Origin of the sequence: Dyella caseinilytica, from assembly GCF_016865235.1 — a bacterium.
GTDB classification, from domain to species: domain Bacteria; phylum Pseudomonadota; class Gammaproteobacteria; order Xanthomonadales; family Rhodanobacteraceae; genus Dyella_B; species Dyella_B caseinilytica.
Genome location: NZ_CP064030.1, coordinates 3,434,976 through 3,550,318 on the forward strand (window position 1 = coordinate 3,434,976; position 115,343 = coordinate 3,550,318).

The window sequence follows — 115,343 nt, forward strand, 5'->3', positions numbered from 1 at the left end:
ACCCAGTGCACGGCGCACCCCGAGTTCGCCAGCGCGGCGCATGAACTTGGCCAGCATCAGACCCACGGTATTGATCAGGCATACCACCAGGAAGCCCAGTGCAAGCCATGCCTGCAGACGCGTATCGCTAGGCACCACCTGTTTGAAATCCAACCACTGCTGCACGTTGCGCAGGCGGATAACCGCCGGCCGCGCAAAGCGTCCGCTGGCGTGCTGATCTTCCGCGTAGTGCTGCAGAAAACTCTTGTAGGACGCTACAGCAGCGGGATTATCCAGCTGCACCCAGAACTGCAGCCAGACGCATGTGGACTGCTCTAGCTTGTCCCGATCGCCGCCGCCATCGCCCCAGCAGTCGAGTGATCCATCGTGCTGCATATGCAGGTCGCGCGAGGTCGACAGTGGCAGATAGACTTCTTCGTAACTGGCATAAGCACCCATGTACAGATCGTAGAAGTGCGGATCGGGGCGCCAATTGCCGAGCACGCCGATGATGCGGAAATCGGCTTCCTGCAGGCGTAGCGTCTTGCCCACGCTGTTCTGACCGCCGAACAGCTTGTTATTCAGCTCAGAGCTAATGACCACCACGCGCGCCCTGCTGTCGTCCTCGGCTGCGCCCCAGCCACTGCCGTATTGGAACGGCACACCAAACATCGGGAAGAAATCAGCGGTCGTGTAGCGCGCGTCGGCATGGAACGGGTCGATGTTCGTCTGCGCCGGCTGCAGCGGCACCATGCCGCCGGTCATCAGAGCTTGCAGCGTCCCACGTCTGGCGCGCAGCAGATTCATACCGTCGGTCCAGGACAGTTGATCCGCCGGCTCGACACCGGGCGCATAGCCTTCCATATCGCGCGGATCGAGTTGAGGGTAATACAGCGATCCGCTGCGTCCCGGCAACGGATCACCAGATAACACATGCAATACCGTCAACGTCGTCATGCACGCGCCGATACCCAGCGCGATCGCCAAGACCATCAACAGCGTAAGCATGCGACTTCGCTTGAGACTGCGGAACGCTAAGTCGAGGTAGTAGGTCAACATGACGACTCCTTGCGCTCAGTTTGACTGTGTCGCAACAACGGGAGGCACCGACGCGGCGCGCATGGCCGGCCCAATTACCGCAAGCTGGCCGATGACCCACAGCGCCAACGCTCCGCCTGGCAGGTAGTACCAGGGCATGCGATCCAGTTCGTAGTGCCTCATCAGATAGAGGTTGATGCCGAAAGCCAACAGCATGCCAAGCAGCACGCCTGCCGAACTGAGCAGAAAGTTTTCGGTGCGGAAATAGTTGAGAATGTCGCCACGTGTGGCACCAATCGCACGACGGATGCCTATCTGCCTACGGCGCTGCCCCACCCAGAAACTGGTCAGCCCGACGATGCCGAAAGCGGTCACCGCGAGCATCACCACGCAGACCAACACCAGGATCCACACCATGCTGCGCATGTTCGCAAAGTACTTCTCGCGCATGCTTGTGTAGGTCACCCCCTCGACGACGGCTTGCGGACTGAGTTGCTGCAACTTCGCTACAGCCTCTCGTATCACGCGATCGCGGTCCATCGGGGCGCTGCGCAAAATGTATGCGTGAAGCACCTCATCCGGAGACAGCGGGAGAAATACGTCGTCATACGATTTGTCTCGATTCGACGTGTACACATCCGGGCGCAACACGTCGGCCACCACCCCGACCACCGTGTAGTAATTCGGTTTGGAATAAAGCGTCTTGCCGAGCGCAGGTTGGTCTGGCCAAAGCTGCCGGGCCAACGTATCAGTAATCACCACAACATGCGTATGGGGCAACGCTCCGCCGCCAATAGTGCTGTCCGCATATTCGCTGCTGTTGAAATAACGCCCTTGCAGCAGGCGCGTCCCCAACACTTTTTCGAAATCCTGATTGACGAAATAAAGCGTGACATTGGTGTTGTGCTCGTCACTGAGCACCGAATCCATGCTTAACCCAAAACTCCAACCCCAGTTATGCTGGCTCAATGGCATCGTATGGACCACGCTTACCGCTTCCACTCCCCCGATGCCGCGCAAGGCAGCCAGATTGCGCGACGTTTCGCTGGCTGCTTGTAAAGGATCGGTACCCTGGATATCGACGACACTGATCTCCTGCTCGTCGATCGCATTCGGCAAGCGGATGTCGGACACCCTCTTGCTGATCATGAATACGGCGTTGCACAGCACGGCACAAGCCAACGCGATCTGCAACACAATCAGCAAGGTCGGTATGCGGTGCTTGCGCAGGCTGGCGAAAATCGGGCGAATTTCCATAATCACCTCAGGCAGCCTTGAGTTGAGGAGCAGGCGCTATCACGCACGCGCGCCACGCAGGCAACAGTCCAGCAATAAGACTGGCGACCAACGCCACCGCAAACGTCACGAGGAACATCTGCAGATCCAGACGCGCCAAGCTTGCGTATTCAGCGGGCTGATGGCGAACACCCATCAACCCCAGTTCCGCCAGCGCCAAGCCCAATACGCCGCCGGTGAGCCCCACGATCCCGGCTTCCACCATGAACTGCGTGAAGATTGCACCGCGCGTAGCGCCAAGCGCGCGGCGCACACCGATCTCCCTGCCGCGGCGCAAACACTTGGCTAACAGCAAAGCCACGGTGTTGACGATACAGATCAGCAGAAAGCCAAACGCCAAGTAGGTTTGCAGTTGTGCGTCGCTGGGAACGACTTCCTGATCGCTCAGCCATCCCATCAAATTCAACAGAGATGTCTCCGGACGATGAAAGCGCCCCAGCGAAATCTGTTCCTTGACGTAGCCGTCCAGGAAGGATTTGTAGCTGGTTACGGCCGCGCTGTCGTTCAATTCCACCCACACGCTCAGCCATTCGCACGGGGCTGTTTCCAGATGTATGAGGTCTGTCACGTCCTGGAAGCACTCGACGTCCCCCGGCCCCTTGTCGAGTGAGCGGGCGGTTTGCAGCGGCATGAATAGCGCTTCACCGTCGCCGTAATCATGCCCACGCAGAGCCACTGCGTAAAAACGCGGCTGGGGCGCCCAGTGCTTCAACACCCCAATGATCCGAAACTGGCGATCGTCAATATTGAGCATCTTGCCGACGCTATTGCTCCCGCCGAACAACTTGTCGTTGAGAAAATCGGAAATCACCACCACCGCGCTACGGCTGTCATCGTCATCGGCTGACCAACCGCTGCCGTACTGGAAAGGCGCATCGAACATGGCAAAGAAATCTGCCGTGGTCATCATCCCATCGGCGAAATAGGGATGCTCGTTCGGTTGGCTGGGGATGATCTTGGATTGAAGAACGGCCATGGCTGCTTGCCGCGTGGCGCGGCGAGCATGCAACAAGTACATCGCGTCCTGATAAGTCATCATCGGATCAGGCTTGGTCTGCCCGGCCATATAACCATCCAGCGGACGGGGATCGAGTTGCGGATAGAACAGCCTGCTGCTCTTCTGCGGCAACGGGTCACCCGACAGCAGCCTCAGCACTGCCAGCGTCGTGATCGAAGCGCCGATGCCGAGCGCCAGCGTCACGATCATCAACGCCGTCAGCATCTTGTTGCGTTTGAGGCTCCGCACCGCAAGATCAAGGTAGTAACCGAACATCGCCGTCCCCAGATGGTTATGTTTGTCGAGCTGGCGACTCAGGCGGCACGGGTCGCCACCACCGGCGGTACGTTGGACGCCCGCCGCGCTGGCACGAATACCGCCAACTGCCCCAGCACCATCACGATGGCCAATCCGGACAACACATAGATCACCGGCATACGATCCATCGCGAAGTTCTGCATCAGCACCCGGTTGAGTCCGATCGCCAGCACGATGCCGATCACCGCGCCGGTGCCGGCAATCATCAGGTTTTCAAGCTGGAAGTAATGCAGGATGTCGATCTTCCTTGCACCCAGTGCACGGCGCACACCAATCTGACGATGGCGCTGACCCACCCAGAAACTGGTCAAGCCGACGATACCGGCTGCCGTGACCGCCAGGAGGATCAGGCAGACCACGCCCATCAGCACCGCCATGCCGATGTCGGCACGGTATGCCTCTGCACGAATGTCCTTGAATGACTTGATGCTGTCGTCATCGAGCACGCGCATCGGATTGCTCGCGTAGAGCGCGGCCCGCACCGCAGTCATGGCGGCATCCAGCCTGCCAGGCTTGGCGCGAATGGCGTAGCGGGAGAAATTGCCGTTCAGGCGAATGGGCTCGATCGTCGAATTCCACACAAAAGTGCTGGCCCAGCTTCCCGTCGACGGCACCTGCATCCGTTCCACTTCACCAATGATCGTGGTCGGCATACTGCCGCCATCCAGGTAAATCACCTTGCCCAATGCGTCGCCTTGCGGGAACAACTTGTCGGCGAGTGCCTTGGTCACTATGACCAGATGCGGTTCGGATGGATCGCGCATGCCCTTGTTGACCACATCCGCCACCGTGAAATCACGCCCGGCGATCAAATGCAAGCCAAGTGTCTTCAGCAATGCCTCATCGCCAAAGTAATAGCTCGAGCGTGCATTTCCTGCACGCAACTCGGCACCCGGCTTGAGTGAAATCGCGCCATTCCAGCTCGAAGGAAACAGCGGTAGCGAATTGGTCGGCGATACGGACTCGACATCCGGCAACGAGCGCAGGGTATTGAGGTCTTCACGCTGCATGGCATCCAGTTTCTGGATGCTGGCCGGATCATCACCACTGGGTGCGCCCACCCATTGCTGGGTCACCAGGAAAAGATTGTCTTCGTCGAGGCCGGTCTGTCGACGCACATTATCGACACGCGCATAGATGATAAAGATGGCGTTACAGACAATCGCCAGCGTCAGCGCGATCTGCATGGCAATCAGCACTACACCGGCTTTGTGTTTGCGAAGCGCTGCGATCATAGGATGCAAGGTCATAATGCGCTCCTCAGTTGGTTTTCAGCTGCAACGCGGGTTGCACGCGTGAAGCACGGAAGGTGGGATAAAGTCCGGCGAGCATGGTGGCAATCACTGCCACCAGCAGCGTGATGGCTAGTAGGCTCAGGTCGATGTGGGCCAGCGAAGAAATTTCCTTGGGCAGCACCCAACTCACGCCCCACACGCCCACCCAGGTCAGCACAATGCCAAGCACACCGCCGGTCAGCCCGACGGTTCCAGCCTCGACCAGGAATTGCGTATAGATGGCCGCGCGAGGTGCTCCCAGTGCGCGTCGCACGCCAATTTCAGAGCTACGGCGCAGGAATTTCGCCAACAGCAGACCCGCCGTATTCACCAGGCAGACCACCAGCAAGCCCAGCGCCACGACCAGCGAGATCTTTGTATCGCTCGGCACGACATGCTCGGACTCCAGCCACGCCGGCAGATCGCGCAAGCGGTTGTTCAACGGCCAGCTGAAACGTCCCGCTGCCTTCTGGTCGCGGAAATAGCCGTCCAGGTAATCTTTGTAGGCTGCGGCGGCGGCCTTGTCGTCCAGCTCAGCCATATAGGCAATCCATACGCAAGACGACTGCTGCAAGCCGACAAAACCCGAACCCTTGGGAATTTCCGAACAATTGGTGTTGCCATCGTTCGGCATCCCCGCGCTGATAGCGCGCTGGAAAGGAACAAATACATCCTGCTGATCGGTGGTAAAACCACCGGTGTTCACCACGTCATAGAAGACCGGCTTGGGATTCCAGTTATCAAGCACACCCACGACGCGATAGTCCTTGCCATCGATATCGATGGTTTTGCCGACGCTGTTTGCGCCAGCGAACAGCTTCTGGTTGAGCTTGCTGCTGATGACTACCACAGCGGCGCGCTGCTCATCACTGTCTGTACCCCAGCCACTGCCATACTTGAACGGCACGTCGAGCATCGGGAAAAACTCGCTATAGACCGCATGGCCGCCGACATTGATCGGATGCATGCTCGGGTCAGCGGGCACGACAGACGGCGATATTTGATACATCGCTGACTGGAATTTTGCGCGGTGATCACGCATCAAAGCCACGGCATCGGTGTAATCCATCGCTTCCGGCGGATCACCCTTGTTCGTGTCATCGAGATGACCCTGTGGGCCCCAGATATCAATTTGCGGCACGAACAGGCGCGATGATTTCCACGGAATAGGATCACCCGATACCGCGCGAAACACCGAATAGCTGGTCATGGAAGCACCCACGCCGAAGCCAACGGCCAGAATCATCAGCAGCGTAAGGCCGGGACTTCTTTTTAGACTTCGTAACGCCAGATCAACGTAATAGCTCAACATGGAGCACCTCCACCCGTTTATTGACCATCCCCGCGAGGGGCTCCCACGTCATACCGACCTTGTCGCCTCCACCGGCGACACACGCGAAGCGCGTAACGCCGGTGCAAGCACCGCGGCTTGTCCCAGTAACAACAACGTCACCACACCGGCCAGCACGTAGCCCGGCGCCAATCGATCTATTTCGAATTGCTTCATCAGCCACAGATTCAGGCCGACAGCCAGCACACCGCCCATCACGACGCCGCATACTGCGATCAGCAGGTTTTCGGTCAGGAAGTAGCTGAGAATGTCGTGGCGTGTCGCGCCCAGCGCACGGCGCACACCAATCTGTTTGCGGCGCTGGCCCACCCAGAAGCTGGTCAGCCCGACGATGCCGGCGCCAGTGATCAACAACAGAATCACACTGATGCCACTCATCAGGATCGCCATGCCGCGGTCATCGCGATAGGCCTGTTCGCGCACCTGCGCAAACGTACGCATACCGTCCTTGGGGTTGATCACGCGCATGCGGTTGGCGGCGTACAACGCGGCGCGCACGTGATGCATGACCTCATCAAGCTGGCCAGGCTGCACGCGTACCACATATCGCGTAAACGGAATAAGCCAGCGATACGGCACCAGCGTGGAATTATCCGCCCACTTGGCCATACTGCTGTCCACAAAGGGCGTACGCAGGCGCTCAACGACACCAATGACGATGCTTGGCCTGGCGCTGATGTAAACAGGCTTGCCGAGCGCCGATTCATGCGGAAACATCAACCTGGCCAGTTCGCGCGTAATGATGACGACGGATGGCTGGATAGTGCCTTTTCCATCGACCTGTCCGATTTCGTCGGGGCGAAAATTACGCCCTTCCACCAGCTTCAGCCCCAGGGTGGGCAGGGTGTTCTCATCGGCGAAATAGTACGCAGAGTCGGCGACACGTTGAAACTTGTCCGGCGAATGCCCCATGCCCAGGACATTGCCACCGTTACCCAGCGGAACGGCATTGGTCGCATAGACATTTGCCACACCCGGCACCTTGCGCAAGGTGTCCAGATCCGCCGCGATCAGCGAAGCAATCTGATCCGTATCCGGCTTTCCCGCCCACTCATTGCCGATCACCAGCAGGCTGGGTTCATCGACGCCGCTGGGCTGGGATAACCGTGCAAGCCGCGCGTGGATGATGAACAAGGCATTGCAGACAATCGCCAACGTCAGCGCGATTTGCATGGCAATCAGCAAGGTGCCTGCCTTGTGATGGCGGAGTGCTGCGAGGACTGGTTTGATCTGCATCGTCATCGCCTCAGTTCGACTTCAGCTGCCACGCGGGCTGCACATGCGCCGCGCGCCAGGTCGGATAGAACGCGGTGGCCACCGTCGCCAGCACCGCACTCAGAAGGGTCAGGCCAATCAGGCTCATGCTCATATGCGCCAGACGGGCGATGTCCGGATCGAAGACCAACCCGATGCTCGACATGCCCACGCCGGTAAACAACAACCCTGCCACGCCACCAGCAACGCCCACCATCGCCGCCTCGGCAAGAAACTGCATCCATATCTCCCGGCGCGATGCCCCAAGCGCGCGACGCACGCCAATTTCGCCGGCGCGGCGCATGAATTTCGCCAGCAGCAGTCCCACCGTGTTCACCAGACATACCAGCAGGAAGCCCAGCGACAGCAACAAGGACATGCGCGTTTCAGGCGGCACCACTTTTTCGTGCTGCAGCCATTGGGTCAGATCGAACAACGCGACATCGGGCGGCCAGTGAAAGCGCCCCGCCCGATTCTGTTCGCCAGCGTAGCCCTCCAGATAGCTCCGATAGGCCTGCGCGGCGGCACTGTCCGGCAGTTCGACCCATAGCGATACCCATGCACAACCCGAACGCAGCCAACCATCCCAGCCGGGATCACGCCCTCTCGTGCCGCGGCAAAGGTCATTGCCATCGGTGTCGCTGTGTATATCCACGGCATGCGTGAACGGCAGGATGAAATCGGGCGGATCGCTGAAGCCATCGGAATTGTTGACGTCGTAATAACGGGGACGGGGGTTCCAGTCGGCCATCACTCCGACGATCTGGTAATCATGATCGTCCAGCCGCAGCGTGCGGCCTACGCTGTTGGCACCGCCAAAAAGTTGCTGATTCAGCTGATTGCTGATCACCACCACTGCAGCATGCGCATCATCCTGCCCGCGATCCCAGCCGCTTCCGTAAACGAAGGGCGCCTGAAACATGGGAAAGAAATCGGCGTAGGCAGCGTAACCATCCACATGAAACGGTTCGCGCGAAACATCCCCGGGTATGACCGTATAGCTCAGTGGGTAAATTGCCGTCTGCCGGACACCCTTGCGATCGTGCATCAATGCCATCGCGTCCGTGTAGGTGAGCGCATCGGGCATGTCGCCACCATCGATACGGCCTTGCGGTCCCCACGCGTCGATCGTGGGCACGAACAATTGCGATGACTTGCCTGGCAGAGGATTGGCCGATACCGCGCTAAACACCGCATACGTCGTCATCGACGCTGCAATGCCCACGCCGATGGCCAGCACCATCAGCGCGGTCAGGATGGGATTGCGCCGCAAGCTGCGCAAGCCAAGCCGTAGATAGTAGGCAAGCATCGGCCCTTTAGCTCCCTGTCCTTTGATGTGAATGCGTGCTCATGCCGGACGCGTCGCTTCGATGGGCGGCACACGCGATGCGCGCAACGCCGGTGCGAATACCGCACCCTGCCCCAGCAACAACAGGATGACGATGCCACCGAAGAGATACGTCATTGGTAGCAACTTCAATGCACTGAAGTGGGTGACCAGCCACAGGTTGAGTCCGACGGCCAGCAGCACGCCGACGGCCACGCCGCCGAGACTGATCAGCAGGTTCTCAGTCATGAAGTAATTCAGGATGTCGCGGCGCGTCGCACCCAGCGCGCGGCGCACGCCGATCTGCCGCCGCCGCTGCCCCACCCAGAAGCTGGTCAGGCCCACAATGCCAGCCGCCGTGATGGCCAGCAGCACGACGCAAATGATGCTCATCAGGACGGCCATGCCACGATCGCTCTCGAACGCGCGACGGCGAATCTCCGTGAAGCTGAGCAGGCCATCCTTGGGGTCGATCATGCGCATGCGGTTTTCCGCAAACAGGGCCTTCGGCGCTTCGCGCATCGCCGCATCGAGTTGCCCGGGCTTGGCGCGCACGAGGTAGTAAAGTCCATAAGGCACAGCAAGGCGAACCGGCACCACCATGGATTCGCCCGCGTATTTGATGCTCCACGTCGAGACATCGCCCCGATGCAGCACATCCACGATGCCAATCACGGTGATCGGCTTGCTGGTCATGGCATAGAAGGTGTTACCTAGCGCATTGCCGTTAGGAAACAGCTTGTCGGCCATCGCCTTGGTGATGATGGCGACGGGCGTCTCTACATTTTGCCGCAGCCCCATGTTTTGTACTTCTTCCGGCCGAAAATCGCGTCCCGCGATCAACTTGACACCGAGCGTGCGCAGAAAATCGGCGTCCCCGGTGTAATACGCAGCATCGCTCGTATGACCAATCTGGTCTGGCTTCATGGTGATCCAGTTGTCCCAGCTAACTCCTCTCATCGGATAGCTGTTGCTGGCGGAGACGTCCTGCACGCTCGGCAATTGCCGCAGCGCGACGATGTCTTGCTGGATATGTTCCACGGCCTGCTGGGTGGAATACTGCTCACCCCACTGGTTTCGAATCACGAATAGATCGGACTCGTCGACACCGCTGGATTCATTGAGGTGCGAAAGGCGCTGGTGAATGAGGAATAGCGCATTGCAAACAATCGCCAGCGTCAACGCAATCTGCAACGCGATCAGGACTGTACCTGCCTTATGGCGGCGTAAAGCGGCGAGAATAGGTTGAATATGCATGAGTGCTCCCTCTCGCCTTAGTTGGACTTCAACTGCCAGGCCGGCTGCACTTGCGCGGCACGCCAGGCGGGATAAAACGCGGCGGCCACGGTGGCGAAGATGGCCACTGCCAAGGTCAATCCGATCAGTGACAAATCCAGATGCGCGAGTTGCGCGATCTCGGGTGCGAATAGCAAGCCCACGCCAGACATGCCTGCTGCAGTAAGCAGCAGCCCCAGCAATCCTCCGGCCAGTCCGACTGCCCCAGCCTCGACCAGGTACTGAGCGTAGATCTCGTGCCGGGTTGCACCGAGCGCACGGCGTACGCCGATCTCGCCCGCTCGACGCATGAACTTCGCCAGCAGCAACCCAATCGTGTTGACCAGGCAGATGATAAAGAAGCTCAGCGCCACCACCAGAGAAATGCGGCTCTCGGGCGGCACGACTCCCTGCACATCAAGCCATTGCATGACATTAGGCAAGCGTACGTTCGGTGCCCAACCGAAACGTCCGGCATGTTGCTGATCGGCGGAATAGCTCTGAAGAAACTCGCGATAGTGATCGACATCTTCCGATGTATCCAATTCCACCCACGGCATCAGCCAGACGCAGTTGCTTTGCAGGTATTTGTCCCAGCCATCGTAGGTAATCGCACCGCGGCAACTGTTCCTACCGGTATTGTCCGTTTGCAAGTCGATCGCACGGTTGAAAAGAAGGTAGAAATCAGGCGGGTTGTCGAAACCCGTTTCTTCCCACACGTCATAAAAACGCGGCGATGGATCCCAATGCCTGGTAACACCAACGATGCGGTAGTCATGACCGGAAAGCGTCATTTTCTTTCCCACACTGTTGGCGCCGCCAAACATTCGCTGATTGAACTCCTGTGTCAGCACGACATCGGCGACGCGACCTTCATCATCGGATTTACTCCAGCCGCTGCCGTAGAGAAAAGGCACATCGAACATGGTGAAAAAATCCGCCGTGACGGCAAAGCCGTTGGTGGCCACCGGCACGCTGTCGGCATCCATGGGCAGCGTTGACAAACTGACCTGATAAATGAGTGTCATGCGCGAAGACTGATGCGCCTTCATCAAAGCCATCGCATCGATATAGTTCAACCCGCCAGGAGGATCGCCCTTGTCATCGGCGCCTTGCCCCGGCCCCCAACTGTCGATCTGCGGCATGAACAGCTTCGAGGACTTCTGCGGGATGGGATCACCGGATACCGCCCGAAACACCGAGTACGTGATCATCGATGCGGCGACGCCAAAGCCGATCGCCATCACCATCAACGCGGTGAGCATGGGGTTGCGCCTGAGGCTGCGCAGTCCGAGCTGGAAGTAGTAGGCGAACATGAAAGTCCTGGTGTTGTTGGCGTGTTTGCAGCAACAGAGGTCCGGTGGTTGACCCCGCCCAGCCCTCCCCTGCTTGCAGGGGAGGGCGTTGAAGCGATCAGCCGCGTATCTGGCCCGCAGCGGCGGTGTAAGCGGTGTGGAAGCGCGGATCTTCCGCAAGATCCACCACCTGACCGTCGATGATGTGCACGTTGCGCTGCGCGCGTGCGGCGAGTTCCGGATCGTGCGTCACCATCACGATGGTGGCGCCTTCGCGATGGATTTCTTCCAGCAGCTCCAGCACGCCGCGGGCCATCTGTGTATCCAGGTTGCCGGTCGGTTCGTCGGCGAGCAGCAGACGTGGGCTGCCGGCGAGTGCGCGGGCGATCGCGACGCGCTGTTGCTGACCGCCGGAAAGCTCGGCCGGGTAGTGCTTGGCGCGCGAGGCCAGGCCCACGCGTTCCAGCGCACCCATAATGCGTTCCTTGCGCTCGGCCGCCTTCATGCCGCGATAGCGCAGCGGCACTTCGACGTTGTCGAACACATTCAGATCCGGAATCAGGTTGAAGGCCTGGAAAATGAAGCCAATCTTTTCGTTGCGGATCTTCGAGCGCGCATTGTCGTCAAGGTGGCTGACTTCGATGTTGTCGAGGTGGTATTCGCCGCCGGTGAACGTTTCCAGCAGGCCGGCAATAGTGAGGAAGGTGGTCTTGCCCGAACCGGAAGGTCCGGTCACGGCAACGAATTCGCCTTCTTTCACATCGATGTTGAAATCGCGAAGCGCATAGGTTTCCACCACTTCGGTGCGATAGACCTTGGACAGATGCGTCATCTTCAGCATGGTTTTCATCCTTCGGTTGGTTGGTAGCCGTCAGCGGCTGATTACGACGCGCTGTGCGCCTTTGAAGTTATCGGTACCGGAGATCACGATGTTGTCGCCTTCCTTCAGGCCATCGAGGATCTCCACTTTGTCGATGCTGCTTTCGCCAGCACGGATCGGTGTCTTGGTGGCAATACCATCGCGCACGACATACGCATAGCTACCGCCGGATTCATCCACGAACGAACCGCGCTGCACGGTAAGCACGTTCTCGCGATGATCAAGCAGAATGCGGACGGACAGGCGCTGGTTCTGGCGCAGTTGCTTAGGCGTCTGGCCGTCGAAGCGCACGCGCGCTGCGACTTCGCCATTGACGACTTCAGGCGAGATCGCGCTGACGACGCCCTTCCAGGTGTTGTCGTTGCCACTGATTTCGCCGCCCATGCCAATCGCCAGGTCACGCGCGAAGCTCTCAGGTACTTTCACTTCCACTTCGAGCGCGGACAGGTCGATCACGCTGAGTAGCTGTGCATCCTTGGCGACGGTGGCGCGTTCGGCGATAAAGAGCTGGCCGACCTGACCATCCACCGGCGAGCGCACATTGAGGTTATCGACTTGGCGCTGCAGATCCTGCACCAGCAGTACTTGGCGATCGTGGGCGAGCTTCTTCGCCTTGATGGCAAATGTCGCACTGTCGTTATCCAGGCCGAGATCGTCTTTGGCGTGTTCCAACGTGACCTTGGCTTTGTCCAGCGTCGCCTCGGCACGGTCCACGTCCATCTTGTTCACGCCACCGCCTGCGTAGGCTGTCTTGTAGCGGTCGAAATCGCGGGCAGCGGTTTCGTCGTCAATCCTGGCGTTGTCGTACGCCTTCTGCATTTCCGACGCTTTTTTGCGCGCATCGATCTGCGCGCTCAGGTAATCGACTTCCATCGCGTCGGCGTTGGATTGCTCCTGCGCCAGCTTGTTGCGCAGCTCGGGGCTGTCGATCACCGCCAGGACCTGCCCTTTCTTCACCGTATCGCCCGCGTGCACCTGCAAGGTGACCGCGCCGCCATAGGTGGCATAGAGCGTGGGACTGACCGCGGCAACCACCTGCCCTTCGGCGGCGATATCGCGAATAAACGGTCCGCGCTGCACCGTCGCGAAGGCCAGGCGCGAGGCGCTCACCGAAGCATCCGCGGAAAACAGGCGAGTGATGCCCGGCATGACCATGGCCAGCACGATCACAGCAACGACGGCGCCGCCGATCCACAAGATTTTTTTCTTCGGGCTCGCTTTGACCTGGATCAGGCGGTCCTGAGCGGAAGTGTCTCGAATCATGGTGTGTTCCCTGGCCGCGGACAGTGCGGCCCCCACACCTGCTCAGCAATCCGCGTGCCAGCGCGCGGACGACAAAAAAATCCTTTTTATTCAGATGATTGCGACTTGTACATTTCGACTCATCGTTGTCCGCGGACAGTTCGCCGGACAGATGGACAGGCGTGTCCGGACAGCTTGGCTCAGGTCAGCAGGACCGCCGATTCGGCATGCGCAATGCGCGCCGCAATGCGCCCGCCCAGTGATGACAACGCCGAATTGCTTCGTTCGAGCAGTTGCAATCCCGCCAACTCACGGACTTTGAAGCTCACCACCTCGGCGCTATCCGGCCTCAACGGCGAAGTGTTCGACAAGGCGGCCGGGCCGTTGTGCAGATCACCTGCATTCATCAGCGCATCCCAGGCGAGGTAATCCGTGTCGGGCAGCAAATGCAGTCGCGCCCGTATCCGACCGGAGCTATCGACACACTCCAGCCATTCCCGCGGACCATCCTCGGTGACAGTACTGGTGGCCAACAGCCAGCGCGTGTCCAACAGCGGCGCCAGTGCATGTTCGTCCACCAGCAGACCGGGCGGCGAAGCATCGCCGGCGACATCAGTCGATGCCGCGTGCAGATAAAGCACGCAGCCGAGACCGGGCAGCCTGCTTATCAAAGATTGGGGAGATACCGCGCGGCAACGCTGCGCAACGATAGCCCGCGGCGCGTGGCAACAAAGCGAAGTGGAACGTGTGGCCGGCCAGCCAAACATGGCGATCTCCTTTCGGATAGGGCTGGCATGCGCCTTAGCGCGCTGGCGAGATGGTGATGAGGAAGTTTCTGCCGATGATCCCTCTGCGCAGGGCAGAGGGCAGGCTGCACTTACTTGGTGAGAATCAGCTTGCCATTGCGGGTCAGCCGCAGGTGATATTCGCTGCCCAGATGCTGGATGACCAACTCACGCTCGCCAGCCAAAAGCCGCTGACTGGAAATCCGGCGGATCGGCGTGGCCGGGGCGACATCCACGCTGGCCAGCAGCGGCACTTGCGAGGGGCGGGAGAGGGTTAGCGTACCGGTGGTGGACATGACTCGGCTCCGTCGTCGGGGGTGACGAGTCAAATGATAATAATTCTCATTTAATAGTCAAGCACCCTGAGGCAAGGCCCGGAATCGCACGGCCACTCCACCTCTTCCGCACCGCCAGCCAGCCGTTACACTGCCGCGCACCGCTCGACCCGCATGAAATCCAGGTCGCCCCATCAGGAATAGCCCATGTCATTACGACGTCTCGCTGCTGCCCTGCTTCTACTGCCATGTCCCCTGCTTGCCCAATCCACGCTTGATACGAAGCGCGTCGATCAGATCGTCACGGCAGCCATGACGGCCAAACACATTCCCGCCTTGCAGATCGCAATAACGGAAAATGGCCAGATCGTGTATTCCAAAGCGTTCGGAACGATCGATCTGGAAAACGACGTACCCGCCACACCGCAATCCCTGTTTCGTACCGGATCACTCGCCAAGCCCCTCACAGCCGTGGCGGCACTGTCACTCGCCGATGCCGGCAAACTCGACCTGGATGCGCCCATCCAGAAGTACTGCCCACGCTTTCCGCTAAAGCCATGGCCCGTCACGACCCGCGAATTGCTGAGCCATACCTCAGGAATCCGACACTACCGGGATGACGAAATCGATAGCACACAACACTACGCATCCATCACCGATGGATTTTCGATTTTTGCCAGTGATCCGCTGCTATTCAAACCGGGCACAAAGTACACCTATTCCACCTATGGCTACTCGGTTGCAGGCTGCGTTATCGAAGGTGCGGCGCGCACGAGCTATTTCAGCTATTTGCAGCAGCATGTGTTGCAGCCTGCTGGCATGAGCCACACGGCCATCGACAATACATTCGACATCGTGCCGCACCGCGCACACGGATACCAATACGTCGATGGACAAGTAAAAAATGCCGGACTCATGGACAGCAGCTACAAGATTCCCGGCGGCGGACTGGATACGACGGCGGAAGATCTGGCCCGGCTGACCTCCGCCTTGATGGATCACCGCATCCTGAAGCCGGACACGATCGCCAGCATGTGGACGCCGTTCAAACTTGCCTCCGGACAGGCGGCTGGCATCGGCGTCGAGCCTAACGCGGCCTACGGCCTCGGCTGGGAACTCACAGCATCGAATGGACACACCATCGCTTGGCACACGGGTAGCCAGCAAGGATGCAACGACGCGTTGGCGCTCCTTCCGGACAGACGCTTCGCCATCGCCGTGCTCACGAACATGGAGGACAGCCATCCCATCGGCATCGTCAATCAAGTACTGACGATGTTCTCAGGGCAGACAACAGCTGCCCCTGAACATCCGAACTGAGCCGAACCGTAGGCGTGGTTTACGCGAGCGTACGCTCGATCCGTTCCTTCAGGGCCAGATCGAACTTAGGCAGCAACGCCAGCGCGCCGAGGTTCTGTTCCAGTTGGTCTTTGCGACTGGCGCCCAGGATCACGGTCGAAACATGTGGATTGGCCAGACACCAGGCGATGGCCAGTTGCGCAGGCGTTGCACCCAGTTCTGCCGCAATGGCTGGCAAGTGTTTTACTTTTTCCACCCGATCCCCGCTCTCGCCCAGCACCATGTCGCGCAGCCATTCGTATCCCGGCTGAGTCAGGCGCGATCCCTGCGGTACGCCCTGGCTGTACTTGCCGCTCAACAAGCCCGACGCCAGCGGCGACCAGATCGTGGTACCCATGCCGTAACTGGCGTATAGCGGCGCGTATTCCTGCTCCACGCGTTCACGATGCAACAAGTTGTACTGCGGCTGCTCCACCACCGGCGCGTACATGTGCATGGCTTGTGCGACGCGATGCGCTTCATGAATCGCGGCGGCCGGCCACTCGCTGGTTCCCCAATACAGAATCTTGCCCTGGCGAACCAGCGTATCCATCGCCGCCACGGTTTCCTCGATGGGTGTTTCGGGATCGGGGCGATGGCAGAAGTAAAGATCCAGATGCCCCACGCGCAGACGTTCCAGCGCCTGATGGCAGGCTTCGATCACATGCTTGCGCGACAGACCGCGCTGCGTCGGACGCGGTTTTTCCGCCGCGCCAAAATACACTTTGCTCGATACGCAATAGCTATCACGCGAAAAACGCAGATCGGCCAGCACATCGCCCATCAAGCGCTCGGCCTCGCCGTGATTGTAGGTCTCGGCGTTGTCGAAGAAATTGATGCCGTTATCCCACGCCATCGCCATGAGATCACGCGCTTCCGAGCGCCCTACCTGGCGCCCGAATGTCACCCACGCGCCAAAGGACAGCGCGGACAACTGCAAGCCGGTGCGGCCAAGACGACGGTATTGCATGGGAATCTCCTGGTCTGTCACACCATCATCGCCGGCCGCAGCCGACGGCACCGCGAAGCGGTTGTTACTCCACCGTGAAATCGGTAACCGTGCTATCGAGCGAACTTTCCGGATTCTGCGTGTGCAGCACCAGCGCCACGCCGTACTTTTCAAGATAAGCCAACTTCATCTTGTCGGTGACGATACCGTTCGTATCCACCGTCTGACAGTTCAACTCGCGCGCCTGTCCCTGGATCGCCGCATTGAGTTCCGATGCACTGTAATCTTTGCCGACATTGCAGATCACCTGACCCGGATCGGCGAAAGTCGCCTGCCCGTTCGCTCCATATTGATAAGCAAAGACCAGGTGACCATCGGTGTTCGTATCAAAGCGCAAAACCTTGCGCGCTTCCACGATCGGCGGCAGCGCGTTTGCATTGGCAGGAATGGTCTGGGTCAGGAACGGAAAATAACCGCGATACGTGAGATCGAACCGGGTAACCAGGTTCGCATCCTGCGATTGCACCGCCTGCATCCGGCGGATCAGACCATGACCGGCATTTTCAAGCACCACGGTCACGGTATAAGTCGTTGGATTGGCTTGCCCGGTCTGGCCAGGCTGGCCGCCAGACGTCGTCACCTGATCACGCGTCTGTGCAACGATCTTGTTGAACGGCACCGGCGCGAGGTTCGCCTGAATGACAGTGTTCTTTACCTCGGCAGCAAGGGCATCTGTGCTGAAGTGCTTCGAGAAATAGCTCGAACCGTCGGCAGGCGCGCTACTGGGCGGCGGAACGGGAACAGGAGCGGAAGCAGGAGCGCCGTCCGGCGCTATCGCTTGCATACTGCTGGCGGCACCGGCGTATCCCGCGACGAGTACCGAAGCCAGTATCGATGCAAACAGCGATTTCTTCGTGGCAAAGCTCATGACTCGTCCTCATTCCGGCAAACGGCTTTCAGGTTTAAGTGCGCATGACCGCGCCGCCATCGCGTGAAGACCACGCGGCGCGATTCTGCTCATGCACATGTCAACTTACGATACTCGCAACACCAGCCACAATACGATCGCAGCAAAAATACCGGCGATGACGTCGTCGATCATCACGCCAAGCCCACCTTTGAGGTGACGATCCAGCCAACCGATCGGCCAAGGCTTCCACACATCGAATAGGCGAAAGAGCGCAAAGCCAAGGAAAACCGCCCACCATGGCGCGAGCAACGCCGGAAGCAAGGCGATCCATTGACCGATAAATTCGTCCCAGACCAGGCTGCGGTGATCATCCACGCCGAGAAGACGGCCGGAGATATCGCAAGCCCATACGCCAATCGCAAAGCCCACTGCGATAACCAGCAGATTGAGTGGCAATGATGCATGCCGCAGCAGCAGCCAGGGCAGAATCGCCGCCAGCGATCCGAATGTACCCTGCGCTATGGGCGCGAGACCGGAGCCAAAACCGCAGGCCAACCAGCCTGCTGGGCTGGACAGCAGTGCGCGCCGTTGTGCGTCAGAAAGTGTCTTGCGTTCATTCATGCGCCGAAATGATCCCAGCCGCGATGTTCGGGTTCCAGCCATTGTCCTGCTGCATCACGCACGCGCACGCGATCTCCTTCGACAATACGGCCGATTCGTGTGGCACCGCAGCCGAGTCGCGCAAGACTGGCTTGCACAGCCGCAACGTGTTGCGCAGAGACGGTGAAGCACAATTCGTAATCATCGCCACCGCTCAATGCAAAATCACGCGATGCCGCATCATCGAACAAGTCCAGCAGCGCGGAAGAACGCGGTAGCAAGGACGCATCGATCTCTGCCCCCACCTTGCTGGATGCGCAGATGTGTCCCAGATCGGCAAGCAAGCCATCGGAAATATCGATGCATGCATTCGCGTAACCACGCAGCGCGAGGCCGGCGGCAACACGCGGTGCCGGACGATTGAGGCGATCGATCAGATAGCCCGCTCGCGCATCCGTATCGTTGGCGTGCTGTTGAACCAGTTTCAAGCCGGCCGCTGCATCGCCCAGCGTACCCGTGACGAAAACGCTGTCGCCTACTTGCGCGGCTGAACGCAGCAACGCTTTGCCTGGTGGCACGAAGCCATGCACAACAACGCTCAAGGTCAATGCACCACGTGTGGTATCGCCGCCTACCAGCGCGAGGCGGTACGGTTGTGCAAGTTGTGCGAAGCCGGTGGCCAGTCCGTCGATAAATGACGGATCGGCATGCGGCAGGGTCAACGCCAGTAAGGCCCAGGCAGGCGTAGCGCCCATGGCCGCGAGATCGGAGAGATTGACGGCAAGCGCCTTCCAGCCGATATCGGCTGCCGATGTGCCTTGCGGAAAGTGCACGCCTTCGACCAGTGTGTCGATGGCAACGGCGAGTTCCTGACCTGCCGGTACGGCGAGCAATGCTGCATCGTCGCCGATGCCCAGACGCACGTCATCACGTCCTTGCGCGGTGCGTTCGCGGATGCGGTCGATGAGGGAAAATTCCATGGAATTCGCCGCTGCGCCTTCTGATTCTAAGGACGTTGAGTCTATGTACTCGGGGAGGCAGCGCCTAGCCTGACCGTTGTCCGGCGACTGACAGCGCTGCGAAGTCACTGGGCCCCGGCCTTCGCCGGGACGACGGTATATGGCTAGAGCAGACGGCCCGATCTTACTTCCGGTTATCCGTGCTTCTCCGCACCCCGTGCCTGCGCCGCCAACTTATCCAGCACACCATTCACATAGCTGTGCCCATGATCCGCGCCGAAGCGTTTGGTCACTTCGATCGCCTCGTTGATGATCACGCGATACGGCACATCCGGACGAAATTTCAGTTCGTAGCCTGCCAGTCGCAGCACCGCACGTTCGATCGGATCGATCTGTGCGACATCGCGATCGATATAAGGCTGCAGCGCCTCGTCGATCGCCTGGACGTTCCGCTCCACGCCGCGCAGCAGATCCTCGAAATACTCCAGGTCCGCCACTTCCATATCCTGCTCGTGACGGAACTGTTCGATGACCGAGTTCATCGAGCTGCCGCTCATCTGCCATGCGTACAGGGCCTGCAGCGCACGGCGGCGGGCGCGCGAACGCGCGGCAAGGTCGATGCCTTCGGGACGCGAATTCATTACAGCTTTCCGTACAAGTTGACCATCTCCAGCACAGCGATGGCCGCATCGGCGCCCTTGTTGCCGGCCTTGGTGCCGGAGCGCTCGATCGCCTGCTCGATGGTGTCAGTGGTGAGTACACCGAAAGCCACTGGCACGCCCGAACCGAGTGCGGCCTGGGTCAGCGCCTTGGCGCATTCGCCGGCGACGTAATCGAAGTGCGGCGTAGCGCCACGAATCACCGCGCCGAGCGCAATCACCGCTGCATATTTGCCGGAATGAGCCAGCTTGTGCGCGGCCAGGCCGATTTCCCAGGCGCCCGGCACACGGATCAGGTCAATCGCATCGTCGCTCACACCGTGGCGCACCAGCGCGTCGCGTGCGCCAGCCACCAGTGGTTCGACGACAAAGCCGTTGAAACGGCCGGCAACGATGGCAAAACGGCCTTTGGGCGTGGCGAAATCGCCTTCGATGGTCTTCATGCTGGGTGGATTCCTTGAGAACGGGTGGGCCCGTGCGAGCCCGCTATTTTACGGGTTTGAGCCAGGGGATGCTCGGATTCAGGATTCACCCCATGGGAGGTTCATGCGGCTGCCGCAGATGCGGGTAACCGTGAAAATTCAGGCTCGCCCGGCGGCCCACCACGCGTAACCGCGCTGGCACGCCGAACGGCAGGGTGAATTTGTCCGGATCGTGGCCGAACGGCATGCCGGACAGCACCGGTATACCGGCGATCCGCCGGATCTGGGCAAAGCCGTCGGCAAGGTCGTAACCGTTGTCGTAGGCCGCCGGCCGGCATTGGGTGAAATCAGCCAGAATCAGGGCGCGCTGCCGTCCCAGCACCCCGGACAAATGCAGCTGGTAAAGCAGCCGCTCGATCCGGAAGGGCGGCTCGCCCACATCCTCCACGAACAGGATGCCGCCCTCGATGCGGGGAAAGTACGGGGTCTGCAGCAGGCTGCATAGCATGGCAAGGTTGCCGCCCCACAGTGGCCCTTCTGCGCTGAATTCCTCTACTTCGCCGCAATCCCAGCTCGCGTTGCCCTGCGGCGCGCTGATGGTGCGCCAGAAATGGCGCCAGGTCAGCGGACTCAGTTCCACCGCACCAAAATCCGGCCCCAGCATTGGACCACCGAAACTGACCAGCCCTGCCCTGGCATACAGCGCCATTTGCAGCGCCGTGAAATCACTGTGGCCAACCATCACCATCGGCTGCCCGGTCAGGCGTTCGCGCAAGGCATCGTAGTGCAAGTGTTCCAGCAGACGCGTGGCGCCGTAACCGCCGCGAATCGACAGCGCGACATCCGGCAATGTCTCCAGCGTAGCCAGCGCATTGATATCCGCTACACGCTGCGCATCGCTGCCGGCATAACGCAATTCGGCGCGGCTAAGCACTTCTTCGCCATCAACCACGCAGCCCGCCTTGTGAAGGCGGGCCACGCCACGCGCCATGGCGTCGCGGTCATGCGGATAGCCGGAAGGCGCAACCAAACGTACGTGGCAGGAGGAATGAGCCTGCATCAAACGAAATTCTCCCGATCTCTGCAATGACGTTTATGGCGCGATGTTTGCGGCCGTCACGGTCACATTGCGATTCAATACGAAGTCGCGCGAGGAGTGCCCGACCTGTATCGGATAGCTGCCCGCAGCGACCTGCCATTGATGCGCCTGTGCATTGAACACAGCAAGCAAACGTGGATCGATGGTGAGGGTCATCGTGCGGCTCTGGCCCGGCTGTAACGACACCTTCTCGAAACCGGCAAGACGGCGCGGCGCTTCGCCGCTGTTGGCCGGCATGCCGACATACACCTGCGGCGTGTCCATGCCTGCACGATCACCCAGATTGGTGACCTTGAAGCTCACCGTGACGCGATCACCGTGACTGCTCACGTGCAAATCGCTGTAACCGAACTTGCTGTAGGAGAGACCGAAACCGAACGGGAACAGTGGCTCCAATTTCTTCTCGTCGAACCATTTGTAGCCGACTGCTGCGCCTTCGATGTCGTAGTTGACATCCTGCTCGTTAGTGATGACCGGGCGTGGCAGTTGCTGCTCGTCCTGCGGGAAGGTCACCGGCAAACGGCCCGAGGGATTGACCTTGCCCGTGAGCACATTGGCGATCGCCTCACCGCCGCGCGCGCCTGGATACCAGGCTTCCACCACGGCGCTGACTTTCGAGAGCCACGGCATCTTCACCGGACCGCCATTTTCGAGCACCACGACGCTATGCGGGTTGGCTGCTGTCACCGCGTCGATCAGGTCATCCTGCTTGTCGGGCAACGAAAGGTTGGGCATATCGACGCCTTCGCACGTCCACTGCGTGGCAAATACAAGCGCAACATCGGACGATTTAGCCAGCGCAGCAGCCCGCGCGGGATTGCTGCCATCGTCGTAAGTAATCTTTACGTTCGGCAGCAGCTTTTGCAGAGCTTTCATCGGCGAAGAAGGATCGTAGACTTTCCACTGCCAATCCGGCCCCTTTACTGCCGGAATGGCCGGACCGCCGATCGGCCACACTTGCGCCGAACCACCACCGGACAACACACCGATATCAGCATGGCCGCCGATGATCGCCACCGACTTGATGCCTCCCTCCAAGGGTAACTGCGATTGATCGTTCTTCAGCAGCACGATGCCCTGCTCCGCCGCATGCTGTGAAACCAGTGCGTCGGCGTCCGCATTCAATGGCTTGATCACCGGCGGATTGTCGAACAGTCCCACAGCAAACATGGAACGCAGGACGCGATGCACCATGTCCTGAAAGCGGCTGTGCGGAATGGTGCCCTGGGCAATGGCCTGCAGCAGCGGCTTGCCAAAACTGTTCTGGTTGGTGCCCAGGCTGTAGCCGGAGGAAAAGTCGACACCGGACACCTGATCGGTACCCGCCATCGCATCCATCACGCCGTGATCGGCACCCCAGTCGGTCATCACCCAGCCGGGATACTTCCAGTCACCTTTGAGGATGTCATTCAACAGATGATTGTTGGAGCAATCCCACACATGGTTGACCTTGTTGTAACCGCACATCACCGAACCGGGATGACCATCCTCGATCGCCATTTCAAAGGCGAGCAGATCCGACTCGCGCATGGCACGCTCGTCGATGTTGGAGCTGACCGTAAGACGGTTGGTTTCCTGGTCATTCAGTGCGTAATGCTTGATGGTCGAGATCACATGCTGTGACTGGATGCCGCGGATCTCCCCACCATCGATGCGCGAAGCCAACAGCGGATCTTCACCGAGATATTCGAACGTACGCCCGTCGCGCGGTTCGCGCGTGAGATTGATGCCACCGGCCAGCAGCACGTTGATACCTTGTGCATGCGCTTCACCGCCGATCATGCTGCCGCCGTCGTAGGCGATCTGCGGATTCCAGGTTGCAGCAATGGCCAGCGTCGAAGGCAGCGGCGTGGTGTTGCCCTGCTCGCCGCGCACGTGACCGGGCGGCTTGCCTGGACCAGCATCCAGCGGATAGTTCTGCACGCCGATACCTGCATCATTCTCCTGCAGGGCAGGAATACCGAGCTTGGTCAGCGCCGGCACATAGCCCGCTGTGCCGATGCCACCAGGTGGCTGCTGGGCCTGCATGGTGTTGTAGGTCTGCAGCATGTGGTGCATGTCCTCGGTGGACATATGCTTGAGTAGCTGGTCCGCGCGCTCATCGGGACTGAGGGACGATGGCGGCACCGCAGATTGCTGCGCCCATGCGCTCGATGCGCATGCCACCGCCAGTGCCGTCAAACCCATCGCGCGCAAGCGCACGCGTCCGAACGTCAGATCCTTGATACTCATCTCGACCTCGTTTCAGCGGAATTAGCGCAGGCAGATTAACGGGATTTGGTTGGTGGTCATAGAGAACCGCCGATGGTCCCGCGGCAACAGCCCCAGACCGTCATCCCGGCACAGGCCGGGATCTTCTGATTTTTCTGCATAAAGACTCTGGGTCCCGGCCGGCGCCGGGACGACAGGTGAAACATCTGGCCCGTGAATCATTCTCGGTAGTAGGCCGATTTACTCTGTGTATTCGACAACCTCAAGCCCGAATCCCGCCAACCCCACCAGCTTGCGCGGCGTGCCCAGTACGCGCAGGCGATGCACGCCCAGGTCCGTCAGGATCTGCGCGCCCAGTCCGTGCTGACGCCACTCCTGCTGCTGCATTTCCTCGGGAGCCTGGGTGGCCGGCTGGCGATTGAGGCGACGTAACAACGCTTCGGGCGTGTCCTCGCCGGAGAGCACCAGCAGCACGCCGCGATTTTCATCAGCGATCCGACGCAGGGCCGAGGTCACCGTCAAACCCAGATCGTCGCGCTGCAGATGCAATACATCCGACAAGGTGTTGCGTACGTGCACGCGCGCGAGCACAGGGGCAGCGTCTTCGACGTTGCCGCGCACCAGGGCAAAATGCAGCCCATGCTTGATGGCATCGCGATATGCGACCAGGCGGAACGGGCCGAACTCGGTCTGCACGTCGTCTTCATAAACGCGCTGCACCGTTTTTTCGGTTTCCAGACGGTAGCGGATCAGGTCGGCAATCGAGCCGATCTTCAAGCCGTGCTTTTTCGCGAACAATTCCAGTTCGGGGCGTCGCGCCATCGAGCCGTCTTCATGCAGTACTTCGATCAGCACCGCGGCAGGTTCCAGCCCTGCCAGCGCAGCGAGATCACAACCTGCTTCCGTATGGCCCGCGCGAGTGAGCACGCCGCCAGGCTGCGCGGTGAGCGGAAAGATATGACCCGGCTGCGAAAGATCCTGCGGCTTCGCATCGGTCTTCACCGCCACCTGGATCGTGCGCGCGCGGTCGTGTGCAGAAATGCCGGTGGTAACACCTTCGGCCGCTTCGATCGAGACGGTGAAGTTGGTGTGATACGGCGAGGTGTTGTCGCTCACCATCGGGCGCAAGCCGAGTTGGCGCGTGCGCTGTTCGGTCAGCGTGAGACAGACCAGACCACGCGCCTCACGCACCATGAAGTTGATGTCTTCAGGCCGCACCATCTGCGCGGCCATGATCAGATCGCCTTCGTTCTCGCGATCTTCGTCGTCGAGGATCACCACCATGCGGCCAGCGCGGATGTCTTCGAGGATTTCGGGGATGGTATTGAATGCCATATTTTTGATCCTTAGCTGATTCCGCTCTCTCCACTCGAAAGCACAAAATCTGCACGTGCGCGAAAAGGTCGAAACTTGCCGCGGCGTCATTCCGGCTTTCGCCGGAATGACGCCCCCCCCACCCCCCCCCGGGGGGGGGGGGGGGGGGGGGGGGGGGCCCCCCCCCCCCCCCCGGGGGGGGGGGGGGGGGGGGGGGCCCCCCCCCCCCCCCCCCCGCGGCCGTGTTCAACACCTTAGAAACATGCGTATTTCTGTGTCTTGAGAAAGAGAAAACAGAGAATTATGCGAAGCCGTGCTGCTTCAAAAACGCCTCATCGATACGCGAGGTTTCACTACCTCCGATCAAGCGTTCCACGTAGCGCGCCACCACATCCACCTCGATATTCACCGCATCGCCAGCTCGGCGTGCATGGAACGCTGTATGTTCCACTGTATGGGGGATAAGGTTGACTCCGAATCGATTGCCGCTTACCTCGTTGACGGTAAGACTGGTGCCGTCAATGCAGATCGAGCCTTTCGACGCGATATAACGCGCAAGCTGGGCCGGCACTTCAAACGTCCAACGCTGGGAGCGCCCATCCGGCGTCACCGAAACCACCTTGCCCACACCGTCGACATGGCCGGACACCAGATGGCCGCCCAGGCGATCGGCCAGCCGCAAGGCTTTCTCCAGATTCACCGGATCGCCAGCTTTGTGCTTGCCGAGCGTCGTAAGCGAGAGGGTTTCGTTGGAAACGTCTGCCGCGAATCCACGCGCTTCCCGCGTCACGGCGGTCAGGCACACACCGGAAACGGCAATGCTGTCGCCGAGCTGCACATCAGAAAGATCGAGATCGGTCGTATCGACATGCAGACGCACGTCGCCGCCGCGCGGTTCCAGCCGCGCGATGCGGCCCACGCTTTGCACAATACCGGTAAACATCAGCGCACCTCCCTGGCGGAGGTCGACGCATCTTGGCTATGACGAATAATCATGAACGTTCTCCACGTTAAGTCATGTGAGAACGCCCCAAGGCATAAGGCACACGCATCGCTTACGCGATGCATGCCGCCGTCTTCTTTCATCCGGACTATGAGCCGCTCCGGCGAACCGGAAACAGCCTGACCGTCGGCTCCGGCTTTGGACCGGATCTGCTGACCTTCAGCCGTATTAAAAGCGGACTCTTGCGAGGTACGCGCATACGACCAAAGCGCTCGCGGGCTCGGACCTTGCGGTCCCTACCGCCGGTGGGGAATTCCACCCCGCCCTGAAGACGTTTGTTGTGTGCCGGACCAGCCGGCCTGCGGAGTTTATCACCGATCGGCTCCCGGCCCCTGTGCTGGCTGTCCACCGGACCGAACAATGTGTCCGCAGGGCGTTATCCGGGCCGCAACTGCAAACGCCAATCCTGCCCCACCTGGCGCTGATCGATGGTCCGTAACAACCATCGATCGGCCATATCGCCAAGCGATGGCAGGTGCATCAGCGGGCGAGCGCTGTCGCCAAGCATCAGCGGCGCGATATAGAGCAGCAGCTCATCGGCCAGACCGGCCGCAAACAATGCGCCACAAAGCGTCGGTCCTGCTTCGACATGCAATTCGCTGCAGCCACGCTCGGCCAGCAGGGCAAGCACGGCGTGCAGATCAAGCGCACCATCCTTCTCGGCCACAGGCTTCCGTTCAACGAGGTCGAAACGGTGATCGGTCACCGTTGCGTCAGTGGCATGCAACACCAGCGTCGGGACATGGCCATCCAGCACGTGGCTACCAGCCGGCGTGCGCAGGCGGCGGTCAAGCACCACGCGCAGGGGTGGTGTGAAGGCTTCATCCGCAAAGCGAACGGTGAGCTGGGGATTGTCGGCGAGCACAGTGCCGCTGCCGGTGAGAATGGCTGAACTGCGCGCGCGCCAGCGTTGTACATCGGCACGTGCCGCTTCGCCCGTGATCCACTTGGACTCACCATTGGCCAGCGCGGTACGGCCATCAAGACTCATCGCAAGTTTCACCCGTACCCATGGGCGCTTGCGCTCGATGCGGCTGAAGAAGCCGATGTTGATCTCCCGCGCGGCGTCCCGCAGCAGGCCGGTTTCCACCGTGATCCCGGCGGCGCGAAGTTTTTCGATGCCGCGCCCGGCCACTTGCGGAAACGGATCTTCGGCAGCGATTACCACTCGCGCGACGCCAGCAGCGATCAGCGCATCGGCGCACGGCGGAGTGCGGCCGTGATGCGCGCAAGGCTCCAACGTTACGTATGCCGTCGCGCCGCGCGCACGCTCTGCCGCTTCGCGCAAAGCAAAAACCTCAGCATGCGGCTGGCCAGCGCGCTCATGCCAGCCCTGCCCCACCACCTGCTCGCCGTGTGCCATGACGCAACCCACACGGGGATTCGGCTGCGTGGTGTAAAGCCCACGCTCGGCCAGACGCAGGGCCTGTGACATATGTGCAACATCGATGGCGGAGAAGTTCATGGAAGGGTCTGAATATCGATATGCATGATTGTCAGTGTGCGTGATCGTGCGGCGTTTGTCGCGCCATAACAGGTAGGAGTAGCCTTAAGGCAACACTGAGCAAGTATCACCGTCGTCACCAGCCCTGTCTGTTCGCAGACCACAGGACTATCGGCGAAGGCAGACTGGCCGTCTGTCGAGACGATAGGTCGAAGGTATGCGGACAGACAGGGCTGGCCCCAGCATATCTATCCAAATGACGGGGTGATGCCTGGAAGGCTCGCAGGTTGTGCCGCGCGGCTTGAAAAGGCACCCGGCCTGTCCTGTGCCACGCAACACAACCTGCGAGCCTTCCAGGCATCATGACGACGGCGATACTTGCTCAGTGTTGCCTTAAATCTTGCCCATCCGGCCAGGGAAACCGTCATGATCTACGACAATATCCTCGACACCATCGGCAATACGCCGATTGTCCGCCTGCACCGCGTCGCGCCTTCACACGTCACGCTCTACACCAAGGTAGAGGCGTTCAATCCCGGCGGTTCGGTCAAGGATCGTCTGGCCATCGCCGTGATCCTGGATGCGGAAAAGAAAGGCCTGCTCAAGCCCGGCGACACGGTCGTGGAAGCGACTTCGGGTAATACCGGCGTGGCACTGGCGATGGTATGCGCGGCACGCGGCTACCACTTCGTGGCCACAATGACCGAAACCTTCTCGGTTGAACGGCGCAAGCTGATGCGCGCCTACGGCGCCAAGGTGATCCTGACGCCTGCAGCGGAACGCGGCAGCGGCATGGTGCGTCGTGCTGAAGAGCTGGCGGCGAAGCATGGCTGGTTTCTGCCGCGGCAATTCCAGAATCCGGCCAATCCGGCTTATCACCGCAGCACCACCGCCGCGGAAATCCTGCGCGATTTCGCCGGCAAGCGCCTGGACGCCTTCGTGACTGGCTGGGGCACTGGCGGCACGCTCACGGGCGTGGGTGAAGTGCTGAAGCTCGCCCGCCCTGAAGTGAAGATCGTGGTCTCCGAACCGGCCGGGGCCTCCCTGCTAGGCGATAAGCCGTGGCAGCCGCACAAGATCCAGGGCTGGACACCGGACTTCGTGCCGGAAGTACTCAACCGGAAGATCTTCGACATCGACCTGCCGGTCGACGATGTACTCGCCCGTGACACTTCACGCCGACTGGCCAAGGAAGAAGGCATTTTCGTTGGCATTTCCGCAGGCGCGACGGTTGCCGCTGCGCTGAAGTATGCGGAAACCGCCGAAAAAGGCAGTGTGATCCTGGCGATGCTGCCGGATACTGGCGAGCGCTATATCTCGACCTTCCTGTTTGAAGGTGTGGAGGAGGGATCGGATGATGCGTGGCTGGAGAGCCTTGGCTGACTGACACCGTAACCCTCATTGCCGTCATTTCCGCGAAAGCGGGAATGACGGCAATGGAGCTTGAGATTATTGTGGAGCTTAGCTCTTGCGGTGATTCCGCTTAATGGCAGCTGCCGCGGCAGCTTCACCGAGTAGCGACAGTTGCATGTTCTCCAGTCCCGGCGGAAGATCGCGCTCCAACTTTTCGATCTCCTCACGGAAGGCATGCACGTCTTCAAACTTGCGATACACCGAAGCAAAGCGCACGTAAGCAACCTGATCGAGCTTCTTCAGCTCGCGCATCACCAACTCACCGATGTGTCGCGCCGGCACTTCACGCTCACCGCTGCGGCGCAGATCATTGACGATCTCGCGCACTGAGCTGTCGACATCATGGCTCGCCACCGGACGCTTCTGCAGCGCACGCTCAAAACTCGTGCGCAACTTGCGCTCATCGAAATTCTCCCGGCGTTCGCCGCTTTTGACGATAGCCGGGAGCTTGAGCTCTGCCGTTTCGAACGTATTGAAGCGCTCACCGCACTGCGGACACTCGCGGCGGCGGCGCACGGTGGCGCCGTCGTCGGCAAGGCGTGAATCAATCACGCGAGTGTCTTCATGCTGGCAGAAGGGGCAATGCATAGGGTTGGGTGAATACGCCTTGGTCTATCAACCGTAAACCGGGAATTTCTTGCACTGGGCCGACACTTTCTCGCGCACGGCTTTAATCACGCTTTCATCGGCCGGCGCATCGAGCACATCGCAGATCCACTTGGTCAGCTCGATCACGTCCGCTTCCTTGTAGCCACGGGTGGTGATAGCCGGTGTACCCACACGCAAGCCGGAGGTGATGAAGGGCGAGCGCGGATCGTTCGGCACGGCGTTCTTGTTGACGGTGATGTGCGCCTTGCCGAGGGCTGCTTCCGCGTCCTTGCCGGTGACTTCCCGACCGATCAGATCGATCAGCATCAAGTGGTTTTCGGTACCACCGGACACGACTTTGTAGCCGCGCTCGATCAGCGTCTTCGCCATCGCCTTGGCGTTCTTCACCACTTGTGCCTGATATTCCTTGAACGACGGCTCCAGTGCTTCCTTGAACGCAACGGCCTTGGCGGCGATCACGTGCATCAGCGGGCCGCCCTGGATGCCGGGGAACACGATGGATTGCAGCTTCTTTTCGATTTCCTCGCCCGCGTCCTTGGCGATGACGAAACCGCCGCGCGGTCCACGCAGGGTCTTGTGTGTGGTGGAGGTCACCACGTGGGCATGCGGGACCGGATTCGGATACACGCCAGCGGCAATCAAGCCGGCAACGTGCGCCATGTCGACAAACAGGTAGGCGCCGACCTTGTCAGCAATGGCGCGGAAGCGCGCCCAGTCCATCACCTGCGAGTAAGCGCTGAAGCCGGCAACGATCATCTTCGGCTTGTGTTCGACTGCCAGACGCTCGACTTCGTCGTAATCGACCAAGCCTTGTTCATTCACGCCGTACTGCACGGCGTTGAGCAGCTTGCCGGAAATATTGACCTTGGCGCCGTGAGTGAGATGGCCGCCATGAGCCAGGCTCATGCCGAGGATCGTGTCGCCCGGATTGAGCAGCGCGAAATACACCGCCTGATTGGCCTGCGAACCGGAATGCGGTTGCACGTTGGCATAGGTCGCACCGAACAGTTGCTTCAAACGCTCGATGGCCAGGCGCTCGGCCACATCCACGTATTCGCAGCCGCCGTAATAGCGCTTGCCCGGATAGCCCTCGGCGTATTTGTTGGTCAGCACCGACCCCTGGGCTTCCAGCACGCGCGGGCTGGCGTAGTTCTCGGAGGCGATCAGCTCGACATGGTCTTCCTGGCGTCGTGCTTCGTCGGCAATGGCCTTGGCCAGTTCATCGTCATAGCCGGCGATCGTGTCGGTCTTCGGGAACATTCGAGCCTCTCGGGGGTGCGCAGGGGGTTGAGTCTTGAAAGTGTAATGGTAGGGGGTGTTTGCGGCCACCGGCGGTGCTTGCACCGATCATCGCGTACACTGTACCGTACGTTGTACACAACCATCTTTTGAGGGATCATCCGTATGCGCGCCACCCCATATCGGTTAGCCCACAGCTTGCGCTGGTTGGCACTGACCTTGTTGATCGCCCCTGCCCTGCTATTCGCCCAGGCTGTGACGGGGGTGGGTTTTCAGGCCATCACCATCCACGACCCGGTCAACGGCGGCAGCATGCCGGGCTATGTGTTTTATCCCTCGGCACAGGCCAAGGGCGTTACACATGTCGGTCCATATGACGTCGGCGCCACCCGCGGTGCACCGCCGCTTCCCGGCGCAAAGCCACTGGTGGTGATTTCGCATGGCAACGGCGGTTCCGACCTTGGTCACCATACGCTGGCGACCTATCTGGCCAGCCACGGCTTTGTCGTCGCGACGCTGGAACACCCCAAAGACAACTTCCACGACACCAGCGGCGTCGGCCATGACGTCGTGCTGGCTGGCCGGCCCATCGAAGTGAAGGCCACCATTGATGCAGTGCTCAACGACCCGCAATGGAAAAAGCTGGTCGATGTCCAGCGTATCGGCGTCGCTGGATTTTCAGCAGGTGGCTACACCAGCCTGTTGATAGTGGGTGCCGTGCCGCAATTCGCGCGCTTTATCGATTACTGCCAGCGCTATCCCAAGGACGAAGCCATCTGCCACGACGCGGACAAGATCGAAACGGAAGCACGCAACCAGGGCCTGACCATGCAGCAATGGGTGGCGAACCTGCAAAACAGCCTTACACGCTGGGGCAACACGGCCGATCCGCGCGTGAAAGCCGCCTTCGTGATGGCTCCGCTGAGTCTGATCTTTGATCAGGCCGGCATCGAAAAGATCGACCGCCCGGTGTTTCTCTATTACGGCGATGCCGATCACGTGCTGATTCCACCGGAAAACGCCGCGCACATCCGGCCATGGATGAAAACGCTGGTCGACGTGAAAGTCGTGCACAACGCAGATCACTGGGTATTCATCGATCCCTGCAGCGCGGCGCTGAAGCAGGATAATCCGACGATCTGCAGCGACCCGCCCGGCGTCGACCGCATCCAGGTGCATCAACAGATCGATGCCGACGCGCTGGCCTTCTTCCGCAAAACATTGAATGTTTCAGCGCCCTGATTTCAAGCTCCAGGATTGCCGTGCCCAAAGCACTCAGTGACACCGAAACCGAAGCCTTTCGCGAACGCATCTGCCAGGTGGCCGCGAAGCTCTTCGTCGACGAAGGCCCGGCGGCGATCACCATGCGCCGCCTGGCCGCCGAAATCCGCTGCGGCACGATGACGCCGTACCGTTATTATGGAAACAAGAACGAAATCATCACCGCGATCCGCACGCGCGGGATGCACAGTCTCGCCCAGGCACTGGAAGACGCACTGGACACACCCGGCGATGGCCGCACGCGCAGCCGCAACGTTCGCGATGCCTATATCGATTTCGCGCGCCGGCACACCGCCACCTACCGGCTGATGTTCGAATATCCGGAAACCAATCGCGACGATCACGGCTACAGTCAGGCACACGCGCGCCTGTGGCGCTGTATTGCTGCCGACACGCAGGTGATGATCGACGAAGGCATGATCGAAGCTGAGGCACCCATTCTTGGCCACCAGGTCTGGGCCGCGCTTCACGGTGCGGTGATGCTGGAAATCGCCGGCTTGCTGCCGGAAGGTTTCGATGCCGCCGCACTGCACTCACGCACTTTTGTGGCGTTGATGGAATCGGCCAGCCCTGCCCATCGCAAGGACAAGCCATCAGCGTAAACAGTATGGCTTCCCTGCCCCGGAGTCGTGCACGTGACACTGCGTCAGCTAGATGATCACCAGCATTACGAAATGCCACGCCCTCGCCGCATCGCCACCGCGCTCACCATCACGTAGCTGATGATCATCAGCAAAAACCACGCGCCCAGCTTCGACAGCGGCACCATGCTCCAGCCATGATGCTGCGCCGGATAACGCCACGCAGCAGTGAAGGTGCCGACGTTCTCGGCAATCCAGATAAACGTCGCCACCAACACGAAACCCAGCAGCAAGGGCATTCGCCGGTGCACATGGCGAATGCGGAAATAAACCCAGGTCCGGCCAAACAACAGCGCTGCTGCGGCAAACAGCAGCACACGCAGATCCGGCAGAAAATGATGCGTGAAGAAATTCACGTAGATGGCGACGGCCAGCCAGACCGTTGCCGCCAGCGACGGATGATGGGTAAAGCGAAAATCGAACAGCCGCCACGCCCGTGCGATGTAGCTGCCGATCGAGCCATACATGAAACCGGTGAACAGCGGCACGCCGCCAATATGCAGCAACGAGGGTTCGGGATAGATCCACGATCCCATCGCCGTCTTGAACACCTCCATCACCGTGCCAACGATGTGGAACAAAAAGATCACGCCAGCCTCTTCCCACGTCTCCAGGCGCGTAGTCAGCAGCAGACACTGGATCGCCAGGGCCGACAAAGTAAGAAAGTCGTAGCGCGCCAACGCAGCGCCATGCGGGTAGAACGCCCAGGTCAAGCCAAGCAGCAGCACCATGCAGCCGCCGAACAGGCAGGCCGCGGCTTGCTTGGCGCCGAAGCAGACGAATTCGTGCAAGGTGACCGCCCAGCCACCATGCGACTGCGCCCACACGCCGGCTCGATCATCCAGGCGCCGGACAGCATCAGACAAGACGGAGGGATAGCTGCGGACCATCAGTAAGCTCTCGTGTAAACACATAAAGAGCTTGGCAGCCCCAAGTGGCCGGCCCATCCTCAAAAGTGGCGAACGCATGGCGATCGGCTCGCAATGGCACGGCAGACAGCGACCCTGCCGTCATCGGGATTCACCCGATAGACGCTATAATGCGTGGTTTGATACCCACGCCCTGCGCGTCACCCATCCATTCGGGCCGGCCACGCGCACGCCCACGGAGCCAGCATGCAATACATCTACACCATGAACGGGGTCAGTAAGATCGTTCCCCCGAAGCGTCAGATCATCAAGGACATTTCGCTGAGCTTCTTCCCCGGCGCCAAGATCGGCCTGCTGGGCTTGAACGGCGCGGGCAAATCCACCGTGCTGCGCATCATGGCCGGCGTGGACACCGATTTTCAGGGCGAGGCCCGTCCGCAGCCCGGCATCAAGGTCGGTTACCTGGCGCAGGAACCGCAGCTGGATCCGGAAAAGTCCGTGCGCGAAGTGGTCGAGGAAGGCGTGTCCGTGGTTCTCGATGCGCAGAAGCGCCTGGAAGAGGTCTACGCCGCCTACGCCGAGGAAGGCGCTGATTTCGACAAGCTCGCCGCCGAGCAGCAGGAACTGGAAAACCTGCTCGCCGTGAACGATGCCCACGCGCTGGAGCGTCAGTTGGAAGTGGCCGCCGATGCACTGCGCCTGCCGCCTTGGGACGCAAAGGTCGGCCCGCTGTCCGGTGGTGAAAAGCGCCGCGTGGCGCTGTGCCGCCTGCTGCTGTCCAAACCCGACATGCTGCTGCTGGACGAGCCCACCAACCACTTGGACGCCGAGTCGGTGGAATGGCTGGAGCACTTCCTGCAGGACTACCCTGGCACCGTGGTGGCGGTCACCCATGATCGCTACTTCCTGGACAACGCCGCCGAGTGGATTCTGGAACTCGACCGCGGCCGCGGCATTCCGTGGAAGGGCAACTACACCGAGTGGCTGGAGCAGAAGGACGCTCGCCTCAAGCAAGAAGCGCAGCAGGAAAAGTCGCGCCAGAAAGCCATTGAGAAGGAGCTGGAATGGGTGCGCTCGGCCGCCAAGGGCCGTCAGTCCAAGGGCAAGGCGCGCTTGAACCGCTTCGAAGAACTGAACTCGGTCGAATACCAGCGCCGCAATGAAACCAACGAAATCTTCATTCCGCCGGGCGAGCGCCTGGGCCAGGAAGTGATCGAGTTCAAGAACGTCAGCAAGTCCTTCGGCGATCGCCTGCTGATCGACGATCTGTCGTTCAAGGTGCCGCCCGGCGCCATCGTGGGCATCATGGGCCCGAACGGTGCGGGTAAGTCCACGCTGATGAAGCTGATCATGGGCAAGGAGCAGCCCGATTCGGGCGAAGTGAAGCTCGGCCACACGGTGAAGCTCGCGTACGTCGACCAGTCGCGCGGTGCGCTCGATGCGAAGAACAACGTCTGGCAGGAAGTATCCGGCGGTGCGGACATCCTCACCATCGGCAACTTCGAGATCCAGTCGCGCGCCTACATCGGCCGCTTCAACTTCAAGGGCACCGATCAGCAGAAGATCGTCGGCAACCTGTCCGGCGGCGAGCGCGGCCGCCTGCATATGGCCAAGACCCTGCTACAGGGCGGCAATGTGCTGCTGCTCGACGAACCTTCGAACGACCTGGATATCGAAACCCTGCGCGCCCTGGAAGACGCCCTGCTGGAGTTCCCGGGTTGTGCGATGGTGATCTCGCATGATCGCTGGTTCCTCGACCGCATCGCCACGCACATCATCGCGTTCGAAGGCGACTCGCACGTCGAGTTCTTCCCCGGCAACTACAACGAGTACGAAGCGGACAAGAAGCGCCGCCTCGGCGACGAAGCGTCCAAGCCGCATCGCGTGAAGTACAAGAAGCTGGCGTAACCCATCGCTCTGCTCCCTCTCCCCTCCGGGGAGATGGCTGGGGTGAGGGGCTGGGGCTGGCCCCGAACTTCAATAGAACCAGGCTCCGATTTACCTACATCGCAAGAATGCCCCTCACCCTAACCCTCTCCCCGGAGGGGAGAGGGGAACGCCAAGCGGCAAGGAGATATTCCGATGCACTTCATGCAATCGCTGCAAGCCGCATGGATCCGCAACAATTCACTGGTCTGCGTCGGCCTCGATCCGGAGCCCGCCAAATTTCCCGTGCATCTGCAGCAGCACCCGGATGCGGTGTTCGAGTTCTGCCGCACCATCATCGATGCGACCGCCGATCTGGCCTGCAGCTTCAAACCGCAGATCGCCCATTTCGCTGCGCTGCGTGCCGACGATGCGCTGGAACGCCTGATCGCACACATCCATGCCAAACATCCTGGCATTCCCGTGATTCTCGACGCCAAGCGCGGTGATATCGGCAGCACGGCGCAGCATTACGTGAGCGAAGCGTTCGATCGTTATGCGGCCGATGCAGTGACGCTCAACCCGTATCTCGGACGCGATTCCGTGCAGCCGTTTCTGGACCGTGCGGACAAGGGTGTCATCCTGCTCTGCCACACCTCCAATCCCGGTGCAGCGGATCTGCAGGATCTGGATGTCGGCGGCAAGCCGCTGTACCAGCACGTCGCGCAAATCATTGCCCGCGACTGGAACACGCACGGCAATTGCGCGCTTGTCACCGGCGCTACCTGGCCGGAGCAACTGGCCGAAGTGCGTGCGTTGGTGGGTGACGTGCCATTGCTCGTACCAGGCATCGGCGCCCAGGGCGGCGATGTGGAAGCCGTGGTCCGCAACGGCTGCACCGCGGATGGCACCGGGCTGATGATCAGCTCCTCACGCGCCATTCTCTACGCCGGCAAGGGCGAGGATTTCGCCGAAGCGGCACGCAAGGCGGCACTGGACCTGCGCGACAGCATCAACCATTACCGGAAGCGCTGACCGGTAAAACGGCAGCAAGCTCACCGGATCGCAATTTTCAACGACAGCCGCTCGCATAAAAAAACCGATGCCCGGCCCTCCCCCACTCCATGGCGCTATGTCAGTATCTGGCGGGGAACCGGCACCATGCCGGCCGATAGTCATACGAAGGAAACGTATGCGAGCGATCAACGGGTGGGCAGGCACAGTGAGCACAAGAACGGGCAAGTTGCTGCATCAGGCATGGCTGGTGCTGGTGGCCTTGATGGCACTTGGCGCCATCGGCCGGGTTCATGCGGAAAGCATCGATCCAAGCAAGGTCGCAAACATCAACGCCGCGACGTTCGAAGTGGTGATCCCCAAAGCGGTCGACGATCCGCTCACTTACGAAAAGCCACTTCCCCTGCAATTGCTGCCGTACCAGGAACGCACCGATAAGTATTTCTCTATCGGCACCGCCTTTGCATTGGGCAATAACCGTTATGTCACCGCCGGACACGTGCTGCTGGTCGCCGTGGGCGACCTCACCGGACCACCCGCGCTGCGCGACGCGAGTGGGCATGTCTACGCGATCGACAAGATCGAGAAATTCTCCTTACAACAGGATTTCGTGGTCTTTTCGCTGAAGGATCAACCCGGCACTACCGCACTGGCAACCAACACCAAGCCTGCTTTGAACAGCGTGGTCTATGCCGTTGGCAATGCACTGGGCACAGGCGTGGTGATCCGTGACGGCCTCTACACCTCCGACACACCGGAAGAAGAAAACGGCCGCTGGAAGTGGATGCGTTTTTCCGCCGCCGCCTCACCCGGCAACAGCGGCGGTCCGCTGCTGGATCAGGATGGCAAAGTGATCGGCGTGGTGCTGATGAAATCGGCCAACGAAAACCTCAACTACGCGCTGCCTATCAGCGAAGTATTGAATGCGTCCGATAATACGGCGGTGATGGACAAGCAACTGTCCTACCAGTTGGACGTGCTCGATTACGATCAGAACGCCAGCTTCAAGGCACAGTTCCCGCTACCGGCCAGTTATGCCGATTTCAGCGCCAATTACCTGAAGTTGCAGAACAGCTTCAACGAACAACAACTGAAAGCCTTGTTGCAGCAGCAAAGCGCCGACCTGTTCCCCAACGGCGCAGGCTCCAACCGGATTCTGCACGACAGTCCGCAGCTCAGCTTCTTCCCTACCCTGATCGCACATACCGGCAGTGGCCAGTGGAGTTACGCCGGGCGCGAGCTCAATCGCGTACCACTCAGTGGCAACGGTTACATCGCAAGCGGTGTTGTCGGTCACAACTTCCTGATCCACCTGCGACGGCCCGATGACATGAAGGCCGACGCGTTCTACGACGATCCCAAGCAGATGATGGATCTCGTGCTGAAGACCGGCTTCTGGTACCGCCAAGTGGGTCCGGAAAAAATCAAAATCACCTCGCTGGGTGAACCGACCACTAAAGACGACTACACGGATACTTGGCAGCGGCACTGGAAAGTGTTTGTCTGGCCGGAGCCTTATATCAACGCCCAGATCGTCGTGTTTGCGCTACCGGTGCCGGATGGCTACGCCATCATGATGCGCCTCAATCCGGCGATGACGACGCATGACAGCTTGATCGACATGAAAGCGCTCACCACCTTCTTCAACGTCGATTACGGCGGCTCACTGGCGCAATGGAAAGCCTTCCTCGCCGATGACACACTGCTCCCGCAATCACTGAAGAACACCCGCATCGATATCGATTACGGCAAGCGCTTCAGCTATGACTCGGACACGATCGCCTTCAATTACCCCGCGAGCCTGCAGGCCATTACACCGGACAACATGCTGGCCGTGGGCTTCGGTTACTTCCCGAACAACGGCAAGGTGAGCCTGCAAGCCAACTACATCCAGCTTCGCCTGAATGTTACCGATCCGGATCGCATCAGTGTTCGCCGCCACGTTGCTCCCAGCGCCGATCTGGATGACAACTTCAAGGAAGCCTGGGGCAAGCTGCTGCACAAGCAGCATCCGTATGATGGCGTTGCCTATAACGACGGCGATGAAATGGATATCGCTACGGTGATCGATCCGAGCTCAAGCGGGACACCTGCGGAGCTCTATACAGCGTTCTATGGAACACAGGGAACGCACAAGCCCGATGAGATGAAGGCGAAGCTCGATTCGCTGACGCAGGGATTCAAGATCAAGTCGCATTGATAGCGTACGTGAAAGCGAAGGCCATTCAATGTGGCGTCGAGACTACCCGCACCTCACTATCATCCCGGTCTGAACCGGGATGACGCGCAAGCTCATGAAACCGCGATCATGAAGAGAGCCTGATGTCCCTGCACGCCGACTTGCACGCCGTGCAAGCCCGGCTGACATAATGGCGTACCGATTTCGGAGGGATGACGACGTGAGCTTGTGGTTTCTGATTTTCCTTAGCGTGCTGCAGGGTGTCACCGAATTGTTTCCGGTCAGTAGCCTTGGCCACACCCTGTTGGTGCCCGCGCTGTTCGGCATGCATATCGACAAGCATGCGCCGCAGCTCATCCCCTTTCTGGTTGCCCTGCACCTGGGTACCGCGTTCGCGTTGCTCGGTTATTTCCGCCAGCGCTGGATCGCGCTGATCCGCGGCTTTTTCGCTTCGCTGGGCGGCCGCCGCAATGACGACGGCCACATGATGTGGGCGCTGATCATCGGCACCGTTCCCGCCGGTCTGGTCGGCATAGTGCTGGAAAAAAAATTGGAGCTGGTGTTCAAGGATCTGCGCATTGTTGCAGCCGCGCTGATCGTCAACGGGGTGCTGCTGTGGCTAGGTGATCGCCTTGAGCGTTCACGCGCACACAAGCCACCGGAGAAGCTGAGCCTCCGTCAGGCGTTTCTGGTGGGCCTGGCCCAGGTTGGCGCGCTGATCCCGGGCTTTTCGCGCAGCGGCCTGACCATGATCGCCGGTTCCGCAACGGGACTCGATAAGGAAAAGGCTGCGGAATTTTCGTTCCTGCTCGGCACACCGATCATCCTCGCCGCCGGCCTGTTGGAAATCCCCAAGCTGTTCAAGGCACCCGATCAGCTGGCCGACGCCTTTCTCGGCGGCGTACTCACCGCCATCGCAGCCTGGCTAAGCCTGCGCTTCCTGATGCGCTATTTCGAAGGTCGCGGACGTCTGGCCTCGTTTGGCACCTACTGTGTGATCGCGGGCGCTGCATGCCTGGGCTGGTTCTTGCTGCATCCGGTCGCCTGAGCGCGCATCATCGCGAAACGCCAGGCAGTGCGAGCGTTTCACTGCCTGGCACGTTTAAACGAGGCACACGGCGAGACCATCGACGCCCCCGTGATGGCCATCTCAAAATCTGCATACGACACGACACTGGCACTCGCCTTCACGAATCCGGGAGTCGTGTTTCACCGCCTATTCACCGCATCCGGTGTCTAAGACGCTAGTTACTCCGATCGCAACCTTGACTACGGCATGGGCTCGTCCCCATCCGGGAGGTTATTTGCGTGAATGCGGAACAACTGGAGAGTACCCCCGACACTTCTTTCGCAGCACCCCTGCACGGGCTGAGCTTTGCCAAGCGACGACACGCGTTGACCACGTACATCGCCGATGAAATCACCCGCTTGGCGAGAGCCGAACAGCACACACTGCAACCGGAGACAAAACTCGTCGATACCGGCCTCGATTCGCTCGGTGGCATGGAACTCATCGGCAATATTGAACGGCAGTTCGGCGTTGCGATACCTATCAACACCTTGCTGGGCTCGGCGACCTTAGGTGACCTGGTCGCCAGACTGGAGCAATCACTGGGTACGGATCCCTACGATGACGACGCATCGTCGTCTCCCATGTTGCCACCCCATGCCCGGGTGCAAGCCCGCCAGTCACGCGCGGTCGGTTTGCGCGACTGGCAACTCTCTGCACCGCTTTTCCTGATACCTGGACTCAATGGCACCGCTCACTATCTTTCGCCGCTATGCCAGGCCTTGGGTGCAAATCGCGCCTGCATCGCCTTCCAGGCACCTGGAGTCGATGGCCATGAACCACCGCTGGGCTCGATCGAAGAAATGGCACGACGTTATGTCGAGGAAATGCGATCGATTCAGCCGCACGGTCCTTATGCCATCGCCGGACATTCCGCTGGAGGACTGGTCGCCTATGAAATGGCGCAGATACTGCGCGAGCAAGGCGAAACCGTATCGCCACTCATCCTGATCGACTCGACTCTCACCGAGTCCGAGGACAACGCAGATCAAAGCGACGAGGTGATGGCACTGTTCGAAGTGATCGGGGTGTATTGCCGGCTCTCCACCGAACCGAAGACGCCCATTTCTGCCAACCATCTAGCCAGACTGCCCGCCGATCAACAACGTCAGGCCCTCTGGGGACTGCTTGCCGGCAATCCTGCGGCGGCCCATGTCATCGCCGTCTATCGCAAAGGATTTGCCGCGGTAACGCGTTACCGGCCACGCGTCTATACCGGGCCAGTCGTACTGTTACGCTCCAAGGGCGGCTTCCCCGCTGAAGCCGCTCATCCCCGCCGCCGCGTACGTCATCAATTCAGCTCCCCTACGCTGGGATGGGCTGACCACTGCCCCGCGTTACGCGTTATCGATACACCGGGCGACCACTTCACCATGGTCATGCCGCCTCATGCCAACACGCTCGCTTCCACCATGCAGGAACTGCTCGATACATCCGCGCCCATCAACCTAAGCCTCGAACGTCTGCGCCCGATAGCCCGCGCGCGCACCATCGGCCATGCCCTGATCATCGATGAAGAAGGTGTCCATTTCGATCCGCATCACGCAGATGTACGCGAAGACCCCCATCCCATACTGAGTCAGATTCGTGAACGGACACCCATCTTTCAGGATGCGCTTTCGCGATGGTGGGTGACGCGCCATGCCGATGTTTCCAGCGGCCTGCGCAACAAATCGCTGTCAGTCGACGCGAGGCAGCTCGATTACACGCACCGCATTGACGACGATAGCGCAAAGCCATCAGGCGTCAGCAGTTGGTTCCGCCATCAAGAGAACTCGGCACTCGCTCGCCTCTATAACAACTTCATGCTTTTTATCGACCCGCCGCGGCACACACTGCTCCGCAAAGTCTTTTCACCACTTTTTTCGCATGATTCCGTACAGCATCTCACGCGTTACATCGATGAACGCGTGGGTGCATTGATTGCAAATATGCGTATGCAAAGCGATCCCGACCTCATGCGCGACCTTGCCTTGCCGCTCCCGGTAAGTGTGGTATCGATGATCTACGGTGTGCCCGAGGAAGATTCGGCCATGGTGACGCAATGGGCTCGAGACCTTGGCATGGGGCTAGATACGGGCATGTCCCACCAAGCCATGCAGAAAGCCGAGCACAGCGCGGATAGTTTTACACGCTATCTTCGTGATCACATCGCACGCTTGCATAACACACCGGCCTCATCGGCACCCACGTCCCTGCTGAACGTCGCAGAGGTGATCCGCAACGGTGTCACACCCGACGAACTCGTGGCGCATATCGCCATGTCGTATTTCGCCGGATTCGAAACCACCACAAACACTATCGGCAATGGCACGCTGGCACTGCTCCGTCACCCGACGCAATTTGCACGCCTGCGTGACGATCCAGCGCTTGCCGACAACGCAGTGGAAGAACTGCTCCGTTACGATTGCCCGGTTCTGTATGTCCTTCGCTTTGCGATCGAGGACACCGCAGTGGCCGGCCAGAGCATTCCACGCGGAAGCTCGATCATCTTCATGCTGAGCGCCGCCAACCGTGACCCGGCTGCATTTCCGGATCCAGATCGATTGGACATCACGCGCGCGGCCAAGCACCACGTCGCGTTCTCGCATGGTGCGCACTATTGCCTCGGTGCGTCGCTGGCACGACTGGAATTACAACGTGTTTTTCTGGCGCTGGCGAAAGAACGCTTCCAGCTGGTTCCTAGAGGCGTGGCGTGGAGAGCGGCATTTACGTTTCGCGGACTCGACCAACTCCGAATCAGCTGGCAAACACCCCAAGCTATGAGCTGAATTATTCGTCTGCTGCCGGGTCCATGTCGGGAAACAGGATTTCGGTAAATCCGAACTTGGTGAAATCCGTGATGCGCGACGGGTACAACCGCCCGATCAGGTGATCGCATTCATGCTGCACCACGCGTGCATGAAAACCTTCGGCACGGCGATCGATGCGTTCGCCTTTCGGATCGATGCCTTCGTAGCGGATCAGCGAATAGCGATTGACCGCGCCACGTAATCCCGGCACGGAAAGGCAGCCTTCCCAGCCCTCCTCCATGTCTTGCGACAAGGGAGTAATCACCGGATTGAGCAGAATGGTCTGCGGCACCGCGGGCGCATCGGGATAACGCTCGGAGCGGTCGAAACCGAAAATCACCAGTTGCAGGTCAACACCGATCTGCGGCGCAGCGAGGCCAACGCCACCGGCGTCATGCATGGTCTCGAACATGTCGGCAATCAGCGTATCAAGCTCGGCGCTGCCGATCATCGTATCGGGCACGGGCGGCGCAACACGCAGCAAACGCGGATCGCCCATCTTCAGAATCTCGCGAATCATGCCAACCTCACACAAATGTTGCGTTGCTGTCTTACTGTGGACTTTACGCAGTGAATGCAAGCCTGCTGCCTCACGCTGCGGTGCAAAAACCGGCGACACCCCATGCTTGCGAGTGGCCTCTCTACCCTAAGCACAGGCCGCCCGCTTTGAGCAATACCGCGCAGGCTTTGCCAACGGTATGAAAGTGGCGAAACCCGCGAAATGACGATGATACGTCATCGAAATGACGGTCAGCGGTATTGACCCCTGCGACCGACAGGACGAACCTAACGCCATGCGCAAGCCTCGACATATCCCAGCGGGTGGTTCCTTGCCCGCATTTGTCCCGCTTTGAACAGGCGCTTATCGATCCCGGAGACCCTTCATGGAAACCACATCCAAGCCGATCGGCGTGGCAGGCAAGATCCTGTGGGCGATCATCGCCGTCATCGGCGCCGCCTGCCTGGGCGTGATCACCCTGCGCCGCGGCGAGCCGATCAACGCGATCTGGCTGGTGGCGGCGTCCGTTGCAGTCTTCCTGATCGGCTACCGTTTCTACGGCCGGTTTATCGAACGGCGTGTATTGCAGATGGACCCCGGCCGCGCGCCACCATCGGTGCTGCACAATGACGGGCTGGACTACGTGCCCACCGACAAGTGGGTGGTCTTCGGCCACCATTTCGCGGCGATTGCCGGCGCCGGGCCACTGGTGGGACCGGTGCTGGCGGCGCAGATGGGCTACCTGCCCGGCACGCTATGGATCCTGTTCGGCGTCGTCCTGGGTGGTGCAGTGCAGGATTTCATGGTGCTCGGCCTGTCGGTCCGGCGCGATGCTCGCTCGCTCGGCCACATGCTGCGCGAAGAGCTGGGGCCGTTTGCCGGTGTGGTCGCGATGTTCGGCCTTCTGGCCCTGATGATGATCGTGCTGGCAGTGCTGGCGCTGGTCGTTGTGAAAGCGCTGACGCACAGCCCATGGGGCACCTTCTCGGTGGCTTGCACGATCCCGATCGCGTTGCTCATGGGTGTCTATCTGCGCTGGGTCCGACCTGGGCGCATTCTGGAGGTATCACTGATCGGTCTGGTGCTGCTGCTGAGTTCGATCGCCTATGGCGCGCATATTGCGGCAACGCCCGACTTGGCGGCTCTGTTCGACTTCGATGCGAAATCGCTGGCCTGGCTGCTGATCGGCTACGGCTTCTTTGCGTCGGTACTGCCAGTGTGGCTGTTGCTGGCGCCACGCGATTACCTGTCCACGTTCCTGAAGATCGGCACTATCGTGCTGTTGGCGATCGCGATTCTGTTTGCCGCGCCGGACCTCAGGATGCCGGCCGTGTCGCGCTTTATCGACGGTACCGGCCCCGTGTTCCAGGGGCAGTTGTTCCCATTCCTGTTCATCACCATCGCCTGCGGCGCGGTATCGGGCTGGCATTCGATCATCGCATCCGGCACCACGCCCAAGCTGCTGGCCAATGAGGGCGAAGCATGCATGGTCGGTTACGGTGGCATGCTGATGGAAGCCTTCGTCGCGATCATGGCGTTGATTGCCGCCGCATCGCTGCATCCTGGCGTGTATTTCGCGATGAACTCGCCATCAGCGCTTATCGGCACCACAGTTGAGCACGCTGCCGCCACCATCAGCCAATGGGGTTTTGTCGTCACGCCAGATGAACTTTCGCGTACCGCACATGACATCGGTGAAACCAGCGTCCTCAGCCGCGCAGGCGGCGCACCCACGCTGGCGGTAGGCATGGCCCAGCTACTTCACAACATCATGCCTGGCGAACGGATGATGGCGTTCTGGTATCACTACGCGATTCTGTTCGAAGCACTGTTCATCCTGACCACGGTGGATGCTGGCACGCGTGTCGGCCGCTTCATGATTCAGGAGATCGCAGGACTCGTGCACGAACCGCTGAAGAACACTGAATCATGGATCGGCAATGTGCTGGCTACATCGATCTGCGTGGCCTTGTGGGGCTATTTCCTTTACCAGGGCGCCGTCGATCCGTTGGGCGGCATCAATACCTTGTGGCCATTATTCGGCATCGCCAACCAGATGCTCGCAGCGATTGCTTTGATGTTGGCCACGGTGGTGACCGTCAAACTCAAGCGCGAACGCTATGTGTGGGTGCCGGGTATTCCTGCGTTGTGGCTGGTGATCTGTACGCTGACAGCGGGCTGGGAAAAACTGTCTGGCCCGATCAGCTTCACCTATGCCGCACAGAATTACACGCAAGCCATGCAGGCAGGCAAGCTGATGGCACCGGCGAAAAATCTGGCGGAGATGCAGCGCATCATCACCAACAACAGCGTGGATGCCACGCTCACCGCCGTATTCATGCTGCTTGTCTTGACCATGGGTGGCTTTAGCGTCTACGCCATGATCAAAGCCTGGCGCAGCAACCAGCCCACGGCCCATGAAGCACCTCGCATCGCGCTGACAAGCGTGGTAGGACAAAGGTCATGAAGACGACACTATCGACATGGTGGCATCGTTTGGTGCAAGCCGCGCGATTGAGTTGTGGCATACCCGACTACGACGTCTATGTGGACCATTTACGCACACACCACCCCGAACGCCGGATTCCCACTTACGCCGAGTTCTTCCGCGAACGGCAAACAGCGCGCTATAAAGGTACCGGCGGGCGCTGTTGCTGAACACCGGCTAGACCCCAAACTTGGAAACATCAGGCCATGCCCGCATTGATGGCATGGCCTTTCTGTAACGCCCAGCCGTTAGAATTTACCCTTTCACGCGAGTCCGTGCCCGATCACCATGCCCTCAGGCAACTACCGCATCACCAAGCCCACCTCCGAGATCGAAGCCCAGCATAGTCTTGGGTTGCGTGTGATCGCGATTTATAAAGCGGTCAAAACTGTCTGCCTGATCATCGTGGCCATCTTCGCGTTCGGTTTGCATCAGGAGAAGAATTTCGATCATCTGGTGCATGCACTGGAACATCTGTCCCTGACCGACAGCAATGGCCTGCGCTGGCAGTTGGTGCAACTGCTGGAAGAGATGGGGCCGGGCAAGTTCGTCGCCATCGGACTGGTGGCTTTGGCTTACGCAGCCATCTTCGCCACCGAAGGCACCGGGTTGTGGTTGCGCAAACACTGGGCGGAATGGTTCACCGTGATCGCCACGGGTTCGCTGATTCCATTCGAAGTCTACGAAGTGTTCCACAAGTTCAATCTGCTGAAGCTGGCGGCTTTGCTGGCCAATGTGGCAATTGTGGTTTATCTGGTTCGACTGGCCATGCAGCCGCATGCGCGAAATCCCAGCGCAGGCCAAACGTCGACCGACTCGCAACCCTCATAACATTTAGCTTGCAGCCATGTAGACTCCAGCGGCGAGTCAATTTGAGTTGGAGCTTCAAGCATGAACCCAACTTGACCCAAATAACAAATTGTTCGTCGCAGATTAATCTTTCCCGCACAAAACTCGATGTTCTCACAAGCAACGAGGAGCGGTTCGTGAAGAAGATGATTGCTTCATTGACCATCACGCTGGCGTTGGGATGTGCTGGTGCCGCGATGGCACAGCAGCAGGCGTTGAATCAGCAAGAAATCAGTGCACAGCTGACGCAGCAGGGCTATACAGAGATTCATGATCTGACATTCGAAGATGGTGTCTGGTCAGCAAAAGCGCGTAGCGGCAATGGCGAAAGTGTAAAACTGCGCGTAGACCCCATCACCGGCCAAGCCTACCCCAACAAGCAAGTCTCGCCGATGAGCGAGTCCGACATCCGCTCTGCACTCTCAGTGCAAGGCTATACGGATGTGCACGGTGTGGATTTTGATCACGGCATATGGACGGTCAAGGCGAAAAGCCCTGCAGGTGCAAAGGTATCCTTGAAGGTCGATGCGCAGTCGGGGCGCATCATCGGCACCAACTAAGACGTGAGCCGTGTAGGTTGGGGTGCGCTGGCGATGACCCCAACCTACGACGCTGCCGCGCATGGCGCCGAGGGGTTCACACCTCGTGATGGATGGCTTCTGCAGGCGGCGTTTCCTTGCTGCCTCGACGCGGCATCAGTTCGACCAGATACATCGCTGCAAGCACCAATCCACCGCCGGCCAGCATGCGCCAAGTCAGCGCATCCACGCCCAGGGCCACAGCAAAGCCTGCGGCGAAAACAGGCTCCGTGGTCATCACGATCGCGGCACGTGTGGCAGGAAGATGCGCCTGCGCCCAGGTTTGCATCAGCATCGCGCCAGCGCCGGCCAATAGCGCCATGTACAGCGTGGCGAGCCACGCATCAGCATCAGGCGGCAGCGTGGGGCCACCGTGACCTGCTGTGGCCAACAGGCACACCAGTGCAATCGCTACCATTTGGACGGCTGAAAGGCCAAAGGCTTCATCGGCGCGCGACCAGTGACCCAGGGCAACGATGTGCAAGCCGTACAACAACGCCGAAAGCAGTGTCAGCCAGACACCTTTGTCGACGGAAAGGCCATTCAGCGACAGCAAGGCGAGGCCCAGCGTTGCCAATCCCACTGCCAACCAGACGACAGATGGTGTCCGTTGCCGCAACAGCACGGTGGCGAGGATCGGCGTAAACACGACATACATGCCCGTTACGAAACCGCTGACACTGGGCGAGATCAACGTCAGACCCCAGGTCTGCAGCAATTGCCCGCAGCCGTAAATCACGCCCAGCAATACGCCGCGCCAAAGCTGCTGACGCCCCAGGCGCGCCACATGGCGATGAAACAACACAAACATAGCGATGGCCGCGATGGCGAAACGAACGGCGAGAAAATCCGCGACGGGCATGTGGTCGACCACACCCTTGATCAGCACAAACGTGGAACCCCAGACCGCCGTCATAACCAGCAGACCGACGGTCGCCAGCAGGCTCACACGCGAAACCGCGCTCATCGCGTCATCAACCGACGCAGTTGACCAGGGATCTGCAGTACGAAATGCGCCCAGATGCCCAGCCACACCACGACTGCCAAATGCGGCTTGTGCGCTGCCGGGTCAAACTTGCGGAACCAACGCCACATGCCACGATGCTTGTGATAGCTGACAAACACGGGACGATGCCGACTCGATCCACCCTTGCCATGCAACACCCGGACATCACCCGCCAGCACAACGCGCCAGCCGCCATCACGCACGCGGCGGCACAGGTCCAGATCTTCGCAATGCAGAAAATATTTTTCGTCGAAACCGTTCAACCACTCGAACACCCGGCGCGGCAGCAGCATGACGGCACCGGATACGGCCTCAGCATCAACCACATGATCCGGCACGCCGCCGGTGGCATTCACACCCTCGCTGCCACGCCCGAACATCGTCGCCAGCGCGCGCTGCATGATGGGGTCACGTCGATAGGATGCTGGATCCGGCACGCCCTGCGCATCACAAACCACGGCGCCAACCAGGCCGGCTTTCTGTTCCTGTTTCAATACGTCCAGCAAACGCTGCAAGGCCGACTGCTCGATCAGGCAATCGGGATTGAGGATCAGGAACACCTGTCCGCGCGCCTGGACCGCTGCGCGATTCACCGCTGGCCCGAAACCGAGATTGGTGCGGTTGTAGATCACCTTGAGGCGCGCATCGTTTTCTCGCCCACGCGCGATCGCTTGTGGAATGCCGTCGGATGATGCGTTGTCGATCAGCAGCAGTTCGAGCGGCGTGCTACATGCCAGCACACTGTTCACGCAGTCGCGCAAGCTTGGGCCGCTGTCGGCGGAAACGATGATCACACTTAGCACGGGGACCGCATCAAGCACTGACATGATGATCTTTCATGGGATACAACATTTATTCCTCAAGCTGATCCAGACCAAGCACATGCGAAAGCGCGATGGGTGGCTGATCCTCTCCACGACTGAGCCATGCTTCGCTCGCATGCCAGCCATACAGATGCCAGCCGCGCAGCCGGCATGTACGATCGTTCACGCGATCGTACAACACCACTCCGCGCCATGACGTCATAGGTAAAGCAAACCAGCCGCGCCCTGGCGCCATCGACAGGCTTGGCTCGACATGATCGATCACCGTTTTCCCGCCGATCCGACAGTGCCCTTCACGCAACCACGACACATCTATGGAGGCGGCTTCCGTTGAATCGTCCAGCGACAACCATACAGGCGGCTGCAACTCGATGAGATTCGCGGCAGGCCCCGCCGCATTCATCGCCATGTCGCGCCATTCGGGCGAGGCTGCTGCCATTGTGGCATGCCGTAGTGGCTTGTGATCCTGCCAGGATTCGAACAAAACCAGCAGCGAAAAACCAACCAATGCGGCCAACAGCGTCAACGTCAATGCAGAACTATGCGTGTCGAGTGCCCGGTATCCAGCCATCAACAAACCGGCCAGTCCCCAGCGCAAGGCAGATCTGATGGTGGCGCCGTAGTGATGCAGGCGCACCGAATGCCCAAGCTGTGTCGCGCCCAATCCCAACAGTAATGGCAGACCAATCCACCACGGCATGCAGGCAAGCAATAGCATCCATGCGATGGCCAGCAACCAGGCTGACCATCCACGTTGTGGATGGGGGCGGCTCAGCCGCACCACACCCTTGCGTTGCGGAACATGCGCATCCACGGCGAATCTTCACCCCACGTTTCCGGATGCCAGCTCATCTGCGCCGTGCGGAACACGCGCTCCGGATGCGGCATCAGGATCGTCACGCGGCCATCTGCAGCCGTGAAGCCAGCGAGACCGCCGGGCGAGCCGTTCGGGTTGAGTGGATACGCCTCCGTCGGTTTGCCACGGTTATCGACAAAGCGCACTGCGCTACCCGATTTGGCCGGACTGCAGGACTGCGGAAAGCTGACGCGTCCTTCGCCATGCGCCACCGCCACGGGAATGCGCGAACCGGCCATGCCCTTGAAGAAGATGCTGGGCGAATCGAGCACTTCGAGCGTCGCCACGCGCGCCTCGTACTGCTCGGATGCGTTACGTAGGAACTTCGGCCAATGCTGTGCGCCCGGAATGATGTCCTTGAGCTGGCTCAACATCTGGCAACCGTTGCAGACACCCAACGCAAATTTGTTCGGGTCAGCGAAGAACGCAGTGAATTGCGCCCGCAACATATCGTTGTAGAGGATCGATGCCGCCCAACCGCGTCCGGCACCGAGCACATCGCCGTAGGAGAAGCCACCGCACGCGGCAAAACTGCGGAAATCGGCGAGCTTGACGCGGCCACTGGCGAGATCGGACATGTGCACGTCCACCGCCTCGAACCCCGCGCGCGTAAAGGCTGCTGCCATTTCGACCTGACCGTTCACACCCTGCTCGCGCAAGATCGCCACGCGCGGACGTTCCGCCTGCTTCAGATACGCCGTGGCGATATCGTCTGCCGGATCAAAGCTGAGCTTGGGACTGATGCCGGCATCGACATCGTCGATGCGCCAGGCCAGTTCCGCATCGGCTGTGGCCGGATTGTCACGCAGACGCTGCATGGCGTAGCTGGTTTCGTTCCACGCCTTGAACAACTGTGTCCAGTTCCACTTGAACAGCGTTTCGCCATTGAGGAACAACTTGATGCCAAGCTTTTCCTTCGGCCGACCAATACGCATGCTCATGCCCGCCAGCCCGTGTTTCACCAGCAGGGCTTCAAAGACCTCGCGATTGGCAGCGGCGACCTGCAACACGGCGCCCAGTTCTTCGTTGAACAATGCACGCAGCGTGGCTTCGGCCCAACCATCCAGCGTGATTTCCAAACCGCAATGACCCGCGAAGGCCATTTCCAGCAGCGTCACAATGGCGCCGCCGTCGGAGCGGTCGTGATAGGCCAGCAGCAAGTTCTGGCGGTTCGCTTCCTGCACCAGGTCGAACAACGCTTTCAGACGCTTGGCGTCGTCCAGATCCGGCGGCACGCCGCCGCCGCGATTGAAGACCTGCGTAAGGCATGAACCACCAAGACGCGCGCGGCCGGCACCGAGATCGATCAGCCACAGATCAGAGTCGCCATGATCCAGTCGCAGCTGTGGCGTGAGCGTGCGGCGCACATCGCTGACACGGGCGAAGCCGGTGATGACCAGCGACACTGGCGCGACCGTGCGTTGCGGGGTATCGCCGTCCTTCCACACGGTCTGCATGGACAGCGAGTCCTTGCCGACCGGAATGGAAATATCCAGTTCCGGGCATAGTTCCATGCCCACGGCTTTTACCGCATCAAACAGCGCGGCATCTTCGCCCGCGTGATTGACGGCAGCCATCCAGTTCGCGGAAAGACGCACTTCACCCAGCGAGTCGATCGGCGCCGCCGCCAGATTGGTGATGGCTTCGCCCACGGCAAGGCGCGCCGCGTCGGCGCTATTGAGCAAAGCTACCGGCGCACGCTCGGCCATCGCCATCGCTTCGCCTTGATAGCCCTCGAAATCGAGCAGCGTCACGGCGCAATCCGCGACCGGCACCTGCCAGGGACCCACCATCGGATCGCGCGCACACAAGCCGCCCACGGTGCGATCACCGATGGTGATGAGGAAGCTCTTGCTGCCCACGGTCGGTAGACGCAGCACGCGCATCAGCGCTTCTTCCATCGCGATACCGCTCAAGTCCGGCACCAGATCGATGCGAGGCTTGATGCGATGCGCATCGCGGTGCATGCGCGGCGCCTTACCGAATAGCACGTCCATCGGCAGGTCGATCACCGTGAGGTTGCGGCGCGGATCGGTGACGCGCAATACGCGCTCTTGCGTGGCTGTACCCACCACGGCGTAAGGGCAGCGCTCGCGCTTGCAATACGCTTCGAATTCCGGAAGGTCGGCGGGCGCAATGCCCAGCACGTAACGCTCCTGCGATTCGTTGCTCCACACTTGCATCGGCGACAACGACGGATCGTCGCAAGGTACCTTGGACAGATCGATGTCGCCGCCCACGCCAGCATCGTTCAGCAATTCGGGAATGGCATTGGACAGACCACCCGCGCCCACGTCGTGAACACTCACGATGGGGTTTTTGTCGCCACGCTGCCAGCATGCATCGATCACCTGCTGGCAACGACGCTCCATCTCGGCGTTGTCGCGCTGGACGGAAGCGAAATCGAGTTCCGCGCTCGATGCACCCGAAGCGACCGACGACGCCGCACCGCCACCCAGGCCAATCAACATCGCCGGACCACCCAGCACGATCACCGCATGACCGGGCTGCAGTTCGTGCTTCTGCACGTGCTCATGGCGGATATTCGCCAGACCGCCGGCAATCATGATCGGTTTGTCGTAGCCACGACGCACACCGGCTTCGCCGGTTTCGTGCTCATAGGTGCGGAAATAACCACCCAGGCAGGGACGGCCAAATTCGTTATTGAATGCGGCGGCGCCGAGAGGACCATCACGCATGATTTCAAACGCGCTGGCCATGCGCGGCGGCAACGGACGCTCCACTTCCCACGGCTGCGGAGAACCCGGAATGCGCAGATCCGACACCGAGAAGCCCGTCAGGCCTGCCTTGGGCTTAGCGCCACGACCTGTTGCACCTTCGTCGCGAATTTCACCACCGGCGCCCGTCGCGGCACCCGGCCACGGCGCAATCGCGGTGGGATGGTTATGTGTTTCTACCTTGATCGCGTAATCGATTTGCTCTTCGCTCGCGCGCCAAACGCCATCGGCACCGCTGACGAAACGCTTGCCGGTGTTGCCTTCGATGACTGCCGCATTGTCCTTGTAAGCAGACAGCGTATGTGCCGGCGCATGCTGGTGCGTGTTCTTGATCATGGCGAACAGGCTCTTGTCCTGCGCTTCACCATCCAGCGTCCAGCTCGCGTTGAATACCTTGTGACGGCAATGCTCAGAGTTGGCCTGCGCGAACATGAAGAGTTCGGCATCGGTGGGGTCGCGGCCTAATTCGGCGTAACGGGCGGCGAGGTATTCGATCTCATCGTCCGCCAGGGCAAGGCCCAGTTCGGTATTGGCCTTGGCCAGCGCAGCCTGCGCATCACCGCCTAATGCGACATAGACAAGATCACCCGGCTGGCCGGCGAGGAACAGACCCTGCGCCTGGTCCAGGCTGGTGAGCACGGATTGCGTCATCGCATCGTGCAGCACACCCAGCACATCGTTATAGGCAGCGTTGCCCGGAGCCGACAATCCGCTCACCTGCCAGGCTATGCCGCGTTCAACGCGACGGACATCGAAACCGGCGCCATGCAGGATGTCGGTGGCCTTGCTGGACCACGGCGAAATCGTGCCAAGGCGCGGCGCCACCCAGAAAGAGGCGGTCTGTGGCTGGCCATCTTTGGCCTCCAGCGCCTCCAGCAGGCGAACGCGCTGCTCGCCCTCGGGCATGGCTGCGGCATCAATGAAATAGACGAACCAGGAAGCCTGTACCTTCACGCCACGATGCAGGGCATCCAGGCGAGCGTTGAGACGTTCCAGACGAAAAAGCGAGAGGGCGCTCTGCCCGTCGAGTGCGATCATGCGGGGGAAAAGGCGCTAAGCGGTGGAGCGCCCTATTGTACCTGACCGGGGCGGTGAACCGCGCTGTTTGCCTTGCAGCGCACCTCACCCCGGCCCTCTGGAGGTCCGGGGTAAGGGTCATGCTCGCGAGAAAGCCGCATCTTGCCGACCCATTCGAGCTTTAGATGGCTCGCACACAGGCTCCTCCGGACAAGCTTGCCCCTCACCCCAACCCTCTCCCCGAAGAGGAGAGGGAGCTGCATCCGGCATCGGCTAAAGTTCGTCGTGAACCCGCATGAATCGCGCAAAACGCGGCTTTCCACCTGACGTCATGCCTTGATAGCGGAACGTCACCATGCTGCCGACGGGCGGCGGATCGCGGCGCTGCGCATCGCTAAAACCCGTACCAATACGAAAACGCGTGCCATCCGGCATTTCCACCAACAGAGCGCCCATCATGCCCTCGTATTTGCCTTGGCCTGGCGCATAGGCCACGACCTTGGCCTCGGCATCGTCATACGGCTTGAACTTGAGGAGATCGCCGTTGCGTCCGGCGTGATAGAGCGAGGAACCGCGATGCAAGGCCAATCCTTCGCCACCACCCGCCACGACCTCGTCCAGGTGCCGCTTCAATTCGGCTTCGTCAGCGACTTTGAATTGCTTTACCAGCAGCACCCACGGTAGATCCAGCTTGGCCACCAACCGTTGAAGCGCGGGAATACGCTGATCGAACGTGCCTGGCTGCCCGGGCGCATCGAAGACCATGTAGCGGATATGCCGCCACGCTTCATCGCTGGCTGGTTGCTGGCGGATGGTGGCCGAGGCCAGCTCAAACTGGCCGCGACCGCCCCAGAGTTCACCATCCATCGGGGTTCGCGGCCAGTTGGCGGTGAACCACGCTGGCGCAGGGATCACGGCACCGCTGCGGGTGAGCAGCTTTTCACCGTCCCAGTAACCGCGCACGCCGTCGTACTTTTCACTGACCCAATAATCACTGAGCGCCACACCGGCGTGATAGACGTTCGCCAGCATCACTGGCGATGGCGCAGAGCCTGCGGCGTAACCGGGATGAATAGCCAGTCCGATCCATAGCGGCAAAGCGCAAAGTGCTTTTGTCGATCTCGAAAGCTTTCGCATGAACACCTCCCTGAGCATGAGTCGCTCGCATCGCCGTCATCAGAATGGCGGTGCAGGCGATGTCATTGTGGGAAGGTGTTCAGCGCGAAACGATGGATCAACCGCCCGTTGCAGAGTGCTCCTGCACCGCTTGCAACATATCGGCCGGAGAGAGATAGCCGCCGATCAGGGTGCCGTCTTCCGCATACACGGACGGCGTACCGGTCACGCCCAGCTTCAGGCCGAGATCGAACTGATCCTTGACCGGATTCTTGCAGTCGGCCTGCTTGGGCAGTTGTCCTTTCTTGGCTGCGGTAAACGCGTCGTTGCGGTCGGCAGCACACCAGATCGAGACCATCTCGGTGTAGGTCGCAGTGGGCTTGCCGTCATCGCCGATCACGCCGGCGCGCGGCCACGCCAGATACTGTACGGCAATGCCTTCCTTGTTGAGGGCATTGATCTGCTGATGCAGCACGCGGCAATACGGACAGGTGACATCGGTAAACACCGTCACCGTGTATTTGGGATGTTCCGGCGCGAACACGATGCGCTCGGATACCGGCACCTTGGCCAGTTCGTTCTTGCGATAGCTTGCCCAGGCATCATCAGTGAGGCTGACGCCCTTTACGCCATCGATCAGGTCGCCGTTCATCACATACTTGCCATCTGCGCTGACATAAACCAGATGGCCGGAAGCGATCACTTGGTAAAACCCGGGTATCGGCGCGGGCGTGATCTCATCGACCTGTGCCTTGGGCACTAACCGGAGAAGCGTCTGCCGCACGATATTTTCAGGAGTATTGGCAACCGGCGGCGGCACGGACACCGCGGCTCCGGCGAGCGCGGCAGCAGCATGAAAGGCAAGCGCACCGGCGCAAAGCGTCAACCAGAACTTCTTCGACATACAACCTCACTACGTACCGGCATCGCGCGGGATGACGAGCCGGAAGACACCGAAAGTATCGCACAGCGATCGTAAAGGACTCTTCAAATGCTGGACGAATGATGTGTCAGCCGATGTATCAGCCGCGTGGATGATGTTGGGCGTGCAGGCGCTTCAATCCTTCCTTGGCGACCAGCGTATAAATTTGCGTCGTGCTCAGGGCGCTGTGTCCCAGCAGCATCTGCAGGGCGCGCAGGTCCGCACCGTGGTTGAGCAAATGGGTAGCGAAGGAATGCCGCAGCACATGCGGCGAAATGCGCTTGGCATTGATGCCCACCGTGACGGCGTAACGCTTCACAAGCGTCCAGAACATCTGGCGGGTCATACCTTCCCCGCGCTTACTCAAGAACAGAGCGTGTGGCTGCCGCCCCTTGGCCAGCACCGGGCGCGCCTGCGTCAGATACGCCTGAATCCGTTCGAGTGCGACTTCACCCACCGGCACCAGCCGATCTTTGCCACCTTTGCCCGTCACGCGCAGCACACCCTGGCGGGGATTCAAGGCCGCAAGCGGCAGTTCCACCAACTCGGACACGCGCAGGCCCGAGGCGTACATCAGCTCGAACATGGCCCGGTCACGCAAGCCCAGCGTCGTGCTGACGTCCGGCGCATCGAGCAGACCTTCCACTTCACGTTCTGCCAGCGCCTTAGGCAGGCTGCGCGGCATTTTGGGGCGCTCGATCAGCAGGGTCGGATCGTCAAAACCGGGCTCGTTGCGAACCAACGACGCATAAAAGCGGCGAAATGCCGATTGCCGCCGCGCCATCGATCGCACGGCTACCGGCTGCGATCCGTGGAAGGCGGACAGATCCTCGCGCCGCGCGGTGCGCAGGGTTCGTCCGCGCGTAGCGAGCCAGCGGGCCAGCGTCTGCAGATCCTGGCGGTAGGCTTCAAGAGTACGTTCGGCCAGGCCGTCCTCTGACCAGACGCGCTCAACGAAGACTGCAATCTCCTGCTCATCGGCTTCGGCGATGCTGGTTTGGCCTTCCTGGCTGATTTGCTCTTTACGGTTGCTTGCTTTCATGCGCACGATGCTGGGCATTGCGCGAGCGTCTTGCAAGCTGATCTATGACTGAGACTGAAACGACAAACATGATGTGCCCGCTGTGGCGGCGGCTGCTCGCCCTGGTCTACGACCTGGTCGCCGTGCTGGCGATCGTGATGGTGGTCGGCCTGCTTTGCGAACTCGTCACAGGTGGCCGACTGATCACGACAGGCTCACAGGTGCATATCGCCTGGTGGTATCAGCCTCTGCAAGCGCTGGTCGTTGCCGCTTATTTCGCTGTGTCTTGGCTGCGCGGCGGTCAGACGCTGGGAATGCGACCCTGGCGTATCCGCATCACTGCAAATGGCGGCGCGCCGCTGTCGGTGCGGCAGAGCCTGGTGCGGGTCGTGGTTGCCGCCCTGCCCTTGCTGCTGCTTTTGCTGGCGCCGCAGATTGGCCTCAAACCAACGCTTTGGGCGATGGCGGGCGCTTGGGGCCTGTGGTTTGCCGCGGCCCTGTTTGGCGTCCGTTGTCAGGCTGTGCACGACCTCGTGGCGGGGACCGAGATTCGCCGGATCGGGTGAAATTCAGCCGTTTCACACCAGCCTGATACAGCGGCATTGCAAGCTATTGATTCATAAGGATCTCATAGCCTGTCGCACTGCAGCAATTTATGCCACAACCAGTTATCATGCTGCTTTGAAAGAATCCTGGTCTGCCCGCCATGCTTTACCAACTTCATGAATGGCAACGTGCCTTCCTCGGCCCGCTGAGCTATTACGCCGAAGCCAGCGCCCGGATGCTCACTGACTCCAGCAGCCCCCTGGCCCAGCTCCCAGGCGCGCAGCGCATGGCTGCCGGCTATGAGCTGATCCACCGCCTGGGCAAGGATTACGAGAAGCCGGCCTTCGGCATCCATAGCATCACCAATCCTCAAGGCAACCAGATCGCCATCGTCGAACGCGTGGATCTGGAAACCCCGTTCTGTGAGCTGCGTCGCTTCAAGCGCTTCAGCGACGATCCGGAAACCATCGAGAAGATGAAGAACGAGCCGGTGGTGCTGGTAGTCGCACCGCTGTCCGGTCATCACGCTACGTTGCTGCGCGATACCGTGCGCACGCTGTTGCTCGACCACAAGGTCTACATCACCGACTGGACCGACGCGCGCATGATTCCGGCGTCGGCCGGTCCGTTCCATCTGGACGACTACGTCGCGACCATCGAGCAGTTCATTCGCCACATCGGCGCCGAGTCGCTGCACGTCATTTCCGTATGCCAACCCACGGTGCCGGTGCTGGCGGCTATCTCGCTGATGGCTGCACGCGGCGAAGCCACGCCGCGCAGCATGACCATGATGGGCGGCCCGATCGATCCACGCCGCAGCCCGACCCAGGTCAACAGCCTGGCCACGACCCAGCCGCTGAGCTGGTTCAAGGGCAACGTGATCCACACCGTGCCCACCAACTACCCGGGCCACGGGCGCGAGGTCTATCCAGGCTTTCTGCAACACGCAGGCTTCATCGCGATGAACCCGGGCCGCCATCTGAATTCGCACTGGGATTTCTATCTCAACCTGCTGCGCGGCGATCTGGACGATGCGCAGTCGCACCGCAAGTTCTACGACGAATACAACGCCGTGCTGGACATGCCTGCCGAGTACTACCTCGACACCATCAGCACCGTATTCCAGCAATTCCTACTGCCGCGTGGATTGTGGGATGTGAACGGCGAGCGCGTGAATCCCGGCGCGATCAAGCGCACCAGCCTGCTGACTATCGAAGGTGAGCTGGACGATATCTCCGGCATCGGCCAAACCGAAGCCGCGCACGATCTATGCACCGGCATTCCGTCAACGCGGCGTGCGCACAGGGTGATTGAAGGTGCTGGACATTACGGCATCTTCAGTGGACGCCGCTGGCGTGAAGTGGTGTATCCGCAGGTGCGCGACTTTATTCGTCGCTCGGATCTGGCGCTGGTATCGAAGCGGGCTTGATCTGATTAGGCGAGCTTCAGAGACTCAAGCACCCCATGCTCCTGATGGCCCATCTCACCACATCGTCATTCCGGAGCAGGCCGGAATGACGATGTGGTAGCAACGTCCATCTGGCAAGATGGCAATTCTCGACGAATTTAATCGGCGAAAAACGCCCTGAACGCATCGATCACGCGTTTCACGCCAGCATCATCAATATCCAAGTGCGTCACCAATCGCAGTGTCGGCAGATAGCCAATGCTGATACGCACTTGTGCTGCGCGCAGATGCGCATCCAGCTCCCGCAAGCGCGCCTGTGGCACATCGACGAACACCATGTTGGTATGCAGGCCAAGCAGTTTCACGCCGGGAATATCGCGCAAGCCATCAGCCAGACGCGCCGCACGCGCATGATCGTCGGCCAGACGTCCTACATGATGATCCAACGCATAAAGACAGGCGGCTGCCAACATGCCGGCTTGACGCCAGCCGCCGCCAGCGACCTTGCGCCAACGCCGTGCCTTGTCGATCAGGGCTGACGAACCCACCAGCACCGAACCGACAGGGGCACCCAGTCCTTTCGAGAGACAAATCGACACACTGTCGAAATGCTTGGCAATCTCGCGAGCGGGCACACCCTTGGCAACTGCCGCGTTGTAAAGCCGCGCCCCGTCCAGGTGCAGTGCAAGTCCGCGCTCACGAGTGACGTCGTGCGCAGCCTGCAAGTAATCCATCGGCAACACACGCCCATGCCAGGTGTTTTCCAACGCGAGTAGGCGCGTGCGCGCAAAATGCGGATCGATCGGCTTGATGGCCGCTGCCACTTTGTCCAATGGCAGCGAACCATCGACGTCATGCGCAATCGGTTGCGGCTGGATCGAACCCAGTACCGCCGCACCGCCACCTTCGAACTTGTAGGTGTGCGCATCGGCACCGACGATATATTCGTCGCCACGTTCGCAATGCGACATCAAAGCCAGGAGATTGGATTGCGTGCCGGAGGGCACGAACAGGCCCGCCTCGAAACCCAGGTCACCGGCAAGGCGCTGTTGCAAGGCATTAACGGTGGGATCTTCGCCATAGACATCATCGCCGACGTCGGCATCCAGCATCGCGGCGCGCATCGCCTGCGTCGGCTTGGTGACCGTATCGCTGCGCAAGTCGACCCAATCCATGACCTACCTCTTTAGATGACGAAGGGATGGATCACTTTGCCGCCCGCGACGGCAATCGGCAAGCGATCAGGCGGGGCTTATCGCCTCTCGCCATAAAGCGGGCGGAAGGATGACAAAAAGACCCTCCCGTTTCGTACGTCGGGCAAGCTGCAGCAGCGCATCGTCGCGTGTCAGCAGGGCGATCGCACCGGATTGCTGCGCCAGCTCGAGAAATTTCTGGTCATCGGGATCGCGGCAGCGCGGCAAGCGGATCTCGCTTTGCACATCTGCAACCGGGGGCACGCAGCGCACCCAGGTGTCGAATATCTCCGCGGCTTGCGTACGGCGCTCGTCTGTCAATGCCAGTTGCGGATAAGTCAGCACGGACTGCCATTCCGCACGGCAGTCCTCACGTGTGACCAGCTCGACATCACCCGCACGCACAGCGGCAAACAGCGATATGCACTGCGGGTCACCGAACACGAACAGATCCAGGCAGACGTTCGTGTCCAGGACAAAGCGCGGCGGTGAAGGCGACATGTCGCCGCCTACGCTAGGCGTGCTTGCGGAAGTAATACCAGCCGACCCCGGCCAGCAGCATCGCCGGCAGAATATTCGCCAGCAACGGTGGAATACCATACACGGTACCGAAGCTTACGATCGCCTTCTGCACGAAATACCAGCCGATCGCCAGGATCATGCCCATGAAGATGCGCTTGCCCAAGCCGCCCGATCGCAAAGCACCAAACGCGAACGGCATGGAGCACAGCACCAGCACCAGCACATTGACGGGATACATCACGCGGCTCCACAGCGGAATCTCATAAGGCCGCGTGTTTTCGCTGTTCTTCTTCTTGTAGTCGATGATGTGCTCAAGATCGCGTACCGCCAGATACTGCGGCTGGACCAGCGATTGCTGCAGCACCTCCGGATCCAGCTTGGAATCCCAGCGCTCGTTGGCGGACACCTGACTATGCACGCCCTTGTCGTCGACCGTGCTGGTACGCACCTTGTCGAGCACCCACTCCTTGCCGACCTGCTCAGCCGTGTTGGCCTGGTCGAAACGAGCCAACTGCTGTCCATCCGGCGTGAGGGTGAACACACGCACATCGATCAGCTGCACGTAAGAATGATCGCCTGCAGTACGCAGCGTGCTGTTTTTCGCGTTGATGATGCGATCGCCATCGCGTGCCCACAGGCCGCTGCTGGTCATGCCCATGTTGCCGTTGGAACGAAGGCGCAACTCAAGCGCGTTTGCCTGCTGATCGCCCCACGGACCGACCGTCTCGCCCATGATCACCACGCCGGTCACCAGCACCGCCACGATCCCGACCGCCGACACCGCGATGCGCAGACGCGACATGCCGGCGGCGCGCAGAGCCGTCAGCTCGCCCGTGGAAGCCAGGCCGCCGAGGCCCAGCAGACCGCCGATCAGCGAGGCGAAGGTAAACATCTCGTACATGCGGCGCGGAATCGTCACCACTACGTAGAAAATCGCATTGCTCAGCGTGTAGCCGTTACGACCGATGTAACCGAGCTGGCGCACGAACTGCATCATCGCGTCCAGACCGATCAGCACCAGCCAGACCAGCAGCATCGAACCGAGCACGGTGACGCCGATCAGCCAATCCACTCGCTTGATACGCACAGCCACCATCAGGCGCTCGCCTTGCGCGGCTTGCGCGCGATGTAATGGTTACGGAAAGCCATGGCGGCAATGGCGAACAGCGCCAGGCTGAGCAACCACATCGGCCACGCATGATGCCAGTGGCCCTTGGCCAACTGACCGCGACACAGTGCCAGCAGGTTGTTGTACACGAAGAAGCCGAGCACCGCGATCAGCATGCGCCCATAACGCGGTTCGCGCGGCGTCTGGCGCGACAAGGGGATCGCCATCATCAGTAGCGCGAGTGTCATCATCGGCATCACCGTGCGCCATGCGAACTCCGCACGCGCGTCAGGCGTGGGGTTCTTCATCAGATCACTCATGTCCAGGTTATGGATCGGATCGGTGGCGTCATCGGACTGGATCGCGGACAGCGCGCTGTCGTTGCGCACGTATTGCATGCGGCGCCAGTTGTCGGCCCCCAGCGGGATTTCGTACTGCCAGCCGGTGCTCAAGGCGAGATAGCGGTCGCTGGAATCGCTGTTGGAATACAAGTGACCGTTCTTGCCGGTCGCCATCTTCATGGTCAGGCTGCCGTCCTTGTTGGTGCGTTCCTGCGCAATGAAGGTATTGCCCAGGACCTGGCCATCGCGGCTGAGGTAATCCACCAGGATGATGCCGCCCTTGCCCGGCAATTCGGTGAAGCGTCCGGCATCGAGACCCGCGGCGATGATCGAGCGGTTGGCGGCAGCCACCAGATTGTCCGAGGTGCGCGACGCCAAGGGTCCCAACCACATCGACACCGTGCTGACGGCGACGATCATGGTTGTGGCGATGATCGAGGCCGGACGCAGCAGGCCGGCCATGCCCATGCCCGAAGACGCCAGCACATGCATCTCGCTTTCACGGTACATGCGGCCGAACGATTGCAGCACGCCCAGGAAGCCGGCCAGTGGCAACATGGTAGACAGGCTGTCCACCATGTTCAGGCCCAGCACCTGGAACATGACGCTGGCCGGGAAGCTGCCTTTGGCCACCTGCTCCAGCACGTGCGCAAAGGAGGTGCCAGCCATGATCACCAGCAGCACGATGACTGTGGCGCCTACGGTCTGGCCCAGCTCGCGCAGGAAGTATCGGTCGAGGATGCTCAGCATGCGATAGAATCGTGGGTTCCATGCCTCTCCAGCCGTGGGAGGCAAACCTTAAGTCTAGCCGGTTCGACGTTCGCCGGCTTCCCGCAGGAAATGACGATGACGCTCCAATTCAGCCTAGGCTCCGCCGCCCCCGAAACCGCCGACACCCCCTGCATCGTGGTCGGCGTCTACGAAAACGGCCTGCTCACCAGCGCGGCAGCGCGTGTGGACAGCGCAGCCGGCGGCGCGATCAAGCGCCAGGTGGAAAGCGGTGACATCAACGGCAAGGCGGCGTCCACCACCGTGCTGTTCGCGCCGGAAGGCATCAAGGCCAAGCGCGTGCTGGTAATCGGCCTTGGCTCGCAGAAGACCTTCGACGCCGCACGCTTCCAGAAGGTGAATCTGGAGGCGGTACGCGCGCTCACGCGCCTGCCGATCGACAGTGCCGTCTCGTTCCTGGCTGAAGTCGATGTGCCCGGCCGCGATGTTGCCTGGCGCGTGCGCACCGCCGCCCTGGCCGCCGACCACGCCGCCTACCGCTACACCGCCACGGTGAAGCCCCGCGACAAGAGCCAGCCGGAACTGGCCAGCCTCGCGTTCGCCAGTGCTGACAATGCGCAGACAGGCATCGAACAGGCTGCAGCCATCGCCGAAGGCGTGCGCTTTGCGCGCGAACTGGCGAACTTGCCGCCAAACATCTGCAATCCAGCGTATATCGCCGAACAGGCCACCCAGTTTGCCGATGCCCATGACAGCGTCAGCTGCAAGGTGCTCGACCATGACGACATGGCACAGCTCGGCTTCGGTTCGCTGCTTGCGGTCGGCCGTGGTTCGGCCAACAAGCCCAAGCTGGTCATCCTGGAATACAAGGGTGGCGCCGCGGACGAAAAGCCCTATGCCTTCGTCGGCAAAGGCATCACCTTCGATACCGGCGGCATCAGCCTGAAGCCCGGTCCGGGCATGGAAGAAATGAAGTTCGACATGGGAGGCGCCGCGGGTGTGCTGGGTGCCTTCGTGTCGGCCGTGAAGATGGGCCTGAAGCTCAACCTGGTGTGCGTGGTACCGGCAGTGGAAAACATGCCCGACGGCGATAGCTACCGCCCCAGCGACGTACTGACAAGCCTTTCCGGCATCACCATCGAGGTACTCAACACGGACGCGGAAGGCCGCCTGATTCTGTGCGATGCCCTCACCTACACGGCACAAACCTTCCAACCAAAGACGCTGATCGACGCCGCCACGCTCACCGGCGCTTGCGTGATCGCCCTGGGCAAGTACGCCAGCGGCCTGATGAGCAAGCACGACGATCTCGCCGACGAACTGCTCAGTGCCGGTGAAAACACCCTCGATCGCGCTTGGCGCCTGCCGCTGTGGGATGACTACCAGACCCAACTCGACTCCGGCTTCGCGGACGTTGCCAACATCGGCGGCAAGAACGCCGGCGCCATCACCGCGGGCTGCTTCCTGTCGCGCTTTACCGATGGCCAGCGCTGGGCGCACCTGGATATCGCAGGCACCGCGTGGGATGAAGGCCGCAAGGGTCTGGCCACAGGCCGTCCGGTGCCGTTGCTGGCGCAGTGGCTGATCGACCGTACCGGAGACCAGGCATAAGGCATCGTTAATCGCGAATGGTGGAAGCGGAGCGCGCTCTGCGTTTCACCATTCGCGGTTATTGAATTCCCGATTCCCATCCCTATGCCCCGCGCCGACTTCTACCTGATCGCCAAACCACGCTTCAGCGAACAGCCCTTGCTGCTCGTGTGCGAGCTGGCGCGCAAGGCGTTTGCCGCGCAACAGCCCACGTCGATCCTCACTCGCGATTTCGCGCAGGCCGAAGCGCTCGATGACCTGCTTTGGAGCTTCGACGAAGACGCCTATATTCCGCACCAGCTGGCTGGCGATGACGATGACGAACACACCGCCGTACTGATCGTACCGCCGGGCATCGACACGTCACTGCGACCGCTGACCATCAATCTGCGCGAACAATGCCCGCAGAGTTATGGTGATCGCGTGCTGGAAGTGGTTGCCGCCGATCCGGCCGAACGCGAAGGGTCGCGAGTGCGCTGGCGCGAATATCAGCGGCTGGGTTTCGAGGTGAACAAGTTCGACATGTGACGCCGGGTTTGCCGTAACCCGGCTCACTCAGTTCAAGTCGAATCGGCTTCCTGATGCGCCATGGAGCGCATCGACATCGCCGCCACCAGGGCCGAAGAAAGCTGCACACCCGTCAGCGGCTTGCGCAGAAAGCCGTCGATACCCACCTGATGCCCGCGTGCCACTTCTTCTGCGCGCGTGCGGGTACTCATGGCGATGATCGGCATGTGGTCACCGCCATGCTCGCCCTGACGGATCAACTGGGTCAGCTGAAATCCATCGATACCTGGCAGGTCCAGATCAAGCAAGATGGCATCGCAGGTTTCCTGCGAGAGTTCGGCAAGCGCATTCAACCCGTGCGAGGCACAGCGCACGCGATGCCCCTGATGTTCCAGCATGCCGCGAATGGCGCTGGCGGCTGTGGCATCGCTTTCCACCAGCAGCACATCCAGCACACGATCTTCCCATGACTCGGGTTTGTCCGGCTTGGCGCGTTTGATTTCCTGCGCCACCTGCAGCGGCAGACGCACACGGAAGGTACTGCCTTTACCGAGTGCGGAATCCAGCGTCAGGCTGCCGCCCATCAGGTTCACCAGTTCGCTGCAGATCGACAGACCCAGACCACTGCCGACGCTGCGCTGCGGACCTTCATCCTGTTCGAAACGGTGGAACAAGCGAACACGGCTGTTTTCGGAAATGCCGGGGCCTGTGTCACTGACATCCAGCCACAGATAATCATCCAGCCAGCCAACATGGATGGAGACACTGCCCTGTTCGGTAAATTTCACGGCGTTGTTGACCAGATTGAACAACACCTGGCGGATACGTAATGCATCGCCGACCAGCGAAGTCGGAACGCTGTCATCGATCTGTACACCGAATGTCAGACCCTTCGCCTTGGCCGCACTCTTTTGCAGACGATCCACGTCTTGCACCAGTGCACGCACGTCGAACGGTGCCGGCTCCAAGACCAGCTTGCCAGCTTCGATGCGCGCCATGTCCAACGCATCGTTGAGCAACTTGAGCAATACATTGCTCGCGCGCTGCATGGATTCGGCGTATTCGCGCTGCGTTTCATTCAGCGGCGTGCTCAACAGCAACTCCGCCATGCCGATCACGCCGGTCATGGGCGTGCGGATCTCGTGACTCAGCGTGGCGAGGAATTGGCTCTTGGCCGCACTGGCCTGTTCGGCAATCTGATGCCGCTGCTCAGCAAGCTGGATACGGTGGCGATGCGCAAGACGACGGCGCCACGCCAGCAATGAGAGACCTACCAGCGCAGCCAGCAGACAGGCATACACCAGCCACGCCCACCAGCGCAGCCATGGCGGTGATTGCACCTCGATACGCAACGGCGCATCCAGATAAACCCAGCCGCCATCGGCGCCACGTGCCATGACCTCAAGCGTGTAACTGCCGCTGCCCAGGCCGGTGAATTCACGCTCGCCGTGATTGTCACGATCGACCCAATCGCTGTCGAAACCGTTTAGACGGAAGCGGTAATGGTTGGCCCAGGGATTGATGTACGAGAACACCCTCGCTTGCACATGCAATTGGCTGTCATGCCAGCCGACCTTGATCGGCTGAGAACTCAGCGGCAGATCCTGCACGACACCTTTACGCACCACGGTCACCTGAGTCACCCCCAGGGTCGGCGGCACTGGCTTGGCTTCGATCTTGTCCGGATCGAAGCCCACCACGCCGCCATTCGTCGCGGCATAAAGATAACCCGTAGGCATCAGCGCATAGCCGCGGCTGAACTCACCATTCGCCAATCCATCCTGCAGGCCAAGCTGATGGAACGTTCCATGCACCGGATTGAAGCGCCACAAACCATCGACACTGAAAATCCACACGCGCCCAAAGCAATCGACATCCAGATCCTGCGCCTGCAGTGACGGCCAGCCTTGGTTCGCGTCCACCGTTCGATCCAGCACCAAGCCCTGCCCTTCGCGGTGGTAATGCGTAAGGCCATCCTCGGTGATCAGCCAGATACCGGTATGATCGAAATCGAAGGCATTGATGATCTGGCCAGTGGGCACGCCCGGCACCATCACGAAGCGATCCCGTGCCTGATCGAACCACATCAGGCCACCATCGCTGGCATACCAGAAGGTCCCCTTGTAGAGCATCATCTCGCTGCCCCACATCACCTTCTCGGTCGGCTTGTCCATGGCGACCTCGGTCACCGCCAGCGTGTTCGGATCGATGCGGAAAAGGCCATAGCCAAACGTGCGCGCGTACATCTTGCCATCCGGCCCCGGCTCTACTTCGCGCGGGCGGTTGAGCTTGGCCGATTGCGGATCGACCTGGTCGAGCCTGTTATGCACATAGTCGTAGCGATACAAACCACCTTGCACCGTAATCCACAGCCGTTGGTGGTCGTCTTCGGTCATGCCGACCACATCGCCGTGCAAGCCGCTGAGGATGTGCTCGACGTCGCCCGTTTCCGGATCGAGGCGATCGATGCGCCCATCGCGCTCGCCCACCCACACATGCCGGCCATCGCGCCCGCGTGCCATGGTCGTGGCTTGTGAATCGCGAAGGCTGGCCGCGTCATCGGGAATATGTGTAAAGCGGCTGAAACTGCTCCAGCTCGGCGCAAGGTAAGCGACGCCGCCGTCCACCATCGCCACCCACAGCCCACCTTCGCGATCCACGAAGGTCTGCCAGACCCAGCTGCCGGGAAGATTGCCAAATAGCAGTGGCTGGTCGACCACGGCCGTCATCGGACCATCCGGACGCGCCTGCAAATACATGCCCCGCTGCGTGCCGATCCACAGATGTCCTGCAGCATCACGCGTGCTGGTCATGACGTTGAGATCATGCGGAATGACCCCCGCGCCAAACAGCCGTGCCTGATCATCCGCGCCGACGACCAACAAGCCGCGATCGGTAGCGATACGTACTTCATCGCCTTCGCCGTTGATGCGCCACGCCACCATCGACTGATCCGGATCCACCGGCTTGATGCGAACGAACTCGCCATCGGTGTCGCGACGGAATACACCGCGATCGCCACCCACCCACAAGCGGCCTTTGGGATCGACATACAGCGCGTCGACGCCCGGCATGTCCTTCGAATAGAGGCCAAGCAGCGGGTTGACGACATGCTCGAAACCGCGCCCATCGGGCAGCATGCGGTCCAGTCCATCGTTGGTGCCCACCCAGATCGTGCCGTCCGGTGTCTGCGCCATCACCCAGACGCCATCGCTGGCGAGGCTGCTGGGGTTGCTTGGATCGTGTCCCCAGTGGGTGAACTTCCCCGTATTGGGGTTGTAGCGGCTCAGGCCGCCATCCAGACCACCCACCCACACCATGCCCTGCTTGTCGACCAACAGGGCCGAAATGTTGTTGTTGTAGAGCGAGTCGGGATCGTTCTCCATATGGCGGAACACCTGGAAATGCACGCCATCGAAGCGGGCAATGCCGGTTTTGGTGCCAAACCAAATGGTGCCGTCGTGATCCTGCGCTATTGCATAGACGCTGGTGCTGGGCAGGCCATCGTCCATGCCATAGCGGCGGAACTGGGGGGTAGGCAGCGGCGCTGCATCGGGCGCGTGGATGGCAACCTTGGGAACAGGCTCCGCCGACGGCGCCGACGGCGAGGCTGCCGTCGATGCAGCCCCGCCGGGCGAAGAAGCGCTCAGCAAAAAGGCCAGCCCTAACATCAAAACCGACACGAATGGCCTCCCGGAGCCTATCTACGATCTCTGTATGGCCCGTGGTGCGTCGGCAAGGCCTTCAAGTACCAGCGTGAGACGCTGCACCCGGCGCATTGCATACTCAAGCCACGCGCCGCCGTCCTGCAGCTACTCAGACACAACCCTCCGTGCCGGGTTTACCGTAACAGGTCCTGCGTGGTCACTCGGTGGTATATGGGCATAGACACCCTTGCCTATTCCCCCGGCACGCGCCACGACGGCAGCACACCCACCACGCAGGACCACACAGGCTCCCCAGGCACATCAGGCGGAGCGCTCCCTTCACGCGCTCCACACAACGTGGATCATGCCAAATCCAATAGTTAACCGCATGTCTTTTCAAGGATGACCTTTGACAGACCGCTGTCGCCCATCTGGCAACAATCTGTTCCCTCGCTTGCGCTGGCGACCCTAGCCGGTTTCGGCCAGACTCCCGCCATGACTCGCCGCCACACTTACGCTTTGCTGACGTTATGTATCAGCCTTGCCTTCGCGCCTGCGGTGACGCGGGCCGCGGCAGATACCTATCGTTATGACCCGGTGCACAGCCAGATCGTTTTCAGCATCGATCACGACGGCTTTTCGCGGCCGCTGGGAAGGCTGCATATCGCCAACGGGTGGCTGCGTTTCGACCCTGACGATTGGTCACATTCCGCCACCGAACTGGACATCGACATGAATAGTCTCGACATGGGCGATGCGGCCTGGAACAGCGCGGTGTGCAAATCCTCGTTGCTCGACTGCAAGACGTATCCCACCGCGCACTTCGCCAGCACCTCGGTGGAGCGCAAGGATGCAACGCATGGCGTGCTGCATGGCGTGCTTGAACTGCATGGCACGCATCAGCCTATGGATATTCCATTTCGTGTGAACCGTATCGGCAAAACCATTTACGGCCTGCATACCATTGCAGGCTTCTCGGCGACGGCTTCACTCGATCGCACCGCGTTCGGCATCAACGGCTTTCCTAATGCCATCGGCCATGACGTAGCGATCTGGCTGGAACTGGAAGGCATTCGCGACAGTCAGACATCTACCGACGACAAGGAGCATCCATGAGCTTGCGCAGTGACAACCGGCAATGGGGATCGGTCGCCAAGTTCTTCCACTGGATCGTGGCCCTGGGGATCCTTGGCAACGGTGTGTGGGGGTTGTTGATGACCGACATGTCGCCGTCAATGAGCAAGATCAACGTCTATGCGCTGCACAAGTCGATCGGGTTGACCATACTCGCCTTGTTCCTGCTGCGTGTTGCGTGGCGGCTTTACGATCGCGCCCCACCGGATGAACCCGCGCCGCGCTGGCAGCGCATCGCCGCGCATGCAACCCATGTGCTGCTGTACTTCTTCATCCTGGCGCTGCCTTTGAGCGGCTGGATGTACAACTCGCTGCACGGCTACCCGTTGCAATGGTTCAAGCTGTTCAATCTGCCCGCGTTGGCGGCCAAGAATGACGAACTGGCACATACCGTCCGCAACGTGCACGAATACCTGTTCTATCTGCTGTTGCTGGTGCTGATCGGGCACGTCGGCGCCGCACTGAAACACCATGTCTTCGATCGGGACAACGTCTTGCGCCGGATGCTGCCGTTCGGCCGTGTGCGTTCGACCAAAGCCACCTTAGGAGAACTTCCGTGAACCGACTCCCCTATCGCACCCTCGCCGTGCTGTTCGCCCTGGCTGCCCCGTTCGCCGCCAGCGCTGCCGACTACACCGTACAGCCCGGCAGCACGTTGGGCTTTACCAGCAGTTTCCAGGGCAGCGACTTCAACGGTCAGTTCAACAAGTGGACCGCCGCCATCAGCTATGACGCCGCCAAGCTGGCTAATTCCAAATTCGATGTGACAGTCGATCTGTCCAGTGCCAAGACCGGCGACAGCGATCGTGACAGCGCCCTGCCCGGCCCCGATTTCTTCGATGCCGCGAAATACCCGCAGGCGCACTTCGTCACTACCGGCTTTCGTCAGCAAGGCAGCCAGGTGATTGCCGATGGCACACTGACCCTGCGCGGCGTCACCAAGCCGGTGAGCCTCAACGTGACCTTCAAGCCCCAGGGCAGCGGTGCCACACTCGATGTCGGCGGCAGCGTCAACCGGCTCGACTTCGGCGTGGGTGGCGGCCAATACAAGGACACATCGGTGATTGGTGCGGATGTGAAAGTGACGGCGCATCTGGTGCTCAACGCCAAATAAGCCCTGACTCAGAACCCACAACACGTCATTCCCGCAAAAGCGGAGGCGCTTCATAACAGCGAAGCTGGCCAATCCACTTTCTGCTGCAAAAGATCAAGGTGGATTCCCGCTTTCGCGGGAATGACGGCTGTCCAAGTTGCGCCCCAAGCCGATCCAGCGCGACACCGCAGCGGCATCGAACGGCCAGTCCAGCTCCCGTCCATCGCGCAAATCGAGCAATACCGGCACGCGCGTGCCGTAACGCTGCTCAAGATCCGCGTGATCGTCGACCCATACGCTATCGAAATCAGGCGCCCGCGCCTCCGCCAGCACGGCCAGCGCCTGGTCGCACAGGTGACAGTAATCGCGTTGATAGAGCACCAGATCCGCCATACGTGCGCTTGCAGAATGCCGTGATTGAAACGCACGCGTAGAATAGCCAGTTCATCCCCGTCATCGCAGTGCCCCCATGGCTGTCAGCGCTTTCGACATTTTCAAGATCGGCATCGGTCCGTCGTCCTCCCATACCGTTGGCCCCATGCGTGCCGCCGCCCGTTTTTCAGAACGCTGGCTAGAAGAGAAAGGCGTGCTCGACCGCGTCGTTCGCATCCGTGCGGAGCTGTATGGGTCGCTGGCCATGACCGGCCGTGGCCACGGCACGGACAAGGCGGTGATCCTGGGTTTCGAAGGCGAGCATCCCGACACGGTCGATCCGGATCACATTCCGGACATCCTCAAGCGTGTACGCACCGGCAAACGTATCCGCGTCCTTGGCAAGCACGAGATCGAGTTCGACGAAAAGCGCGACCTGATCTTCAACAAACGTCAGAAGCTGCCCTTCCATACCAACGGCATGCGCTTCTCGGCGTATGACGCCGAGGGCAACGAACTGGCTACGCGTGACTATTACTCCGTCGGCGGCGGCTTCGTCGTCAATCACGATGAGGCCGCGGAAGACCGCATTGTCGCGGACACCACCGAGCAACCTTATCCCTTCGACAGTGGCGAAAAATTGCTGGCGCTATGCCAGCAGCACGGGTTGACCATCGCGCAACTGATGATGGAAAACGAAAAGGTCTGGCGTACGGAGACAGAAATCCGCACAGGCTTGCTGACCATCTGGAAGGCGATGCAAGGTTGTGTCGAACGTGGATTGCGTTCGCCGGGTGTGCTGCCCGGCGGCTTGAAGGTAACGCGCCGCGCACCGGCGATGGCCGCTGAATTGCGCAACCAGCCCGAGGCATCGCTGAAAGATCCGCTCACCATCCTGGACTGGGTGAACCTCTACGCACTCGCCGTCAACGAAGAAAACGCCGCCGGCGGCCGTGTGGTGACTGCACCAACCAACGGCGCGGCCGGCATTGTGCCGGCCGTATTGCACTACTACCACCGCTTTTGTCCCAAGTCGGACGAAAACGGTGTCATCGACTTCATGCTTACCGCCGCCGCAATCGGCATTCTCTACAAGGAAAACGCCTCGATTTCCGGCGCCGAAGTAGGTTGCCAGGGCGAGGTCGGCGTCGCCTGTTCGATGGCCGCCGGTGGCCTTACCGCAGCACTTGGCGGCAGCGTGTGGCAAATCGAGAATGCCGCGGAAATCGGCATGGAACACAACCTGGGCCTCACCTGCGACCCGATCGGCGGCCTGGTGCAGATCCCCTGCATCGAGCGTAACGCCATGGGTTCCGTGAAAGCGATCAATGCCAGCCGCATGGCCTTGAAGAGCGATGGCAAACATCGCGTGTCGCTGGACAAGGTGATCAAGACCATGCGCGACACAGGGCGCGACATGAAAGACAAGTACAAGGAAACATCGCGCGGCGGTCTCGCCGTCAATGTGATCGAGTGCTAACTCACATTATTGCCAGCCTCCTCCCCTGCTCACATGGGAGGAGAAAAGTAGCGACTTATGTCGGGCTGCTTACACTGCGATCGAAGACGATACTGGCGATTGCACCATTGGCATCGGTACGCGGCCTTATCGATACATCCCAGCCATAGAGTTCGCATAAACGCCGTACGATCGCCAGCCCCAGACCGGCACCGCTTCCGCCTGCACCTTCCCCACGCACACCGCGCTGGAACAGCCGCTCAGCGTCTTCGGGCTTGATGCCGGGGCCGGTGTCGATCACCTCGATACAGCCTTTTTCCACCTGCACGGTGACACGACCTTCTAGTGTGTATTTGATGGCGTTGCCGATCAGGTTGGTCAGTGCCACGGACAATACCGATGCGGGGGCATTCACGCTGACGGACTGCTTTTCGATCAGTTCGATCTCGACAGGCTTGTCGCGCAGTTGCGGACGCTGACTTTCGATGACGTCGGAAGCAACTTTTGCGACTTCGGTGGTTTCGCCGCGTGTCGGTCCACGACGCTCGGCGCGAGACAGTAACAACAGGGCTTCGATCAGTTCAGTGGCTTGACGCGAAGCACGCTCGATACGCTTCAAGCGCTCGCGTAGCTTGTCGGTGAGATCAGGCGAACCTTGCAGCAGTTCAGTGGTACTGGAAATGACCGCCAGCGGCGTACGCAGTTCGTGACTGACGTCGGAATTGAATTCGCGATCGCGCTCCACCATGGCGGTGAGGCGCGTGGAGTATTCATCGAGTGCTTGCGCCAGTTCGCCTACCTCGTCGTCGGCAAAGTGGGGAGCCAGCGGTTCGGCCCGACCGGTCTTGCGGAAATCGCGCAGGCGCTGCGCCAGTTCGCTCACTGGTTTGAGTACCTTGCGCGACAACCATAAACCAATCGCCAGCGAAAGCAGGCTGAACAAGATGACCGCTGCGCTCAGCGCAGTAATCAGCTGACGTTTGCCCAGGTCCTCACGACTGATGTCGTAGCGCTCGAAACCGATCACACCATCCTTGCGTCGCACCGCCAGCTTGTAGTGTTTGGTGCGGCCGTCGGCGTCCACGTCATACATGTCGTGAACGCCGGTATCGAGGTTCTGCCAGTCCAAGCGCATCTTGTAGAGCGTGCGATCGCTCTTGATCCAAGCCTCGACCAACTCAGATTGCTGGGGTTGATTGGCGAGAGCTCTATCAACTGCCTGATCGACATCGCCTTGCAACGCCGCCGCGACAAGCTGGTCTTCAACCTTTGCACGCACATATAGCGAGGCCACAGCAAACAACGCGCTGAGGCCGAATCCAAACAGCGCGAATGAAACGATAAGGCGAAACCGTAACTTACGCCTGGACTGCATCCGGATCGACCATGCGGTAACCGATGCCGTGTCTGGTGTGGATCAACGCCTTTTCGAATGGCTTGTCGATCGCGGCACGCAGGCCGTGGATGTGGACGCGCAGGCTATCGCTGTCGGGCAGTTCCTCACCCCACACCTTCTGCTCAAGATCCTGGCGCGTGACCACCGAAGGGCTGGCTTCCATCAGCGCCTGCAACAGCTTCAGGCCGATCGGATTGAGCTGGATGGCTTTGCCCTCGCGCGTAACCGTAAGGGTGTCCAGGTTGTAGGTAAGGTCGGCAACCTTGAGCACCCGGCTCTGCGGACCTTTGCCGCGACGCGCCAGTACTTCCAGGCGGGCGGCCAGTTCCTGCAGGGCGAAGGGCTTGGTCATGTAGTCGTCGGCGCCGGATTCGAAGCCGGTGAGCTTCTGCTCCAAGGCATCGCGGGCGGTCAGCATCAACACTGGCGTCTGCTTGTGGGCCTCGTGGCGCAGTTTGCGGGCCACATCCAGGCCGTCCATGCCCGGCAGGGTCAGGTCGAGCACGATGACGTCGAAGTCGTGGACCACCGCCAAATGCAGGCCGGTGACGCCATCTCCGGCGAAATCCACCACATGGCCACGATCTTCCAGGTAGTCGCCGATATTCGTTGCAATATCGCTGTTGTCTTCAATCACCAGAACGCGCATGCGTCTCTCCCGCTACGCAGCCGGCACACGGGCCGCAGGAGGCTCAAGCTTAACGATTGCGCGCCGCAAATGTTAAGCGGAATGCTGAACGGGCGTTTCGGCCCGGGCAGCGGACAAAGAAAAAGCCCGGACGCTACGACCTTAGGTCGCCGCATCCGGGCTGAAGCTACTGCCCCGATACCGTCGTCTGCTGTCACCGGACCTTGCGATTGAAGTGGCGAGCAAACAAACAGTGGAGCCTTTATAGGGGTGGGGGGGTTACGCGACAGTTAACCCGTACTCACTACGCGGTTAATGGTCAAAAACGGGTTCATCGCTAGGTCATTTTTTTGACCTGTCTCCGTTTTTACGCTCCTTTTGCTTTGTACCCTTCCCCGCATGCTGTTCAAGGTATTTGATGATTTCCTCGGAAACATTGACCGCTGTCGCCGCCTCAATGCCCTCCAGGCCAGGGGAAGCGTTCACTTCCAATATCAGCGGGCCGCGGTTGGAGCGCAGCAGGTCGACACCAGCAATCCCTAAGCCCAATGCCTGCGCCGCGCTCACCGCGATGCGCTCCTCGTCGGGTGACAGCTTGGCTGCCACCGCCGTGCCGCCACGGTGCAGGTTGGCGCGAAACTCGCCCGGCTCCGCCTCGCGCTGCATCGCTGCCACCACTCGACCGCCGACGACGAAACAGCGCAGATCGCAGCCCTTCGCCTCGGCAATGAATTCCTGCACCAGGAAGTTGGCGTAGAGACCGCGGAACGCCTCCACCACGCTTTGCGAAGCACTGCGCTTTTCAGCGAGCACCACGCCGGTGCCCTGGCTACCTTCATTGAGCTTGATGACGTGCGGCGGTGGCCCAAGCATCTCCAACACGTCGGTGGTGTCGTCCGGGTTATCCCCGAAGACCGTCACCGGCATGTCCAGCCCCTTGGCGGAAAGAATCTGCAGGCAGCGCAGCTTGTCGCGCGCGCGCAGCACGGCATCAGAGGAATTGGGGGTGTAGACACCCATCATTTCCAGCTGGCGCAACACCGCCGTGCCGTAAAAGGTGCTGGAAGTGCCAATGCGCGGAATGGTCGCATCGATATCGTGCAGCGCCTTGCCCTTGTAGCGAATTTCCACCTCGCCCGGCGCGATGCGCACGTAGCAGCGCAATGGATCGAGCACACGCACTACGTGGCCGCGTTCGCGCGCCACTTCAATAAGACGCTGTGTCGAATACAGGCGCGCGTTGCGCGACAGGATGGCGATCTTCATGGTTTGTCCACCATCGTGTGTGCAGGTTTGGGCAAGGTGTAGGAAAGTGCGGGATTGACGAGAAAGCGTCCGACCAGCGCCGTACGCCCCAATAGCATGGGGAATAGCATGTGTCGGCGATCGGTCAGATTCATGTCAACCTCAAAGCGTTGGCCAGCAAGCATGACTTCCGTGCGAATGAACCAGCGCTCGCTGCGACCGCCACCGGTATCCACCACCACACGCCGATCGCACGCTGGCGCCTCGCAGTGCACCTGATTGCCGGAGCGCCTGCCAGGCCCGACCATGAAGCGCAACCAGGTGTCGCCATCACGTGTGAAGGTTTCCAATTCATCAACGTGCAGCGAACTGCTGCGCGCACCGGTATCCAGCTTGACTTTGAGCGTAGCGATGCCGAACTGGGGCAATGCCAGCCGCTCCCGCCAACCGAGGGTAATCACGTCCGCCATGTCAGCTCACGCTGTTGGGTTTGGAAGGTCTCGGTGGGGAACCGTAGGGAGTCTGGAGCGGGTGAAGGGAATCGAACCCTCGTCAGTAGCTTGGGAAGCTACAGCTCTACCATTGAGCTACACCCGCAACGTAAAGGATGCTCGGTTCCATTCTGCGTGGGCGGCATGATCTTCAAAAGGCCCGCAGGGTGTGTTGCGTGGCGCAGAGAAGGCTACTGCCTTTTCAAGACGCGCGGCACAGCTTGCGGGCCTTTTGAACATCACCCTTTGGGCTGTATCTGTCTGTCCGCATACCTTCGGCCCATCGTCTCGACAAACGACCAGTTTGCCTTCGCCGATGGTCCTGTGGCCTGCGCACGGACAGATACAGTGACGCCCACGCAGAATGGAACCGAGCATCCTTGACGATGGTAACCGGCCAATGCGGCTTTGGGAATCCTGGAAAGCTGCAGCCCCACGTTCAGACAACGGTGCGTGAACCGGAGATGGCGGCGGGCTGAATCGGGGTGTATGGCGATGCTTATGGCAGATGCCGAGCGTGACTTGTCGTGTCCATAATCGGCTCGCAGTCACGGACGCTAACGGAAGCGCGACCGTTTCGCGCGACACGACAGGGAGCGATCCATGCGCGTGTTTCATGCTTCCCCTTTGCGCAGCTGGCAGATCTTGTTTGCCCTGCTGTTACTGATCGGCGCGGGCTGCGTCCATGCCCAATCCGCCGATGACCAGGGCAACGATGCCGGCGATCCGCCGTCGCGTGTGGCTGGCTTGGCCTACGTCGACGGCGACCTCGGCCTGATGCCGGCTGGCAGCACCACCTGGACCTCCGCCGACCTCAATCGACCACTGACCAACGGTGACAAGCTGTCCAGCGGACCCGGCGGCAGAGCCGAGCTGGATCTTGGCGGCGCCGCACTGCGTATCAGTGGCCAGACCGATATCGGCATCCTCAACCTCAATGGACAGACTGGCCAATTCGAGCTGACCCAAGGTTCGCTCAACATCAGCGTGCGCAGCATCGATCAGGGTTCGACCTATGAGATCGACACGCCAACCCTCGCCCTAGTGATCGATCAGCCCGGCAACTACCGCGTCGACGTTCCGGCTGACGGCAGCTCCACCACGGTGGGTGTCAACGATGGCCTGGCGACCGTTTACGGCGAGAACAACGCGCAACGCGAAGTATTCAGTGGCCGGCGTTACCAATTCACCGGCTCTGCGCTGACCGACGTCATGGTCAGCGATATCACCAGCAGCGATGCCTTCGACTTGTGGTGCAACGATCGTGATACCCAGGAAGGCAACGACGCCAGCGCCCAATACGTTTCCAACGACATGGTCGGCAGCGACGATCTCGACGGCTGGGGCAGCTGGGAGGAAGACGAAGATTACGGTTCCATCTGGTACCCGGTGAACGTGGTCGCCGGCTGGGCGCCGTACCGCTTTGGTCACTGGGTATGGGTCTGGCCGTGGGGCTGGACCTGGGTGGATGACCTGCCCTGGGGTTTCGCGCCCTATCACTATGGCCGTTGGGCTTTCATCCATCACCGCTGGGGCTGGATTCCGGGGCCGCGTCACGCGCGCCCGATCTACGCGCCGGCGCTGGTCGCCTTCGTGGGCGGTGGCAAGGACCATCCGGTCGGGTGGTTCCCGCTCGGGCCGCATGATGTCTACAACCCTTGGTATCGCGCCTCGCGCAACTACTACACCAGCGTGAATCTCGCCAATATCGGCCCTGGCCGTTATGCCGACCAGACCCACCTGATCGACACGCTGCACAACCAATACAGCGTTTATCAGAGCGGCCGTGGCGTGCCCGGTGCCAGCTACGCCTACCGCAATACGCCCGAAGCATTGACCGCGGTGTCCGCGCAGGCCTTTGCCAGCGCCAGCAGCGTGCGAAACAGTCAGGTTCACTTGAACGCGCAGCAACTGGCTTCTGCATCACTCATCTGGCCCACTGATTTGCAACGTCCGGCCAGCACCAGCTTCGGCCAGCCCCGCCTGATTGATGCACGCCCCTTGCCTTCGGCGGGATTCAATCGCCAAGTGGTAGCGGTCGGCCGCCCATCGGCAGCCGTGGCGGCCACGGCATCGGTCCACGCCGGCCAGCCGGCTTCCCATGTTCGCGTGTTGAATGTGCGTCCGAACGCACCCGTCATCAGCCATGACCAAGTGGTGGGCAATGCCGAAGTGGTGCGGTCATCGCGCGTTGCGGCACCGCCACCTTCCCAGCCAATGCCGGAACAAACCGAGGCGCAGCCGGCCATGCTGCCGCAAGTACCGCACTTTCAGCCTGCGCAACAGGTCCAGTCCGTTGAGCAGGTTGAACGCTATCAGCCGGCAACCCGCACTTACACGCCACGCGAGGAGGATCCGGTGCAGCAACGCTTCGACACGGCCGAGCGCTCGCATCAGTACGTGCCCGAGCAGCGGCCGCCGAGCGCCAATCCGTCTTATGAGTCGTATGCACGACCCGATGCCGTAAGGCCTGAATCGCAGGGCCGCTCCTCCTCGCCGGAAACGCATGCTGAAAACGCACCACGGCCACACGCAAGCGCGCCGGCACCCGCCCGCAACGAAGGACATTGATCCGGCAGATCGGCACCTGCCCGGCCAACCGCCGCGCAGGTGCCGCTACAATAGGCCGATGCAGATCATCTTGAATGGCCACCCGCACGACTGCGGCGATGGCACCACCGTCACCCAATTGCTCCACGAAGCCGGCTACGGCGGACGCCGCGTCGCAGTGGAGGTCAACCAGGAAATCGTGCCACGCAGCGTCCACGATGGACATGCGTTGCGCGATGGCGACCGAGTGGAGATCGTCCACGCCATTGGCGGCGGCTGATCCATTCCCCTTCCCCCTGCACGCACCCGGCGCATCCCCATGAATATCAAAACGCTCGACCGCACCGATCCACTGATCATTGCTGGCAAAAGCTATGGCTCGCGCCTGCTGACCGGCACCGGCAAGTACAAAGATCTCGACGAAACGCGACGCGCCACCCAGGCTGCCGGCGCCGAAATCGTCACCGCCGCCATCCGCCGCGTGAATCTGGGCCAGGATCCCAACGCGCCGAACCTGCTCGACGCGCTGCCGCCGCATGAATTCACCCTGCTGCCCAACACCGCCGGTTGCTACAACGCCGTCGACGCCGTGCGTACCTGCAAGCTGGCGCGTGAACTGTTGGATGGCCACAAGCTGGTGAAGCTGGAAGTGCTGGGCGACGAACGCACCCTGTTCCCGGATGTGGTGGAAACGCTGAAAGCCGCCGAGCAACTCGTCGCCGACGGCTTCGACGTGATGGTGTACACCAGCGATGATCCGATCCTCGCCCGCAAGCTCGAAGAGATCGGCTGCGTGGCCGTGATGCCGTTGGCTGCCCCGATCGGCTCAGGACTCGGTATCCAGAACAAGTACAACCTGCTGGAAATCATCGAAAACGCCAAGGTGCCGATCATCGTCGATGCAGGCGTGGGTACCGCGTCCGACGCAGCGATTGCCATGGAACTTGGCTGCGACGGCGTGCTGATGAACACCGCCATTGCCGGCGCCAAGGATCCGGTGCTGATGGCGCACGCGATGAAGCTGGCAGTGGAAGCAGGCCGCGCCGCGTTCCGCGCTGGCCGCATTCCGCGCAAGCGATTTGCGTCGGCATCCAGCCCGATCGATGGCACCATTGGCTAAGCGCTTTGCTTCCTCTCCCCTCCGGGGAGAGGATTGAGGTGAGGGGTCAAGGCTCGCCCAAGACTGCAAAAGAACCACGCTTCGATCCAACTTCAACGCAAGATTGTCCCCTCACCCCAACCCTCTCCCCGGAGGGGAGAGGGAGCAAACATTTCGCATGACCAACTCTTCTGACAACGACAATCCCGAATACATGCGCCGCATCCGCAGCTTCGTGCTGCGCGAGGGCCGCATGACGCCGGCTCAGCAACGCGCCTTCGACGACCACTGGGCCCGTTTCGGCATCGACCACACCGGCACCGCGCATAATTTCGATGCGCGCTTCGGCCGCCATGCTCCACGCGTGCTGGAGATTGGTTTCGGCAATGGCGAAGCCTTGGCATGGGCGAGTGAGCACGATCTGTCACGCGACTACATCGGCGTGGAAGTGCACGGCCCGGGCGTGGGGCGCCTGATGAATGCCCTGGCTGCACGCGATGCGGCGAACGTGCGCATCTACAAGCACGATGCCGTCGAAGTGCTGGAGCAGGAGATTCCGGCAAGCACACTGGCCGAGGCTCGCATCTGGTTTCCCGACCCTTGGCACAAGAAGCGGCACAACAAGCGACGCATCATCCAGCCCGAGTTCGTGGCCATGCTCGCCACGCGTATGGCGCCCGACGGACTGCTGCACCTGGCTACCGACTGGGAGCCCTATGCGCAGCACATGCTGGAAGTGATGGAAGCCGCGCCGGATTGGCGCAATGCGGTCGGTCCCGGCCAATACGCCGAAAAACCCGATTGGCGCATCGAGACGCACTTCGAACGTCGTGGCCTGAAGCTCGGGCATGGCGTATGGGATCTGCTCTACCGCAAAGTCTGAGTCCCACGTAGGCTGGGTTATCACAGCGTAACCCAACCTATCCACCGGGCAGACTGACCCGCTTTCGAACAGAAAGGCATCTACCGAGCCTGTAATGCGGCATCGGTTCACCAGTCCAGCACCCCACACGCTTATACTTTCCCGTCAAACAGGGAAGAGTCACCGCGTGAAGCAACTGCTGCCCTACATCCAGCTTTGCCCAACGCCCATAGCGCCTGCCTATGGCCATGCTGCGGTGCGCGGACATCGGATACAGGCTCGCAAGGACGATCGATAGTGGCGCTGACCCTCACTCCCGAAATGATCCTGGTACTGGGGCTGGTGTGCTTCACCATGCTCATGCTGGTACTGGAGTGGATCCGCGCCGACATGGTGGCGCTGCTTGTCGTGGTGGTCATCGGCCTTACCGGCCTGATTCCGTCAGATCGCGTCTTCAACGGCTTTGCGGGTAACGCGGTGATTGCGATCATCGCGATCATGATCATGGGCGCGGGACTGGATCGCGCCGGCGTGCTTGGTCTTACCGCACAGTTCGTGATGCGCATGGCGCGTGGTAAGGAATCGCGACTGGGAGTGGTGATCAACGCCGTTACCAGTCTGTTCAGCGCGGTCATTCCCAGCCAAGCGCTAGCCGCGCTGATGATTCCGGTGACCAGCCGACTGTCCGCCCGCACCGGCGTGCCGATTTCGCGATTGCTGTTGCCGATGGCGTTCTGCATCCTCACCGCCACCAACACGACGCTGATCGCGAACTCGCCGCTGATCGTGCTCAACGATCTGATCGCCAGCGCCAACGCCAACCTGCCGCCAGGCGCGCAGACGGTGCCCAAGTTCGGCTTGTTCAGCGTGACGCCGGTCGGCCTTGCGTTGGCAGCTGCGGGCATCTTGTTCTTCTACCTCTTCACCAACAAGCTTCTGCCGGAGCGCGAAGACGAACGGCAGAAAGTGACGCCGGGCCGTACGGAAAGCTACTTCGCCGAGACCTATGGCATCGTCGGTGAAACCGCCGAACTCACCGTGACCGCGGAAAGTCCGCTGGTCGGCATGAGCATCGGCGAAGTGGAGCAACTGCACGGTGCGCCGCTGATCCTGGCGATCAAGAGTGGCAACGAAGCACGCATGGCACCACCTGCTGATCAAGTGATCTGGGTCGGCTCAGTGCTGGGCGTGCTCGGTCCGCGCGATGAGGTCAATCGCTTCGCCAACAACCAGCTGTGCAAGGTATCGCCGCGCATGCGGCAATTGGGCGAATTGTTCAATCCCACCCGCGCGGGTATTTCCGAAGCGGTGATCCCGCCGAGTTCGCGCTTCCTGAAGCAATCGGTGGGCGATCTGCGCTTGCGCAAGCGCTATGGCATTTCAGTGCTGGCGGTAACGCGCGGCGATCATGTGTATCGCGACGATCTGCGTGCCGTAAGCCTGCGCACTGGCGACACACTGGTACTGCATTCAAGCTGGAAAGCACTGCAGGAAGTATCCGAAGACAAAGACCTGGTCGTCGTGACGGATATTCCGCGCGAAGAGCAGCGCCCCAACAAGATCTGGCTGGCGGTGGGCTTCTTCCTGCTGGCGAAAGGTCTGGCGCTGTTCACCAACCTCGACCTTTCTGTCGCAATGATGACGGGTGCCATCGGCATGCTGCTTAGCGGCGTGCTGAACATGGATGAAGCCTACAAAGCGGTGAACTGGAAAACGATTTTCGTTACGGCATGCCTGATTCCATTGGGCTGGTCGATGGACTCCACCGGCACCGCCGCCTGGCTGGCGCAGGAAGTGTTGCTGCATCTTGGTCATGCTTCACCATGGGTGCTGCAGGCCTCGCTGGCGATTCTCACGCTGCTGTTTTCACAAGTGATGTCAAATGTGGGCGCCACCGTGATGATGGTGCCGGTGGCGATCAGCGTGGCGGTGGCGACTGGCGGAAATCCGTCTGCTTACGCGCTGATCGTCGCAGTGTCCTCGTCCAACACGTTCCTGCTGAGCTCTGGACATCCGGCGCTGATGATGGTCACCGGCCCCGGTGATTACAGCAGCAGGGATTTCCTGCGCGCCGGTGTTCCGCTCACGTTCATCGTGTTGGTGATCACTATGATCGCCATCAATTTGATGTACCGCTGAACATTGGTGCCCTACTGACAGCTTGTCTATCCCGAGCAAAGCATCCGTGATAACCCACCCCAGCGATCCCCGTCTTGCGATCATCGGACTCGGCTACGTCGGCTTGCCACTTGCCGCAGAATTTGGCCGATTCTTCGACACATTAGGCTACGACATCGACGCAGCACGCGTGGACGCACTCAAACGCGGTACAGACAGCAATCAAGAAACGACAGCTGAGGAACTCGCAGCAGCGAAACAGCTACGCTTCAGTACCGATGTCGAAGCCTTGCGTGATCGCAATGTCTTCATCATCACCGTGCCGACGCCGGTGGATGAGCACAAACGCCCGGACTTCACGCCACTGATCCGCGCCAGCAAGATGATCGGCGGCGTCTTGAAGCAAGGCGATGTGGTGATCTACGAATCCACCGTATATCCCGGCGCCACCGAAGAAATCTGCGTACCCGAACTCGAACGCGCTTCAGGTTTGCGCTTCAACCACGATTTCACTGTCGGCTACAGTCCGGAACGCATTAACCCTGGCGACAAGCTGCGTCGGCTCACCACCATTCCCAAGATCACCTCCGGCTCCACGCCGGATACGGCGGATTTTGTTGATGCACTGTATGCGCGCATCATCACCGCCGGCACGCACAAAGCGTCGAGCCTGAAAGTGGCCGAAGCCGCCAAGGTGATCGAGAACACGCAGCGCGACGCCAATATCGCGTTGATCAATGAATTCGCGCTGATCTTCCACCGGCTCGGGATCGACACACAGGATGTGTTGGCCGCTGCCGGAACGAAATGGAATTTTCTGCCCTTTCAGCCCGGATTGGTCGGCGGCCATTGCATCGGCGTGGATCCGTATTACCTGATCCAGAAAGCGCAATCGACCGGCTACTACCCGGACATTTTGTTGGCTTGTCGCCGCATCAATGATGCGATGGGACAGCATGTCGCCAGCGAAGTGATCAAGTTGATGGTTGGCCAGGGTCACGCGATTCGTGGCAGTCGCGTGCTGGTGCTCGGACTTACCTTCAAGGAAAACTGCCCGGATCTGCGCAACACGCGCGTGGTGGATCTGGTGCGTGAACTGGAAAGCTATGGCGCGTCGGTCGATGTGTACGACCCTTGGGCCGATGCTGACGAAGCGCACCAGAATTACGACCTGACACTGCTATCCAAGGTCGAAGCATACGGCGACTATGCTGCCGTGGTGCTGGCCGTGGCGCACCAGCAGTTCAAACCAGGCGGTGCTTACGACGTGCGCGCACTGGCCATGCCCAACGGCGTCGTTTACGACATCAAGGGCGTGCTGCCCAAAGAACAGGTCGACGCGCGGCTTTGATCACACGCCATTAAGCATGGCCGAGTACGACCTCGCCCTGTTCCACCCGCACCGGCACGCCACGCAGGCTTTCGCCCTTGCACGGACCACCGATGCATTCGCCGTTATCCACGTTGAAGCTGGCGCCATGCGCTGCGCAAACCAGCATGCCCTTCGAAATCAGGAATTTACCCGGCGCCCAGTCCAATCGGCGGCCGGCGTGCGGGCAGATATTCAGCCAGGCGTGCACGCGCTCGTCCTGCCGCAGCAGGATGACGCTTTCCTCGCCTTCGGGCAGGAGCACGTCCACGGCGATCGCCTCGCCATTGATCATGTCATCGAGCCGGCACAGGCGGCGGGGAGAGGTGGCTGTATCCATCGGCACTTGCCTTCAAGGCCATTCGGCCTCATCGTTACACACGTAAGTCATTGATTTTACCACACGGATTTTTAACATGCGCATCGTTCTTCCGCTGATGCACCGTCGTCGCAACCCGCTCGTCCAAGCATTGTCGCTGTTGCTGGGTCTGTTCGTCATCGGCGTGCTGATGGTGTTCGGGCTGGTCGTGGCGGGTGTGCTGATGGTTGGCGGGGCGCTGTGGCTGGTGTGGCGCCAGTGGAAGCGCGGCAGTGCGCTGCCTGCTGCTCGCGAGGCGCGTGATCCCGAGGTGCTGGAAGGCGAGTATGTCGTCATCCGCAGTTCGCGGCCTGTTACTCATCATTGAATCCGGTAAAGAAAACGCAAGATTCGGATAGCTGCCACGGCACGCCGGACCTAAGCTCGATGGCAACCTCCCCTGGATGCCGCCATGCGCAACTCCCTCGCCACGCTTGAAGCCCCGCTGGAACACGTCCGTGCGCTGATCGAGCGCGCGACGGAAGCGCCGTCCCTCACCGCTCTGGCCAGCGCCGCCCGACTTAGCCCCAGTCATCTGCAGCGCGCGTTTCGCCGCCGCTATGGCATGAGTCCGGCCGAATATCATCGCGCACGCCGCTTCGGCCAGTTCAAGACTGCCTTGCGAAAAGGCGCTGCCGTGGCCGATGCGGTGTACGACGCGGGTTTTGGTTCCGGCAGCCGCGTTTACGAACACACCAATCGCCTGCTTGGCATGACGCCGGCCAGTTACCGTGCCGGCGGCGCGGGCGCCGACATCCATTACACAACCATCAACACGCCGTTGGGACAACTGCTGGTCGCTGCAACCGCCAAAGGCATCTGCGCCGTCACGCTCGGCGCCAGCGATAAAGAATTGGAACAGCGTCTGGCCGACGAATTTCCGAAGGCCACACGCGAACGCGTCGACAACGGCCGTGAGGAATGGCTCGATGCCGTCATCGCCCGCATCGCCAGCGAACTGGGATGGAGCGATCGCGAAGCGCCGGACATGCCACCGATCGACGTAGCGGCCACCGCGTTCCAGTGGCGCGTGTGGGAAGCATTGACTCGCATCCCGGCCGGTACCACCAAGAGCTATGGCGAACTCGCCGCGGAAATCGGCAAGCCCGGTGCAGCCCGCGCCATCGGTCAGGCCTGCGGCAGTAATCGTCTGGCATTGCTGGTGCCCTGTCATCGCATCGTTCGCGAGGATGGCGCGCTGGGTGGTTGGCGCTGGGGCGTGGAACGAAAGCGTGCCCTTCTTGCACAGGAAGAGCAGCAGCACGGGGCAAGTAACACGCCGCGCAAGAAGCGGTAGAAGCACTAGCGTTCACGGCTTACCCCGAAAGCCAGCATAAAGGCACAGCCCTCATGCTCCTCGTCCCGGCGCAGGCCGGGACGACAGGTAGGGATTGCTCGCTCGCAAACGGCTCGACGTTTGCCACTGATTCAACCCAGCCTTGCAATGTCTGCGCTACTTCGCGGACATCCCTTGCGGCTATCTTATGTAACCCAAGTGCAGACACACCGATGACTGACTCCGCCGCCAACACCCTCGCCACGCCATCGCAAGAAAAGAGCCATGCGGGCAACTGGGTGCCGTTGTCGATGTTCGCGCTGTACATCATCTGGGGCTCGACCTACCTCGGCATTCGCGTTGCGTTGCAGAGCTACCCACCCTTCCTGCTGGCAGGCATTCGATTCGCCGTTGCCAGTCTGCTGATGCTCGGCTATCTGCGTTGGCGCGGCGTGCCCATGCCCACCGCACGCCAATGGCGTAATGCAGCGATTACCGGCGTGCTTCTGCTCGGCATGGGCAATGGCTTGGTCTGCTTTGCAGAAGAAAGCGTCAGCTCAGGCATCTCTGCCGTCGTGGTGGCGACCATGCCGCTGTTCGCTGCGATCTTTACCGGCCTGTACGGCGAATGGCCCACACGCGGTGAAACACTGGGCCTGATGATTGGTTTTATCGGCGTGATCGTGCTGAATCTCGGCAGCGCGTTGACCGCTTCACATCTGGGCGCTGCGGCCTTGCTGGTCGCATCCATGGCGTGGGCATTCGGCTCAGTGTGGAGCCGTCGCCAGGACATGCCGACAGGCATGATGAATACCTGCGCGCAGATGCTATGCGGCAGCGTCGCCTTGCTTACTGCCGGGTGGTTGAGTGGTGAAAAGCTGCCGACCAGCCCGACTTTGCACGCAACTCTCGCTGCCGCTTATCTGGTGGTGTTCGGATCGCTTATCGCTTTCAGCGCTTACTTATATGTGCTCAAACACGCGCGTCCGGCGTTCGCCACCAGCTACGCATACGTCAACCCACCGGTTGCAGTGTTGTTTGGCGTGCTGCTACTGGGCGAAAAAGTTGGCCCATTCGATCTGGGAGGCATGGCAGTCATCCTGGTTGGCGTCGTCATCATCACGCTGGCGCGCCAACGACGAGCTCATTGACGGATGACCGGTCCGCAGCGTTGCGGAACAACTCCCTGTCATGTCGACAGTCGATTATTGATAAACCACCGTAACCGTCGCCACTGAACTGACACTTCCGGCGCTTACCGACCCTACACGCCAGTAACCCGCACGCAACGCAATCACGGCCCCGTTATTGACGACAGGAACGGTACGCGTGTTGTTGGTGCCGTTTGCACCGATGTTCAAACCATCGGCCGATTCCAGCTCCACCGCTGCGCCCTTCGCACTGCCCGTGTTGAGGAAACGCAAAGGATCACTGGTATCTGGCGTCCCTCCAAACACGAATGTCGCGCCGGTCATTCCCGGTGCACAGTTCTGGAGGGTGAGATTGAATGTTTGAAAATTACCCGAGCCGTACACGTTAAGCACACTGGCATCGATGGGATCGAACACGATGGTGCGATCGTCGTCCCCCACCGCCCACTGACAGGTGCCCGGATCGATTTCGCCAGTCATGTCGAACTGCGTTTGCGCAACAGCCGTGCCGGCATGCGCTGCCGACACGACGATCCCCATGACAAGTAGGAGCTTGCGCAACATGTGCATTCAACCTTACTGGTAGGTAACGCCAAGGGTAACGGTGGCTGTACCCGCGCCGGTTTTGCTCAAGGCACCGGTCTGGTGGAACTGTGCCGTAATTGGGTGAGTACCGCTGGTGCCAGGATTGTTGATCTGAATGGGAGTTGCGCCGCTCGGCGGAAGAACCGCGCCCGAGGCATTTGTATCTCTCAACTCAAAGGGTGCACCCGGCAGACCGCTGTCCCAAAAGTTGGCATTGCCGCCGGTGGTCTTGTCTGCCGTACCGGTAAACTTAAACGTAATGGACTGCATGCCCGCTGCGCAGTTGGAATAACTGATATTGATGGGTGCAACAAACCCAGACTGGTAACTGCCAGTGAACAGGTTCGCATTGAAGGTACCCACATTCAGCGGGTTGCCGCTGTTGACCGCAATGGTGCAGGTACCGGCTGTAATGTTGCCGGTGATGTTGAAGGTGGTTTGAGCCTGTGCAAACGAAGCGACGCACAACAAGCCCGTCGCAATAGCGAGTTTCAAAGTAAATGTACGCATGACAATGTCCAATTGCTGGTGAAATCAGTTGTAAGTGAAGTTGATGGTGATGGGCACGTTGATGCTGCCTGCGGTAACAGCTCCGGTCGTTTTGTAGAAATGCGCCCACATGTTGAACGTATTCGTCAACTGGGTCGGATCGACACCATTCCAGTTAATGGAGCTATTTGGCCATATTTGTGTCGATTGGCCGTTGTACAGCAGCTCGATAGCTACGCCTCGAACCGCAGATCCACTGTTCACGGACCATAAGTGGTTGTTCGAAGTGTCGGCTGTACCTGAGAAATAGAGATGAATGGTGTTGATGCCTAACAAGCACCCTGTCGCAACGAGTGGAATCTGCACCGTAGGTGTTGACGTATTGGTATTGAAAGACGTATTTGGATAGGTACCTATGTTCGTGCTGTTTCCACCATTGACAGAAAAATTGCAGGTTGGCACGAGGAACTGACCATTGAAATTAATAGTCAAATCTGTCGAAAAAGCAGGTGTTGACTGCAACGTCATCGCTGCGAATAAAGCCCACGTTGAGTACTTATATTTCATATCCATCATCGTGATCACAGGTAGCTCAACGTGACGGTTGCGGTGGCATTGGCAGCCCCCGCGGTGATAGACGCACCTGTTTGGTAGTAACGCGCTTGGAGACTAATGGTGTAGTTGGCCGAACTCGTCTGATTAAGGGTTAGTCCCGAAGGTGTCGCCGTGTTGAACTGAACCGGTGTGCCGCTGGAGTTGGCCAACTGAATGCCGATGCCAGTTGCCCCGCCAGACGAGAGATTCATCACGCCGTTCGTGGCGTTCGCAACACCGTTAGTCGGATTGACGCTATACCCGATGGAATTCTGGGCAAGCGTCCCCGTTGTCGTTCGCGAAGTGTCGGCATTAAAAGTCGTATACGTAGACCCGAAGAATGCCGGACAGTTGTTCAACCGAATATTGACGGGCACCCATGTAGCCGTAGTCGTACCTACGCCTCTCAGCTCAGTGGTTAAGTGCGCACCAAGGTTGACCGACACGTTGGGTGTCGTACAAGTACTGGAAATGATGCTGACTTGTCCGATGACAGTGGCCAACAAGAAGCGCGTGGAATTACCGCCGTCCATACTGACTTCAGATGTTTGGAAAGTAGGCAAGCCAGCGGCAGTTATTGTGCCGGCACCCACTGTGCTACTGATCTTGATGAGATCCAATCTGAAATTGGAACCATTTGTAAAGCTAATAGGATTTGAAGGAGCCGGGTAATTAACGATCCCACCGTGGCCTGGCACCGGAGTTGTGGCGCCATTGATTCGCACTCCTATACCTGGAATGGCTGTTTGGTAAACCGGGTAACCCGAAGGATCAACGTAACTCGACAGTGGATAGGGCTGACTCACCAAGGATGTCTGTACCTGATAACTTCCAGCCGTACAGAGCAATGTAGGCACGACGCTACTCGCGTAACCCATCTCGTAGATGACCGTCCCAATGGGTGCGTCTCGCCCAACCGTAGCGCTACCAGATAAGGTTCCCACTTGGGTCACCCATGTTGGTGTTGTGGAGGTGTATTGACAATTACCCGCTGCAAACGCCGTCTTTGCTGTACCCAAAAGCAAAAGAGCGAACGTTGCCAGCGCAATACGCATCCAGCGCGAGGCGCCAATAGCAACCTCGTAGTTTTGAGATGGGGGAGTCAAGTACGTTGTCATACCGTGTCACTCGCGGTTAACCCGTGAGAAATGTAATTGTGTCTTAGAGGCGCATATTCCGTTACGCCGTCGAGCCACATGCTGTTGCCGCCGTGGTTGAGCACGGCAACAGTCTTAGTGATCGATGAATTTGCGTGTTGTGTAGTAGCCGATGCCTTGAGCACGCATGGCGCCTGGATTTTTTCCATATCCGTGCGCACACCCTTGGCCTGAGGCTTGAGTTGCACCTTGATCTGGCACGAATCCGCCTCGCCGTCACCCCACTGCACGGTGATGACGCCGGACGATTGCATGTCGCGGACGTAGAGTCGGCTTGCCTGGCCGGCGACCCCGATGTTGTCGCCTTTCTCGTCCAGCACGTTGGCGCCGAACGGCACGGGACGGCCATCAGGCAGGTTTGTTTCAACCAGCAACGCGCGGCCACTGGTGGTTTCGTAATTGAGCAGTGTCACCGTGCCTGCGCGCGGGGCTACTTTTTCCTTGGTGGACTTCAGCTCCACACTGGTACTGGAGTCCTTGGGATCAAGCTCGACGGTGTTGAGCTGATAAGGCTGCAGATACGGCACGACGGCATAGCCGTTTCCATCCACCACCGAACCCTGACCGCTCATGATGCGAGCGCCTTTGGCGTTAGGCGCGTGCACTAGGGCAATGGTGTCGCCTGTGGGCGGCGAGAAGGTGAAGCCACCCGCATGCAGTATCAGCGAGCCCGAGGTGCCGACACTCGCCTGCGAATAGTTGGTGCCATAGCTGTAGCTGCCAGCGTAATTGCCATGACTGCCGTTGTACTGGGCGTTCACGCTCGCGTTGGTGGCGCTTGTGTCATGGCTTAGGGTGGCGCCGTAAGCCAAACGCTGCTCGCTGCCAAGTGTGCCGCTGACGCTGGCTTGCTCGTTGGTGCCGCCTTGCTGCGAACGGTTGACTAGCGTATTGAAGATCGGCGCATGCGCGCTCCGCCCCAGCGGCATAGAAAGCGTGAGGAAGATGCTGGTGTCGACGCGACCTGGCGTGGTGGGTGCACCCAATGCCCCGGTGATATCGCCGGGGATGACATCCGTGATCGGACTTGTGTACGCCGAATTGGCAATCGTCGTGTCGCGCGTACGCTGTGCGCTGATGCTGTAGTTGAGCAGTTTCCAACGATTGCTATAGCCCGCACTGAAATTTACCTGGCGGCCCCGCGCGTTCCAATAGTCGAGCACGGAACCGGTCAGAAAGAATTGGCCGTAGCGATCGCCAAGGTTCTGGCTGATGTTCACATCCAAGCGGTTGCGCTGGCGCTGGACGTTGTCGGGGTTCTGACCACGCGCTGCAGCATCACGCATATACGTAGCGTCCTGCAGACCGACGTAGCCGCTGGTGGAATACCGATAAGCAGCGACCGCAAAGTTGGTGCCAGTGTCGACGAGATTTTTGTTATAGCTCAACCTAACGCTCGTGCCCGTCGTGGCCGAGTGCCCGGGTACGCGATTGCGCGCTTCGGTTACGTCGGCTGCGAAAGCGCCCACTTTGGTATTGAACGCCGCACCACCGATCACCGATGCGTAATCAGTGGCCAAAGTGGCACCGCCATACGCCGTGACCAGGTTGGTGAGGCCGCGTTGATACGTGCCTTGCAACAGGGTCGGCTCATCCACCAGATTGAGCTGGTTGATCTTGCCGGCCGCCAGACTCCAGCGCGTCATACCTGGACGCAACGACATCGGCACCGCGGCAAAGGGCACCGTGAAGCGCTTTACGCGACCATCGGCTTCGATCTGCTCTACATCCAGATCGCCACCGTAGCCCGTGGGGGCCAAATCATCGATGACGTACGGACCAGGCGCCACGTTGGTGTCGTACACCACATAGCCATGCTGGCGAATAATCAGATGGGCATTCGTATCGGCCACGCCGCGCACGATGGGTGCATAGCCGCGCAGCGAGTTGGGCAGCATGCGATCGTCACTAAAGAGACGCACACCGCGCAGGCGCACGCTATCGAACAGATCGCCCGACGTGAATGTGTCACCCGCCAACATTTGCGCGCCCAGTGACGGGATATCGTGCTGCAAGAAGGTGGCACTGGCCTGGTACTTGTTGCCCTGACCCTCGGTCCACATGAGCGAGCCGGTGTGGTTGACACTCCACGAACCAAAGTGCTGTGACAGATTCAAGCCGAGATAGCCGCTGGCGAGCGCGCGATTGCCATCGTCGTTGCGGTAGAAATTGGCGTTGTAACCGATGACCGCAGCGTTGATGCCGCTATTCCATTCGGAAGGATCGACCCACCCGCGTGCGTTGTGCGACGAGTAGATTTGCGGCACTTCGATGGTGAGCGTTTGTTCGCCACCGTCGAAGCTGGTGGTGGCACCGGGAATGTAGTCCCTCAGCGGACTGCAGAAACGACCGTCCGGAACAGGCTTTTTGTCAGGATGCGTGGTATCGGCGGCGACTTTTTTCAGATCGACGCCGTAGCTCGCAAGCGAGGCTTTGTCGAAACAAGGTAATACGTCCTTGCCATCCGGGGCAACGTCCAAAACGATATCGGTATTTGCACGCCAGACGCGATTTAGAATCACGTCGCCACGATAGATACCCGGCGCAACGGCACCACTCTTTTCAAAGCGCGAGAGATCCACCTTCGGCGCCATGCCTGCAGGAAAGAAATCCGCATCGAAGGTCACCGCCGTCGCCGCTGCGGGATCGGCCGATGGACCGGCGGCAGGATCGACAGCTGCCGCACGTAACAACGACGGTGAAATCAGGGTCGCGATGATCCAAACGGACAGCAGTCTCTGGCGCATGGGCGCCACAGCACGGATACGTTCCGTTTTGCTGGACTGCTTGGTGGACACAACAATCTCCCGGCGAAATAGAAGACTCCTGAGGCCGTGCCAGACACGGCCTTGGATGAACTAAGGCAACAACGGACTTATTGACCGAGCGGCTTTACAACCTTGTCGAGCGCGCCAAAATCATTGATGGTGGTGAACACCACTTGCGCACCCGCACCTGGGTCACTGTTAAGACCTTCGATGGGGAAAACCGTGGACGCACCCGGCGCAACCATGCCGCCGTCGCCGTTGATCTCGCGGTCACCCGCTTTCACGCCAACGTGTGCAAACGACACGTGGTAAGGCGTAGGGTTCGTAACTTGCACGGCAAAGCCTTTGCCCTTGGTATTGGGCACCACTTTCCATGTGAGCTTGTCGCGAGCCGTCGCTACGTCGCCCGACAAACCCGTCGGACGGAAAAACAATTTGATGCGCGTACGGAAAGCGAACTGCAGATGGTTCTTGCCGTCTTCGGCAGCCTTCGGTGGCACTTCGAGCACGTTCACCCAGAACAGGCTTTCCTTATCGGTCGGCAACGGTTCTTTGGTGTAGACCAAACGCACCGCCTGCCCCTTGGACGGATCGATACGGAAAACCGGGGGCATCACCGTGAAAGGCACTTTTGCCGTGTCCGGCGTGGATTTTTCATCGCCGTCGTCCAGCCATACCTGCACGAGCGCGGGTTGGTTGCCCTCGTTGGTCAGCTTGACGGTAACTTCCTTGTCTTGGGCCGGATACACGACACGCGTGCCGCCGATCACCACGCTGGCTTCGCTGCGGCCGGCGAACACGCCCGCGAGTAAGAGACAGCCTGCCATGGCATAGCGCATTACGTTATTCATATATCACCTCAAGAATGTCTCGGTGACCGCGCCATGCGGCCACCGAGATAGGGAGCGATTGCTACAACCGATTAGTTGTAGACGACCTGGTACAGCACGTCCGTGCTCACCAGACCCGCCGTCGCGCCGCCGTTGACAGCCAGGTACTGCGCCTGGAAGTCGATGGTGGCGGTGTTGTTGGCGATGGCCGGGCTCTGCACAGCGTTAGACGGATCGTTCAGAGCGATCGCCGTACCGGTGCCGTCGAGCACCTGCACTTCGGTGTTGGTCGCCTGGCCGCTGAGCGCGTTAACCAGCGCGCCGGTGGCCGGATCGATCTGCGGGCTGGAAGGCACGAACGACATGGTGGCGACCTTGCCGTCCTGGCAGGTGCTCTGGCCCGGGCCACCGATGATCACCTGGAACGGCTTGTTGCCGGCGGTGTCGGTAGCAGCGGCCAGCGCGGTAGCCGGAACCGGATCGAGGGCGACGGTGAAGTTGCCCGTGCCGCCGTTGGTGCCAGCGCCGCCGGTGACGGTGCAGGTCTGGTCGGTCACAGCACCCGTGAAGGTGATGGTGCCGCCGGTGGAAGCCGCTGCGCTGGCAACGCCAGTCGCGGCAATGCCCATAGCAACAACGAGTGCCGAGGCGAGTTTGATGTGCTTCATTGGTTACAGTCCTTTAGGCTTTTTTCGAGAAAATTTCGCCGTCGTGGCGAACGACTTCGTAGCCCGCCACGAGGCTGGCAACAAAGAAGGTTTGGTGTGGACTGTCGCGAAATCCGGCGCACCAACGAACGACGGACGCTGTCCGTTTCGTTGCATGCCTGACGATTGATGTAGCTCGGTTACTTCGCGGAAAACATCCGTACGCAACTAGTGAGTCACTTTCGGTGCCCGAAAAACGCTCATCTATTGCGCGACACCATCGTTCCCTTCAAGTGGGAACGGATGGTGAAATGCTACGTATCGAGCCCATGCCTCAGGAATCGGACCGGACTGAAAATTGAAGAACTCTGAGGGCGGGATGGTCAGCCGCTAGCCATAGCGCGTAAGGCTGCGACGAGGATGCGAACCGCTTCGCGTGTACGCGGTTCGACAATGCGGTTGTAAAGCATCACCTCCGTAAGTGGCAGCTTGGGCAAGCCCAAGCGTTCACTGACATCGGTGATAGTCGGTGGACAAACCCGACGGGGCAATGGCGCAACGGCCAATCCTGCAGACGCCGCAGCCACGACAGCGGGTAATCCTCCACCTACGAAGACCTCTGTCCAGGCGATACCCGCATCGTCCAAGGTCTTTAAAGCCATCGCCCGCACCGTACAGGGCGCGGTTAATGAGGCGATGCGCAAGGGTTCATCCGGACGCTGCTCCCAATGCGGCACGGCACACCAACCATAGGGCTCAGCGAAAAGGGGCTCACCGTCAGTGCGCGCGCTGTCGCGGCAAACAATGGCGACATCGATCTCGCCGCGATCGTAGGCACTCAACAGATGATGAGAGGGACCGATGCGCACTTCGATGCGAAGCGAGCGATCGTAGGCACCGACTTTGGCCAGCATGCCCGGCAATTCCATGCCCGCCGCCTGGTCGCTGATACCCAGGCGCAAACTCAATCGCGCGGGAACATGGCCGTTAAGCGCACGCTCGTGGGCGTCGAGCAGCTCTCGCGCGGCGACAAGGAACTCAGCGCCCTCGGGAGAAAGGCCGACCTTTCTTGGCGTACGTTCGAGCAGGCGGCGGCCCAGCCTGTCCTCCAGGCGCTTCAGCTTCAGGCTAACCGCGGATTGGGTGGTCTCCAGCGCCTCGGCAGCCCGGGTGAAGCTGTTGAGGTCAGCCACCAGCACGAAGGCCTGCACCGCGTCGAGATCCAGCGGGCGGGCCAGATATCCATTTTCAACATTCATGACTGAAATATCCGACCATGAGTTTTCATTATCTTAGGCCGGGTCTAGCATGATTGCCATGCTCGATTGAGCCCCCCCTCCCCAGGAGTCATGGAATGAATACGCATCACGCCGCCGGCGACCCGCGGCGCTGGCTGGCTTTGTCTGTACTGCTGACGGGTGCCTTCCTGCCGCCGCTGGATTTCTTCATCGTCAACGTGGCACTGCCGTCCATCCAGACCACGCTCAAGGCAAGCTCGGCCGAACTGCAATTTGTGATTTCGGCCTACGCGGCCACCTATGCAGTGTTCCTGATCACCGGGGGCCGGTTGGGCGATCTGTATGGCCGTCGGCGCATGTTCCTGCTCGGCATCAGCGGCTTTACCCTGGCCTCTCTGCTGTGCGGACTGGCGGTGTCGCCAAGGATGCTGCTCGCCAGTCGCATGCTGCAGGGCATGGCTGCTGCAGCACTGGCGCCACAGGTGCTGGCGTCGATCCGTGTGATGTTTCCGCCGGCAGAACAATCCCGCGCGCTAGGACTCTATGTCGCCACCTTCGGCATGGCCGCAACGTTAGGGCAGTTGCTAGGTGGCGCGCTTATTTCGGGGCATTGGTGGGGTCTTGGCTGGCAGCTCATCTTCCTGGTCAATTTGCCGGTGGGTATCGCCGCATTGATCGGTGGTTTTTGGCTGTTGCGCGAGTCGCGCGCGCCGCATGCGTTGAAGCTCGACCTGGGTGGCGTGGCGCTGCTATCGATTGCCCTCGGCTTGCTGGTCTATCCGCTGGTGGAAGGCCGTGAACAGGGCTGGCCGGCCTGGACGTACGCGATGCTTGTCGCTTCGGCAGTGATGCTGGCCGCATTTGCGCGATACGAAACACACGTCATCCGACAAGGCGGCTCTCCGCTCATCGATATACGCCTGCTTCGCGAAGGTGATTTCGCACTGGGCATCGTGATCACGCTCGGCTTTTATCTGACTTCTTCCTTCGTGCTTACCTATGCCGTCTATATGCAGAGCGGGCTGCAGCGTAGTGCGTGGCAAAGCGGCCTGGCGACCTTGCCATTCACCATCGGCTATTTCTGCGGATCGATGCTCGCTTCGCGCATGATCACTACTTTGGGCAACCGTACGCTGCCGCTATCGTGCACGCTTCAAGCGGTGGGTTTCGGCATTGTCGTGGCGGCGATCACGCATAGCCTGCCGCAAAGCACATTGCTTCCGGGAATCCTGCTTGCAGGACTGGGCTTTGGGATCGCGATGCCGTCGTTGATCCGCGTCGTAATCAGCAGTGTTGACGCACTGCACGCCGGACTTGCTTCAGGCATGGTGATCACTGCCTTGCAGATCAGCGCGGCGTTGGGTGTGGCGATTATCGGTGGTGTGTTCTACAGCGTGCTCAACAAACAACAAACGCTGCACGCTTATGCACATGCGTTCGCAACAAGTCTAAGCTGCAATGTCGCAGCACTGGTCGTCATCATCCTGCTTTCCCTGGCATTGGGACGCAGCCGGCAACAAATTGCAAACATCCCGGCGGTAACGCTGGATTGATTTCGGAAACATGGAGCACAGGACGACCTGCGCTCCATGTACCTACTTACAACTCACGCAAGGCCGTCGTAACAGGCAAGCGTGCCGCCCGTATCGCCGGGAACAAACCACCGACAAAGCCGATGGCCAGCGCCCATTTCAATCCCTGCCACAACAGCTCGGGCGAAACCTTGAAAGCAAACGAGAGCTGTCCGACTGATCCGGCGGCCATGGTCGACGCGGTATAACCGTTGAAAATCATCCAGGCGACCAAGCCACCGAGCAGGCCACCGAGCAATGCCAGCAGCATCGTCTCAAGCATGATCGCCACCACCACCGGCACGCCACGGAAACCGATCGCGCGCAACGTGGCGATTTCGCGAGCGCGCGAAGCCACCGCCGCGAACATCGTATTGAGTGCACCGAAGACCGCGCCAATCGCCATGATCAAGCCTACCGTGATGCCCATGATGCGCATGACCTTGCTCATGCCTTCAGACTGCTTGCTGAAATAATCCAGCGTGGTGTCGGTATCCACCTTCAAGCGCGGATCGGCCGCCAACGCCGCCTTGAAGCCGTCATAGGCTTGCGGATTGGTGAGCTTCACCGTGACCGAAGCACGGCTGCTGCCACGGCGGTAGGTGGATGCCACAGTATCGGCATCGCCCCAGATCTCGGAATCGAGCGCATCGTTCGAAGCGAACACGCCGACCACCGTCCACACCTGATCGCCTAACGTCACCTCGTGCCCGGGTTCAAGCCCGGCAAATTGACGCTGCGCACCCTGCCCCACGATCAATTCACGCATGCCCGGGGTGAACTTGCGTCCGGCAATGATCTTGAGATTAGGACGCACCGCCCATGCCTCATCGCCCACACCACGCAACTGCACGCTGCCTTCATCATCCGGACCGCCGTTCTTGACCGGCAGATTCGCGGCGACAACGATTTCCGGTGATGCAATGGGCTTGCCCTGGCCGTCGCGCGCAATACCTGGTGCTTGCGGCACGACGACGACGCTGTCGTGATCCATCACCGACATCACCTCGCTGGCCGAGCCGCCGCGCATCACGATGGCGGTATCTTCGCTACCCGTTTTGCGCAGCGTTTCAGCGTAGCCATCACCCATCGCAAGCAGCGCGACCAGCACACCCACCACACCGGCGATGCCAATAATCACCACCGATGAGGAGCCAAGCCGCTGCCTGATCGTGCTGACGCCAACCATCGTCACCGATGCGGCCTGACGCCCGCGGCGAGTCAACACCATCCACAGTGCAAACGCGATGGCCAGCACCAACACGGCCTGCCAGGGCAACATCGCCCACGCGAACAGGAATACCGCCAACACAACGATCAATCCAAGATTGAACAGGAAATTCATGACATGCTCCTTAGCGGCCAGCCAACGCATCGACAATGTTCAGGCGCATCGCACGCCACGCCGGCAAGAAGCCGACCACCAACCCGATGGCCACCATCAAGGCGATTCCCAGCAACCAGCTGCCTGCACCTACCGTTGGCAAATTAAGCAAGCCGCCGCTACCCGCGCTTACGCCTGGAATCAGGAACGAAGCCAGGCCGATGCCAATCACGCCGCCAATCAACACCAGTAGCAGCGATTCGGCCAGCACCATGGCCAGCACCGCATGATTGGAAAAGCCGATGGTCTTGAGCACCGCCAGCTCGGACGTGCGTTCGCGCACGGCCTGCATCATGGTGTTACCGGTGAGCAGCAAGAGCGTAAAGAACACCGCACCCATGATCGAGCCGACGATCAGGCCGATGTCGGCAAGCTGCTTCATCCATGATGCGGACGCAGCGGCTTCCGTTTGCGTACGCGTCTCGTGATCGGAATTGGCGGAAATCGCGTCAATCGCTTTGGCTACCTTGTCGGCCTGGTTGGCGTCATTCACGCTGACGACGTACCAGCCCACCGTGCCGCCGTTGTAAGGCGTGCCTTCGTCGAAGTATTTCCAGTGCATCAGGATGACTTGGTCGTACCAGCCGGCGCTCTTGTCTTTGGCATGCATCACGCCGACGATGTCGAACTTCCAGTTCTTGCTGCCATCGTGCTGCGGAAAGATGGTCGATTGCAGCGGAATCTGATCACCGACCTTCCAGTGGTATTTGTCCGCGAGCACCTGGCCAACGATAACGCCGGTCTGGGTACTGGCGAATGTCTTGCGCGCTTCGTCGCTGACTTCCACTTCCGGATACTGGTCGAGGTAGTTGTCACTCACCGCAAAGCTGAAGATCTGGTTGTGTGGATCCTGGTAGGCCCCGCCGAACCAGTTCGCGTAGGCGACCGACTTCACCCCAGGCACATGCTCGATCTGGCCACCCAACCCTTGCGGAAGCGTCTGGATGAAGGACAGCTTGGAACCGGTTTGCAAACGGCGCGCGCCATTCGCGCTCTGCCCAGCCTGATCGAACGAGGTGCGTACGGCGTCGAGCATGCCGAACAGCAAGAAAGCCGCGACGATCGAAATGATGGTCAGGATGGTTCGGGTCTTGCGCCGAAATAGCGCCGCCCAGATCAGATGAAAGTATTTCATGGAAAATTCCTCTGCGACGCCCCTTCTCCCTACAGGGAGAAGAGCCTGCCCCGGACTCGATCCGGGGTGCCCGAAGGGCGGATGGGGGCATGGCTTGCCACGAATTACGCCGCCACCTGCTCGACCAGGGTGCCCTTATCAAGATGCAAGGTGTGGTCCGCATATTCGGCAGCCTTTGGATCGTGCGTCACCATCACAATCGTCTTGCCATGCTCGCGATTGAGTTGACGCAACAGCCCAAGCACCTCCTCCGCCGACTGCCTGTCCAGATCGCCGGTTGGCTCGTCGCAGACCAGCAGGCTGGGATCGGAAACGATGGCGCGTGCGATCGCCACGCGCTGCTGCTGACCGCCTGACAGCTCTGAGGGCTTGTGCGAAGCGCGCTCTGCCAAGCCAACCAATTGCAAGGCAATCGCCGCGTTTTTACGCCGCTGCGCCGCCGAAAGCTTGGTAAGCAACAACGGCAATTCGACGTTCTTCTGCGCGCTCAACATCGGCATCAAGTTGTAGAACTGGAACACGAAGCCCACGTTCGACGCGCGCCAACGCGCCAACGCACCCGCACCGAGTTGATCGATGCGCTGACCGGCTACGGTGATGCTGCCGCCGGTTGGCGTATCCAGGCCACCGACCAGATTGAGCAAGGTCGTCTTGCCCGAACCCGATGGCCCCATCAAGGCGAGGAAATCGCCTTCTGCAATATTGAGATTAATGTGGTGCAGTACTTCCACTTTCTGCTTGCCGCGCTCGTAGACCTTCGAAAGATCGCGGATCTCGATCAACGTACCCATAGCTACAGCCTCCCGAGTGAGTCTCTATCGCCGGCCGGTCAATGGTCGACAGGTGATTCGTCAATGTGCTTGCACGGTGACATCCGAACCGTCTTGCAGTACATCCGGTGGCGAAAGCACCACATCGTCGCCTGCATTCACGGAAGCAGGGATCAAACGCATATCGCCATAGTCTTGTGACGACGGTTGCACGGCCTGCCGCCGCGCCTTGCCATGCGCGACGATAAAAACGCTGTCCGAACCCTCACGCTGGACGATCGCCTTGGCCGGCACCAGCACGCCCTTGGGCGCTTGCGCGGCCACAGCAGGCTTCGTTTCCAGGAAGGACACGCGCACGCCCATGTCCGGCACGATGCGGGCATCTTTCTGCTCTAACGCCACGCGCACTTTCACGGTCGCCTTGCCGCGATCGGCAGCAGGCACGATGGCGATCACGTGCGCGGGAATTTTCCAATCCGGGTAGGCATCAAGCACCGCTTCTGCTGGCATCTTGGGAAGGACGCGGCCGATGTAGGCCTCGTTGACGTCCACATCGACTTCCAAGGAATTCATGTCCACGATGGTGCCAACACCGGTGCGCGTAAAACCGCCACCAGCCGAAAACGGTGATATGACTTCGCCGATCTGCGCATCCTTGGTGGTGATGACGCCATCGAACGGTGCGCGTATCACGCAGTAGTCGAAATTCACCTGTGCCTGCACCGTATTGGCATCGGCAGCAGCCGCCTGCTTCTGCTGCGAGACCAGCTGCGCACGTGTGCTGTCAGCAAGCGTGCGCGCCTGCTCGGCAACCTGCTTGGACACGAGTCCTTGTTTGGCGAGTACATCGTCGCGCGTGGCATCACGCAGATTCTGCGCCAACTGGCTCTTATATTGATCAACCAGCGCATAGGCAGCCTTGGCTTGTGCAGCCGCAGTGTCCAGCGCAGCTTTGTAGGCACTGTCGTCCAGGCGCGCAAGGATCTGATCTTTCTTGACGCGATCCCCTTCCTCGATCAGCACTTCGGTCAAGGTGCCGGTGATCTGCGCAGACACGGTGGCTTGGCGACGCGCCGTGACATACCCGGTTGCCTGCAACACGGCGCCTGCTGACGGATCGCTCCCCGCCGCAACCGCGGTTGCGGTATGCACTGCAATAGCGCGATGACTGGACATCCACCAGCCGCCGACACCAAGCACCACGATGGCCAACACGATTGCAGCAATGATCCACACCCAGCGCCCCGAACCACCACTGTTGTGATCCTCACGCTGATGGCGCTCGATGCGCAATTCCTTCAAAAGATCCGTGTTGCTCACGCGTCTACCCCATGTCCCTGATGAAACGCACGATAGTGACTTGCCGACGGGGTTGCCATGTACGCCCATCAGCCGCTGTATCTGACAACTGTCATGTCATACGACGTACGAAGTCGTCGGCGATCGACACAGCAAAGTGTTTACGGAAACGCCACTGCTGCTTGCTGCCTCTATCCTGACACTCTCGCTATCGAGCCTTAATCTGCAAGTGAGTGCAACACCTGCCACGACAACTAATGCGCGCACGACCCCGTGCATAGCAGCCGTTCGATATCCAGTTCCGAATACATCAGGCCTGAGCGCACGCGCGGAAGCTGCTAATCTTGGCGAATGCGCTACGTTATCGATCCCCCTGCTCTTCCCAGCCTCCCCGTCACCGGCCGCGAGGACCGCTTCCCCGTTCGCCGCATCTTTTGCGTCGGCCGCAATTACGCCGAACATGCGCGTGAAATGGGCGCCAGTGTTGATAACGCCGCACCGATGTTTTTCTGCAAACCTGCAGACGCCGTGGTGACCGATGGCGCGGATCTGCCTTATCCGCAAGCCACCTTGGACCTGCACCATGAAGTGGAAATGGTGGTGGCGCTAAAAGCCGGCGGCACGAATCTGGACGCTGCGCAGGCGGCAGCGACGATCTTTGGCTATGGCGTGGGACTGGATCTGACCCGGCGCGATCTGCAGGCCATCGCCAAGGCGAAGAGCCATCCCTGGGATGTCGCCAAGGGGTTCGATCATTCTGCCCCGGTGTCTGCCTTGCGCGTTGCAGGCGAGGTATCCATCGGCCCGGATACCGAACTGAGCCTGGAAGTGAACGGAACGCTGCGCCAGCGCGGGCATCTCGGCGAGATGGTGCACAGCGTGACCGATATCATTCGAGCCTTGTCCACCCTGTTCGAACTCAAGCCCGGTGATCTGATCTTCACAGGCACGCCAGCGGGCGTGGCGGCGCTCCAACGTGGTGATCGTTTTCACGCAGCATTGCAGGGCATCGCGACACTGGATGGCCGCGTCATTTGAGGCCGCTTCTATGCCGGAATCCGCGTGAACGCTCAACAACACTGAGCGGTATATCGTCGGACTTTCTTCTCAATTTCTTGCCTTTCATGCGTTAAAGTCGTCCCCGCCATCCGGCGCATAACCTCGGGGAGACGACAATGGGCATGCTGAAGGAATTCAAGGAATTTGCCGTCCGCGGCAACGTGGTCGACATGGCGGTTGGTATCGTCATTGGTGCGGCTTTCGGCAAGATCGTCACGTCACTGGTCAGCGACATCATCATGCCGCCGATCGGCTGGCTTACTGGCGGCATCGATTTCTCCGCCATGAAGTGGGTCATGCGACCGGCCGATGACAGCAACCCGGCGCACAAGATTCCCGAAGTGGCGATCAACTATGGCAGTTTCGTCAACACCATCATCGCATTCGTGATCGTCGCCTTTGCCATCTTCATCCTGGTCAAGATCATCAACAGGCTCTACACCAAAGCCGCTGCAGCCACCCCGCCGGACGTCGTGCTGCTGACGGAAATTCGTGACCTGCTGAAGAACAAGCAATAAAAGCCCTTCTTCATGGCCAGCCGGAAGCGAGCATGACTTCCGGCCTAAGCGCCATCGGCAACGGGCTTCATAATGGGGTTCGCAGGGGACTCCGATCGATCTGTGCAATCGCCACCTGCCCTGTCTGCATCGCGACGGGGAAGGTGGTCATTGCAAGGCGCAAGACTCGTCACAGACCTTCTGGATATCGGGTCAACTGCGTACAACGATCGTGTCACTATTTGGGAGTCAACCATGCAACGCCCCGCCCTCACCCTGCTCGCTGCCAGCCTGATGCTGGCTCATGGACTTGCCTGCGCCGCGGATGCGCCCACCACCATTCCCGCCGCCGCTGTGCAAACCGCCGAGCAGCTCCGCGACAAGGCGCTGCATGACGACACGGCCTACAAAACCGTAGAGTCCCTCACCACTGAAATCGGCGCGCGCATGGCCGGTGGCGCAAACGATCCACGTGCCCGCGCATGGGCTATCGCCAAGTTCAAGGCACTGGGCTTTGACAAGGTCTATACCGAACCGGTGACCTATCCGCTGTGGGTGCGCCGCAGCGAACATGGCGCCATCGTCGCCCCCTTCCCACAGCCGCTGACGCTGATCGCGCTGGGCTATTCACCGGGCACGCCCAAAGGTGGCCTTACCGCGGACATCGTGCAATTCCCCAGCCTTGAGGCGCTGAAGGCTGCTGATCCGGCTACCGTCAAAGGCAAGATCGTCTACATCGGCTATCGGATGCACCGCACCAAGGACGGCCACGATTACGGGATCGGTGCGGGTATCCGCGAGGACGGGCCGCAAGTGGCCATGACCAAGGGCGCGGTGGGCTTCCTGTTGCGCTCGGCCGGAACCGATGCGAACAGCCGTACGCCGCACACCGGCGTGACCGAGTTCAGCGATCCGGCCAAGGCAATCCCCGCTGCGGCCTTGTCCAATCCAGATGCCGATCAACTTGAGCGCGTACTCGCCTATGGCAAGCCTGTGACCTTCAAGCTGGACCTGGATTGCGGCATTGAAGGCCAGTACACCGGCTACAACGTCATCGGCGATATCGTCGGCAGCAAACACCCCGATCAGGTAGTGGTCATCGGCGGCCACCTCGATTCCTGGGATCCGGGTACCGGCGCCATCGATGACGGCGCGGGTGTTGCCATCGCCTTGGGTGCCGCCAAGGTGATTCACGATCTGCCGCAACACCCCGACCGCACGGTGCGCGTGATTGCCTTTGCGAACGAAGAAATGGGTCTGTGGGGCGGTCGCGCTTACGCTGACAAGCATGCCGCCGAAGTGAGCAAGTTCCAGCTCGGCTCCGAATCCGACTTGGGCGCAGCCCCGGTTTATCAGATGAGCGCCAGCGTCAAGCCGCAGGCGCGTGGCGCCATCGAGCAAATCGCAAAAGTGCTGGCGCCGATCGGCGTGGTCTATGACCCCAAGCGCCCCGGCGGCGGCGGCTCGGATCTCTCGCAGATGCACCAGAAGGGTATGGCGGCGCTTTCGCTGGACCAGGATGCTACCTACTACTTCGACTGGCACCACACCGCCAACGATACGCTGGACAAGATCGATCCCGCGCAGCTTGCGCAGAACGTCGCGGTGTACGCCGTGTTCACCTATATGGCTGCGCAGGCCGATGGCGATTTCGGCTCAGCACCGAAGGCCTTTGCCGGCGATGGCGCTGGGGAATAAACGGTTCTTGTGCATTCGCCATGCAGAAAGGCGGCCTCGGCCGCCTTTCTTGCTTTCCGGGCTTCGCTTCAGCCTTCTTTGGGCGGCGCTGGCGGCAACTCCGTCGCATCGAGCGCTTGCAGGTTTTCCTTGATGCGGGTCATCACGTCCATCGCCTGGGTCAATTCCTCATAGGTGACGCCCACGGTGCATTCGCGGCGCAACTCGTAAGCGATCCGCTCCATATCGTCGACCACGTCGCTGGCCTGCGCGGTGGTGTAGAGGCGCCACGCGCGCCGATCCTTGGGATCGGGCCGACGCTCGACAAAGCCCGCCGCCTGCAAGCGATCAATCACGCGGCCCACGGCGATAGGCTCCATTTCCAGAAATTCAGCCAACTCGGTCTGGCGTAGGCCTTCGCGGCGATACAGCATCTTCGTCGCTCGCCACTGAGCGCGCGTCAACCCGAATTTCACGGCACGCCGGTCGAAATGCTTGCGAAACAGCAGCGTGACGTCATTCAGCAAGTAACCGAAGGAAATATCTTCCGTTTTTGGCATGATGGATGTGCAACTCTGGATGTCACATGAGTTAAGCATAAGCCTAAACAGTCTTGACGGATGTCTATTACTGTCGTCACTGCCGACCTGACCCGACTGACACTGGACGCCATCGTGAACGCGGCCAATCCCGGGCTGCTGGGCGGCGGCGGCGTGGACGGGGCGATCCACCGGGCCGCAGGACCGGCTCTGCTGGTGGCCTGCCGCAACCTGCCGGAAGTGTCCCCCGGCGTGCGCTGCCCCACCGGGGAGGCACGCCTGACGCCCGGCTTCGCCCTGCCCGCCCGGTTTGTGATCCACACCGTGGGGCCGGTATGGCACGGCGGTCAGGACGGGGAAGCTGAATTACTGGCCCGTTGCTACCACTCGTGCATCACGCTGGCGCTTGAGCACGATCTGCATAGCATCGGCTTTCCGGCCATCAGCTGCGGCGTCTACGGCTATCCTCCGGAACAAGCGGCCAACGTAGCCATCGCGGCATTGCGCATCAGACTCGCCGCGCATCCGATGCTGGATGTGCAGCTTTGCTGTTTCGGTGATCGCATGGCGGCCACCTGGCAGAACGCGCTCAGCGCCTGATCAGGCTCTCAGTCAAGCTTGAACGGATAGAGCGGCGGCAAGGGCGAATCCTGGCTCGCATCCGTCTCCTGGCGCCATACGAAACCCTGCGCAAACACGGCGGCAAGATCCGTCGCATCATCCGCAGCGTCGCCGGCATATTGCAGGTGTTGTAGCCGATCGATGGCGTTGCGTTGCGGCGCTGATGCCAGCGCTTGCGACAACTGTCCGAGGTTGTGCAAGTCGGACCTTTCGCTGCGCGCCCAGGCCAGCAGGTGACGCGCCTGGGTCCCGCGATCCTTGCCACGGGCCGCGTCCATGAAAGCTTGGCGCGATGAGCGCATGGATTCACTGGATGCCGTATTCGCCACAGATGCCGACGGTAGCACCGGCTCGCGTCGACGCCACCACCAAAAGAGCAACGCACTGAGCACCCACAGGCCAAGGCTGCCGATCGCTATCCAGCGCCACCATGCGGACGATGCGTTCGATGACGGAGCCCCAGCGCCAACACTCAACGCGCCCGCACTGGGGGTCGCGGCCGGCGAAGCCGACGGCAACGGCTGCGCCGATGATGCGGATGCCGTGGTTGCGCCATTCGCAGCTGGCAATACGGTCAACGTATGTTCTGGGATGGTGGCGACCTGCTTCTGGCCCGTCTGCACGTTGAACCAGGTCAAGGTGATCGCCGGGATGGTCAACGGTCCGGCACGTTGCGGGAAGATCGCAAAGCTTCGCTCGCGATGCCCGATCAGCCATTGGCCATCGTCATGCGTCGTGTTGGTGGACTGATCCGGATAAACCGTAGCCCCGTCGATGGTGGGCAAGCTCAGATCCGGTAATGACTCGGCTGCCACGCCGACCGCGTCGATGCTCATACGCAGATTCACAGGCTGTCCAACCTGTGCCTGATCACTGCCGGGCAAACCTTCAAGCTTGAGCGTGAGTGCGCGCGCTGCCAACCATGCAGTCGAACCCCAATCCGCCGGCGCCGCCTGGACGTTCACGGTGCTAGGCGACGAATCCGCCGTGACGGGTGATGTGTTCCCAAACAACCCGCCCTGGCCAAAGAAGCCACCGGGATCGTTAGCATTGCCGGGGTCGACGGCTTCGCCCTGAAATTCGACCGAAGGAATGGTGAGCGAACCGGCGCGCTGCGGAATCATGGCGTAGCGCCGCTCAATCACGTGATAGCGGTGGCCATTGCGCACAGTTTCGTAATCGGTATCGCCACCGAGCTTGCGCACATCGACGCCATCCGGATGCGGATCAGGCAGGCTGCCGCTGTTGAGGTTGACGTCGAAGAACAGGCGCACCGTATAAAGCAGCTGTTGCCCGACATAGACATGATCGGGATTGGCTGCGGTTTCAAGGAAAATGTCTTTCTTCGCATCCGCACTGGTCGAGCTGTCCGGTGGCCCCACATGCAAGGTCAACGGTGATGTCTGGCTGCCCGCCACATTCAATGAGGGGATTTGCAGGTCGCCGACATGCTTCGGGCGCAGGGCGATGCCAATCATCAACTCCGCGCTGGGCCTGCCGTTGATGACAGTAAGCGAACTGTTGGTCGATGAGCCAAGCACTTCGAAATCGTTGTCGAGCGCACTGAGATCGGGCGTGTTGGCATTCATGCTGCCGTCGATGCGCAGATTGAGCGTAACGGTTTCGCCAAGATGTACGTCATTGCGATCAAGCGAGGCCTGCACGCTAGCCGCCATTGCGCCAAATGACAGCAACAGGCAAAGCAAAAGCAGCCAACGGTAACTCATGGTTGATCTCCGACATCCGGTTGCGCGCCCATGCGCTCACGGTATTCCAGTTCGAACTTGCGCCGCAGCAAAGCGCCTGGATCATCCGGCACGCGCTGCAGATCGCGGCGCACATCGTTGGGAAGTTTCGACAGCGGATCATCGCTGTCCACGGCCCCCAGTTCGTGCGTCTGGTCACGCTTTCCTTTTTGTTGCAACTCGCCAGCGAGCGCCTGGTTCATCTGTTGCTGCAAACCCTGCTGCGCCTTCTCAGTCTGCGCACGCTCGCTGGATGATGCAGGTGCGGGATTTTGCTTTGTCGCATCCTGCCCCGGCTGGTTCTGGTCACGTTGCTGGGAGTCCGCGTTTTGTTGCTTATCGCCTTGCTGCGCAGTCTGCGATGCATTCGTGCCGTTCTGCTGCTGGTTATCTTGCCGCTGATCGTGCTGGTCCTGGCCGTTCTTGTCCTGGCTGCTCTTGCCTTGATCGTTCTGACCCTGGCTCTGCTGATTCTGGCCATTTTGCTGACCACCATTCGGCTGGCCGGCCTTGTCGCCGCTCTGCTGCTGTTGCCCCTGCTGCCCGGAGGATTGCCCGGAGCTGCCGTTTTGCTTGTCCTGATGACCCTGTCCGCTGCCAGATTGCTGCTGTTGCTGCGAAGACGTGTTCTGCTGTGGTGGCTTGCGCATGGCTTCCGCCACCACCTTGCGATTAGCGCGTGCATCTTCGTTGTGCGGATCCAGCTTCAAGGACTGATCGTAGGCTTTGATGGCATCCGGATAGCGACCAAGCTTGGCCAGCGCATTGCCAAGGTTGTATGACGCATCGGCGCCTTTGGCTTGCTCAAGCGCTTGCACGGCGGCGGCGTAATCCTTGGCGCGATACGCTGCAGCGCCACGCCATGCCGGATCTTGCGCAAGCTGTTGTGCCTTGGCTGCATGACCCTGCTGCAATGCGCTCGCCGCTTGCTGGTCAGGCCGTTGCCACCAATCCTGCCAGCCGGTCGCCTGAGCAGGGCCTGGCCATAACGGCAACAAAACCAGCGGCAAAACCAACACCCAGCCACGCCGGAATCCCACAGCAACCACCAGCAAGAGCGGCAACAACAACCACGGCCCTCGATCCTGCCATGCGTCGCCGCTTTGACCTGTTGTGACAGAAGCATGCGCCGAGGGGCGTAGTTGCGCATGCAACGTCGAAACGTCGCTACCGTTTTCCGTCATGGCGACATAGGTGCCGCCGCCTGCCTCGGCCAGTGCACGCAGGTGATCGTCGTGACGGCGGGCTACGACCATGTTGCCCTGATCATCGCGCATGAAGCTGCCATCCGCCTGCGGTACCGGCGCACCTTGTTCGCTACCGATACCCAACACTGAAACATGCACACCCGCCAGCAACGCCTTGCGTGCGGCAGCTTGTGCGTCGGCGTCAGCGTTATCCGTCAGCAACACCAGCGAGCCGCCACCCGCCTTGGCGTTCTGAATCAGTTGCGTGCCTTGCTCGATCGCCTGCGCCGCATTGTCGCCATCGACGGGCATGGTATCGGGCGCCATGGCGTCAAGCAGGTCATCCAGGCTGTGCGCATCGCTGGTCAACGGCGCAACCACAAACGATTGCCCCGCATAACCGATCAGCGCGTTCAAACCGTCATGATTCGCTGCGAGCAAATCGCGCGCTTTGTAACGCGCCCGCTCCATGCGGCTGGGCTGCACATCGCGTGCCAGCATGTGTTGCGACAGCGATATCGCGACAACCTGCGCAGCGCGATCGGCATACATCGGCTCGGTCACGCGACTCCAGGTGGGACCGGACAACGCCAGCACACCAAGCAACCAGCCGAGCGCAAACAACCCTGACGGCCACCGCGCGCGCCGGTCATTGCCGCTCAGCAAGTGCGGCAACAGTTCGGGATCAGCAAGCCGACTCAGCTCCCGGTGCGCTGCATCGCTACGCGAGCCGAACCACAGCACGAATGGCAAGGCAGTCAGCCCCCACAGCCACCAGGGCTGAAGGAAATGGAATTGCTGCAAAGCCTGGCTCACGCACCCACTCCCCGCACGCGTGGCCACAGCATGCCGAACAGCAAGCAAAACGCCGCCGCCATCAATGGCGTCCGAAACAGCTCATGTCGCAAGCGCAGACTGGGACCGTGTTGCGGCATGGGCTCCAGTGCATCGATTGCACGGTAGGCGTCGGCAAGCTCATTGCCATCGGTGGCGCGGTAGAACTGCCCGCCCGTTTCGTGCGCGATGTAGGTCAGCATGTCTGCATCGAGATCCGCCGACGGATTGATCACGCTGTCACCAAACAATCCCGGCACAGTCATACGGGTGGCGCCGACGCCGATGGTATAGATGCGAACGCCTGCAGCTTTCGCAGCCTTGGCAGCATCCTGCGGCGAGATGCTGCCGGAATTGTTGACGCCGTCAGTCAGCAGAATCAGCACGCGTGCCTGCTCGGGCAGCGCAGCCAAGCGTTTCACTGCAACGGCGATGGCATCGCCAATGGCCGTCTCTGTGCCCGGCAGGCCTACTGCTGCACCCTGCAATTGCGCGCGCACGGCGTCCAGATCGTAAGTAATCGGCGTGACTAGATACGCATGCGTACCAAACAGCACCAGCCCGAGCTCATCACCTTTGCGGCGCGAGATAAAGTCGCCGGCGATCGCCTCTACCGCACCAAAGCGGCTTAGTTGCTGACCGCCCAATTGCATGTCCGGTGTCTGCATGCTGCCGGACAGATCGACCGCCAGCATCATCGCACGGCCGCTGTGTTGTTGAGCCTGGGGTGGCCCGATCACTTGCGGCCTGGCCGCCGCCACCAGCAGGCATAGCCATCCCAGCGCCAACAGCCACGAGCCAGCACTACGCGATGCGACGCGGTCGCCGACATGCCACGTCAACCAAGTATGCGGCAAACGCAATGCCTGTCCCGGCGACACCGGCTTCCACGCACGCCACACGAGCCACGGCAGCGGCAGCAACGCAAATACCCATGGCCAGGCAAACTCAGGCATGCCCAACCTCTGAGGTTTTCGTGTGTTTCAAGGCGGCATCCAGCCAACGCCGAGCCGCTGCCTCAACGCGGAAACGGTCGAAATCGGCGTGCTGCTGGTACATGCGAGCGTCGAGTGTCATCAAGGCATCGACGGTCGCCATATCGACGGGGACTTGTAACAACACCTCTTTCCAGCGCTTGCCTTGACTCGAATGAGCATCGGTGGCGTAACGCCATGCAGCACGCCGCAGCAGCTGATGCAGCGACGCGGCATAGGCGGCATCATCGTGTGGATAACGCACTGCCACCTGCTCAATTTCTGCAAGTATTCGCTCACGCAAACGGCGTTTCTTGCGTGCGGTCCGGTAAAGCAGCCACGTGGTTATCGCTATCACGCATACCAGTCCTAACAACACCCACCAACCCGGTGCTAATGGCCACCAGGGCGGCGCAGGCGGCATGTGTATATCCCGCAAGTTCAAACCGTCTTGCGCCTGAGGAAATGCAAGCCTCATCGCCGACCTCCGCGATCGCACAGCAAGGCAGACACCGACTCCAGCGGGTCCGCCGCCGTATCAATCACGCGAAAAGGAATTCCCAGCGACTGCGCCATTGCCGCGAGTCGCGCCTGGCCGGCACCGAGGCTTTGTTGAAATGATTCACGTTGGCGGATCGACTGCAGCACCAGCGTACGCCGCTGACCGTCATGCTCGATCGGATAATGCCCCGCCGGCATGGAAATCAGCTCAAGTGCATCGGCAACCACGAGCAAGCGCACCGCCGTATGCCGCATCATCTCCAACAAGCGGTTGCGTGCCAACTCGTCGCTACACTGACCATCGCTGATCAGCAGTACGCGATTCGCACCGTGTCGGAGTTTGATCACATGATGCAACGCTTCCGAGAGCGGTTGCCGGTGCACAGACGCGGTGCGATCGCCCTTGGCGATCGCACCGCAGACGTCCAGTGCACCATGCACACCCGCGCGAGGCCGTTGAAGCTGGGTGCAGCCGCCAAACTGCATCAGCCCTACCCGCTCTCCGGCACGTACGGCATACCACGCGGCCAGTGCCGCAGCTCCCGCGGCTTGGACGGACTTGAAGCGCACCCGTGTTCCAAAACGCATGCTTGCGTGTTGATCCAGCAAAATCAGCAGCTGCCCCTCACGTTCCTCCTGGAACAATTTGGTGTGCAAGCGGCCACTCCGTGCGGTCAATCGCCAATCGAGGCGGCGCACGTCATCACCAGGCTGATAGGCACGCGACTCAGCGTAATCCATGCCGCGGCCGTATAGACGGCTGGACTGGTTGCCCACACGCATTGCACGGCTATCCTGAGGCGGCAGGCGCAAGCGCGCAACACGACTGCGCAAGGCGATCAGTTCCGCCAGAGAGACACGCACACGGCCATCGCCGTCTGCTTCATGCGAGACCACGGTGTTCACGGCAGCGGCACAAGATCCAGCAATCGATGAATGACCTTTTCGCTGCGAATACCTTCAGCCTCGGCTTCATAGCTGAGCAGCACGCGGTGGCGCAACACCTCATACACCACGGCGTGAACATCTTCCGGCAGCACGAAGTCACGTCCAGCCAACCAGGCATGCGCGCGTGCGCAGCGGTCCAGCGCGATGGTGGCGCGCGGGCTTGCGCCCCAGGCTATCCAGCGTTTCAACTCCGTGCCGTAGCGCCCTGCATCACGCGTCGCCAGGACCAGTTGCGCAAGATACTGTTCCAGCGCCGGAGCCATGTGCACGCCCAGCGCGGCTTCCCGGGCCTGGAAAACGTCTTGCTGCGTCACTACCGCTGAAGGGCTCATTGATGGGTGGCTGGACTGGGTCGCTTGTTCGCGCGCCAGGCGCAGAATAGCCAGCTCTGCAGCCGCATCTGGATAGCCGATCTTCACATGCATGACGAAACGATCGAGCTGCGCTTCCGGCAGCGCGAATGTCCCCTCCTGTTCGATCGGATTCTGCGTCGCCATCACCATGAAAAGCTCGGGCAGGCGCCAAGTGCTGCGTCCCACGGTGATCTGCCGTTCGGCCATCGCCTCCAACAGCGCGGACTGTACCTTGGCCGGCGCGCGATTGATCTCATCGGCCAGCACGATGTTGTGGAATAGCGGACCGCGCTCGAATTCGAAACTGCCCGACTGCGGTCGAAAGATATCGGTACCGGTCAGATCCGCCGGCAACAGATCCGGCGTGAACTGGACGCGATGAAAATCGGCCTCGATGCGACCCGCCAGCGCCTTGACGGCGGTGGTTTTGGCCAGCCCTGGCGCGCCTTCCACCAATAGATGCCCATCCGCCAGCAGGGCAATCAGCAGGCAATCGATAAGCTGAGGCTGCCCGATGATGTGGTGCTGAAGGTCATCGCGGAGCCGGGAAAACGCTTGTTGCAGACGCCCGGGAGTGGGGACTTGGGGCATATCCATCCGAAAATCCTGTACTGCTTCGTGCCGGCTCAGACCGCGGCGAAGTCAGAAAGTTTGGTCGTGAATCTTCTTTTAACGCAAAGGGGCGGCACTTGGGCCGCCCCTTTGGGTCATACGCTACAGCGCCGCTTACTGCAAGCTGTCACTGAGAATACGCGGGGTTACGAAGATCAGCAGCTCGTCACGATCATTGACGTGCTGAGTGCTGCGAAACAGGACGCCGAGGCCAGGGATATCACCCAAGCCAGGCACCTTGTTGATGGTGTCAGACTTGGTGACTTCGTAGATACCGCCAAGCACCACCGTCTGACCATCGTCCACTAGCACCGACGTATTGAGCGAACGCGTATCGATCACCGGTACCTGACCACTACCCGTTACCGTGATGTAGTGATCAAGCGAATCCTTGTTCACGTTGATCGCAAGATAGACACGGTTGTCGGCAGTGATGGTCGGTGTGACCTTGAGCTCAAGCACGGCGTCCTTGAAAGCCACCGTCGCTGTGCCGCTGGTACCGGAACCACCGGAGGTGTTCTGGAACGTCACGTAACCGATCTCCTGGCCCTGACGGATATCCGCTTCCTGTTGATTGGCGGTAATCACGCGTGGGCTGGATACCACTTCGCTGCGGCCTTCTGCCTGGGCGGCAGAAAGCTCCAGGTCCAGCGCGTAGTTTTTACCCAGGATCGCAGCAGCCAGCGTGGAGGCCGTGCCCGTGGTTGGCGCTGCTGGCAGGTTTACATTGAGTCCGCCTGAGCTCAAACCGCCACCAAGCGTAGAGGTTGTTGAGCTATTGCCCTGCGTATTACCAATGCCTGAGCCAACCTGTAAAACCTGCCCACTCGGATTGGTGCGATTACCGGTAACACCCCACTGGACGCCCAGATCACGCTCGAAATCGTCCGTCGCAATCACGATGCGCGATTCGATCAATACCTGCTGAACCGGCCGATCAAGCTGGGCAATGATTGCGCGCAGCTCGACCGTCTTTTCGGCGGTGTCGTTGATCAGCAACGTGTTGGTGCGCTGATCGAAAGTCACGCTGCCACGCGGCGACAGAAAACCTCGATGCTGCGATGCTGCGCCAGAAGTACCACCGCCACCAACACCAGCAATGCTCTGCAAGCTACCCGTCGTCAAAAGCTTGGCGATATCCTGCGCTTTGCCATAGCTGATCGGCACGTAGGTCGTAATCAGCGGCGCCGTATCTTCCGCTTTGAAACGAGCATCGGCGATGTTCTGTTCGTAATCAGCCAGTTCCTTCTGCGGTGCAATCCAGATCACATTGCCGTCGCGGCGCTTGTCCAGATCCTTGGCACGCAGGATCACGTCCAGCGCCTGATCCCAAGGCACATTGTTCAGCCGCAGAGTGATACTGCCTCCGACCGTATCCGACGCGACCATATTGACACCCGAGTAATCGGCCAGCAATTGCAACACCGAACGAACCGGGATGTCCTGGAAGTTGAAGGTCACACGATTGCCTGTGTAAACCGGCTGTGCAAAGGAACCTGGGTTGGTGTCCTTCGAGCTCTGCTTCTTCGACGTAACTTCAATGACGTATTGACTACCCGTCTGGTACGACGAGGTATCAACATCACCGTTAATAGCAATATCCAGATGAGCGCCATTGGGTGTGGAGCGCGGCGAGATCGACTGCACGGGTGTGGCAAAGTCGAGCACGTTCAGACGCTGGGACTGGCCAGCCGGCAGCTGGGCGCCCACGATATCCACGGCAATGTTGCTACCCTGACGATTCATGTTGGCGTTGGCGCCGGTACCGCTGAAGTTGATCAGTACACGTCCGGAACCGTTGGCGCCGCGCTGGAAATCGATCGTAGTGATCGCAGGCCCATTCAGTGCGGAAGGCAGCGCCTTGGACGGATCGATCGTGGCTGCCGTTGTCACAGGCTGCGTCTGCGTGCCGTTGTTGACCACCAGCACTAAACTATTGCCTTCAACGTGGGACTTGTAAGCTGAAGCCTGCATAAGTTCGACGACCACACGCGTACGTCCACCCGCGGCCACCGCCGATACACCGGTTGTCGTACCGACACCAATATCCTGATGCCGCGCCGCATCGTTGGTCGTATCGGGAAAATCAATCGCAATACGCGGCGGATTATCTGTCGTGAAGATATTTGGCTGGGGCAACTGGCTGCTATTGAAGTTCATGCGCAGCTCGACACGGCCGCCAGGCAGTGTCTTGTAGGTGATGTCCTGGAGCGTGCTGGTGGCGGCAGCAGCATTCGCCCATGCGGCTGCGCCGAACACCATCATCGTCATCAGGCAACGGCTGGCCAGTGTCATGGCGCGGCTCCGGACTGGTTTGATTGGATTAGTCATTGCATCAGCCCCTGTATTCCTATTTCGCGACAAGCGCGATGCTGGCCGGACGTTCCATCCAGCCGCCATTGCCGTTGGAAACCAATTCGACCAGATCGATGTGATCGCTGCTGACGGCAGTGATGCGCCCATAGTTCTGGCCCATGTATTCGTTCTTGTGCACGCGATGGATCACGCCGCCTGGATCTTTGATCAGAGCTTCCATGGTGGCACCCATGCCGATCGTGCCAACCATCCTCAAGCTATCCAGCGAGTAGGCTTCCAAAGGCTCTCTGGCACGCCCTTCATCCGGCCGGGGTCCATTGTTCTGGTTAAGTTCGTCAGGACTGGGACTGAAGGGGTCCCGCTTGTCCTGATCGTTGTAAGTGAACGACTCGAAGGTCTTGATCACCGGCAGCGGCGGGATGGGTGCGCCGCGCTTGGCCT

At 60.4% G+C, this 115,343-nt stretch carries 102 protein-coding genes, 1 tRNA gene and 1 riboswitch (2 of these 104 cut by a window edge); of the genes, 35 read left to right on the plus strand and 68 right to left on the minus strand.

The genetic code is table 11. From position 1 onward, the window contains the following. From ISN74_RS15135 to hemP, 13 genes are all read right to left on the minus strand, one after another. Positions 1-1,038, minus strand: the 5' portion of a protein-coding gene (locus ISN74_RS15135; protein WP_188800005.1) for an ABC transporter permease. The gene continues 267 nt to the left of window position 1, outside the view; only the first 1,038 of its 1,305 coding nucleotides appear in the window; its start codon is at positions 1,036-1,038; the stop codon falls past the left edge of the window. Between the two features lie 15 nt (positions 1,039-1,053). Next, on the minus strand, positions 1,054-2,274 hold the full coding sequence (locus ISN74_RS15140; protein ID WP_188800006.1) for an ABC transporter permease: 1,221 nt from the start codon (positions 2,272-2,274) through the stop codon (positions 1,054-1,056). Positions 2,275-2,281: 7 nt separating this feature from the next. Beyond that, complete coding sequence (locus ISN74_RS15145) at positions 2,282-3,586, minus strand: ABC transporter permease (RefSeq protein ID WP_188800007.1); 1,305 nt, start codon at positions 3,584-3,586, stop codon at positions 2,282-2,284. Positions 3,587-3,624: 38 nt separating this feature from the next. Continuing rightward, the gene (locus ISN74_RS15150) at positions 3,625-4,878 is read right to left on the minus strand and encodes an ABC transporter permease (RefSeq protein ID WP_188800008.1); all 1,254 of its coding nucleotides are present in this window, start codon (positions 4,876-4,878) and stop codon (positions 3,625-3,627) included. A gap of 10 nt (positions 4,879-4,888) precedes the next feature. Continuing rightward, a complete protein-coding gene (locus ISN74_RS15155) occupies positions 4,889-6,214 on the minus strand; it encodes an ABC transporter permease (protein ID WP_188800009.1) in 1,326 nt (441 codons plus the stop codon). Positions 6,215-6,262: 48 nt separating this feature from the next. Beyond that, positions 6,263-7,489: an ABC transporter permease gene (locus ISN74_RS15160; RefSeq protein WP_308420773.1), complete on the minus strand. Its 1,227-nt coding sequence runs from the start codon at positions 7,487-7,489 to the stop codon at positions 6,263-6,265. Positions 7,490-7,499: 10 nt separating this feature from the next. Beyond that, a complete protein-coding gene (locus ISN74_RS15165) occupies positions 7,500-8,816 on the minus strand; it encodes an ABC transporter permease (protein WP_188800011.1) in 1,317 nt (438 codons plus the stop codon). A gap of 39 nt (positions 8,817-8,855) precedes the next feature. Continuing rightward, positions 8,856-10,091, minus strand: coding sequence for an ABC transporter permease (locus ISN74_RS15170; RefSeq protein WP_188800012.1), 1,236 nt, complete (start codon positions 10,089-10,091; stop codon positions 8,856-8,858). Positions 10,092-10,108: 17 nt separating this feature from the next. Further along, on the minus strand, positions 10,109-11,425 hold the full coding sequence (locus ISN74_RS15175; protein WP_188800013.1) for an ABC transporter permease: 1,317 nt from the start codon (positions 11,423-11,425) through the stop codon (positions 10,109-10,111). A 97-nt stretch (positions 11,426-11,522) separates the two neighbouring features. Continuing rightward, positions 11,523-12,245 carry an ABC transporter ATP-binding protein gene (locus ISN74_RS15180; protein WP_188800014.1) on the minus strand — a complete coding sequence of 241 codons (723 nt, stop codon included), beginning with the start codon at positions 12,243-12,245 and terminating at the stop codon, positions 11,523-11,525. A 30-nt stretch (positions 12,246-12,275) separates the two neighbouring features. Beyond that, positions 12,276-13,547 carry an efflux RND transporter periplasmic adaptor subunit gene (locus ISN74_RS15185; RefSeq protein WP_188800015.1) on the minus strand — a complete coding sequence of 424 codons (1,272 nt, stop codon included), beginning with the start codon at positions 13,545-13,547 and terminating at the stop codon, positions 12,276-12,278. A gap of 179 nt (positions 13,548-13,726) precedes the next feature. Next, entirely contained in the window at positions 13,727-14,167 is a 441-nt protein-coding gene (locus ISN74_RS15190; protein ID WP_203546626.1) for a hypothetical protein, read from the minus strand. Positions 14,168-14,403: 236 nt separating this feature from the next. Next, the gene (gene hemP, locus ISN74_RS15195; RefSeq protein ID WP_188800017.1) at positions 14,404-14,607 is read right to left on the minus strand and encodes a hemin uptake protein HemP; all 204 of its coding nucleotides are present in this window, start codon (positions 14,605-14,607) and stop codon (positions 14,404-14,406) included. A gap of 186 nt (positions 14,608-14,793) precedes the next feature. Between hemP and ISN74_RS15200 the strand changes: the two genes are divergently transcribed. After that, the gene (locus ISN74_RS15200; protein WP_188800018.1) at positions 14,794-15,906 is read left to right on the plus strand and encodes a serine hydrolase domain-containing protein; all 1,113 of its coding nucleotides are present in this window, start codon (positions 14,794-14,796) and stop codon (positions 15,904-15,906) included. Between the two features lie 19 nt (positions 15,907-15,925). On the opposite strand, the gene ISN74_RS15205 is transcribed toward ISN74_RS15200, so the two are convergent. The 11 genes from ISN74_RS15205 to ribD form a co-directional block, all read right to left on the minus strand. Further along, the gene (locus tag ISN74_RS15205; protein WP_188800019.1) at positions 15,926-16,894 is read right to left on the minus strand and encodes a potassium channel beta subunit family protein; all 969 of its coding nucleotides are present in this window, start codon (positions 16,892-16,894) and stop codon (positions 15,926-15,928) included. Between the two features lie 64 nt (positions 16,895-16,958). Beyond that, positions 16,959-17,801 carry a hypothetical protein gene (locus ISN74_RS15210; protein WP_188800020.1) on the minus strand — a complete coding sequence of 281 codons (843 nt, stop codon included), beginning with the start codon at positions 17,799-17,801 and terminating at the stop codon, positions 16,959-16,961. Positions 17,802-17,906: 105 nt separating this feature from the next. After that, a complete protein-coding gene (locus tag ISN74_RS15215) occupies positions 17,907-18,404 on the minus strand; it encodes a phosphatidylglycerophosphatase A family protein (RefSeq protein ID WP_188800021.1) in 498 nt (165 codons plus the stop codon). Further along, positions 18,401-19,363, minus strand: a complete 963-nt coding sequence (gene thiL, locus ISN74_RS15220; RefSeq protein WP_188800022.1) for a thiamine-phosphate kinase — start codon at positions 19,361-19,363, stop codon at positions 18,401-18,403. Before thiL ends, ISN74_RS15215 begins: the two co-directional genes overlap by 4 nt. 173 nt (positions 19,364-19,536) lie before the next feature. Next, positions 19,537-19,983 (minus strand): transcription antitermination factor NusB, encoded by a 447-nt coding sequence (gene nusB / locus ISN74_RS15225; protein WP_188800023.1) that lies wholly within the window; start codon positions 19,981-19,983, stop codon positions 19,537-19,539. Continuing rightward, on the minus strand, positions 19,983-20,444 hold the full coding sequence (ribH, locus tag ISN74_RS15230) for a 6,7-dimethyl-8-ribityllumazine synthase (protein WP_188800024.1): 462 nt from the start codon (positions 20,442-20,444) through the stop codon (positions 19,983-19,985). The genes nusB and ribH overlap by 1 nt, the downstream gene beginning before the upstream one ends. An 85-nt stretch (positions 20,445-20,529) precedes the next feature. Beyond that, on the minus strand, positions 20,530-21,483 hold the full coding sequence (gene ldcA, locus ISN74_RS15235) for a muramoyltetrapeptide carboxypeptidase (RefSeq protein WP_188800025.1): 954 nt from the start codon (positions 21,481-21,483) through the stop codon (positions 20,530-20,532). Between the two features lie 33 nt (positions 21,484-21,516). Beyond that, positions 21,517-23,754 (minus strand): beta-glucosidase family protein, encoded by a 2,238-nt coding sequence (locus tag ISN74_RS15240; RefSeq protein ID WP_203546627.1) that lies wholly within the window; start codon positions 23,752-23,754, stop codon positions 21,517-21,519. A 219-nt stretch (positions 23,755-23,973) separates the two neighbouring features. After that, positions 23,974-25,068, minus strand: coding sequence for a bifunctional 3,4-dihydroxy-2-butanone-4-phosphate synthase/GTP cyclohydrolase II (gene ribBA, locus ISN74_RS15245; protein ID WP_188800026.1), 1,095 nt, complete (start codon positions 25,066-25,068; stop codon positions 23,974-23,976). Positions 25,069-25,348: 280 nt separating this feature from the next. After that, complete coding sequence (locus tag ISN74_RS15250; RefSeq protein WP_188800027.1) at positions 25,349-25,990, minus strand: riboflavin synthase; 642 nt, start codon at positions 25,988-25,990, stop codon at positions 25,349-25,351. A 127-nt stretch (positions 25,991-26,117) separates the two neighbouring features. Continuing rightward, positions 26,118-26,327: riboswitch (FMN riboswitch) on the minus strand. 99 nt (positions 26,328-26,426) lie between these two features. Further along, on the minus strand, positions 26,427-27,515 hold the full coding sequence (ribD, locus tag ISN74_RS15255; protein WP_229679309.1) for a bifunctional diaminohydroxyphosphoribosylaminopyrimidine deaminase/5-amino-6-(5-phosphoribosylamino)uracil reductase RibD: 1,089 nt from the start codon (positions 27,513-27,515) through the stop codon (positions 26,427-26,429). A gap of 405 nt (positions 27,516-27,920) precedes the next feature. Here ribD and cysK point away from each other — a divergent pair, with 405 nt between their 5' ends. After that, positions 27,921-28,877, plus strand: a complete 957-nt coding sequence (gene cysK, locus ISN74_RS15260) for a cysteine synthase A (RefSeq protein WP_188800028.1) — start codon at positions 27,921-27,923, stop codon at positions 28,875-28,877. A 78-nt stretch (positions 28,878-28,955) separates the two neighbouring features. On the opposite strand, the gene nrdR is transcribed toward cysK, so the two are convergent. Both nrdR and glyA read right to left on the minus strand, forming a co-directional pair. After that, on the minus strand, positions 28,956-29,495 hold the full coding sequence (nrdR, locus tag ISN74_RS15265) for a transcriptional regulator NrdR (RefSeq protein ID WP_188800029.1): 540 nt from the start codon (positions 29,493-29,495) through the stop codon (positions 28,956-28,958). Positions 29,496-29,522: 27 nt separating this feature from the next. Next, the gene (glyA, locus tag ISN74_RS15270) at positions 29,523-30,776 is read right to left on the minus strand and encodes a serine hydroxymethyltransferase (RefSeq protein WP_188800030.1); all 1,254 of its coding nucleotides are present in this window, start codon (positions 30,774-30,776) and stop codon (positions 29,523-29,525) included. A gap of 144 nt (positions 30,777-30,920) precedes the next feature. Between glyA and ISN74_RS15275 the strand changes: the two genes are divergently transcribed. Continuing rightward, entirely contained in the window at positions 30,921-31,997 is a 1,077-nt protein-coding gene (locus ISN74_RS15275; protein WP_188800031.1) for an alpha/beta hydrolase family protein, read from the plus strand. Positions 31,998-32,017: 20 nt separating this feature from the next. Then, entirely contained in the window at positions 32,018-32,638 is a 621-nt protein-coding gene (locus ISN74_RS15280; protein ID WP_188800032.1) for a TetR/AcrR family transcriptional regulator, read from the plus strand. A gap of 65 nt (positions 32,639-32,703) precedes the next feature. Here the strand turns inward: ISN74_RS15280 and ISN74_RS15285 are convergent, their stop codons facing one another. Continuing rightward, positions 32,704-33,567, minus strand: coding sequence for a DUF817 domain-containing protein (locus ISN74_RS15285; protein WP_188800033.1), 864 nt, complete (start codon positions 33,565-33,567; stop codon positions 32,704-32,706). Between the two features lie 225 nt (positions 33,568-33,792). Here ISN74_RS15285 and ettA point away from each other — a divergent pair, with 225 nt between their 5' ends. From ettA to ISN74_RS15310, 5 genes are all read left to right on the plus strand, one after another. After that, entirely contained in the window at positions 33,793-35,454 is a 1,662-nt protein-coding gene (gene ettA / locus ISN74_RS15290; protein ID WP_188800034.1) for an energy-dependent translational throttle protein EttA, read from the plus strand. A gap of 174 nt (positions 35,455-35,628) precedes the next feature. Next, positions 35,629-36,447: an orotidine-5'-phosphate decarboxylase gene (gene pyrF / locus ISN74_RS15295; protein WP_188800035.1), complete on the plus strand. Its 819-nt coding sequence runs from the start codon at positions 35,629-35,631 to the stop codon at positions 36,445-36,447. Positions 36,448-36,634: 187 nt separating this feature from the next. Next, positions 36,635-38,626: a S1 family peptidase gene (locus ISN74_RS15300; protein ID WP_229679311.1), complete on the plus strand. Its 1,992-nt coding sequence runs from the start codon at positions 36,635-36,637 to the stop codon at positions 38,624-38,626. Between the two features lie 199 nt (positions 38,627-38,825). Then, positions 38,826-39,653 carry an undecaprenyl-diphosphate phosphatase gene (locus ISN74_RS15305; RefSeq protein ID WP_188800037.1) on the plus strand — a complete coding sequence of 276 codons (828 nt, stop codon included), beginning with the start codon at positions 38,826-38,828 and terminating at the stop codon, positions 39,651-39,653. Positions 39,654-39,913: 260 nt separating this feature from the next. Next, complete coding sequence (locus ISN74_RS15310; protein WP_188800038.1) at positions 39,914-42,445, plus strand: cytochrome P450; 2,532 nt, start codon at positions 39,914-39,916, stop codon at positions 42,443-42,445. A 1-nt stretch (position 42,446) separates the two neighbouring features. Here the strand turns inward: ISN74_RS15310 and def are convergent, their stop codons facing one another. Continuing rightward, positions 42,447-42,986: a peptide deformylase gene (gene def, locus ISN74_RS15315; protein ID WP_188800039.1), complete on the minus strand. Its 540-nt coding sequence runs from the start codon at positions 42,984-42,986 to the stop codon at positions 42,447-42,449. 364 nt (positions 42,987-43,350) lie between these two features. Here def and ISN74_RS15320 point away from each other — a divergent pair, with 364 nt between their 5' ends. The 4 genes from ISN74_RS15320 (at position 43,351) to ISN74_RS15335 (ending at position 46,862) form a co-directional block, all read left to right on the plus strand. Next, on the plus strand, positions 43,351-45,432 hold the full coding sequence (locus ISN74_RS15320) for a carbon starvation CstA family protein (protein WP_188800040.1): 2,082 nt from the start codon (positions 43,351-43,353) through the stop codon (positions 45,430-45,432). Continuing rightward, positions 45,429-45,623 carry a YbdD/YjiX family protein gene (locus tag ISN74_RS15325; protein WP_188800041.1) on the plus strand — a complete coding sequence of 65 codons (195 nt, stop codon included), beginning with the start codon at positions 45,429-45,431 and terminating at the stop codon, positions 45,621-45,623. The genes ISN74_RS15320 and ISN74_RS15325 overlap by 4 nt, the downstream gene beginning before the upstream one ends. A gap of 118 nt (positions 45,624-45,741) precedes the next feature. Next, positions 45,742-46,284: a DUF2127 domain-containing protein gene (locus ISN74_RS15330; protein WP_188800042.1), complete on the plus strand. Its 543-nt coding sequence runs from the start codon at positions 45,742-45,744 to the stop codon at positions 46,282-46,284. A gap of 164 nt (positions 46,285-46,448) precedes the next feature. Then, complete coding sequence (locus ISN74_RS15335) at positions 46,449-46,862, plus strand: PepSY domain-containing protein (RefSeq protein WP_229679374.1); 414 nt, start codon at positions 46,449-46,451, stop codon at positions 46,860-46,862. A gap of 76 nt (positions 46,863-46,938) precedes the next feature. On the opposite strand, the gene ISN74_RS15340 is transcribed toward ISN74_RS15335, so the two are convergent. The 7 genes from ISN74_RS15340 to xerD all read right to left on the minus strand — a co-directional run bounded on the left by ISN74_RS15340 (position 46,939) and on the right by xerD (position 56,401). Beyond that, the gene (locus tag ISN74_RS15340) at positions 46,939-47,847 is read right to left on the minus strand and encodes a DMT family transporter (RefSeq protein WP_188800043.1); all 909 of its coding nucleotides are present in this window, start codon (positions 47,845-47,847) and stop codon (positions 46,939-46,941) included. Next, positions 47,844-48,713 carry a glycosyltransferase family 2 protein gene (locus tag ISN74_RS15345; protein WP_188800044.1) on the minus strand — a complete coding sequence of 290 codons (870 nt, stop codon included), beginning with the start codon at positions 48,711-48,713 and terminating at the stop codon, positions 47,844-47,846. The genes ISN74_RS15340 and ISN74_RS15345 overlap by 4 nt, the downstream gene beginning before the upstream one ends. Before the next feature lie 25 nt (positions 48,714-48,738). Further along, entirely contained in the window at positions 48,739-49,524 is a 786-nt protein-coding gene (locus ISN74_RS15350; RefSeq protein WP_188800045.1) for a hypothetical protein, read from the minus strand. Next, a complete protein-coding gene (gene purL, locus ISN74_RS15355) occupies positions 49,482-53,342 on the minus strand; it encodes a phosphoribosylformylglycinamidine synthase (protein WP_188800046.1) in 3,861 nt (1,286 codons plus the stop codon). The genes ISN74_RS15350 and purL overlap by 43 nt, the downstream gene beginning before the upstream one ends. A 252-nt stretch (positions 53,343-53,594) precedes the next feature. Continuing rightward, a complete protein-coding gene (locus tag ISN74_RS15360) occupies positions 53,595-54,458 on the minus strand; it encodes a DNA ligase (protein WP_188800047.1) in 864 nt (287 codons plus the stop codon). A 97-nt stretch (positions 54,459-54,555) separates the two neighbouring features. Then, positions 54,556-55,341, minus strand: a complete 786-nt coding sequence (locus ISN74_RS15365) for a thioredoxin fold domain-containing protein (RefSeq protein ID WP_188800048.1) — start codon at positions 55,339-55,341, stop codon at positions 54,556-54,558. A gap of 118 nt (positions 55,342-55,459) precedes the next feature. Continuing rightward, positions 55,460-56,401, minus strand: a complete 942-nt coding sequence (gene xerD / locus ISN74_RS15370) for a site-specific tyrosine recombinase XerD (RefSeq protein ID WP_188800049.1) — start codon at positions 56,399-56,401, stop codon at positions 55,460-55,462. Positions 56,402-56,445: 44 nt separating this feature from the next. Between xerD and ISN74_RS15375 the strand changes: the two genes are divergently transcribed. Next, positions 56,446-56,946, plus strand: coding sequence for an RDD family protein (locus tag ISN74_RS15375; RefSeq protein WP_229679312.1), 501 nt, complete (start codon positions 56,446-56,448; stop codon positions 56,944-56,946). A 140-nt stretch (positions 56,947-57,086) separates the two neighbouring features. Beyond that, entirely contained in the window at positions 57,087-58,355 is a 1,269-nt protein-coding gene (locus ISN74_RS15380) for a polyhydroxyalkanoate depolymerase (protein ID WP_188800050.1), read from the plus strand. Positions 58,356-58,492: 137 nt separating this feature from the next. Here the strand turns inward: ISN74_RS15380 and ltaE are convergent, their stop codons facing one another. The 4 genes from ltaE to lptF form a co-directional block, all read right to left on the minus strand. Next, positions 58,493-59,509, minus strand: a complete 1,017-nt coding sequence (ltaE, locus tag ISN74_RS15385; RefSeq protein ID WP_188800051.1) for a low-specificity L-threonine aldolase — start codon at positions 59,507-59,509, stop codon at positions 58,493-58,495. A 66-nt stretch (positions 59,510-59,575) separates the two neighbouring features. Beyond that, positions 59,576-60,028 carry a putative toxin-antitoxin system toxin component, PIN family gene (locus ISN74_RS15390; RefSeq protein ID WP_188800052.1) on the minus strand — a complete coding sequence of 151 codons (453 nt, stop codon included), beginning with the start codon at positions 60,026-60,028 and terminating at the stop codon, positions 59,576-59,578. A 13-nt stretch (positions 60,029-60,041) separates the two neighbouring features. Then, the gene (lptG, locus tag ISN74_RS15395; protein WP_188800053.1) at positions 60,042-61,145 is read right to left on the minus strand and encodes an LPS export ABC transporter permease LptG; all 1,104 of its coding nucleotides are present in this window, start codon (positions 61,143-61,145) and stop codon (positions 60,042-60,044) included. Next, the gene (gene lptF, locus ISN74_RS15400) at positions 61,145-62,248 is read right to left on the minus strand and encodes an LPS export ABC transporter permease LptF (protein ID WP_188800054.1); all 1,104 of its coding nucleotides are present in this window, start codon (positions 62,246-62,248) and stop codon (positions 61,145-61,147) included. Before lptF ends, lptG begins: the two co-directional genes overlap by 1 nt. A gap of 96 nt (positions 62,249-62,344) precedes the next feature. Here lptF and ISN74_RS15405 point away from each other — a divergent pair, with 96 nt between their 5' ends. Together ISN74_RS15405 and ISN74_RS15410 are read left to right on the plus strand one after the other, a co-directional pair. Next, positions 62,345-63,838 (plus strand): leucyl aminopeptidase, encoded by a 1,494-nt coding sequence (locus ISN74_RS15405; protein WP_188800055.1) that lies wholly within the window; start codon positions 62,345-62,347, stop codon positions 63,836-63,838. An 84-nt stretch (positions 63,839-63,922) separates the two neighbouring features. Further along, the gene (locus tag ISN74_RS15410; protein ID WP_188800056.1) at positions 63,923-64,345 is read left to right on the plus strand and encodes a DNA polymerase III subunit chi; all 423 of its coding nucleotides are present in this window, start codon (positions 63,923-63,925) and stop codon (positions 64,343-64,345) included. 32 nt (positions 64,346-64,377) lie between these two features. On the opposite strand, the gene ISN74_RS15415 is transcribed toward ISN74_RS15410, so the two are convergent. Then, positions 64,378-68,007 carry a hybrid sensor histidine kinase/response regulator gene (locus ISN74_RS15415; RefSeq protein ID WP_229679313.1) on the minus strand — a complete coding sequence of 1,210 codons (3,630 nt, stop codon included), beginning with the start codon at positions 68,005-68,007 and terminating at the stop codon, positions 64,378-64,380. A 459-nt stretch (positions 68,008-68,466) separates the two neighbouring features. On the opposite strand from ISN74_RS15415, the gene ISN74_RS15420 reads away from it, so the two are divergent. From ISN74_RS15420 to ISN74_RS15430, 3 genes are read left to right on the plus strand one after another with little or no spacing between them, the layout of a single operon-like run. Further along, on the plus strand, positions 68,467-69,087 hold the full coding sequence (locus ISN74_RS15420) for a YceI family protein (RefSeq protein ID WP_188800057.1): 621 nt from the start codon (positions 68,467-68,469) through the stop codon (positions 69,085-69,087). Next, positions 69,084-69,665, plus strand: coding sequence for a cytochrome b (locus ISN74_RS15425; RefSeq protein WP_188800058.1), 582 nt, complete (start codon positions 69,084-69,086; stop codon positions 69,663-69,665). Before ISN74_RS15420 ends, ISN74_RS15425 begins: the two co-directional genes overlap by 4 nt. Continuing rightward, on the plus strand, positions 69,662-70,219 hold the full coding sequence (locus ISN74_RS15430; protein WP_188800059.1) for a YceI family protein: 558 nt from the start codon (positions 69,662-69,664) through the stop codon (positions 70,217-70,219). The genes ISN74_RS15425 and ISN74_RS15430 overlap by 4 nt, the downstream gene beginning before the upstream one ends. A gap of 93 nt (positions 70,220-70,312) precedes the next feature. Here ISN74_RS15430 and ISN74_RS15435 read toward each other — a convergent pair whose 3' ends face one another. Then, on the minus strand, positions 70,313-70,591 hold the full coding sequence (locus ISN74_RS15435) for a glutaredoxin family protein (protein WP_188800060.1): 279 nt from the start codon (positions 70,589-70,591) through the stop codon (positions 70,313-70,315). Positions 70,592-70,667: 76 nt separating this feature from the next. Between ISN74_RS15435 and ISN74_RS15440 the strand changes: the two genes are divergently transcribed. Then, positions 70,668-72,050 carry an L-serine ammonia-lyase gene (locus ISN74_RS15440; RefSeq protein ID WP_188800061.1) on the plus strand — a complete coding sequence of 461 codons (1,383 nt, stop codon included), beginning with the start codon at positions 70,668-70,670 and terminating at the stop codon, positions 72,048-72,050. Between the two features lie 55 nt (positions 72,051-72,105). Here the strand turns inward: ISN74_RS15440 and ISN74_RS15445 are convergent, their stop codons facing one another. The 5 genes from ISN74_RS15445 to ISN74_RS15465 all read right to left on the minus strand — a co-directional run bounded on the left by ISN74_RS15445 (position 72,106) and on the right by ISN74_RS15465 (position 75,895). Further along, complete coding sequence (locus ISN74_RS15445) at positions 72,106-73,404, minus strand: sensor histidine kinase (RefSeq protein WP_188800062.1); 1,299 nt, start codon at positions 73,402-73,404, stop codon at positions 72,106-72,108. Further along, positions 73,388-74,074, minus strand: coding sequence for a response regulator transcription factor (locus tag ISN74_RS15450; RefSeq protein WP_188800063.1), 687 nt, complete (start codon positions 74,072-74,074; stop codon positions 73,388-73,390). The genes ISN74_RS15445 and ISN74_RS15450 overlap by 17 nt, the downstream gene beginning before the upstream one ends. A 321-nt stretch (positions 74,075-74,395) precedes the next feature. Next, on the minus strand, positions 74,396-75,319 hold the full coding sequence (gene rimK / locus ISN74_RS15455; RefSeq protein ID WP_188800064.1) for a 30S ribosomal protein S6--L-glutamate ligase: 924 nt from the start codon (positions 75,317-75,319) through the stop codon (positions 74,396-74,398). Next, the gene (locus ISN74_RS15460) at positions 75,316-75,768 is read right to left on the minus strand and encodes an ATP-dependent zinc protease family protein (protein ID WP_188800065.1); all 453 of its coding nucleotides are present in this window, start codon (positions 75,766-75,768) and stop codon (positions 75,316-75,318) included. The genes rimK and ISN74_RS15460 overlap by 4 nt, the downstream gene beginning before the upstream one ends. 53 nt (positions 75,769-75,821) lie before the next feature. Next, positions 75,822-75,895, minus strand: a tRNA-Gly gene (locus tag ISN74_RS15465). Between the two features lie 497 nt (positions 75,896-76,392). On the opposite strand from ISN74_RS15465, the gene ISN74_RS15470 reads away from it, so the two are divergent. The 6 genes from ISN74_RS15470 (at position 76,393) to ISN74_RS15495 (ending at position 83,769) form a co-directional block, all read left to right on the plus strand. Further along, entirely contained in the window at positions 76,393-78,360 is a 1,968-nt protein-coding gene (locus tag ISN74_RS15470; RefSeq protein WP_188800066.1) for a DUF6600 domain-containing protein, read from the plus strand. A 58-nt stretch (positions 78,361-78,418) separates the two neighbouring features. Then, the gene (thiS, locus tag ISN74_RS15475; protein WP_188800067.1) at positions 78,419-78,619 is read left to right on the plus strand and encodes a sulfur carrier protein ThiS; all 201 of its coding nucleotides are present in this window, start codon (positions 78,419-78,421) and stop codon (positions 78,617-78,619) included. Positions 78,620-78,658: 39 nt separating this feature from the next. Then, complete coding sequence (locus ISN74_RS15480) at positions 78,659-79,459, plus strand: thiazole synthase (protein ID WP_188800068.1); 801 nt, start codon at positions 78,659-78,661, stop codon at positions 79,457-79,459. Between the two features lie 157 nt (positions 79,460-79,616). Further along, positions 79,617-80,321 (plus strand): tRNA (guanosine(46)-N7)-methyltransferase TrmB, encoded by a 705-nt coding sequence (gene trmB, locus ISN74_RS15485; protein ID WP_188800069.1) that lies wholly within the window; start codon positions 79,617-79,619, stop codon positions 80,319-80,321. 300 nt (positions 80,322-80,621) lie between these two features. Then, on the plus strand, positions 80,622-82,439 hold the full coding sequence (locus ISN74_RS15490) for an SLC13 family permease (RefSeq protein WP_188800696.1): 1,818 nt from the start codon (positions 80,622-80,624) through the stop codon (positions 82,437-82,439). Positions 82,440-82,488: 49 nt separating this feature from the next. Then, entirely contained in the window at positions 82,489-83,769 is a 1,281-nt protein-coding gene (locus tag ISN74_RS15495; RefSeq protein ID WP_188800698.1) for a nucleotide sugar dehydrogenase, read from the plus strand. A 10-nt stretch (positions 83,770-83,779) separates the two neighbouring features. Here the strand turns inward: ISN74_RS15495 and ISN74_RS15500 are convergent, their stop codons facing one another. Then, the gene (locus ISN74_RS15500; RefSeq protein ID WP_188800070.1) at positions 83,780-84,127 is read right to left on the minus strand and encodes a Rieske (2Fe-2S) protein; all 348 of its coding nucleotides are present in this window, start codon (positions 84,125-84,127) and stop codon (positions 83,780-83,782) included. Positions 84,128-84,203: 76 nt separating this feature from the next. Here ISN74_RS15500 and ISN74_RS15505 point away from each other — a divergent pair, with 76 nt between their 5' ends. From ISN74_RS15505 to yedA, 3 genes are all read left to right on the plus strand, one after another. Further along, positions 84,204-84,473, plus strand: coding sequence for a hypothetical protein (locus ISN74_RS15505; protein WP_188800071.1), 270 nt, complete (start codon positions 84,204-84,206; stop codon positions 84,471-84,473). Between the two features lie 84 nt (positions 84,474-84,557). Next, a complete protein-coding gene (locus ISN74_RS15510) occupies positions 84,558-85,442 on the plus strand; it encodes a methylated-DNA--[protein]-cysteine S-methyltransferase (protein ID WP_188800072.1) in 885 nt (294 codons plus the stop codon). Between the two features lie 212 nt (positions 85,443-85,654). Then, entirely contained in the window at positions 85,655-86,572 is a 918-nt protein-coding gene (yedA, locus tag ISN74_RS15515; protein WP_188800073.1) for a drug/metabolite exporter YedA, read from the plus strand. 54 nt (positions 86,573-86,626) lie between these two features. On the opposite strand, the gene ISN74_RS15520 is transcribed toward yedA, so the two are convergent. The 8 genes from ISN74_RS15520 to ISN74_RS15555 all read right to left on the minus strand — a co-directional run bounded on the left by ISN74_RS15520 (position 86,627) and on the right by ISN74_RS15555 (position 94,901). After that, positions 86,627-87,136, minus strand: a complete 510-nt coding sequence (locus tag ISN74_RS15520) for a fimbrial protein (protein WP_188800074.1) — start codon at positions 87,134-87,136, stop codon at positions 86,627-86,629. Between the two features lie 12 nt (positions 87,137-87,148). Then, a complete protein-coding gene (locus ISN74_RS15525) occupies positions 87,149-87,667 on the minus strand; it encodes a fimbrial protein (protein WP_188800075.1) in 519 nt (172 codons plus the stop codon). A 24-nt stretch (positions 87,668-87,691) separates the two neighbouring features. Then, the gene (locus ISN74_RS15530; RefSeq protein WP_188800076.1) at positions 87,692-88,213 is read right to left on the minus strand and encodes a fimbrial protein; all 522 of its coding nucleotides are present in this window, start codon (positions 88,211-88,213) and stop codon (positions 87,692-87,694) included. Between the two features lie 14 nt (positions 88,214-88,227). Further along, entirely contained in the window at positions 88,228-89,358 is a 1,131-nt protein-coding gene (locus ISN74_RS15535; RefSeq protein ID WP_188800077.1) for a fimbrial protein, read from the minus strand. Continuing rightward, entirely contained in the window at positions 89,355-92,195 is a 2,841-nt protein-coding gene (locus ISN74_RS15540; RefSeq protein ID WP_188800078.1) for a fimbria/pilus outer membrane usher protein, read from the minus strand. The genes ISN74_RS15535 and ISN74_RS15540 overlap by 4 nt, the downstream gene beginning before the upstream one ends. 77 nt (positions 92,196-92,272) lie before the next feature. Further along, complete coding sequence (locus ISN74_RS15545; protein WP_188800079.1) at positions 92,273-93,016, minus strand: fimbrial biogenesis chaperone; 744 nt, start codon at positions 93,014-93,016, stop codon at positions 92,273-92,275. 71 nt (positions 93,017-93,087) lie between these two features. Beyond that, the gene (locus tag ISN74_RS15550) at positions 93,088-93,663 is read right to left on the minus strand and encodes a fimbrial protein (RefSeq protein WP_188800080.1); all 576 of its coding nucleotides are present in this window, start codon (positions 93,661-93,663) and stop codon (positions 93,088-93,090) included. Positions 93,664-94,025: 362 nt separating this feature from the next. Continuing rightward, complete coding sequence (locus ISN74_RS15555) at positions 94,026-94,901, minus strand: LysR family transcriptional regulator (protein ID WP_188800081.1); 876 nt, start codon at positions 94,899-94,901, stop codon at positions 94,026-94,028. A 95-nt stretch (positions 94,902-94,996) separates the two neighbouring features. Between ISN74_RS15555 and ISN74_RS15560 the strand changes: the two genes are divergently transcribed. Next, a complete protein-coding gene (locus ISN74_RS15560; RefSeq protein WP_188800082.1) occupies positions 94,997-96,433 on the plus strand; it encodes an MFS transporter in 1,437 nt (478 codons plus the stop codon). A 46-nt stretch (positions 96,434-96,479) separates the two neighbouring features. Here the strand turns inward: ISN74_RS15560 and ISN74_RS15565 are convergent, their stop codons facing one another. The 4 genes from ISN74_RS15565 to ISN74_RS15580 all read right to left on the minus strand — a co-directional run bounded on the left by ISN74_RS15565 (position 96,480) and on the right by ISN74_RS15580 (position 101,060). Beyond that, the gene (locus ISN74_RS15565) at positions 96,480-97,796 is read right to left on the minus strand and encodes an ABC transporter permease (RefSeq protein WP_229679314.1); all 1,317 of its coding nucleotides are present in this window, start codon (positions 97,794-97,796) and stop codon (positions 96,480-96,482) included. Positions 97,797-97,806: 10 nt separating this feature from the next. After that, positions 97,807-98,970 carry an ABC transporter permease gene (locus ISN74_RS15570; protein WP_188800084.1) on the minus strand — a complete coding sequence of 388 codons (1,164 nt, stop codon included), beginning with the start codon at positions 98,968-98,970 and terminating at the stop codon, positions 97,807-97,809. 104 nt (positions 98,971-99,074) lie between these two features. Next, complete coding sequence (locus tag ISN74_RS15575; protein WP_188800085.1) at positions 99,075-99,761, minus strand: ABC transporter ATP-binding protein; 687 nt, start codon at positions 99,759-99,761, stop codon at positions 99,075-99,077. A gap of 60 nt (positions 99,762-99,821) precedes the next feature. Then, positions 99,822-101,060 (minus strand): efflux RND transporter periplasmic adaptor subunit, encoded by a 1,239-nt coding sequence (locus ISN74_RS15580; RefSeq protein ID WP_188800086.1) that lies wholly within the window; start codon positions 101,058-101,060, stop codon positions 99,822-99,824. Positions 101,061-101,390: 330 nt separating this feature from the next. Here ISN74_RS15580 and ISN74_RS15585 point away from each other — a divergent pair, with 330 nt between their 5' ends. The 3 genes from ISN74_RS15585 (at position 101,391) to ISN74_RS15595 (ending at position 104,293) form a co-directional block, all read left to right on the plus strand. Further along, positions 101,391-102,077: a fumarylacetoacetate hydrolase family protein gene (locus ISN74_RS15585; protein ID WP_188800087.1), complete on the plus strand. Its 687-nt coding sequence runs from the start codon at positions 101,391-101,393 to the stop codon at positions 102,075-102,077. Positions 102,078-102,214: 137 nt separating this feature from the next. Next, entirely contained in the window at positions 102,215-102,616 is a 402-nt protein-coding gene (mscL, locus tag ISN74_RS15590) for a large-conductance mechanosensitive channel protein MscL (RefSeq protein ID WP_188800088.1), read from the plus strand. Positions 102,617-102,850: 234 nt separating this feature from the next. Then, positions 102,851-104,293 (plus strand): M20/M25/M40 family metallo-hydrolase, encoded by a 1,443-nt coding sequence (locus ISN74_RS15595; protein WP_188800089.1) that lies wholly within the window; start codon positions 102,851-102,853, stop codon positions 104,291-104,293. 68 nt (positions 104,294-104,361) lie between these two features. On the opposite strand, the gene ISN74_RS15600 is transcribed toward ISN74_RS15595, so the two are convergent. Continuing rightward, entirely contained in the window at positions 104,362-104,832 is a 471-nt protein-coding gene (locus ISN74_RS15600; protein WP_188800090.1) for a MarR family winged helix-turn-helix transcriptional regulator, read from the minus strand. Between the two features lie 60 nt (positions 104,833-104,892). Between ISN74_RS15600 and ISN74_RS15605 the strand changes: the two genes are divergently transcribed. Continuing rightward, complete coding sequence (locus tag ISN74_RS15605) at positions 104,893-105,411, plus strand: O-acetyl-ADP-ribose deacetylase (RefSeq protein WP_188800091.1); 519 nt, start codon at positions 104,893-104,895, stop codon at positions 105,409-105,411. Between the two features lie 8 nt (positions 105,412-105,419). Here ISN74_RS15605 and ISN74_RS15610 read toward each other — a convergent pair whose 3' ends face one another. The 8 genes from ISN74_RS15610 to ISN74_RS15645 all read right to left on the minus strand — a co-directional run. Beyond that, entirely contained in the window at positions 105,420-107,159 is a 1,740-nt protein-coding gene (locus tag ISN74_RS15610; protein WP_188800092.1) for a BatD family protein, read from the minus strand. Then, positions 107,156-109,180, minus strand: coding sequence for a vWA domain-containing protein (locus ISN74_RS15615; RefSeq protein WP_188800093.1), 2,025 nt, complete (start codon positions 109,178-109,180; stop codon positions 107,156-107,158). Before ISN74_RS15615 ends, ISN74_RS15610 begins: the two co-directional genes overlap by 4 nt. Beyond that, a complete protein-coding gene (locus tag ISN74_RS15620; RefSeq protein ID WP_188800094.1) occupies positions 109,177-110,154 on the minus strand; it encodes a VWA domain-containing protein in 978 nt (325 codons plus the stop codon). The genes ISN74_RS15615 and ISN74_RS15620 overlap by 4 nt, the downstream gene beginning before the upstream one ends. Further along, the gene (locus ISN74_RS15625) at positions 110,147-110,650 is read right to left on the minus strand and encodes a DUF4381 domain-containing protein (RefSeq protein WP_268235709.1); all 504 of its coding nucleotides are present in this window, start codon (positions 110,648-110,650) and stop codon (positions 110,147-110,149) included. Before ISN74_RS15625 ends, ISN74_RS15620 begins: the two co-directional genes overlap by 8 nt. Next, positions 110,647-111,579, minus strand: coding sequence for a DUF58 domain-containing protein (locus ISN74_RS15630; protein ID WP_188800096.1), 933 nt, complete (start codon positions 111,577-111,579; stop codon positions 110,647-110,649). The genes ISN74_RS15625 and ISN74_RS15630 overlap by 4 nt, the downstream gene beginning before the upstream one ends. Continuing rightward, a complete protein-coding gene (locus ISN74_RS15635) occupies positions 111,576-112,571 on the minus strand; it encodes an AAA family ATPase (RefSeq protein ID WP_188800097.1) in 996 nt (331 codons plus the stop codon). The genes ISN74_RS15630 and ISN74_RS15635 overlap by 4 nt, the downstream gene beginning before the upstream one ends. A 129-nt stretch (positions 112,572-112,700) precedes the next feature. Continuing rightward, positions 112,701-114,881, minus strand: a complete 2,181-nt coding sequence (locus ISN74_RS15640) for a type IV pilus secretin PilQ (RefSeq protein ID WP_188800098.1) — start codon at positions 114,879-114,881, stop codon at positions 112,701-112,703. A gap of 55 nt (positions 114,882-114,936) precedes the next feature. Then, positions 114,937-115,343, minus strand: the 3' portion of a protein-coding gene (locus ISN74_RS15645) for a pilus assembly protein PilP (protein WP_425488851.1). The gene runs 109 nt beyond the window's last position; 407 of the gene's 516 nt are visible here — the last part of the coding sequence; the start codon falls outside the window, past its right edge; the stop codon is at positions 114,937-114,939.

What these genes read in the sequence shown, in the direction of transcription:
- ISN74_RS15410 (WP_188800056.1), top strand. Translation starts at nt 63,923, where the DNA reads ATGCCCCGCGCCGACTTCTACCTGATCGCCAAACCACGCTTCAGCGAA.
- ISN74_RS15440 (WP_188800061.1), top strand. Translation starts at nt 70,668, where the DNA reads ATGGCTGTCAGCGCTTTCGACATTTTCAAGATCGGCATCGGTCCGTCG.
- ISN74_RS15545 (WP_188800079.1), bottom strand. Translation starts at nt 93,016, where the DNA reads ATGAATAACGTAATGCGCTATGCCATGGCAGGCTGTCTCTTACTCGCG.
- ISN74_RS15140 (WP_188800006.1), bottom strand. Translation starts at nt 2,274, where the DNA reads ATGGAAATTCGCCCGATTTTCGCCAGCCTGCGCAAGCACCGCATACCG.
- ribH (WP_188800024.1), bottom strand. Translation starts at nt 20,444, where the DNA reads ATGAAGACCATCGAAGGCGATTTCGCCACGCCCAAAGGCCGTTTTGCC.
- ISN74_RS15180 (WP_188800014.1), bottom strand. Translation starts at nt 12,245, where the DNA reads ATGCTGAAGATGACGCATCTGTCCAAGGTCTATCGCACCGAAGTGGTG.
- ettA (WP_188800034.1), top strand. Translation starts at nt 33,793, where the DNA reads ATGCAATACATCTACACCATGAACGGGGTCAGTAAGATCGTTCCCCCG.
- ISN74_RS15420 (WP_188800057.1), top strand. Translation starts at nt 68,467, where the DNA reads ATGACTCGCCGCCACACTTACGCTTTGCTGACGTTATGTATCAGCCTT.
- ISN74_RS15565 (WP_229679314.1), bottom strand. Translation starts at nt 97,796, where the DNA reads ATGAATTTCCTGTTCAATCTTGGATTGATCGTTGTGTTGGCGGTATTC.
- ISN74_RS15205 (WP_188800019.1), bottom strand. Translation starts at nt 16,894, where the DNA reads ATGCAATACCGTCGTCTTGGCCGCACCGGCTTGCAGTTGTCCGCGCTG.
- ISN74_RS15160 (WP_308420773.1), bottom strand. Translation starts at nt 7,489, where the DNA reads ATGCAGATCAAACCAGTCCTCGCAGCACTCCGCCATCACAAGGCAGGC.
- ISN74_RS15375 (WP_229679312.1), top strand. Translation starts at nt 56,446, where the DNA reads ATGACTGAGACTGAAACGACAAACATGATGTGCCCGCTGTGGCGGCGG.
- ISN74_RS15510 (WP_188800072.1), top strand. Translation starts at nt 84,558, where the DNA reads ATGCGCAACTCCCTCGCCACGCTTGAAGCCCCGCTGGAACACGTCCGT.
- ISN74_RS15550 (WP_188800080.1), bottom strand. Translation starts at nt 93,663, where the DNA reads ATGAAGCACATCAAACTCGCCTCGGCACTCGTTGTTGCTATGGGCATT.
- ISN74_RS15275 (WP_188800031.1), top strand. Translation starts at nt 30,921, where the DNA reads ATGCGCGCCACCCCATATCGGTTAGCCCACAGCTTGCGCTGGTTGGCA.
- glyA (WP_188800030.1), bottom strand. Translation starts at nt 30,776, where the DNA reads ATGTTCCCGAAGACCGACACGATCGCCGGCTATGACGATGAACTGGCC.
- ISN74_RS15320 (WP_188800040.1), top strand. Translation starts at nt 43,351, where the DNA reads ATGGAAACCACATCCAAGCCGATCGGCGTGGCAGGCAAGATCCTGTGG.
- ISN74_RS15170 (WP_188800012.1), bottom strand. Translation starts at nt 10,091, where the DNA reads ATGCATATTCAACCTATTCTCGCCGCTTTACGCCGCCATAAGGCAGGT.
- ISN74_RS15460 (WP_188800065.1), bottom strand. Translation starts at nt 75,768, where the DNA reads ATGGCGGACGTGATTACCCTCGGTTGGCGGGAGCGGCTGGCATTGCCC.
- rimK (WP_188800064.1), bottom strand. Translation starts at nt 75,319, where the DNA reads ATGAAGATCGCCATCCTGTCGCGCAACGCGCGCCTGTATTCGACACAG.
- yedA (WP_188800073.1), top strand. Translation starts at nt 85,655, where the DNA reads ATGACTGACTCCGCCGCCAACACCCTCGCCACGCCATCGCAAGAAAAG.
- xerD (WP_188800049.1), bottom strand. Translation starts at nt 56,401, where the DNA reads ATGAAAGCAAGCAACCGTAAAGAGCAAATCAGCCAGGAAGGCCAAACC.
- ISN74_RS15625 (WP_268235709.1), bottom strand. Translation starts at nt 110,650, where the DNA reads ATGAGGCTTGCATTTCCTCAGGCGCAAGACGGTTTGAACTTGCGGGAT.
- ISN74_RS15470 (WP_188800066.1), top strand. Translation starts at nt 76,393, where the DNA reads ATGCGCGTGTTTCATGCTTCCCCTTTGCGCAGCTGGCAGATCTTGTTT.
- ISN74_RS15435 (WP_188800060.1), bottom strand. Translation starts at nt 70,591, where the DNA reads ATGGCGGATCTGGTGCTCTATCAACGCGATTACTGTCACCTGTGCGAC.
- ISN74_RS15250 (WP_188800027.1), bottom strand. Translation starts at nt 25,990, where the DNA reads ATGTTTACCGGTATTGTGCAAAGCGTGGGCCGCATCGCGCGGCTGGAA.
- ISN74_RS15575 (WP_188800085.1), bottom strand. Translation starts at nt 99,761, where the DNA reads ATGGGTACGTTGATCGAGATCCGCGATCTTTCGAAGGTCTACGAGCGC.
- ISN74_RS15330 (WP_188800042.1), top strand. Translation starts at nt 45,742, where the DNA reads ATGCCCTCAGGCAACTACCGCATCACCAAGCCCACCTCCGAGATCGAA.
- ISN74_RS15380 (WP_188800050.1), top strand. Translation starts at nt 57,087, where the DNA reads ATGCTTTACCAACTTCATGAATGGCAACGTGCCTTCCTCGGCCCGCTG.
- ISN74_RS15340 (WP_188800043.1), bottom strand. Translation starts at nt 47,847, where the DNA reads ATGAGCGCGGTTTCGCGTGTGAGCCTGCTGGCGACCGTCGGTCTGCTG.
- mscL (WP_188800088.1), top strand. Translation starts at nt 102,215, where the DNA reads ATGGGCATGCTGAAGGAATTCAAGGAATTTGCCGTCCGCGGCAACGTG.
- lptG (WP_188800053.1), bottom strand. Translation starts at nt 61,145, where the DNA reads ATGGTGGCTGTGCGTATCAAGCGAGTGGATTGGCTGATCGGCGTCACC.
- ISN74_RS15570 (WP_188800084.1), bottom strand. Translation starts at nt 98,970, where the DNA reads ATGAAATACTTTCATCTGATCTGGGCGGCGCTATTTCGGCGCAAGACC.
- ISN74_RS15610 (WP_188800092.1), bottom strand. Translation starts at nt 107,159, where the DNA reads ATGAGTTACCGTTGGCTGCTTTTGCTTTGCCTGTTGCTGTCATTTGGC.
- ISN74_RS15585 (WP_188800087.1), top strand. Translation starts at nt 101,391, where the DNA reads ATGCGCTACGTTATCGATCCCCCTGCTCTTCCCAGCCTCCCCGTCACC.
- def (WP_188800039.1), bottom strand. Translation starts at nt 42,986, where the DNA reads ATGATTCGCGAGATTCTGAAGATGGGCGATCCGCGTTTGCTGCGTGTT.
- ISN74_RS15490 (WP_188800696.1), top strand. Translation starts at nt 80,622, where the DNA reads ATGATCCTGGTACTGGGGCTGGTGTGCTTCACCATGCTCATGCTGGTA.
- ISN74_RS15425 (WP_188800058.1), top strand. Translation starts at nt 69,084, where the DNA reads ATGAGCTTGCGCAGTGACAACCGGCAATGGGGATCGGTCGCCAAGTTC.
- ISN74_RS15520 (WP_188800074.1), bottom strand. Translation starts at nt 87,136, where the DNA reads ATGTTGCGCAAGCTCCTACTTGTCATGGGGATCGTCGTGTCGGCAGCG.
- ISN74_RS15360 (WP_188800047.1), bottom strand. Translation starts at nt 54,458, where the DNA reads ATGCGAAAGCTTTCGAGATCGACAAAAGCACTTTGCGCTTTGCCGCTA.
- ISN74_RS15505 (WP_188800071.1), top strand. Translation starts at nt 84,204, where the DNA reads ATGCGCATCGTTCTTCCGCTGATGCACCGTCGTCGCAACCCGCTCGTC.
- ISN74_RS15365 (WP_188800048.1), bottom strand. Translation starts at nt 55,341, where the DNA reads ATGTCGAAGAAGTTCTGGTTGACGCTTTGCGCCGGTGCGCTTGCCTTT.
- ISN74_RS15480 (WP_188800068.1), top strand. Translation starts at nt 78,659, where the DNA reads ATGAATATCAAAACGCTCGACCGCACCGATCCACTGATCATTGCTGGC.
- ISN74_RS15555 (WP_188800081.1), bottom strand. Translation starts at nt 94,901, where the DNA reads ATGAATGTTGAAAATGGATATCTGGCCCGCCCGCTGGATCTCGACGCG.
- ISN74_RS15605 (WP_188800091.1), top strand. Translation starts at nt 104,893, where the DNA reads ATGTCTATTACTGTCGTCACTGCCGACCTGACCCGACTGACACTGGAC.
- ribD (WP_229679309.1), bottom strand. Translation starts at nt 27,515, where the DNA reads ATGAACTTCTCCGCCATCGATGTTGCACATATGTCACAGGCCCTGCGT.
- ISN74_RS15210 (WP_188800020.1), bottom strand. Translation starts at nt 17,801, where the DNA reads ATGAGCTTTGCCACGAAGAAATCGCTGTTTGCATCGATACTGGCTTCG.
- hemP (WP_188800017.1), bottom strand. Translation starts at nt 14,607, where the DNA reads ATGTCCACCACCGGTACGCTAACCCTCTCCCGCCCCTCGCAAGTGCCG.
- ISN74_RS15345 (WP_188800044.1), bottom strand. Translation starts at nt 48,713, where the DNA reads ATGTCAGTGCTTGATGCGGTCCCCGTGCTAAGTGTGATCATCGTTTCC.
- nusB (WP_188800023.1), bottom strand. Translation starts at nt 19,983, where the DNA reads ATGAATTCGCGTCCCGAAGGCATCGACCTTGCCGCGCGTTCGCGCGCC.
- lptF (WP_188800054.1), bottom strand. Translation starts at nt 62,248, where the DNA reads ATGCTGAGCATCCTCGACCGATACTTCCTGCGCGAGCTGGGCCAGACC.
- thiS (WP_188800067.1), top strand. Translation starts at nt 78,419, where the DNA reads ATGCAGATCATCTTGAATGGCCACCCGCACGACTGCGGCGATGGCACC.
- purL (WP_188800046.1), bottom strand. Translation starts at nt 53,342, where the DNA reads ATGATCGCACTCGACGGGCAGAGCGCCCTCTCGCTTTTTCGTCTGGAA.
- nrdR (WP_188800029.1), bottom strand. Translation starts at nt 29,495, where the DNA reads ATGCATTGCCCCTTCTGCCAGCATGAAGACACTCGCGTGATTGATTCA.
- ISN74_RS15185 (WP_188800015.1), bottom strand. Translation starts at nt 13,547, where the DNA reads ATGATTCGAGACACTTCCGCTCAGGACCGCCTGATCCAGGTCAAAGCG.
- ISN74_RS15335 (WP_229679374.1), top strand. Translation starts at nt 46,449, where the DNA reads ATGATTGCTTCATTGACCATCACGCTGGCGTTGGGATGTGCTGGTGCC.
- ISN74_RS15145 (WP_188800007.1), bottom strand. Translation starts at nt 3,586, where the DNA reads ATGTTCGGTTACTACCTTGATCTTGCGGTGCGGAGCCTCAAACGCAAC.
- ISN74_RS15535 (WP_188800077.1), bottom strand. Translation starts at nt 89,358, where the DNA reads ATGACAACGTACTTGACTCCCCCATCTCAAAACTACGAGGTTGCTATT.
- ISN74_RS15325 (WP_188800041.1), top strand. Translation starts at nt 45,429, where the DNA reads ATGAAGACGACACTATCGACATGGTGGCATCGTTTGGTGCAAGCCGCG.
- ISN74_RS15240 (WP_203546627.1), bottom strand. Translation starts at nt 23,754, where the DNA reads ATGAGTATCAAGGATCTGACGTTCGGACGCGTGCGCTTGCGCGCGATG.
- ISN74_RS15595 (WP_188800089.1), top strand. Translation starts at nt 102,851, where the DNA reads ATGCAACGCCCCGCCCTCACCCTGCTCGCTGCCAGCCTGATGCTGGCT.
- ISN74_RS15175 (WP_188800013.1), bottom strand. Translation starts at nt 11,425, where the DNA reads ATGTTCGCCTACTACTTCCAGCTCGGACTGCGCAGCCTCAGGCGCAAC.
- ISN74_RS15165 (WP_188800011.1), bottom strand. Translation starts at nt 8,816, where the DNA reads ATGCTTGCCTACTATCTACGGCTTGGCTTGCGCAGCTTGCGGCGCAAT.
- ribBA (WP_188800026.1), bottom strand. Translation starts at nt 25,068, where the DNA reads ATGGCATTCAATACCATCCCCGAAATCCTCGAAGACATCCGCGCTGGC.
- cysK (WP_188800028.1), top strand. Translation starts at nt 27,921, where the DNA reads ATGATCTACGACAATATCCTCGACACCATCGGCAATACGCCGATTGTC.
- ISN74_RS15560 (WP_188800082.1), top strand. Translation starts at nt 94,997, where the DNA reads ATGAATACGCATCACGCCGCCGGCGACCCGCGGCGCTGGCTGGCTTTG.
- pyrF (WP_188800035.1), top strand. Translation starts at nt 35,629, where the DNA reads ATGCACTTCATGCAATCGCTGCAAGCCGCATGGATCCGCAACAATTCA.
- thiL (WP_188800022.1), bottom strand. Translation starts at nt 19,363, where the DNA reads ATGGAATTTTCCCTCATCGACCGCATCCGCGAACGCACCGCGCAAGGA.
- ISN74_RS15525 (WP_188800075.1), bottom strand. Translation starts at nt 87,667, where the DNA reads ATGCGTACATTTACTTTGAAACTCGCTATTGCGACGGGCTTGTTGTGC.
- ltaE (WP_188800051.1), bottom strand. Translation starts at nt 59,509, where the DNA reads ATGGATTGGGTCGACTTGCGCAGCGATACGGTCACCAAGCCGACGCAG.
- ISN74_RS15640 (WP_188800098.1), bottom strand. Translation starts at nt 114,881, where the DNA reads ATGACACTGGCCAGCCGTTGCCTGATGACGATGATGGTGTTCGGCGCA.
- ISN74_RS15155 (WP_188800009.1), bottom strand. Translation starts at nt 6,214, where the DNA reads ATGTTGAGCTATTACGTTGATCTGGCGTTACGAAGTCTAAAAAGAAGT.
- ISN74_RS15285 (WP_188800033.1), bottom strand. Translation starts at nt 33,567, where the DNA reads ATGGTCCGCAGCTATCCCTCCGTCTTGTCTGATGCTGTCCGGCGCCTG.
- ISN74_RS15390 (WP_188800052.1), bottom strand. Translation starts at nt 60,028, where the DNA reads ATGTCGCCTTCACCGCCGCGCTTTGTCCTGGACACGAACGTCTGCCTG.
- ISN74_RS15620 (WP_188800094.1), bottom strand. Translation starts at nt 110,154, where the DNA reads ATGCCTGAGTTTGCCTGGCCATGGGTATTTGCGTTGCTGCCGCTGCCG.
- ldcA (WP_188800025.1), bottom strand. Translation starts at nt 21,483, where the DNA reads ATGCAGGCTCATTCCTCCTGCCACGTACGTTTGGTTGCGCCTTCCGGC.
- ISN74_RS15405 (WP_188800055.1), top strand. Translation starts at nt 62,345, where the DNA reads ATGACGCTCCAATTCAGCCTAGGCTCCGCCGCCCCCGAAACCGCCGAC.
- ISN74_RS15600 (WP_188800090.1), bottom strand. Translation starts at nt 104,832, where the DNA reads ATGCCAAAAACGGAAGATATTTCCTTCGGTTACTTGCTGAATGACGTC.
- ISN74_RS15150 (WP_188800008.1), bottom strand. Translation starts at nt 4,878, where the DNA reads ATGACCTTGCATCCTATGATCGCAGCGCTTCGCAAACACAAAGCCGGT.
- ISN74_RS15530 (WP_188800076.1), bottom strand. Translation starts at nt 88,213, where the DNA reads ATGAAATATAAGTACTCAACGTGGGCTTTATTCGCAGCGATGACGTTG.
- ISN74_RS15450 (WP_188800063.1), bottom strand. Translation starts at nt 74,074, where the DNA reads ATGCGCGTTCTGGTGATTGAAGACAACAGCGATATTGCAACGAATATC.
- ISN74_RS15445 (WP_188800062.1), bottom strand. Translation starts at nt 73,404, where the DNA reads ATGCAGTCCAGGCGTAAGTTACGGTTTCGCCTTATCGTTTCATTCGCG.
- ISN74_RS15215 (WP_188800021.1), bottom strand. Translation starts at nt 18,404, where the DNA reads ATGAATGAACGCAAGACACTTTCTGACGCACAACGGCGCGCACTGCTG.
- ISN74_RS15200 (WP_188800018.1), top strand. Translation starts at nt 14,794, where the DNA reads ATGTCATTACGACGTCTCGCTGCTGCCCTGCTTCTACTGCCATGTCCC.
- trmB (WP_188800069.1), top strand. Translation starts at nt 79,617, where the DNA reads ATGACCAACTCTTCTGACAACGACAATCCCGAATACATGCGCCGCATC.
- ISN74_RS15635 (WP_188800097.1), bottom strand. Translation starts at nt 112,571, where the DNA reads ATGGATATGCCCCAAGTCCCCACTCCCGGGCGTCTGCAACAAGCGTTT.
- ISN74_RS15500 (WP_188800070.1), bottom strand. Translation starts at nt 84,127, where the DNA reads ATGGATACAGCCACCTCTCCCCGCCGCCTGTGCCGGCTCGATGACATG.